A 115,343-nucleotide genomic window follows, 5' to 3' on the forward strand; every position below is an offset into this window, starting at 1 on the left:
GCCCGAGCCTTATGAAAATATCTTAGAAAGCCCTTATAGCAACCCAATGGTGCTCTATTCTGCGGGCAACATGTATTCCACTGTTAAGGATATGCATCGCTGGGATCAGAGTTTGTATGGTGATTTGATTCTAAATTTTCAGCAAAAAAAAATTGCGTTCACACCTTACCAAAAAGCTGAGAGTGAAGCTCGGGATGGCAACAAGCTTCGGGGCAAAAAAAATGATCGTACATTTCAGTGCGAGTACTTTGGCTATGGCTGGTTCGTTAATTACGTCCCTAAACATCACAGAAAGAAAATTCATTGCCCAGAGACGCCAATTTCACCTGATGAGATGGAAAAACTGGCAGGATATGAGAAGTTTGTAAGTTATTCAGGCAATTATCCCTATTCCTGGGTGACGAGTTTTTCAAGATTGCTGGAGCGCAAACAAGCCGTAATGGTATTTAGTAATTATAATAAAACAGGCTATGAGACGGATTGTGTAGCCCAGGAGATCCGTAATGTTATTTTTTATAATAAGGGGTATCGCTCTGAGCACTGTAAAGACGTTTTGAATAATCAAGAGCAAAAACAACTCTTTGAGTGGTACTAAGCCAGGAAATTCAGTGACGAAAAATTTAGAAAACATTACCAAGGAATACAGATAAGAAGCGGAATACCTTTCATCGGGTGAGGTGCACAAAGCAATGTGCGTGTTTTTGAGTACTCTGTGGCCGAGTCCGCTTCTTTTTTGTGACGGCCTGTTTCTTTTGATTCATTTGTTTTTGTGCTGGTTTCATTGAAAAGCACCTATTTTGTTAATGTCTATTAGCTGCTCTGAGCATTAGATAGGAACTCTGTGGCTGTAATCCTAGTGTAATGGTTCATTTCTTTGACTTTGAATAGGCTAGGGAAGTGAGACAAATATACCAAGCCTGGATCAAACCCTGATTTTCTTTTGCTCAATGGAGACTCTACTATGAGCCATTGCTGCTTCAAGGGTTTACAGGCGACGAACAAGTTAAATAATAATTAAAGGGTAACCTTATGAATAAAAATGAATTGTACAAGCACATTTTAGAGTCGGTATTAACAGCTGTAAGTGATGAAGCCCCGCAATTGTTAGAACCATTGAAAACAGCTTTGGACGCTCAAAAGGCGTCATTTCAGCAGATCCAACAAGCCTATTTGAATGGCGAGATAGACGCAATTCAAATGCAAGAAGAACTTGAAAGAGAAAGTGCAGTCCTCGAGGCTGAGCTTGTTCCATTAGAAATCTGCGCCGAGGCGACGATTCAAAAAGTGATTCAAAAAGTCATTGACGCAGCAACGTCGAGCTTAACATCAGCTGCGGGGAACTAGTTTAGGTAACTCAGGTGATGAAAAGTGAAGCAGGGAGCGTACTGCATAAAGTTAACACTGATTGCCGATAAAGAAACACTATCCGATGCGAATACCCACTTTGAAACTGTCACAGCTGAATGAATACCTGAACCGCCATGCCGAACCAAGTTCGGTATGGCAGATAGTTAACCCGCTTAAGCGAGGAAAAAACGTTACTTAATAATCTTCTGACTCGTCATCAGACGAATCATGTGCTCTTCTGACGGCTGGTTTTGCCAGAATTTCAACATAGAAAGAGGTGAGGTTTTCTTCCTGTGTCTTGTCAATCAGCTTATTTAATTGTGATACGTGTACAGGTTCTGCTTCTGCTTCTGTGTTACCAAATTTACAGTCAAAGTCCCAATAATCTGCACCTATTGGTAACGTCTTGTTGCGCTCGCGCTTAAGGTACTTTTTAAGCTCATGTTTTACGGCGTCAACGCGTCTTGCTAGTTTGATTTTAGGGTGAGTTAGTTCAAATGTTTTTTTCATAATTGCCTTCAAGCAAGAGAAACTCAATTGGCAAACAAGCTTGCCTGAGCAGGTAATGTGTATTTATTAAGCGTAAAGCTTATATGTGGATAAATACAGAAATGGAATACACCATTTTACGTTATATTCAGCGAGCTGGCGAGAGAGAATAGAGGCCAGCTCATCTGTTTCACATTGCTTTTAAAGCCGGTGCCTTTAGTTGATTAAGTGCTTTGGCCTTTCATCACGAGTGTAGGCTTCATGAAGTGTTGCGGCATGACTATACCATACATTGGTGAGGCGCTTACCTTGGATAAAAAGGTAAGCGCCTCACTCGTTGCGGCTCATGTGTGAAAGCTGCTACCATTCGCGAAGCAGAATAATCAGCTCCTGCCAAATGCTCCGTCCCTCAATTGCATCTTGTTTTAGTTGTGCCAAATCACCCGCAGAATAGACTCCTCCCTGCTTTAACACAAATAACGGATTATCGTAGGCTACAACGGACTCTATCGGGTTTTGTACTGTCACAACCAGATCGGCAGCAAAGCCGGTTTTGACTTGGCCGTAATGTTCGCTTATGCCCAGAGCTTTTGCTGAATTCATTGTGGCAGCCCGGACGACGTCGACAGGTTTGATACCCGACTCCTGCATTAGCCTCATTTCGGTTAAGGTGGCAAGCCCATGGGGCGACATCAACACACCCGCATCGGACCCCACCAGCAATTCAATACCTGCCGCGTCTAAGCGGGCCGTGATATGTTGCAGGAAGGCCAGCGTCTTTCGGTTGTGTGCTGCCATCTTATCACTGCTGTTCAGCCATCTGTTAACCTGATCATGCTTAGCCAGCATGGTTACCACGGGTGAGATATACCCCGAAGGCTGGCTGTCTAAAAAGTCCTGTTTATGTGTACTGAGTTCAGTCAATTGCCAGTAAATATTCAGCGTCGGGGTGACTGGAACATTGAGCTGCTTTAGTGATTGAACTGCTTGCGATAGCTTTGCCTCGTCCTGGGTGTGAGACAGCAGCCCCTGGTATATATCTTCAACATGCTCCATAGACTGCAACCCCGCCAACTTGTTCCAAGTCATGCCTTTTGAGGGATGAGGGCCATGTTTTGCAACGGCGATTGACTGATTGCCTGCCTCATCTATCAGAGCCTCCAGTACCGGGGCGGATAAATTGCCATAGGCTTTAATTAAGTCGTAGCCTGCCTGCTTTGCGGCTTTAACTTCACGCCTTGCTTCTTCCGGTGTATGTACCAGGTGGTGAAATGCGCCATGCTCAAACCCGGAGATAATAGGACTGCTCACTGTTATGGTGCTGCCAACGCGTTGCCCTGCCGCGATTTCATCGCGCCAGTTAATATGCTCTTTTATTCCATGCATAACGCGCACGTGGGTGACGCCATGGGCAAGTGATAACGCAAAAGCTGCGGGGTCATAGGCATGTACATGCATATCAATCAGCCCGGGTGAAACATACCCGCCTTTAGCATCAATGATATGCGCATAGTGCGTAGTATGTGGTTTGTCTGCCGGGTAAATGGCTGTGATTTTGCCACCCTGAACCTCCAGCTGGCTTAATTCAGAGAGTGTGCGGTTTGCCACATCAATAATATAGACGTTTTTAATCAGGGTGTGTTGTTGGGTATATTTATCGGGTTGAATGACTGTTTCACAACCGAATAATGCAATACTAAGTAGTAGTATCAAAAGGTTACTATGAACTTTTAATAGCTGGCTTATCGGCTTTTTCGACATGAAAGGCTCCTGAAATCTCCGGGTGTTGCGATTACCCAGATACTAAAGGAGCTCATGCTCAAAAACGCCTGATATCCTGATTTCAGGAGTCTGGGATCAGGATACTGTACTTATGACGAGCGTGTTTTTCGATACTGGCTTGGTGTTTGCCCTTCTAGTTTTTTAAAGGCCTGGTTAAAGGTGGCTTTGGAGCTAAACCCGGCTGCAAGTGCAATGTCTAGCAAAGTGTCGTTTGAGCCATCCTTAAGCTTTTGTTTTATATGCTTAACTCTTAGTTCATTGATGTAATCGTTATACGATTTACCGGCAACCAGATTAATGGCACGGGAAATGTCACGGCTTTGCAAGCCCGAAAGTGCGCTTAACTGTTGTAAGGTCAGACGGGTCTGACAAAACCACTGATTTGATTGAATTTGTTCATCCAGGTGAGAAAAAATAGCCTGGTATTCCGAGCATTGTTCTTTCGGCTGTGTGGCAGGGTTATTGTCTTCCACAACGCAGAGGGTATGTTTTAAGGTCGAGAGCTTTGCTAATTTGTCCCGGTGGTAATTAAAGCCCCAAATTAACCCCATAATAATCAACAGGGATGAGAGGGTCGTAAAGGCAAAGCCAAGCATATTTAAGTGTGCGCCCAGCGCAACCTGAAAGTTCAGGCGAACGAGATCAAGGGCGTTTAATACCGAAGAAACACCAATCAGCCACACAAGCCATTGGAGCGAAAATTCATCTGAATCTGACCGAACTTGAGCCAAATGGCGGCTGAATCTCCACAGTAAATGAATCGTTAGCAGTGCATAGGCCAGTCGCCATATTGTTCCCAGTGCGATCACTTCCTGCCAGTAGGCAGTGAAAGGCAGTGCAGCCAGCATCGGCAAAAAATGCGCCACGTCCACAAAGGTAAGTTTTCCGCCAATGACCTGTTTGGCAGCCAGGTATATGGCCGGCCCGAATCCGATCACAAATATCGGTGTGACTAAATAACCAGAATGTTGCGACAAAGACTCAAGTAAATTGAAGCCGCTGGCAACGGCGACTAAGGTCAAAAAGACGCAAACGCCTCGAAAAGCAGGGTATATCATCAATATCAGGATGCCCATAAGCGCAACTGTCAGGGTGCCCGCATGTGCCAGATTCGTCAGTGTTACAATATCCATATATGCCTTAAAGCAGCGCTTTCTCCAGCATGTTTAGCTAAACACTAAGCGGTTATTGGTATCCCGGCTCGTCAGTATCTGGCCTGCATCAAACCCGTTTGAGCGTTTCGCCATACGGTCATACAGTAAAACATTCACCGTGGCCGCCAGGTTCATGCAGCCGGTCGTAGGCACATATACAACGGCGTCGGCGGCATCCACAATCTCTTGTGGCAGGCTGCCATCCTCAGGGCCAAATACGTATAACGCGTTGTCGGGGTGTACAAATTGCGGCAGCGGTGTTGCGCCTTCCACCAGCTCTACACACACCAGTGCACGGCCGGGTACTTTTAAACTGATGAGGTCATCAACCTGCTGGATGGGGATATTGTCGGCGATGTTTTTGGTGTCGGTATGATATTTAGCGGCTTTTGCGTAGCGGTTACCATTAAAATAAACCGCCTGGGCATCATAGCAACCCGCAGCTCTTAATACGCCACCCACATTGGTTGGTGATTTAGGGTTGACCAATCCAATCGCGGCAAACGACTCATTCATACTTTTTTACTCTCACATACCGGCAGCAAGGCTACCCAAAACGCTTAACACAGGCAGCGATGCTGCCAAAATATCTTATTAGCGATTGTATCATGCGGGTAATTTTGTGCCAGCCAGACAAGAGCGCGAGTGTCATGCCTGGCTGGTCATTATGCTGCGCAAGCATCACCTTCAGCGGACAGCATGGCTGCAGCCTGCTAACAGAGCTTAGGTTATTAATTAAATGGGGATGCAGAGTACTAGCCCAGTTCAGTGACTTAAATCGTCCAGATTAAGCCCATACTTAGTGGATAATTTATCAAGCAGGCCACTGTCTCTGGCTTTGACGAGTGAATCCTGCATGTTTTTAAAAAACACAGTAGGGTCGGTGAGGGTCTTAGAGCGTTTCGATCCCGTAATGTAGTAGGCTTTTTCTTTCACAATCCACTTACCAATGGTGAGTGTGTTCGGGTACCCCAGTGCTTTTAGCTCAGAAAGTAAGGTATGCGTTGATGCCATGGTAATGTCACTTCGGTTTGCGATGATTTTTTTCAGAGCGTGTTCCAGTGTGACAGAGGTATACACGTCTTTTTCGAGCGTATTGGCTCTTTCCCGGATCTCTTTGGTGTAAGACACACCCCGGACAAATTCAAACCGCAGAGGCACAATGTCGTTTACATGGCGGATGTTGGCGTGCACTGGTCTTGAAACAAATCTCAGTGAAATGGTGAATAAATAGAGGAAAGTCGGCATAGCTGACAAACTGGGCTCTCTCTGGTCTGTATGAAAATATTCAGCATCAGTGTGAAGAAAAGTAATACCTGAGAGAAAGGGAGCACGGGCAGACTCTGTACCTTGCTCCTGTCATGTCTATACGTCTTTTTATACCTTCTGCATTAATCTTCTGGTCCGTTCAGCGTAAAGGTCAAGTGCTTACGCATATCTTTAAGGATCACCCCTTTTTTCAGCATTGCGGCGCTCAGGCGTTTTTGCCATTTGAGTAAGTCAGGCTTGGCCGCATCCAAAGTGGCTTGATCTTCAAATTGAAAACACAGAAGCAGGGAACCAGGAAAGAGGTGGTATTCCACATCAAACCAGCATTGCACCATGCCTGGGATTTCTGCGCGCGCTTGTTCTTCGATTGCATCGGCCACCGTGAGCACCAGTGCCTGTTGTTTTTGCTGAACTTTAGAGAGCTTTTTCATCGAGCTTCCAGGTTAAGGTAAATATGGTAATTAGGGTGGATTATACCCAAGCGTTAGAAAGGAAGGAAAGTAGCTGGCCGGTTTTATCCGGCCTTAGTAAATGAAAAAGCCGGAGTGTACTCCGGCTTTATATCAGTGTTTACTTCTTCAGAAACTTTAACAAGTCCTGGTTCAGCCTGTCTTTATGGGTATCGGCCAGGCCATGTGGCGCATCTTTGTAGATGATAAACTCAGCCCCTTTTATCAACGTTGCAGAGACTGCGCCTGATACCTCAATTGGTACAACCTGGTCATCGTCACCGTGTATCACCAGTGTCGGGATATCAAACTTGGCCAAATCCGGGCGAAAGTCGGTAGCAGAAAACGCAGCGATAGAGTCATAGGTATTCTTCGCACCGCCCATCATGCCTTGTCTCCAGAAAGACTGAATTAAACCTTGTGAGACCTTAGCGCCCGGACGGTTAAAGCTAAAGAAAGGGCCCGATGCGATATCAAGATACAGTTGTGAGCGATTGTCATGGGATGCTTTACGAATGTTGTCAAATACTTCTTTAGCTATTCCATTGGGATTAGTGTCGGTTTTGACCATCAGTGGGGTCACCGCACTCACCAGAACCGCTTTGTTGACGTGTTTTGTGCCATGGCGACCAATGTAGCGTGCTACTTCGCCGCCGCCCGTAGAAAACCCAACCAGGGTCACCTTGTTTAACTTTAGCGCATCGATCACCGCGGCCAAGTCGTCTGCATAGTGATTCATATCATTGCCTTCCCAGGGTTGGCTGGAGCGCCCGTGGCCGCGTCGGTCATGGGCGATGACGCGGTAGCCTTGTTCTGCCAGAAACTGCATTTGCGACTCCCAGCTGTCAGAACTCAGTGGCCAGCCGTGGCTAAACGTAACGACTTCGCCGTCTTTTGGCCCCCAGTCTTTATAATAAATTTGCACGTTATCTTCTGTGGTAATGGTGCTTGCTGTACGCTGATAGTCAGTGTTGGCATATGTAGTGACAGATGAGAATGCCAGTACGCTGGTTAGTAATGTGGTTTTTAATAAACGAGTTAAGCTTTTCATTATAATCTCCAATAAATTAGTTTGGCCTTACGAGGCGTTCTGGTTTTGTCTGAAAGTGTGTGTTGTTGACGAGTGTTATTGTGTGTCACTTTGAGATATGATTTATCTCAATTTATCCTTAATATATTGCAGATCGTATTTTTATGGTTGATCGCCTCGCTTCTTTGTTTGAGCACTTTTCGCTGAGTGCGCATACGTTTCAGGCTGGTGCTTTATGCGGCAGCAACCCTGTGGCCCACAGCGGCTCAGTCGGGCAATTACACCTGATCCGTGAAGGAAAGGTAGAAGTCTGGCATGGTCGTAAACTGGTGTATGCGATTACGCAGCCCAGTTTACTCTTTTACCCGCGCCCGGTGAGCAGGCGCTTTGTGGTTGCTGAGAATACGCAGGCACAATTTGTCTGTGCTCAGGTCTCGTTTGAAGGTGAAGAAGCCAACCCCATTGCCAGTGCGCTTCCGGATAGCTTATGCCTGACACTGGATTCACTGCCCCATTGCGAAAAAATACTGTCACTATTATTTGCAGAGGCGCAGGCTTGCTACTGTGGCCGTCAGGTTATGCTGAATAAGCTGTTTGAAGTATTTTTAGTGCAGCTACTTAGGGAGCTAATGGAAAAAGAGGTGATCAAAATAGGCCTGCTGGCAGGGCTGGCACATCAGAGCTTGCGCCGGGCCATTGTTGCCATTCATGACAACCCGGAAATTGACTGGACGGTGGAGCGACTGGCCCGACAGGCACATATGTCAAGGAGTGTTTTTTCAAACTTGTTTCGCGAAACGATAGGTGAAACGCCAGCACGGTATGTTCAGCGCTGGCGCATTGGTTTGGTACAAAAATGGCTAAAAGCGGGCATGTCACTCAGGCTGGTCGCTGAAGAAGCCGGTTATCAGAGTGAGTCTGCTTTATCACGGGCGTTTAAATCGCAGTGTGGTCAGTCACCCAGACAATGGCTTATAGCGTCCGGGCAGCAAGACAAAGCGTAATGGTCGTTGTAGGTACTAGTGAAAGGGCGGATTTTGACCCTGATGGCCTACGACTGCACCATTTTTAGTAGGGAGTACACAAAATGTCCGATACTTGCGTATTTATTGACCCCAGGGTGGTGCTTAACCTGATTCAGCCCTGCTTCGCACCTCAGCTCTGGTTGGGGCCTCTGCCTTACTGTAGCTGGTCAGCTCAACGTCACCCCCAAACACGCCATGTAACAGGGCTTTATAGTCTTCAGGCGAGCGCTCGGGCGCATATCTGAATAGTTCTTTCAGCGTTTCTCTTGCTATGCCCCGTTCATCAGCGACGATTAGTAAGGGCAGGCCAACGTCGACAAAGCCTTTGTCATCTCTGCTTGCCACAACCTGGCCATCAACGCTGAACACACTGGTTTGCGGCGTTTGTTCAAACATCAGTTTTCTGCGGTAGTTTTCTTCGGCTGCAATCTGGTTGGTCAGGTATTGATCGCTGTAATTTTGCACCTGCTCGTTGACATAGTTTTCATATGCGCTGCCATAACGCAGTTCAAATACGTCTGCATTGGTCGGTCCTTCGCCTTCGGCGTAAAATTCAACGTGGGCATCGGGGAAGTGCTGTGCAACGAGTTGTTTTATTTTTTCCGGATCATTGCCTGCCTGATTAAGTATATCTGCAGCCTGGCCTTGACCATAAATTGCACCGTCATATCCCTGAGATGCAATGGCTTTGCCATCGACAAAAATCATAGTGCCGATTTCCCGCTGCAGTCCTTTTTGGACGTATTGCTGCTCCAGGTCGGTCTGATCTTTGAAAGTGGTATGCAAGTCGGCCAGAAAGGATTTGTCACCGGAAAATTCTGTGATGTCTTCTGGTCCGAGCAAGTAGATTAGATTAACTTTACCCCTCACGTCAAAGCCACCAGCAGGTACATTGACTTTATCGATGTGTTGTCCGAATTGCTGAGCACTGGGCGTGTTTTCAGCGCTTTTGGGTAATGTGCGATAGGTATCACTTGCTTGATAAGGGGTTGATGTAATTTGCATGTTCAGCTCCTTTGGTTATGAATGAATGGCTACAAATGTTCCGGCAGTTGCAGTATTTGTAAAGGCTACGCAAGTTACATACCACAAAGTGAATCGCTCCAATTGACCAGATATGCTGCGATATGACGGAGTGTGTTATTCAGAGGGGGGGGAGGGACAGAGGCAATGGCTTGCCGTTACGGCAAGCCATAATGATAGTTAGTCTTTTTATTGCTTTAACAGCGCATCTAACTTGGCTTCTACACGCGCAATGTCTTCTCTTGTTGCAAGAACCTGCTCCTGATGACCTTCTTCTTCGTGCATTGTCTGCATGGCATCTACAATGATACCAATAAACAAGTTCAGTACCGCGAAGCTGGTAATAATGATAAACGGCACAAAGAACAGCCAGGATTGCGGGAAGAGCTCCATAGTTGGGCGAACGATGCCCATCGACCAGCTCTCCAGTGTCATGACCTGGAAAAGGGTATAAGCGGATGCACTGATAGTGCCAAACCACTCCTGCATATTTGGATCCGGGTGCTGACCAAACAGCTTAGTGGTGAGTACAGCTGAGACGTAAAACACAATACCCAGCACACCAATAACAGACGCCATACCGGGGAGCGAGTGACCCAATGCCCCAATCACCCGACGCATTTGTGGCACTACGGAGAATAGTCGCAAGACCCGCAGAATACGGAAAGCACGCAGCACCGAAAGCGGACCGCTGGACGGTACCCACGACACGGCAACGATGATTAAATCAAACCAGTTCCAGCCCGACTTAAAGAATTTCAGGCGGTAGACCACCAGCTTAAGCACAAGCTCAATGGTAAAAATCATCAGAATCACAAAATCAATTTTATGCAGGATGGCCGCATTGTCTTTACCAAACTGGGTGGTTTCCAGACCTAACGTCATGGCGTTAAACAAGATGACCGCTATCAGGAAGTTTTGAAACCACTGGGCTTCAACGAGCGCCGTCAGTTTAGTCATAAAGGGGGTAGAGGGTGTCATGGATCTTTTTTAGGTAATTGTTGGATAAGCTATGATGTCGGGAAAATGCATTTTTTTCAAGAGCTAATAGAATGCGCTTTGTGCGGTGCGTATAGTGGAGCGCGGTTAGAACAGGCTGTTCATGAACCCCTGAAAACAACCAAGAGGTTATTATCGGGTACTATTTAACACTTTTTCTGTCATATGCTTAGCTATTAACTGCTGATAAAGCCCGCTTTCTTTAATGGCAGCGAGGCCGAGGTTGAATTGAGTAATAATTTGCTTGGCATATGGGTGTGTTTTACTCACGCCAATGAAAAGCGGCCATTCAACGAGAGCAGGGAAATACGCTTCCAGAGCGGCCAGCCCTTTAGTTGTCGCACGCTCATATTCGAACGCTTGAAGGTCAGCGACAGCAAGGTCTACTCTGTCTTTGGCCAGCATTTCCAGGCAGGCTCTGAGGGTAAGTACATCGGTTATTGCCAAACCTTTGATGTTTTTAAACAGTATGTGATAGCTGTAGCTCCGCACAGTCGCAATATGCCTGAATTGCAGGCTTTCGGGCCCTGTGTACTGAATAGGGTGTGACTGTTTCCCTATGACCACCAATTTATTGTAAAAGTATGGTTCACTGAATAACATCTTGGCGCGCCTTTGCTTTGTAGACCAAAGTGCTGCGATAAGGTCAATCTGATGGTTTTCTGCAAGTACAAGGATGCGGCCAAACGGGGCTGTTTTAAATTCAAATTTAATCCCCTGAGCTTCAAATGCGGCAGTTACTATGTCGTTTATCAGGCCATGGCCTGTATTGTTCACATAGGGCAGCCAGGTATTGTGACCGCCGCTCAGATGATGCAGCTCAGTGCTCGCACAGGTTGTGCTGATTAAGAGCGTGAGTGAAAAAAGAAATAGCCGCATTACCAAATTCCGACAGCACTTCGCTATTAGCAAGTATAGCTCAGGGGCACCCTGTGGGTATCATTAGATGATGGATCATGCAGATTTTACTATGTATCTTAATCCGCTCCTCAGATACACTGTTGTGTTAACAAAACAGCGACAGATAATAACTGTCATATATAACTACTTTAAGCAGAGTACTTTGTTCGATGTATACACAAGTTAAGCTCATTTTCCGTATTTTTTTCTGCTCGCTGACAATGAGCCTGAGTGCTTGTGGGGGCAGTGGTAGCTCGGACACGAGTACTACCTCGTCTAATCAGACTGTTCAGCCTTTTGTACCTGGTGAACGCATGCAGCTGGATGCGATCTCTTCTGCCTATACCGGTGTATCTTATCCGCTGAAGATCTATTTGCCTCACAATCTCACTGCCAATAAAAGCTATCCGGTGATCTATGCGCTGGACGCTGAATGGCGTTTTGACACCATTGCAGATAGTCTGGATGATAACAAGATGGAAGTGATTTTAGTCGGAGTGGAAAATTACGCCGATGATAATTACAAACATCGGGAAGATTACTCACAGTGGCCTCTGGCCAAAGATTACTTTGACTTTATCACCAAAGAGCTGGCCCCAGACATTGAAGCTCGCTACCCGGTTAATCAAACGGACAGAACCATCATAGGTCATTCTTATACCGGGTTATTTGTTGGCCTTGTGTTATTAATGGATGATCCTCAACAGCCTTTTTTCCACCGTCATGTTTCGTTTGACGGCAGCTTTTGGGCGCATCCGGAAACCACCTCGCAGCTCATTGATGATCGCAGGGCACAAAGGCAGGACTTAAACAGCCGAACTATTCTGGTCGGTGCCAATGGCAGTATCGGCAATGTGCTTTATGTGCGGGAGTTTGATGCGTTACTTGAACGTGCTAACTTTGCACAGCTGGACCTGACTTATCTTGAATATAAACAAGACCATATTCCTGTGGTTGCGCACTCGGTTGATGAGGTACTGAGGGTGTTGTACAGGGATTAGCATACGTACTCAAGGATATGGTTCGAGTGCGCCTATATGACACTAGAGCAGGTCAGTTCATTATGGGACCTAGGATAAACAAAAAAGCGGAATTGCTGCGCTTGTCCTTAAGCCACAGCGTTCCGCTTGCTCTCGCTCTACTGCAATGAACGGTTACTGGGAAAATGATGGGAAAACACGGTCAATCTGTCTTGAACTTACTCTTTTTCAATGTTGAATTGTGTAATGGGTGGCACAGGCTGATCATTTTCATGGTCGCCTGTGATGTAGAACTGACCGTTGCGGACAACGATATCACTGGGCTCAAATACGTCTTCGCTGTCGAGCTCAATGACTTCGACAATTTCACCAGTTAGGTTGAGTTTTAGTACTTTGGTGAATTTTTCTGACACAACATAAACAAATCCATCGCTGTAGCTCACCCCTTGTGCATCAAATTCGTTGATGCTGCCGTCGACCTCACCCGTATAGCGAATAGGGTGCTTTTCTTTTAGGGTAAAGTCGGAATTGAGTATGAATAGTACATCCTGTTCATCCTCTCCAAGTTGATCGGGTACGGTAAAGAAATCACCAGTTGTGCTATCGTGTCCCAATCCGGAGTATTCATAGGGCTGGTTATTTTCATCGGTGAAATCCAACCGGAACTCTTTACTGAGTGCATAGCCATCGTCCGTTTTGTTAAAGTGTCCAACCAGACCGGTATCCGCCAGTATGTAAAACCCATCTGCCCCGCCAACAACGGCTTCAGTACAACCCTGACTACAGTTAAGGCTGTCGTACTCAATTTTGTGATGCTCTGCCAGCTTGAAGTCGACATCCAGAAAGAAGACTTCCGCCTGATCGGTAAGTAGCAGCCATGAACCATCTTGCTGTGACCATAAGCCAGAGGGTTGTGCAATGGTGTCATCCAGGTCAAATTGTTTTACCGGCTCCAGCTCGGTATCGTCTTCGAGTGGCCCATCTCCGAGCATCGCGTTTTTATCGGCAACCAGGGTGATGTTGTTTTCGGGGTCGGGGGTACTCAACAGAACCCGCCCTTCTTCAGGTTCAAGCTCAATATCGTTGAACTGTTTGCCTTCAAAGCCAGACAAGTACCAGGACTGGGCGTGTTCAACCTCAGTGCCTTGCGCGTTGTAAAGCATCACCATGTATTCTTCTTTGCTGTTTGCAAGAATAAGTAGCTGTTCTTCTGCAAGGGCCACTCCTGTAATGGCATGATCTCCGACCAATTTGAATTCGGTACTTGTTTCATCAGTGGCATTGAAATAAACCAGTTCATGATTGGCCTGATCATATAACCAGACACGATTTGGGTTTTCTTCGTCCAGCGCGAGTTCGGTCAAGGTTTTGTCGTTTGCCAGGGTCCAACTCTGAGCGCTGTTGTCGTCAAGGTTTAACTGATGCAGGGTGTTGTCTGCGCTGACAAACCAGATCAGATTATCCTGGCGTTCCAGATCAGTTGCCGTGTTGGCATCGTTGTAGTCGAGTGGACTGGAGTGATAGCTCTGGCCTTCAGGTTCGATTTTGATATACCCGTATTCTTTGCCAGCCTGAAGAACGTTCAATTGAGATCCGTTCAGGTCAATGCTGGTCACGCCATCAATTTTCTGTTCACCTTCTGGGTAGTCAACATACAAAGAGATTGGGAGATCTTCCACCAGGGTTGCGTCATTTTCGGGTGTCACCAGGGTGAGCATTTTTTTCCGGGCACTGTCGGAATATCTATGTTGGGAATGGTTTTGTTGTTGCTGCTCCCACACGCAGCAAGTACTAAAGACATCGACAAAGCAATCAGTGTTTTTGAACATTTCATTGTTATTAACTCCTTATTGAAATTGCCCCCAGTTTAGGGAAACGAATGTCAACAGAATGTCGAGAAGTGCAAAATCAATTTTCCTAAAGCACCATTGTGTTGGTGTTATGGGAGAAGTGTATTCCGCAACGCAAATGAAAAGGCCGTGGCTCGGAGAAACCGTGTGTTTGGGTGGTGCATTACTTTTATTTTTAAAGACTAATAGCGAGCACAAAGTGGAGCTGTAGTACAGACCGCCAAAATGTATCATCGATTATCTGGATTTGAATTGCAGGTAAGAGGTGGTCGTGTGATTATCGGTGATATAGAGTGCGTTAAAATATGCATTTAGAGCTTAGGGGCCAGCTGTGAACAATGAAGTTACAGCAGGCCCATGTCCCAGGGTTGTGTTTCCTGTTGGCATTGGCCCTTTTTGTACGGCGTTGCCACAAGGTTCTGTACCACCGCCTTACTTACGCAGACGCCGGTATTCGTCAGGTTGTAGTTATTAACCACATACAGTTCATAAAGCTGAACCAGTGTCTTGCCCGGATATCCGCCTTAACGACGGCTGACAATTTCGCTTACAAAGTCTTCTGCCAATTGACTTGTGAGTGGGGAAGTGCAGTGATAAGTTTCAGCCGTTAATAGTTTTCTAGGTTCTAAATGAAGGAGCGTAATTAAGATGGCCCGGGCGATATTACTGAGTTTATTGCTGACGTCACTGTCTGGCTTTGCCAGTGAAACAGAAATTGCACAAGCAAAGGAAGCGGCGCCTGTACATATTACGCAAAACGCCAGCTATATGGTGTGGGAGGAGGACCGTTTTGTAACGAAAATAGCAGGCAGCAATGAGTTTGTGTGTCTGGTCCTGACCGACGGACAGGGACGTTTCGAACCCTCTTGCTTAAATAAGCAAGCTATGCGTTCGGTGTTCCCGGTTTATGAATACCAGACGAGGATGCTGTTGCAAAATATGCCCATCCAGGAGATCTATAAAAACATCGAAGCCATGGCTAAGGCCAAAACGTTACCTGAGCCTGGCCCTGGCGCACTGGTTTATATGATGTCGCACAGAAATAAGTTTTACGATCATTTCAGCAAAAAGTTACTGGATGTCGGGCCGCACGTGATGCTCTATCTACCCCGTATAGAAAAGGACAGCCTGGGTTTTAATAATAAGGATGGGCTCCCTATGTTTTACAATGAATATCCGCATTTAAGTGTGATCCACCTGCACACTCAGCACAGATAAGTGTGAGCAGTGTACTTAACCCTAGATGCCGTCAAGAATAAAATGGGGAGCTTGTAACTGTATCGGGTCCTGTGCAGGCTTGCACCAGCGATGGCAGCAGGCCATTTTGCCAGGCTATCTGTTATCATCCACCACTTGATATGTGATGACTACAACTTAGGTTTTGCTTTAGTTCAATACGCATCGGGCACCATATATATTGACAAGATTGCGGCGCAATCACTCAGTGCCACGCACCTGAAACACAAACTCACTGCCTTCACCCAGTTGGCTGTTGACCTTAATCTCCGATTTCAAAAGCCGTAACAACCTAGCCGTGATAGCCAGTCCCAGACCTGCATGGGTCTTTTTACAGCCTTTACTGTTGCTGGCCTGGTAGCGTGCCTCAAAGATATAGGGCAGCTCTTTGGGGCTGATCCCCTCGCCGGTATCCTGAATAGCGATGTCATAGCCACCCTCTTTGGTGGTCACTACGATGGAGATGGCGCCGCCAGCCGGTGTATGGCGCAGCGCATTTTCAATCAGGTTACTCATTATCCTTTCCAGTTTAGCGATGTCTGAGTAGACCACAAAGTCACATTCAGTGGGGGTGACGTGCAGTGTGATGTCGGCTTGTTGTGCCTTGAGGGCAAATTTGGCCAGCACATCGTATATCAGTTCACCCATATTGAAGACCTCAAAGTGTACCTGGGTGTGGCCGGATTCCAGGTGCGCCAGTTCAAAGATTTGATCAATCAGATTTTTAAGTTGCGTACAGTTCTTCAATGCAATACTCATATAGCGTTGCATTTCACCTGATGTGGCGGCACCTCGCTCAACCAGTTCCAGGTACCCCTGTAAAGAGGCCAGCGGTGTGCGCAAGTCGTGTGACAAGTGGGCAAGTAACTGGCGGCGTTGTTCATCTACCGCCGTGAGTTGTGACATCTGCTGATTGATGGTTTGCAGCATAGTGTTAATGCCATTGCCGAGTTGGTGGATCTCGTTATCTTGTTGCTCCCAGCTGAGCAGGGGGGCTTGTTTGATATCAAATTTATGGTGTTCAACGGTATGAATATAGTGATTAAGCCGTTTTAGCGGTTTGGTCATAAAACGGAACAACAGCAGCAGAGTGAGAAATAATAGTAGCAGAAAGACCCCTAACCACACGGTCTGTTTCACCAGTTGATCTGAACTATTGAGTTGCGCCACAATCGAGTCATAAATTGACGAGCCGATAATGACATACAGATACCCCTGCAATTTTTGCTCGTTATACACAGGTGCCACGGAGAAGATCTTGTTGCCATCAAGGGAGCGGGGGTCATCCCCATAAATCGGGAGCTTAGCAGGTGATTTAATCAGCTGCACCAGCGGGCTCAGGTTAATTGACTCACGTTTTACTTCGCCGGGTTTTGCCGAGTAGGTCAGTAACTTTCCGCTGGGGTCGACAAAATAAAATTCAAACGCCGGACCCAGTACCATTAAGGTATGAAACAGGTTTTCTAGTGCTTTATAGTCGTATACACCCTGTTGTAACAAGGGGTTATCCTGCGCCAGATGCTCTGCCAGTCCAATGTGCAGCTGTTGCTCTGCCTGAGCACGAGAAACGGATGACAGGTTTTGTGTCCACCATACAAAGACAGACACGATCAGCATGAAGACGGCTGAAATTGTCAACGCCAGACGATGATAAAGTGAAAGGGTCATTGCATTTCCTGCTGTAGCGGTTTGGCATTGAGTTTATAGCCTACACCCCACACTGTTTCTATGATGGCGTGTTCAGTTATTTGCTCAAATTTATTGCGAATACGATTGATATGAGAATTAACGGTGTGCTCATATCCAAGATGATCATAGCCCCAGACTGATTCCAGTAACTGGGCCCGGGAAAATACCTGATTGGGGTGCCGGGCAAAAAACAGCACTAAATCAAATTCAGTCGCGGTGAGGTCGACGGGGGTTTGTTTAAGTGTTAGCTCGTGATAATGGGGATCAATATGCAGCTGGCCAATGACCACCGGGTTGGTTGTGCTTGAGGTAGGTTGTTGCTGTGGCTCTTGCAACAGTTTGATGTGTCTGAGCTGGGCCTTGACTCGGGCCTGAAACTCCCGGTAGCTAAATGGCTTGCAAATGTAGTCATCTGCGCCCATTTCAAGACCAATGATCCGATCCATTTCACTGCTTTTGGAGGTCATCATGATCACGCTAATTTTAGGGTAGCGAGTTTTGATTTCCCGGCACAGCGTCAGACCGTCTACTTCAGGCAGCATGATATCGAGTATCACGATGGCATAATGTTGATTGGTCAGTTGTGGCATAACCAGATCTCCACTGGCAAGGTGATCAACGCCGAGATCCAACTCGTTCAGATGAACGCGTAACAGGTCGGCAATATCAGCATCGTCTTCAACGATAAGCACGTTTTGCTGCATAGCAAGTCTCCACACCGGTATTTGCGACCGGCTGTCAGTGCTCCGTGACCGCAACGGTCACGGAGCGGCTGGGAGACTACTTGGTTCTGGTAATGGTAACCGTCATTAGCGGGTTGTCGAATTTATGGCTGCTTGTTAATACCGACGTTGTCAGCCCGTCATCCACACCAACCACGCCAGGGTGCATGGCCACCTTGTTTAACGCTTCTCTCTCAGCACTAAATCCTGTGCCACCATCGGCCGGACCTGGTATAGTGCCCTGGGCTTCCGTATTGGCTTCTGTGCCCGCGTCATAGGCATGTGTCGTGTAAGTCATCACTTGACCGACTGTCATTGCAGACACATCCAAAGCATTAAGACCGGTAAAGCCATCATTTGTATTCACCATCATGGAAATCAAAGACAACTTTTGTCCATCCAGGGAGTCATGGGTCAGAGTCAGCTCGGTTTTTTGTCCCGGTGGTAGAGGCGCTGTTGCAGAAGCCTGGCTTTGCACTACATCGAGTGCAAGCAGGCCGCTGCTATCTCCGCCCTCTGCTAGCACTTCCAGTGCATCGATTGCCGGCTCGCCCAGTTGCCAGAATTGTCCTTCCTGATGCAGCGCGACAGCAATGGGAGACAGCGGCTGAGCGTAAGTCAGGTTAGTGGCTGTGATCATTAACTCCACTGTGGTTGGCGTGGGGTCTGTTGGATCTGTTGGGTCAGTCGGATCAGTTGGATCCGGGTCTGCAGGATCTGGATCAGCAGGGGCCGGGTCATCGACCATGTTCATATCATCATCGGGCATAGTGACGGGCATGTTATCGTCGTTATCGCTGCCACAGGCGGCCAGTACTAAGCAGGCCGCAGGCAGGGTGAGTCTGAATAATTTCATGGCAGGCCCCTTACTTAACGGTTACGGTTACTTTGGCAACGGGGTTCAACCAGCGGTGGACCGTATTGTGCAGGTCGCTTTTTCCACCAACTTGTTCATCATCGCCCAGATTACCGCGGTGAATATGTATAAGTTTATTCTCTTCAACTTCCGTTACGCCTTCACCCATGGTGCCGGGTGCAACACCTGGAGAAGCGGGTATACCCGGCGTACCCGGTGCCCCAGAGTCTGCGACAACGAGTTCATTATTCGCTTCAGTACCTGCATCATAGGCATTCAGATAGATATGATAAGTGCCTGGTGTAGTGGGAATAGGCCAGCTGTTTAGGCCAACAAATCCATCATTGGTGGGCAGCATCATTGCCACAATTGACAAGCGGTCATTGCCTTCATCGGTTTCCAGGCTGGTCATAGTTGACGTCACCGGTGCAAGTAGTCCTTCGGCTGGGTTTTCCATCGTATTAGCATTGATACCCGTCAATATCTCGCTTAAACCGGCCAGTGACCCACCTTCTGCCATAGCTGTGAGTGCCTCAGAGGCGGCTTCGCCAGTGTTGAATAACATGGCATCGCTGGTGTGTGCGCTCACTAATAGCGGGGTAAAATAGATCCCCTGTGTCAGATTGGTGATCTTCACGTCGAGTGATGTAGCGCTGGCTGTACCGGATGCTAATAAAATACCTGTGATGAGGGGGATGAAGCGTGTTTTCATAATTTACTCTTGTTGTTTGGATTTGACCCTACCAAGCATGTAGGTAAATTATTGAGATTCGCTCCCGCAATTATCACAAAACCATCACAATACGGTGACGTTTTTGTCTGAAAGCATGAACTTCCTTGCCAAAGCGCAACACGCATGAATCCGCTATTTGTAGTTTACTTTCTACTTGTTATTAATAATCATGAAGTTAAGTGTAGTTGGAGCAGAATGAAGTCAATGGGGTAACGCTGCTATATAAGTGTCAGCTAATATGGGTATGAATGTATAAAGCGGTTCTGTTCTGATAAGCCCGCCTAAAGTGTTCAATTTAGCGGGCTTGTTACATCACTGGGTGATTAGCACAGCCAGGAAGTTTGCGTGCCCGGACAACGATGATCTGACCAGCAGTAGTAGGTTTTTTCCACACCGCCCGCAACCTGCGGCGTCATGTTTGCAGGTACGCCAGCTTTGTCATTTGATAGAGCTTTCATTGGTTTCTTTCTTAGTTTTAGTAACATAGTTATCTCCTTTGGTTTGTTACAAAAATAAAACTAACGTAGTTTCGGGATGAAATAAAAGTAAAATATTTTCGCAGTGAACTTGTGTTAGTCTGAAGTGCTATTACTTAAACTAACTACAAGGAAACGGTTATGAAACTTAACCTCAACAAAAAAAAGTTGAAGCGCTTAACTATTGAACAAAAAACGCTTGAAGGTCAGACGCCTCAGGTTGCTGGTGGCGCTGGGTCTTACTATGCCTGCTGGTCAGATCAACCATACTACTGTATGACCTGGGATGCAGACTGTATTACAGAGCGCCGTTGTAACACCTGGCCAAATTAAGACGGGCAGATGTTCAAACAAAACATCACAGAAAAGGGCTGTTAGTCACCCTTTTCTGTCATCAGCTTGGTAAGGGGCTGTGGAAATAGCAGATGATTGGCACACTTTAATGCGTGTCTGAATGGTAAAGTGTAATCACGTAGGGATCGCATTACTTGTGGATGCGACACGCGATACAGATAAAAAATCAGCGGGTCCAGTGCTCAGTCGTGCAACAGCAGTTGCTCAAGATCACGGTGAAGTACGTCATCATCCCCCAGATTAAGTTCAATCAGGCGCTTGAGATGCGTTACACTATCTAGATCGATCTGATTACAGTGTACACCGAGGTGACAGTCTTCAATATGACGGATCTGTACTTCCATTGCTATCTGTATGTCACTTTGCGGCAGGGCAAAGCGCAGGCTGGCCGGCTCATCTCTGAGGGGTACATACCCCACAGGTAAAGTTACTAAAGCGCCATTGAGTGACAGGTCGATGACTTCGCACTTGTAATCGCCGCTGGCCGTCATCAATACTGCCGGGTTAGAAAACAGTACGCGTGAAAATCGTCTACGTTCTTTCATCAGTATTCTCTGAGCTTGTTTACCTATAGCTTAGCTAGTTTTTGCCTCAGTCTCCACTAATACCAATGTCACTGAGTACTTGTTCAATTTGCAAAAGCAAACCTGGCACTAATGGCGATAAAAATTTCTTATCTAGGTACCTAAACCGCAACACTTCTGTCAGGTTAACGACACTATTTTCTCGCCTTAAAATTGCACACTTAGTTGAGCAGATTGGTATCCATTCCAGTTCTGACTAGGCATAAAAAAGCCCTGAAAATCAGGGCTCATATCTGGCATGATTGGCGATTAACCAATTTTCTTATATTTGATGCGCTTGGGTTCTGCGGCCTCAGCACCATAGGTCTTTTTCAGCCATTCTTCATATTCTGTGTAGTTGCCATCGAAGAAGTTCACCTGACCTTCGTCGCGGTAATCCAGAATATGAGTTGCGATACGGTCAAGGAACCAACGGTCGTGCGAGATACACATAACGCAGCCCGGGAATTCCAGAATCGCGTTTTCCAGTGCACGCAGAGTTTCCACGTCCAGGTCGTTGGTTGGTTCGTCCAGCAGGATCACGTTACCACCGGCCTTAAGCAGCTTGGCCAGGTGTAAACGGTTGCGCTCACCACCAGAGAGTTCCTTTACAAATTTCTGCTGATCGTTGCCTTTGAAGTTAAAGCGGCCAACATAAGCACGGCTGGGCACTTCAAAGTTGCCAATTTTCAGGATGTCCTGGCCATCAGAAACTTCCTGGAATACGGTGTTGTTACCGTCCATGTCGTCGCGGAACTGCTCAACGGTTGCCAGCTCTACGGTTTCACCCAGTACAATGTCGCCGCTGTCCGGTTGATGTTGACCACTGAGCATTCTGAACAGAGTTGATTTACCCGCGCCGTTGGCGCCGATAATACCGACGATAGCACCTTTAGGTACTGAGAAGCTTAAGTTGTCGATCAGGACGCGATCACCAAAGCTCTTGGTCAGGTTATTGACTTCAATTACCTGGTCGCCCAGGCGAGGCCCTGGTGGGATGAACAGTTCATTGGTCTCGTTACGTTTTTGGTAATCAGACTGCTGAAGTTCGCTGAACTGTGCCATACGTGCTTTTGATTTTGCCTGACGACCTTTCGGGTTTGAACGTACCCACTCAAGCTCTTTCTCGATAGACTTCTGGCGTGCTTTTTCTGATTTCTCTTCCTGTTTCAGACGGGCATCTTTTTGCTCCAGCCATGAAGAGTAGTTACCTTCCCACGGAATACCGTGGCCACGGTCTAGTTCCAGGATCCAGCCCGCCACATTATCAAGGAAGTAACGGTCGTGGGTAATGGCAACGACAGTGCCTTCGTAGTCATGTAAGAAACGTTCTAACCAGGCCACTGATTCGGCATCCAGGTGGTTGGTTGGCTCGTCCAGTAACAGCATGTCTGGTTTTTCAAGTAACAGGCGACAGATTGCAACCCGGCGACGTTCACCCCCCGACAGGTGCTCAATTTTGGCATCCCACTCAGGTAAGCGCAGCGCATCAGCAGCACGCTCCAGCGCGTTATCCAGGTTATGACCATCGTGTGCTTGAATGATGGCTTCGAGTTCGCCTTGCTCTTTAGCAAGGGCGTCGAAGTCGGCGTCTTCCATTGCATACTCAGCGTATACTTCATCCAGACGGCTCAGTGCACGTTTTACGTCGCCCACGGCTTCTTCAATGGTTTCGCGCACTGTTTTGCTTTCATCCAGCACTGGCTCCTGAGGCAGGTAACCAATTTTTGTGCCTGGCTGCGGACGTGCTTCCCCTTCAAACTCGGTATCTACCCCGGCCATGATACGTAGCAGGGTTGATTTACCTGCACCATTTAGACCAAGCACACCAATTTTGGCACCTGGAAAAAAGCACAGAGAAATATCTTTTAAGATTGTGCGTTTGGGTGGAACGACTTTGCTCACCCGCGACATTGTATAGATATATTGAGCCATGAATTTTGCTTCTCTTTAATTAGATGTGGTTATTTTAGTGAATGCCGTGCACGGGGGCAATGTTTGTCTGACACACGGACAATTTTGTGTAGGAGAACCTTTCATAATTTACAATTGTTAATCGGATTTACTTTTGTCATGAATCGCAAGTTAGCTTCTGTAAGACTCAGATAAGAATTTTAACTTTATAATTGTTAGGGCATTTTTGACCTGTTTCAGGCCAATGAAAAAGGTATTATAGCCCTAAGCTTGATAAAGCTACGACATGGAGTTGTAAACATGTGATGCAGTTTTAGCATCAGCGCACTTTTCCTTCATTCCCTGCGCCAGCACATTCAGAACAGCGGATGTTACATGGGGCCAGTGGCCAGTAAACCTGGGCCACATACGCACCAGTTTAATTCAATGACCAGAGAAATAAACAGTGACCACCGTTGTCTGTAACCGCTTACCATGGCGGCCCGGCACATCCGAGTGCTGCATAGTGTTAGCCATTTAAGGGACGCTGTTTTGTTTGATGAATGACTTCACAGTATAAGGAAAACGATGAAGCAATATATGTACGCAAAGCCGCGGTTAATGCAGCAAAAACGAATCCCTATGGGGGCTGATATCCTGAGGTTTGCCCGTCTCTTAAGAGGTTATACGCAGGCTGAGTCAGCAGCACATTATGGCGTTGAAGAGCGCACGCTGAGACGCTGGGAAAATAAAGAATACAGCCCTAGGTGGAACGACGTTGTCGGTCTGGTCGAGGATGTTTATTCACTCGATATTTTAGAAGTAATAGGAAAGATCAATGATGATGACACAACCAACCATTAAGCAGCTACGCACCGCTTTAAAACGATGGGGTCGCTTTTGGCGTGCAAAAGAATTGGGCAAAGGGTTCAGCCGCCAGGCGGTGACCGAACGAATAGGTGACTCCAGTGCCCGCTATGTGAGCAGTGATATGATGAGCGTGCCTGAAGAAATAGAGGCACTGACACAACAGATTGCACAGTTAAGGCCTGAATGTATCCGTGCACTGCGCGGCAAATATCTGGTTGAGGGAGACATAGCACAGGTTGCAAAAACACTGGGCTTCGACTCAAAACGCTCGTTAGAGTTTTGGCTGGTTAAAGCTGAGCGCAGTCTGCTTCAGAGCTTGTGTCAGCAATAAGGAGAAGCACAATGACAATTATGAATACGGTTGAGCAGATAAAAAAACATGAGGGATTCCGGCGTTTTCCTTATTACTGCACGGCTGGCAAACTCACCATAGGATATGGCAGAAATTTGGAACAAAATGGCATAGCTGAAGAAGAAGCTGAGCAGTTGTTGGCACAAGATGTAGCCAATGCTCAGGCTGGTGTACGGCGTCGTGTTGATATCTCTCACTGCAATGAAGCCCGTCAGGCGGTGCTGACAAATATGGCCTTCAACCTTGGTGTGCGAGGGTTGCTGGGTTTCAGTAACATGCTTGATGCAGTGCAGCATGGCGATTTTGAGCGAGCAGCATTGGAAATGCTAGATAGCCGCTGGGCCAAACAAGTTCCTGAGCGCGCAGAGGAGCTGGCGCAACAAATGCTCAGTGGACAGTGGCAATCTTAAATTGGGGGGAAACTATGAATGAGGAGGTGGCCAAACCATGCAAGCCGACCAATGGCAAATGAAAAAGGAGCTGAATCTGGCTCATATCCTGACCACCATTGCACTGTTGGTGTCAGGCATTTTATATCTCAATGATCTGGACAAGCGGATCACCACGAATTCGCAGGAGCTGGCACATCTTAAGCAGATCCGCAAAGAGGACCAGAAGCGCATTGAAAAGCGCCTTGACTCAATAGATAAAAAACTCGACGCATTGTTGAGTGCTAAGCGCAACAACGGTTAGCCAACAGGACGGTCGATACAAACACGCGTATCGTGAAGTACCGTCACCGCATTTCTAAACACTTACTGATACTGAATCTTCCTGAACTGCGCTGTTCGGGCCGGACAGTTTTTGCCTGAGGAATTGACCTATGAATACCGCGATAGATCTGTCACGTCTTGCACCACCTGCGGTGATAGAAACACTGAACTACGGAGAGATCCGCGCTGAGCTAGTCGAGGCGATATCGGAACGTTTGCCTGGACATAGCTTTTTGGCGTCTGATCCTGCCATCAAAGTGCTAGAGGTTGCTGCCTATCGGGAACTGCTCCTGAGACAAAGGGTGAATGACGCTGCACAAGCGGTGATGCTGGCCTTCGCCTCAGGCAGTGATCTTGATCATCTCGGTGGGTTGTTTGGTGTTGCACGGGCTGACGCAGAAGAGGATGAGCGTTATCGGGCGCGTATTCCGCTTTCTTTAGAAAGCCACAGTATGGCAGGTACCACAGGCGCTTATCAGTTTCAGTCTCTGCTTGCTGACGCTCGGGTACGAGATGTTCATGTTGCATCAAGCACACCCGGCGTGGTTGAAGTAACAGTGCTTACCGACTTAGGTGCTGATCTGGCAGAGGTACAAAGTGCAGTGGCAGACCATCTGAATCATGAGGATATTCGGCCATTGACGGATCAGGTTCAGGTATCGGCCACACGGCCAACCAGTGTGCCCGTTGAAGCGCACGTTTATCTTAACCCGGGTGTGAATGAGTCGCAGGTCAGACTGGTAATAGATACTGCGCTGGATGCTTTTAACCGGGCGCATACTCGGTTGGGTAAAGAGATCCCGCACTCTGCAATTATCGATCTGTTACATCAGGGCGGGGTGCGCAAAATCAAATTATTGTCACCTTCGGATGACATTACGCCCGAAGATACGCAGGCCATGAGTTTGTCGCTGCAACTGAGTTTTTTCTAGGAGGTCTTCGTGACAGCCAGTACTGATTTACTGCCGCTAGGTGCCTCGGAGTTAGAACGCAGCCTGAGTGCGGCAACACACCATGCTGAGCGGGGCGTCGCGCCTGAGCTCGTGGCCAAACTCTGGGATCCGCAAACGTGTCCGGAGTCTCTGCTGCCCTGGCTGGCCTGGGCCCTGTCGGTGGACGAATGGGATGAAAACTGGCCGAGCGAGGCCAAACGGGCGTTGATCGCTCGCTCAGTTCCGATCCACAAACACAAGGGAACCGTCGGCTCAGTGAAACGCGCATTGTCTGCATTGGGTCTGGAGCTGGAGTTTTTTGAGTGGTTTGAAGATACCGATGATGTTTATCTGGCCCCTTATTTAAGCAAGGAGCCGCATACCTTCGTTTTTATCGCCTGGGCTAATGCGCTGCCTTACACCAGTCGGGCCGTCAAGCTGGATCAAAACCTTTACGATGCTATCCATCGGGTGACAAACCAGACTAAGCCACAAAAGGCGCACTTTGATTTCCTGGTGGGGATGAAAATGGCGAGCGCTGCGGCGGTGGGGGCGATCGTTCATCCGATCACACATAAGCGCTTATATGGTGCGGTTGAGCCCTGTATTGGCGACAAAGCCAAACAGCGTGACAGCCAGGTGAGTCTGTCTGTGGCTGCCTCTCTATCTGATAAGCGTTATCAGGTACTCAGACACCGTGCTGGAGTAGATAAACTGCGTCACCGGATCTCGCAGTGCAGTTTACGTCAGGCGTTTTGCATGACACGTCGACCTGTGCAGGTTGTTCGTTTCAGAGGTCTGTCGGATCAGCGTATTCCCGATGAATTTATTAACAGTGTCAGTTGCGCCGCGGCGGTGATGCATATCAGTCGCCGTCGGGTGAGTGCCGTGCGTTGCTACGGCACACTTGGCGCACCTGCATAAAGGAGTTTCTAACTATGAGTATTTTACTACAGCCCGTGATCACTTCTGCGGGCTTGTCGGCGCTGTTCAGAGCGCAACAGGGCGGCTTCAAAGCCAAAATCAGTAAAGTGGGCCTGGGCAGCGGCAGTTATCAGCCCCATGAGGGGATCACTCGTCTGCAGGATGAGAAGTACAAACTGGAACTGGCCAGTGCCAAAACACTCGCCGATGGCAAACAGCTACACCTGACGGTGCGTGATGCTGAGCCGATAGCGGGAGAAGGCTTTTTCGTCAATGAAATTGGTTTTTACACCGAAGAAGAAGTCGATGGACAAATACAGCACGTGTTGTTCGCTGTGTATTCTTCCCCAACCGAGTCAATTGCTTATAAGTCTAATGACGTTGAGTTGTTACTGGCGTTTGACCTGACCCTGACAGGCGTGCCATCAGACTCAATCACCGTGATCGATCAGGGGGTTGAGCTCAATATTTTGGTGGCCCCTGAGCTGGCCAAAATGGGCTCAGCACAAATCGGTAATATGCATCGACATTTGAAACTCAAGTTTGCACTGATGGACAACGGGGTGCTTTAGGCACCAGGACAGAATAAACAAGGAGGCACTACGATGACGCAATACAGCACGGCTCCTGAGCGGGCACAACAACTGGCCGAAGAGGCCATAAAATTACTCAAACAAGCCAAAGCACTACAACATCAGGCGCACGTTGATGCCGCCCGTGTGCAGGCTTATCAACAGCACAGTGACGGCCTGGCTTTTCAGTTTCTGGCGGCGTGCGCCGAGTATGGTGAACACAGCCCGCAGGCTGGCAAGGCCCGTGAGCACTGGCTGGGCGCACGTAACGCGATCAAAGCGCAGTTCCCAAGAACTTCAATTTAGATACTTTTTAACTCAAATTTAAACGGAGAAAACTATGGCATTAGAACACGATATTGCCAGCCTGGTTGAAGCCTCAGAAGCCCTGACCAGCACGGTAGACAACAAAATTCAGAGTATTGATAGCGCGCTCAGTGCGGCTATTAGTGCTTCACAGAGCAAGACAGATCAGCACCTTGCAAAAGTGGATGCAAAGCTGAGTTCGTATACGGAATCTCAGTCGCATTTTCGAGTGACGAAGAACCAGGCCCTTGTTCCGAATACAGATGGCTCATTTCCAAAGGACTGGGGGGCAGGGATTTTGAAACAAGCCCGGTTGGTTGAGACCGTTGAAACCGGGGTTGAAGTAAACGCCAGAAGCGAGCTTGCGCGTGAGTTTTTACGCGCAATTGGCTCAGATACGAAGTATTTTGCCAAGAACTTTAATATTTGGGAGCTTGAATTTCTCCCTTACCGTAACATCACCAATGCGCAGGGCAATACCGAGAAAGCGCAATCATACATGATGTATCAGTACGTGCGTCGCCCTACCTTCATGACGTGTGCAGCGGTTGTAAAACACATTCGTGGTGTCGTGCCAACCGGGTTTTGGTGTAGCGGTTTAGAAGCAAATGCGCCTGCTAAGGTGTGCGGCGGTGGGATAGGCCATAGTAATCGTAACCTGTACACACATTGCTACCCTTACATCAATGGTACGCACCTTGATTTGTCTGAAACAACGGTGATCCAGGTGGCATTACCTGCGGTAGTCACTGGCAATGTTCCAATTGCTAGCGCCTGGGGCCAGTTCCCATACTTGGGTGACAGTGCAGTGTCGGCTTATGAACATCAACCAACCCCAACTTTACCTTAGGAGTACAACATGGCAAAACTTATCGTCAATAATCAAATAGCAGAACAATTCTTTGACCCATTTACCCCACCTGCCGTAGTTGCGCAGTTTGTGGAGGAAAACTTCGGACAACATAGTGAGTATTCCATTGAGCTGAGTGATACAGAGCAACAGATGATAAACCGTATTCAGGTTCGCAGTGACGTAGAACAGCAAGTGGCAGACAGCCAGTCCTTGCTTGGTACAACGTCGGACACGACACACTTATTACTCAATGAACTCAGTGGCTTTGTCAACAAACTGTCAGAAGCAGACAACCTGGAAGACGTGAAAGCGTCAGTGACTTCACTGAAAGCCACCATTGGTGATATTGAAGGCCAGGTGGCAACGGGTGAGCTGACTTTCCCATATCAGAGCAAAGGGCTGGATACTGTAAAACAGGAGATCATTGAACGCGCCAATGGCGTTAACAATCTGCTGTAATTCTCGCCCGCCCGCCGCATTCTTGCGCTGCCCTCTACTTTAACTTCAAAACTTGTAATATCAGGAGCTGCTATGTCTCTGACCAATTTTAGTGCCATAGATATGGCACGCTTACCTACGCCGAAGCTGATTGAGCCGCTGAGCTTTGATGAGATAAAAACCGCGATTGTGGCGGAGTTTTCACAGCGCTATGACGGGGAAGGGCTGGATTATGCCAGTGATCCCGCCATTAAGCTCATAGAGGCCTTTGCCTATCGGGAAATGCTGTTGCGGCAACGCATTAATGAGGCGGCCGAAGCTGTTTTACTGGCCAAAGCCAGCAGCAGTGAGCTGGATTATCTGGGGGCGCGCTTTGGTGTTGAACGTGCCGAGCTCGCACCGGGTAGTGACACCGTGATCCCTCCTGTGCCAGCGCAGTATGAAAGTGATGAGCGCTATCGTGAACGCATTCGCCTGGCACTGGAAGGATTCAGTACCGCGGGACCCGCGGGCGCCTATGTGTTTCATGCTATGAAAGCCTCACCGAAGGTGCGGGATGTGTATGTATCCGCACCTGAATTCGAGCGCGCAACTGTGGTTGATGGCACTGCGACAAGCGCGTTTGTACTTAACTGTACATCAAATGCAGGATTGAGCGAGCCGATGCCGGGTGATGTGGCAGTGACCATCCTCAGTGAAGAGGGCTCGGGCCTGGCATCAGACACTTTACTGAATACAGTCCAGACGTATCTTAGCCAGGATGAGATCCGTCCGCTGACGGACAGAGTCAGGGTGAAACCTGCTTTGATACGCCGTTTCAGCATCAACGCGCGCTTGTATGTGTATCCAGGGATGGACAGCAATGCAATAAAACAGCTGGCGATTGACACCACCTCAGACTGGCTCAGTGAACACCGTAAGCTCGGCCATGATATTTCCCTGTCAGCCCTGTATGCGGTATTGCATCGTGAGGGGGTGCAGCGGGTTGAGTTACTCGAACCACAGTGGGATATCACGGTGGGGCAGGATGAAGCAGCATACTGTACTTCGATAGCAGTCGACATTGGAGGCGAGCATGTCTGAGTCACTGTTACCCTGTCAGGCGAGTCAGTTTGAACGTGCGCTGGATAACGCAGGCAGTCGCATTGCACAGCTGCCCGTGTCACTCTCGCAACTGTGGGATCCGTGGCGCTGTCCGGCACATTTTCTGCCCTGGTTGGCTGATGGATTAAGCGTGGACAGCTGGGACAGTCTCTGGCCCGAGCAGGTTCAGCGCCAGGTGATTGCTGCCAGTGTACCGAATCACAGAATTAAAGGTACCGTCGGGGCAATCAAGCAGTCTCTGCACAGCCTGAACGCCAGTGTGGAACTGACTGAGTGGTGGCAAACCGGTGGTGTACCTCATAGCGCTGAGTTACTGGCACTGGCCCATGAAAACCTGGATCCACAAGGCAGCACATTACTGACCCCAAAACTTCAGGCACAGCTGTGGCAAAGCGTGGCAGCGACTAAGCCATGCCGCAGCCAGATCCAATTTAGTGTTGGGGTGATGCTACAGAACAATCTGGCTATGGCCGCGGGCTCGGATGCTGTCAGTGCTCAGACTGGTCGATGGCACCAACACTACGATTTTACTTTTTCAACTTCATCAACATACCTGTCAGGGGCTGCACAGTCTTTGTCGGTGTCTACACCCTGTTTACGTCAGTCCGCACACATGCAACTGAATAGTGGGGTGTGGGCGGCTGGCGGCATGGTAATTACGCAGCTGCAACAGGTCGCGATGACAACCGTTTAGGCAAGCTATGAGTATCTATACACCAATTATTACCCAGGCGGGGATCAACGCCGCCGTGAATGCACAGACCCATGGCATTCAATTAGAGATCGGGCGCATTGGCGTCGGTGACACAGGCTATGTGCCTAATCGCACCCAGACGCGGCTGCAAAATGAACGAAACAATGTCCAGGTCAGTGACGGCCGGGTGGTGGGTGATGGCCAGTTTCATTTGTCCGGTATATTTACCGACGACACACAATATGCCGTCCGCGAAGTGGGCTTTTATCTGAATGATCATTCCGATGATGCACAGAAAACCTTGTTTGCCATCTGGTCGCATCCGGAGCATGTATTGTTTTATCAAACCCCGGTTGCCCGCGTGGTACAGGGCTTTGACCTGACATTAACGGCGGTGCCGTATGAGCATCTGACTGTGAATACCAGCGGGGATCTGAAGCTGTTTCACACCCCCGAATTTGTGGCCATGACAGAGGCGCAAACCAGTATGGTCATTGCCCAGTTGCAGTCAAACCACAGACAAATTCAATTTAACGAACGTTTACTCGAACTAGGAGTGTAACTATGAGTAATTCACAAACTATGTCGCTGGATCAGCGTATCGCAGCGTTGCAGCAAACCAATGGAGAGCTGGTGGCATCAAACAATACGCTGACTCAAACCGTCACCGGAAAAATGTCTGCGATAAACGCCACAGTCGCCAGCGCAGAGGCACGTATGGATCAGGCCATCGCAAACCTGGCAGCAAGTCATTCAGATACACGTATCAATTATTATGATCGGCTTGTTCACTCAAAGAGCTCGCTGGAAATACAAGCTGAGGAAGGTCAGGAGTATATCTCCAAATGGAAGAAAGTGCCTGTTACCACTGGTTGTTACCAATACCCCAGTGTCGGCTCTCTGACAAGAGTACACTTTACCAATTCCTACATGAAAGAACCGGGCTATTATGAAAAACCCGTTCAATATGATCAGGACTGGAGCGTTACGCAGATGCAGTTTGTGCTAGCGAATGAAAAAGCAACCAGTGAGCAAATAAATCAAATGCTTGACGAACAAGGAAGTGTTTTACTTAAAACTGGCTATTGGGATGCTACGCCGAGAATGCTTACTATTCCTTGTATCTCTATTTCAGGTTTGCACCCTTACTCAGTGTTGTTTGTAAGATTTATAAACAGCAATAGTACGCAAATATCTGATCCCCGGCCTTTGCAAAACATAACTCAATTTGGTTATGCCACGTTTGCTGTAGACCGCGTTGTTAACTATCCGCATATCAAAGTATAGGAGTATTGAAATGGAACAATTTCCAACCCCAGAAGCAGAGTTGGTAATGCAGGCAAGCCTGGATAAGCAGGTCAAGCGAGGTCAAATCACCCTGCAAGTAGGTGACAATGAGTCACTGTTAGGCACTACCTCAGATACGGCGCACCTGTTACTGGTGGAGTTTTCCAAGCTAGTATCTTCGATTGCCAGTGCAACCTCTCTGGATGATATTAAAGCCTCGGCGCAAGACTGCACTGACCTTATTGGTACAATCAGTGAACAGGTTGATTCTGGTGCCCTGTATTTCCCCTATCAACAAAAAGGGACTGAGGTGGTTTTATCTGACATTCAAAGCCGTGCTAAAGGTGTGTCTGAGATTTTGGCACCCTAATCATTGCCGCTTTGAACTACTTCAAAGGCAGCCTCTGGCGCTGCCAGTACACTCTCCTTGAGGCCTTCCATGACCGACCTTTTCGATTTTACGGCGCTCCCTGCGCCCGATATTTTAGAATCTATTGAATTTGAAGACATTTATCAGGCGCGTGTGGCGCGGTTTAAAGCCCTTGCGCCGCAGTATACTGACGCACTGGCCCTGCAAAGCGATCCGTTATCGGTATGCTTGCAGGTCGAAAGTTACCGCGAGCTGTTACTACGGCAGCGTATTAATGAAGCCGTACAGTCTAACTTACTGGCAACAGCGCAGGATGCTGATCTGGACCAACTTGGGCTGTTTTACGGTGTCCTGCGGGCAGCCAGTGAAGCAGACAGCGGGTTCCGTCAACGGATCCGGCAAAAGACCCTGGCATCCAGTACGGCGGGCAGTAAAGATCATTATCGCAATGCGGCACTGACTGCCGCGCCCAGTGCGATCCGTGATGTGGAAGTAGACAGTCCCGAGTCCGGTAAGGTACGCGTGGCGGTGTTATTTCATGCGGACCAGGAGCCGACAGCGGCATTACAGCAAGTACGCAGCTATGTACTCAGTGATGAAGTCAAAGTACTGACTGATACAGTGGACGTAGAGCTGGCAGAGGCCATTGAGGTGGATGTCCACGCTGATATTTACCTCAATTCAAATACACCTTTACGGGTGTTTGAACAGCTGGAAGCCAAGCTGCGTGCTGCATGGCAGACAGAGCTGTCGCTGGGCACGGTGATGACACCCAGTTGGCTCAGTGCTCAGTTACATGTTGCAGGCGTCAAGCATGTTGAAATCCATACCCCTGCTTCTTTGGTCGAAGTGGCGGCAAATCAATATGTTCAGCTGAAGCAGGTAAGTTTATGTCTGAAAACTTAACCCCGAATACACCTTTAGTACCACCCAATCACACTCCACTACAACGGGCGTTAGATCAGCACGGGCAGCTCACTCAAACACTGGAAGCAAGTATTTCGTTGCTGAGGGGCTTTAAGTCTCACCCCAACCCTAACTTGTTGCCCTGGCTGGTTTGGGAATATGGTTTGGATCCATTGGAGCCGTATCTGGACAACCTGGATCAGGTGTTGTTGCAGGGGCTGAGCTGGCAGCGGATCCGAGGTACGCGGGCGAGTCTGGCGATGGCTGTCGGCTGGCTCGGGGAACCCTTATTGCACATTGAGGAGTCTGGATCACCTCGGCACTTTTATCGTTATCAGTTGCATCTTGATAGTGTACCAGGTGAGTGGCAACTCAATCGGCTGGCACAGCTGAGTGAGCTAAGTGCACCGGCCCGCAGCGAGCTGGTCCGGATCACTTATCAGCTTGATATTCGCGAACTAGCGCTTTCGTCGGGACAGTTCGGCGACTTGCTCAGTGATCAGTCTGGTTTTCGTTATACCTTGCAAGATGGCAAGCAAGTGAGGCTGTCTCGCCAGCGTACGCACCGCGGACGAACGGAACTGTCTGCGCAGAGCGGGAGCAAGGTGTTGCGCAAGCGAGGCCAACTGTGGGGTCAGGTCCACAATCACCAGCTGGGTACGCTGGTGCTCAGTGAACCGTCTGCAAGCCACCTTCAGTCTGGTATTTCGCATCAACGTGCCATTGTTAGTCATATCCAAACCCAACCCGGACTCTGGCAAGCAAGCTGGTCAATAGTGAGTTGGTCTGACAGTCAGACACCTCAGCTTGTGCAGTGCCATTACTCACTTACTTAACCACTAAACAAGGAGTTACATTGTCTATTTTCACCTTTAACGGGCGGACCCTGCTTGCGCGCAGTGTGGCCCAAACCTCCCTTTATCTGGCCTGGGGCCGCGGTGATGGCAACTGGCAAACGCCCCCATCTGAACCCATTAGTGCCACGCAACTGGCCGATCCCTTAGGGTATCGCAAAGTGAAATTCCAGGGCTTTTGTGAGCCGGATGAGCAAGGCGATATCGATGTGCAGGGGGCGCGTTATCGCTACAGCGCTGAGCCTACGCGTCATGTTTATTGTCAGTTTGTTTTTGATTTTGAAGATGCGCAGGGCGAAACCATTCGTGAACTGGGGATTTTTTCAGGCACAACCTTCACAGCCGATGTGGCAGCGGGACAGGTCTATGTACCGCCAGAGCAAGTCGCATCAACGGGGACTTTGTTGCTGTTGGATCACCGGGCGCCTTTGGTTAGAGAACCAGGCGTTCGGGAAAGTTTTGAATTTGTGATGAGTTTTTAGGAGAGCCCATGCTACAGGATTATTATCACAATTATGATAAAGCCAATGGCTATGAGCGGCTGCTGTTTCGTTCCGGGCGTGGTTTGCAAAGCCGGGAACTAAACGATTTACAATCGCAGGTTCGCCACCAGGTTAAAGGGATTGCCGACGTCTTGCTCAAAGATGGTGATTTGGTGTCCGGCGATGATGTCGTGATAGACGCTGTGTCGGGAGAGGTTCAGCTGAGCACAGCCCAGGTATATCTGGACGGTCATATCAGGGACATAGCCGCAGCCAAATTTACTATTGCGCTGCAAGGTGGTGTGGACATTGGAGTCTGGCTCACCCACAGCGTTGTAACGGAAACTGAAGATCCTTCGCTTAGAGATCCGGCCGTCAATGCCCTCAATTATGATGAGCCCGGCGCTGCCAGATTGCAGCAGCATTGTCAGTGGGGACTGCGAGAGGACGCGCTGGCCGAGGACGATGCGTTTTATCCTGTACACCGTATTGAAGATGGTGTGCTGATCATCAAGCAAGCACCACCTCAGCTGGATGCGGTGACTCAGGCACTGGCCCGTTATGACCGTGAAGCCAACGGCGGCAGCTATGTCGTTGAAGGGATGGCGCTGAGTTATCGTGACCGCGAAGCCGATCAGCAGGTCTTTAGCCTGCAAGAGGGGAAGGCGCATATTCAGGGATATGAAGTGGCCTTTGATACTGCGCGCAGCACTGCCTTTGACTGGGACCCGGATATTGGCACGGTCAGAGAAGAGCCCAAGGCGTTTATCAGTGTTCCGGCATCAGACGATGGCGCACGCAGTATGCGGGTTGACCTGGACTTCTTTCCGGTTAAAGCCGTAGAAGAAGTGAATGTCAGCATAGAAAAAAGCGCGATATTGACGCGGGCTCAACTGGCAGGTGGAGAGGATCTGCTTCCGGATGAGTCAGTACTGGAGATCCTGAGTGTCACGCAGGGAGAGACGACCTTTGTTGCCGGCGTTGATTTCCTCTTCTTACGGAATCACATCAGCTGGCAGCTCAGTGGTGCAGAACCAGCCCCTGGCAGCCAGTTTGAGGTGCGATACCGCTTTCGTACTCAGGTGGCAATTGAACATGATGAGTTCGGTTTTACCCTGCAAAAGCAGCAGCCACAGGGAGAGCTGGTTGAGAATGCTCTGATCACTGTGGACTATCAGTGGTATCGGCCACGCATTGATCTTGTGGTGCTGGACCGCTTTGGTCAGCTTAAGCGCATTAAAGGACAACCGGCACATCAGCTGCCCGTTGCGCCAAAAGTGCCGGCCAATCATCTGCCACTGGCGCAGGTGAGTCAGAGCTGGTTTACCGATCAGGCACCGGAGATTGAAAACCTTGCGGTCAGGGCGGTGTCTATGTCTGAGCTGGAACAAATGCAGTCTCAGATCAGTGACTTATATCAGTTGCTGGCGATTGAGCGGTTGCGTAATGACGCCAACAGTGAGGAATCTGCCAGCAAGTTCGGCGTATTTGTCGACCCTTTCATTGATGATGATATGCGTGATGCCGGCATTGAACAAACGGCAGCGATTGTCGATGGTGAGCTTATTTTACCCCTGAGCGCGGATATCATTGAACTGCCTTTGCCAAGCGGTAATGTGCTGACTTTGCCTTATGAACTTGAAGACGTGCTGGCGCAAACGAAACAAACTGGCAGCATGAAGGTCAACCCCTATCAGGCAGTTGAACCTATTCCTGCCACGGTGCGTTTGACACCCAGTGTCGACCACTGGACCCAGACAAGCCGCAGCTGGACCAGCCCCATCACCCGACGTTTTGATATCGGCCGGGGGTTGCGCAGGTTAACGCGCACACGCACCAGCACTCAGGTGCTGAGCCGCACCACGCGTCAGGCTCAATTCATGCGTTCACGTTGGGTGAACTTTACTATATCCGGATTTGGTCCGCAGGAAACCCTGGAGCGGGTGACCTTTGATGGGATCAGTGTCCAGGCTCAGGAGGTTTAATGATCAAGGCAGACAGCAACGGCCAGATACGTGGCCGTTTTTTGATCCCAGACAATGTGCCGGTGGGCAGTAAAGATGTGCGTTTCATCGGTGCGAAAGACTCGATGGGGCAGGCGCGTTATACCGGCAATGCCACTATTCGTAGCGAAACGGTACGCCGTATCAATTCAATTGTGACGGTGCGTTATGACCCATTAGCACAAACCTTTACCTTGCCAGAGCGCCGCTTTATAGCCGCCGTTGAGTTATGGTTTAAAAAGACAGGAAAGGAAGTGGTTCGCGTGCAGATCCGCGAAACCGAACTGGGGATCCCCAACCAGACGGTGTTGGCTGAGGCCACATTAGAGCAAGGCGATATTAAACTTGGGGGTGAACCAACCTTGTTTGAATTTACCCCGGTGTCGCTTAATGCCGGTGAAGAATACGCGATAGTAGTGCTCACGGATGGTGACGAGCATGAAGTGGCGATTGCTGAACTGGGCAAGTTTGACAGCGACAGTGGATGGGTAACTAGCCAGCCTTATCAGGTCGGTGTGTTGCTGTCTTCAAGTAATGCGTCAACCTGGACACCGCACCAGAACCGCGATCTGGCGTTTCGTCTTAAAGCCGCCCGCTTTACGCAAACAGAAAGTCAGGTGGCTTTGGGCGAGGTGGCGCTGGATGGCCACACAGACTTGCTTGCGCTGGCTGTTGCAGAGCGCCCGGGAAGTGACACTCAGCTACAATTTGAGTTTTCAGGCGAAAGCACAGGCACGTTCAGCTTACAGGAATTACAGTCCGTCCGGCTAGCTAACAAAGCCACAGAAACAATCAATGTCAGTGCCAGGCTGACCGGTACCGCGACCCAGTCTCCGGTATTGTTTGAAAGCGTTCAGGCTGCACTGGGCACAGTGGCGGAGCAGGCCGACTACGTGACTCGGGCGATCCCCTGTGAGGTGGATGGCAGTCTTAAAGTGAGCTTTGAAGCCCAGCTGCCGGGCGTTGCGAAAGTCACGGTACTGATTGAGCAGGGGGATAGCTGGCTTGAAGTGCCGCTGAAATCGACACAGGCCGCGGATGAAGGCTGGCAGTTGTGTCATTACCAGCTGGATAGCCTGACCGAGCGCAGTGCAAGGGTAAAATTACTGCTTTCTGGCAGCCATACGGAGCGCCCCCGAGTGCGCGCTTTACGGGCATTTTCTATCTAAGGAGGTGGTATGCACAATCCACAAACCCCGCATTTTTCACTGCCTCTGCCGCATCCGGACAATTTGCTGCAACAAGATGTATTGCGGCTGGCTAATGCCCTGACGGCAGTAGACACGCAGTTATTTCAGCAACAACACGTTCAACAGCAACAGTATCTTGCGGTGCAGGAGAAGCTGCGTCGCAGCCGCCTGAACCAGCTATTAGGCGAACCCCTGCTTGCGCTTTAGTGCAGGCCCCTTCATTTACTTTCTAAATCATTCAACGAGGAATTTATGGCAAGTATACAAACTGCCGTGCAGGTCATGGTCGACAAACTGGTCGCCGACATGCAAGGTGAGCAACCGCTTAGTGCCGAAGAGCAGGCGCTGGTCAGTAATGCAATCACCAAACTGGCCGACAACGAAAAACTGGAACAGGCTGTTGTGGCCGTGGCTGAATCACATATAGAGAATGCTACCACGGCGCTGCAACAGGCAGCTCAGGTGGGCCAAACCAGCCTGCAACAGGCAGCACAGACACTCAATGACAATGGCACCGCGCTTGAAGGCAAAGCGGCAAAACTGGATCAGCTGGATGCAATGGCTCCGAGTCTGGCGCGGGTTGAGGCATTGCAGGGCCGAACGTTTACTAACCAAGTTAGACCTTTGTTTGGCATGAAGTATCTAGATGTTCCTGCAGCTTCTTCCAATAACGCCAGGTCATCGGCAGTATTTGCAATTTACGACCATACAGGACAAACCTATTTGGTCAGACCAAGTACGACGCACAACAATACTATCGAAAGTTGCCGGCTGGAATATTTGTCACTTAACGCAGATGGCTCAGGAAAGACAACCAAGCACACCAGTTTTACCTACACAAGCGCATTTGCACAAAACCCTGCCAGCCAGATTTACGTGTATGGTGCCAGTGCGTATTTGCCATTGGGTAGCAAAGATAACCCGGCAGATATTGAATATGACATTGTGTATAGCACGCAGGACTCACAAACCAGCGGTGTTGCGAATTATGGCGGGGTTTATGTTCGCACTCAGGGCTTTACGTCGATGACTAAGCCGAAGCAGAATCTGAATGCGACAGATCAGTACGGCGTAATGACGAACACCAGTCATAGCTATTCTGATGTTGCTGTGTTGTATGACAATCAAAAGCATTGTCTGGTCATGGTAGATGAAAGCACATCGCTGCTCATTGAAAAGTATCACGATGGTAATGTCATCACCAACACCGCTATCGCAAATCAGGCTGAGTTGCAGGCGTATGTGGATGCGGGTGACTTTACAACGGTGTGTTTCATCTATCACAGCGTTGCCCAGCCTATGGGACGCAGGCGCTATGGAGGAGGTGAGCAAAGGCTAAGCAATAATGCAGCAAGTTTTTATGGCTATTTTGGTGTGTTTAATAACACAGTACAGATGGGAGGAACAAAATACAGTGCTCACTATCGATTTACGTCTGAGCGGCGATTAGAACCGATTAATTTCTTCTTTATGAGTAACTCTGAACCTTCCAGAGCACCTAGCTCCACTGGTATGACGAACGCAGAGGGGGAAGTCACCGTTGCATTAGAAAGTATGAGTGGGGAGTTGTTGGGCATGTATTCTTACCGCTCCAGAGCGGAAACCCAGGGCTATGATGCGGGCTATGTCGCTGGTGCGATTAACTGTATCAATCCTTACAGTCATAGCGGATTGCTTAATGAATATTATATGCACAATTATCACGGCCTTGGCCGTACCTGTCGCGCATTTTAAGGAGAGATCATGAGTTGCGAATATTTTGCCGATAAAGGCATGAAAATTGAAGGAAATTACTGGCTGGTGCATCCGCAGACGGGCGAAGCCTGGAATGATGAGTCTGCGGCCAACTTTATTGCAGGTTACCAGCCGCCGCACCTTAGTGGAGATGCCATTGCTTCACGCAAGATAGAGTTGATCGGCGAGATTAAACGTGCTGTGTATGATTGTCTGGAAGCGCAGCTGTGGCGTGTCACTAAAGCGAATGAGCGAGTGCAGCTCGCGCACCTGGGTGGCTCAGAGGTAGAAATAACAGAGGTAAACGCTGCTTATAAGGCAGAGTTGGAAAAGCGTGAAGCGCTGCGTCAGAGAAGTGATGAGGCGGAGTTACAGGTGGCGGATCTGGCATCCATCGACGCGCTGGACGCATTTTCTTTCAAAGCTGAGCTGTAATACCAATCCGCATTAATACATAACCAATGTGAGAGATTAAATCTGCCGATAACAGTGTTAAAAATTTCTCATTTAGAATAACTAAATAGCAAAATTTTTGCCTCGTTATCGCCGAGATTTACTCGTCTCAAGATTGGCTACTTAATTATGCGGATTGGTATAAACCTTTTTTATTTGCATAAAAAGGTGGGAAAAGTCCAATCCGGTCAGAATTGACCGGTTTTCTTCCCTTTAAATCAGTAAGATACACCTAAGCTTGAGAAAGCTAAATCAAGAGATACAGCAAGCTGTCAGAGAACAGCAAGATTCCGCAAGTTAAAAACCACCGGCTCAGAATGATGAGCGGTGGTTTTTTTATGTCTGAACCTGGCGGGTTTACTGTGTCGAGTTTAAACCGGTCAAAGTTGACCGTTTTTAATTGCTAAAAATCAGTAAGATACACCTAAGCTTGAGAAAGTTAAGTCAAGAGATACAGTAAGCTGTTTGAGAACAGCAAGATCCCGCAGGTTAAAAACCACCGGCTCAGAATGATGAGCGGTGGTTTTTTTATGTCTGAACCTGGTGGGTTTACTGTGTCGAGTTTAAACCGGTCAAAGTTGACCGTTTTTAATCACTAAAAATCAGTAAGGTACACCTAAGCTTGAGAAAGTTGAGTCAAGAGATAAAGACAGCTGTTACGAAGCAGTAAGATTCCGCAAGTTAAAAACCACCGGCTCAGAATAATGAGCGGTGGTTTTTTTATGCCTGAACCGGAGAGGGCTTACTGTGTCGATTTTAAACCGGTCAAAGTTGACCGTTTTTAATCACTAAAAATCAGTAAGATACACCTAAGCTTGAGAAAGCTAACAAAAGATTAAAACGTACTTCCCGTGATAAACCCGATGCGATTCTGCCTGATGCAGTATCAGTCGGGTTTTTTTATAACTTAATTTTGTATGACAGAGGATGAGATGAGCCAATTTGCGACACCAGACCTGTCCCGGGTGCCTTTACCTGAGCTGTTACAGGATGTGGATTTCGAGCAACAGTTTAAGGAGATCAAACAGCGTTTTTTAACCGCTCATCCTCAATACAATGATGCTTTGGCACTTGAAAGTGACCCGTTGACCGCCTTGTTGCAAACACTGGCCTATCAGCAGGTCCTGTATACGCAACAAACAAACGATGCGGTTCGGGGTGTGATGCTGGCAACGGCCAGTGGTGCAGACCTGGATGCCATCGCTTCGCGATATAACCTTTTGCGTGGCGACGCTGAGAGTGATAGCCGGTTTCGCCAGCGTATTCAGCTGGCTTTTGATGGTTTGAATACCGCAGGCAGTGCCTCGGCTTATACCTTTCATACTCTATCGCTCGATACGAGCATTCGTGATGTCACTATATCCAGCCCGACCCCCTGTGACGTTGCCTTGACCATTCTCAGCACTGAAGGAGATGGCACGCCGTCTCAGGCATTGCTTGATAAAGTGGGTAAACATTTTGCTGCCCAGGGATGGGAGCACCTGGGGGTGTCACAAGTGCGACCCCTGGGCGATCGGGTCACCGTTCATGCCGCTGAAATCGTGCCGTTTACCGTTAAGGCGGAGCTGGTGGTATTACCTGGGCCGTCTGCTAACGCAATTCTACAGGCTGCCGAGATCGCATTACAAGATTATCTGGTGAGCCGTCAGGCGCTTGGGAAAAAAGTGACCCGGGCCGGATTGTTTGCTGCGCTGCATCGCGAAGGGGTAGAGGAGGTGAATTTGCTGTCTCCTGCAAGCAATGTATCCGTCACGGATGTGCAGTCAGCCCGGTGCGAATACGCACAGGTGATTGTGGTGGTGAAAGATGAATGATTTATTACCAGGTAGCGCATCAGCGCTGAGCCGTGCCCTTGCCCAACAAATGACAAAACCAGGCAAAGTAAGAGCATTACTGCTTGATACTCTGGATATCAGTAACAGAACCCAGGCTGAACGACAGCGCCTTGCAACTCAGTGGCAGCTGGATGCGATGACCGACAGTGCTTTTTTTGGTGCGGATATCAATCAGCTGCTCACTGTGGTTTGGGATAGCACCCTTTGCCCGGTGACAAAACTCACTGCTCTTGCCCGGGCATTAAACATATCCAATCTGGGTGATGCCCCGGATGAGCAGGCGCTGCGCCGGAGTGTGCAGGATGCTTGTATTTTGCAGGATATCCGGCTGTTGTTACGCGCACTGTGGGATCCTATGCTCTGCCCCACGCCGTTATTGCCCTGGTTGGCATGGTCTATGTCTGTGGATGAGTGGGACGAAGCCTGGTCAGAAACACTCAAGCGCCAGGTGATCCGCGATGCGTTTACAGTCCACCAATATAAAGGTACGCCCTACGCGCTGCAAAAAGCACTCGACAGTTTAAACATTGCTACTGAGATCAGGGAATGGTGGCAGTCCGAAGGAGCGGACACCTCTTTGCAAGCGGCAATGCAGCCCGGCACAGTGCAAGTATGGGCGCTGGTGAATCAGAATTTGGATGGCCAACAGCAAGGACTGCTGACACCCCAGATGTTGAAAAAAATTCGCCGGGTGATCAATGCGGTTAAGCGCGGTGCCATACACGTTGATTTACAGCTGGGCATTGCACTGAGCGAGTCTGTGGCACCTTTTGGTGCTGTGCAATCGCCGCTTAATCTGATTGGTCATGAAGTAACAGGTTTGGGTATTACACCGGATCCGACACTGGGCTTAGTGGCAACCACAGCGGCAGGACATTTACTCAATTGTCAGCGCTGGCGTGTACAAGGTGAAGGCCTTACGCCAGATAAAACTGAAGGTGGGATCACATCCTGTGCACTGCTTCACTCATTGAACAGCACTGATATTACGGCTGAAAGTTCGGGTATAACACCTGACCCGACGGCCTGCGAGTTGGCGCTGTTTACAGGGTTTCAAGCTCTGAATATTCAATCTTTTCATTTACAAGGAGTGACTTAATGTCAGCATTAACCTTGCAATTTACTCAGGTGGGGCTAGACGCGCTGTTGTCCGCACGGTCCAGAGGTTTTAGAGGCCAGATCAGCCACATGGCCTTTGGGGATGCAAGCTACACCCCGTCAAAAAATCAAACCACATTGCGCGCTCAAAAAGAGCTGGTGGAAATTGCCGACTCGGACTACACCGATGGTGAAAGTAGCAGCCTGAAAGTGGCGGCCAAATTCGAGGCGCCCCTTGAATACGCAATTGGTGAAATTGGCGTATTTCTGGATTCCGGCGAAAAACTGGCAAACGGTCAGCCCAAACTGATTTTACTGGGGGTGTATTCTAAACCCAACACCACGCTGGGGTACCGAACGCCAGACGTTAAGGTATTGCAGTGGCTTACCCTGAGCCTGACCCAGCTGCCCTCAGACAGTGTTGAGGTCAAACTCGGTGTCGATAATCTTAACCTGATCCTCGATAACGAACTGGCCGAGCTGACCCTGGTGCAGCTAGATACCATGCATCGTCAGATCAATCAGGAATGGCGCTTAGTGGCGTTGGAACAGGCGTAACATAGGACTTTATAGGATTTATTATGTCGACAGACAATATCACTGAATTACTCACTCAGGTGGCTGTGCGCGCCAATGCCTTGTGTCAGAGTGTGCAAGATCATGCCGGTAATATTAACGCCACGGTGAATGCCAAAAAGGCCGAGCTGAATGTAGCAAAACAGCAGGCGCAGCAGGATATACAAAATTACATTGCCGGTGCACGCGGCGAGCAGTCTCATATTTTACTGAGCCGAAACCAGCAAATGGAGCCGCTGGGTAGTGGTGCAATAAAAGGGTTTAATACCATAGGCTTAACCTCTTTTGAAGTGACCAAAGAGGCAACTATCTATGCAAATCCTGGCACCAATGATACTGAGCACACAGATGCGGGTGTTGCACAAAACTTCCGTAGTAATGTTTACGATGGCTATGTAAACGGCCCATTTCACATTTTAAGGATCAAGTGGACCCGAGACCCTGAAAAGACAGCGCGGCTCGATGATAACTTTTCTAATGGATATCATCAGGGGGCATTGACCACAGGGTGTTACCTGAAGGTTATATCTGGCAGTGTGGGTGGCGCAATGTGGCCTGTCACTCAATTTGGAGATGGCTGGCAGTTGTTAGGAACGCGTCAGAAAGTCAATAATCAAGGAGGTGCTTTTGTCGCGCCTCATGCGAAATTGTTGCTGAGTTCACTCACGGGGGAAGCACTGATCTGCTTATTTGGTACTGTATCTGGTTACGCAAACCTGGAAGCCAACGCCTGGGGTCGATTTGCCGAGTTCGCAAGACCCAGCGATATTGATGGTTTAAATACGCGGCTTAGTAACCTCGAAGCTCCTCCAGCCTGATACGCAAACAAGGATCAACATATGCAATTAATCTACAACGATACCGTACTGGCGACTTTGGGTGAACTGATGAGCGAGGCCCAGATCCGCCAATTTCTGATAATGAATGAGATAGATGTGCCGTTTGAAGCACTGACTTTTCGTTTTGAGCACGAAGAAGCGCTGGAATATCGCCGACTTTCTTACCCGCGTGAGTCAGACCCACTCTACATGGAATGGCAATTCGACCAGACAGAAGCGGCTAAACAAGTTTGGCTTGATAAAGTGGCCGAGATTAAAGCGCGCTTTCCTTTACCTCAGACACCGGTCTCTGAGGAGTAAGCCTGAGTGCAGGCACACGAATACGTGCCTTGTTCTTTTTTCTCTGACCCGGTCAGAATTGACCGGTTTTACCTCAAAGAAATCAGTAAGATATACCTAAGCTTGAGAAAGTTAACTCAAGACTTCGGACTCTTTCCTAGGGCGTCATGCACGCCTTTTTATTACCTGAATTAAACAGCGGCACAGGGCTGCCGATTCTAAGCCTGCCACACCCAGGCAAGGCTCACAGGAGACACTATGTCAACGGACAATAAAACCACGACTGAGCGACTCAGTGATGTGGCCGTACGGGCCAATGCACTGTGCCAGACGGTGGCCGAACAGGCCAATGCGATGCAAAATCAAGTGAATAATGCCATTACGTCTACTCAATCGCAGATAGATACCTTTACGTCTGGCACGTTTCGCAACGAAATTCCTTTTCTGCGCCTGACCAAAAACCAGCAGTTAAAAATTAATGGCAAGCTGGAAATTGGCGCAAAGGGGATACCCGATGGATTTACTCTAAATGGTGAAGTACATGGCAAATATTTCGAAACAGAAATAGTAGATGTCAGCAGAACTGACAAGGAGCCAGGACAGCGCTCGTCAGAACAACTGGCTTTCTGGAAAAATGTGCAAGGCACAGCACCAAAATACCACAAACCAGAATTTGCGATTGTCAGGATCACCGCATTGGATGTCAACAATTATCCAACCGATAGCAATCGCCAATACTCTTTATATCAGGGAGGAACGCCTTACAACACGGCAATTACATTTGGTGCGTTTGTTAAAGTGGAGCAGGGTAAAGTCGGGTTTGGCTCAGGGCGGTTTAGCAAACTTGTGCCAGCAGACGGAGAGTGGCACACCATGGTTGAACAAATAAGTGCACCACCCAAAGGAGGCGCGAACTATATCCATGGCCCTCATATTCACCTCGAAAAAGGCAGCAGTTGTTTAGTTGCTTTACCTGCGACAGTGCTTGGCTGGGTGCCTCAAGAACGCTGGGGTTATTTCGAAAAGCCAGTTCTGGAGAGTGAGCTATGAGTATTGAACAAATTACCCAGGCAACGGATGAGCTAGGTGGTGGCCGAGCACGTTTCGATATTGATGCTGATTTACGTGTTTATCTGGCCAAGACCGACTGGTATGTGATCCGTGAACTGGAAACCGGAACTCCCGTGCCCGAGGAAATTAAAGACAACCGGGCCCGGGTTAGAGCCATGATAGAAACACCTTTGCCTCTTCCTTTTTAGGAAAAACCTTCGGGCACGTCGCCCGCCCTGATTCACTGATTGTCTTCGAGTCTTTTTAATCTAAGAGCAAGTCTATGCAACGAACTACCTTAATCACCCAGGTGCTTGAGCGTCTGACGACGTCCCTGGCGGCTGTGGCTCAGGTGAATTATTTAATCCCGAGCCAGGTTGCCCCGGACCTGACCCAGCAAGCCCAACTGACATTAACGCCTAAGTTGGAACGACAGGCCAGCGAGCTGCAAAGTAAAGGCACCGAGACCGGTGTCAGCTATGGACCAGCATACAACAAAAACCTCAGCCCAAATCCGCTGGACAGGCGGGTGTTGAGTGTGCAGCTTGATATTGCGTTGATGGATGGCGATAAAGCCAGGCTGCTGGAGCGGCTGGATGAGGTACTCAGCATAGGCGAAGCCGCGATGAAAGCGGACGACGTGCCCACCCAGTGGCAATATTTTATTACCGAGCAAACGACCTTTGCCTTTAGTCAGCAAAGTGAGGGCGTGAAAGCTCAGTTACAGTTGAGCTGGTCATTTTATTACCAGGTTGAGCAGAGCGAGTCGCCAGGCGTGCCAATCACCGACGTGTATTTGGGGCAACATGGCCATGAACATAAGTTGATCTACAGCACCCAAACGCCCTCAGGGGAGATATTATGATTCCGGACCCCGCTCAATCAGAATTAGCCTTATCTGACTTACAGCATCGTTTAAGCAAGCTGATCACGCTTGGTACTGTGCATGAAGTGGACTATGAAACGGCTCGTGTGAAAGTCAAAATCGGTGACTGGATCACGGCTAAGCTGCCCTGGCTGACCGATATGGCGGCACACAACATGACCTGGCGTGCCCCCGAGGTCGGCGAGCAGGTTATCGTCCTTGCGCCTTGTGGTGACACAGCTCAGGGCGTGATTTTGGGCAGTGTTTATAGTGCGGCCGCAGATCATCATAAGCCAGACCATGTATTAAGTGCGGGTGAAGGGGAAAGCTATGCAGCGGCAAGCAGTCGTGAACATGTGCACCGCACCCGCTATCAGGATGGCGCGCTGGTTGAATATGACACTCAAAATCACACTTATCATCTTTATGTACCGGATACTGACGGTGAAGAAACCGCAAAAATTACGGTACACAGTGAAAGAGATCTTCGTATCGAGTGTGGTTTCAATGCCACGGTAGAAGTGGGCAACAACGCCTCAATCAATGTCGTTAATGATGCCAACCTCACAGTGGGCAATGACGCTTCTGTCAGTGCAGTAAAAAACATTCATGTAACGGCAGAAGAAACACTGAATTTAGCGGGCAAGCAGGTCAATATCAGCTCATCGGAGCAGGATATTGCCATCGCGGCGACGGGCAATCTGTTGCTCAATGGTGCAATGATCAAAGCGCAGGAGTAACCATGCCAGCCATTTCATTAAATAAAGCCCAAACCAATTTGCACGATGATTACAACCCGGCCACGGTGGCAGCAGCACAAAACACCTTTAAGGTCGGTGGAGAAGCTGTGTTGTGTGTTGGTGACGTATTGTCCGTGCACTTACACAGCAAAGACAGCAAGCTACCGCCCCATGCAGGGCAGACGGTAACAAAAGGGGCGCCGGGCTTTACCATTGGGCGCAAAGCAGTTGCCCGAGAGGGTGATGTCAGCAGTTGTAACGCAAAGATTGAAGATGGGTATGCGCAATTCATTGTGGGCAACAAAGGAGGTGCCGCATGATAGGGATGAATGCCCAGACGGGTAAGCCACTCGGTGGCGTGGAACATTTGAAGCAAAGTATTCAGGATATAGTAACGACCCCCAGGGGAAGCAGGGTGATGCGTCGTGATTATGGCTGCGGTTTATTTGATTTGGTCGACCGGCCATTTTCGCACTCTCTGGTGGGCGACATTACGATTGCTATTTCTGATGCACTTGAGCAATGGGAGCCCAGGTTCGCGCTTGAAGGGGTGGCGGTGCACCCGGTCGGAGACGGCAAATTATCAATCGCCATTGAAGGTTTATACCTTATCAATGGTGAACCGGTAACCATCGAAGGGATCCAAATCTAACTTCTGTTTTTAAATCTATTTCAACTTAAGCCACAGCACGGTGCGGCCAATTTATCGCCACACGTCTGTGGCTTTTTTATTAGCTAATTGACATACCTTTAAAGGAGATATCTATGTCTGAATTTCTACACGGTGTAGAAGTCATCGAGGCGCAATCTGGTACGCGTCCTATTAAAACTGTAAAAAGCTCAGTAATTGGTGTTATTGGTACTGCACCTGATGCTGATACAGACGCATTTCCTGCCAACACACCGGTATTAATTGCGGGTAAGCGCAGTGAGGCTGAAAAGCTTGGAACCCAGGGTACACTGCCTGACGCACTGAACGGGATTTTTGACCAGGCGGGTGCCGCAGTGGTTGTGATTCGTGTTGAAGGTGCAGATGAAGCTGCTGTGATGGCAGCGATGACAGACAGCTCAACGGATGATGGCAAATACAAAGGGGTGTTTGCATTCCTGGGTGCTGAGTCTGTACTGGGTGTTGCACCACGTATTCTGGTTGCGCCGGGTTATACGCATCAGCGCGATGGTGGTGCGAACCCTGTTGTCAGCAAATTGGTGGGTGTGGCAGAGCGACTGCGTGCAGTGATCATCGCAGATGGTCCGAATACCACAGATGCCAAAGCCATTGAGTATCGAGGTGATCAGAGCTCACGTCGTGTCTTCCTAGTTGACCCGCATGTTCGCGTATTCAAAGATGGTGTTGAAAAAGTTGAGCCAGCCAGTGCCCGTGTTGCGGGTATGATTGCCAAGTCGGATAACGACCGTGGTTTCTGGTGGAGCCCGAGCAACACGGCAATGAATGGCATTGTAGGCACAGCTCGTCCAGTGGACTTCCAGCTGGGTGACCGACAAGCTCGTGCAAATCATCTGAATACCAATGATGTAGCGACGATTATTCGTCAGAATGGTTTCAAGCTGTGGGGTAACCGCACTTGTTCTGGTGACCCGAAATGGGCCTTCCTGTCAGTCGTGCGTACTGCGGATATGATCAACGATTCACTGTTGCGCGCACACATGTGGGCGGTTGACCGTAACATCACCAAAACTTACATCGAAGACGTTAAACAAAGTGTGCAGTCTTATCTGGACAGTCTGAAGGCGCAAGGTGCGATTTTGGGCGGTGAGATTTGGGCAGACGAAGAGCTGAATTCGCCGGAAAACCTCCAGGCTGGCAAGGTTTACTTCAGCTTTGACTTTACGCCGCCTACACCGGCTGAGCACATCACCTTCAAGAGCATTCTGACAAACAACTACCTAGAGGAAATCGTATAATGGCAATGTCTCCTAAAATCCTTAAAAAATTCAAACTGTTCGTAGACGGCAAAGGCTACCTGGGCATTGCGGACGAAATTCAGCTGCCAAAAGTCACAGTCAAAACCCGTGAAGTCACGTCGGGCTTTCAGGCACCGATTGAGCTGGACGTAGGTCAGCTTGAGAAACTGGAAGGTAACATCACGTTACTTGAATACAACGCTGACATGATGAAGCTGCTGGGTGACTGGAGTGGCGCAACCACGCCTTTGACTGCACGTGGTGCAATTCAGGCGCAAGGTCAGCCACCACAGCCTGTGGTTGTGACGCTGGAAGGCTTCTTTAAAGAAGTGGACATGGGCAACTGGAAAGACGGCGAAGAAGCCAAGTTAACGCTGCAATACACAGTGCAGAAGTACAAGCTGGAGATCAACAACGAAGTGATCTACGAAATTGATTTGTACAACGATGTACGCAAAATCAATGGCACAGATCAGATGGCGTTGTTACGTGCAGCGATTGGCGCTTAATTCGCGTTCTTGCCTTGAAGTTAGCGGTTGCCCCTCGCCAGTTTAGCGACTGGAAGGGGTACCCGCCTATCCGCTGAGTAAATAATAATAGGAGCAAAAGCATGAAAGAAATCATTACCCTGGCATTTCCAATAACGGTTGATGGGCATGAGTATGCCGAACTGACAATGAGACGACCAAAAGTACGTGACCGGTTAATGGTGGATAAGGCAGATATCAGCGAATCGGAAAGTGAAATTCGTTACTTCTCCAATTTGTGCGAAGTCTCGCCGGATATCATCGAAGAGCTTGACTGGAGCGACTTTGTGAAGCTCAGAGAGACCTTACAGGCTTTTCTCGTATCCCGCCCAGGCGCTTAAGAGCCATGGTTATTGCCTTAGCCAAATACACTGGCTGGGGCCTGACCGAGCTCAATGCATTGACCGAAGATGAATTAATCGACTGGTTTAATGCTGCGGTTGACTATAAAGAGGCAACCTCCGTGTCCTGATCCGTAGCGGGTCAATATCATCAGGCATGCGCCTTTGCGCATGTTTGTGACTGAATATTCGGGCATTGCTCAGTGGCTTGTTTCAGGCTGCTGAGCAATGCCACACAACATCTCCCTTCACTCTCTGGTATCACCTCTTAACGCTTTCAGGTAAATCTATGAAACAAGGAACTGTCGAACATCTTCGTGCTCCTGGCGGAGCCAAAAATAAAGTTAAACATCGCCTGGCGCAGAGCAATGGCGTGGACCAGCGACTGGCGAAACTGGGTCGGACGCTGCACGCTTTGCAAGTACAAAGTGATGCCAGTGCAGCTTCCGTGGGACAATTGCTGGCACAGCTTCAGGCGCTGGCATTATTAGCCCCTCAAAACAGCGATTTGCAAAAACGCCTGCAATCTGTGCTGACACAACAGGGGCCATCGGGTCAGCCTGCGCCAGCCGAAGGGGCGGTTAACCTGAGTGTTGACAACCCGGCTTCTTCTGAGGTGTCAGACGCTTTGCTGGCGTCTATTGACAACCTTGGCGCTGTGATTGTTCGCCTCGCAACTCAGAATGAACATGTAGCTCAGCCTGGTGCAGTAAGCCAGATTTCGACAGCAACGGCATCAGGCTTTGTTGCGGCGAGTGGGTCTGAACAACGTCAGAGCTCAGTTGAATTGAGTGCGACACACAACGCGGGTAGTGAGGCAGCTGCCCCTGAGCAGGCATTGGATGCGTCCAGTGTAACTGCGCTGTCTCAGTCAGTGGATGCTGATTTGAGTAGTCTGACCAATTTGATGCCCCAGGTAAGCCGCTCTTTAGACCTGAGTCAGGCAGTCGCTGCGTTTCAATCCGTATTGCCTGCACTTCAAAGCCAGGACCTCAAGGCGCTGTTTGAAGGCGATCTGGATGGTTTGAAGACGGCATTACCAGCACTGATTGATGCAGTAGATTTGCCTCAGCTGCAGCAGGCTTTGGCAGCAGAATTGCCAGCATTGGCACAGTTGGACTTGTCAGGTGTGCTGCGCGGTGACGTGCAAGCGTTAGCATCGCAGGTCCCTCACGTGCTCAGTGCATTGGAACTGGACGGCTTATCGGCCGGAGTCGCACAAGCGTTACCGGCACTTCAGCAATTGGATATGCCGGCGCTGGCTTCAGGAGAGCTGGACTCATTAATCCAGGCTGCTCCGCAGCTATTTCAGGCACTGAACATGCCCGGTGCTTCTCTGGCGATGGAAAAAGCCCTGCCCGTGCTCAGCAAACTCAATGCGCCTGCGATTATCGAAGGTGATCTCAGTAGTTTACTGGATGCCGCGCCAGAGGTACTGCGCGCATTTGAACTGGAAGGAGCTGCAGACAAATTGCAGGCAGCCATCCCAGGCCTGACACAACTTGACCTTAAAGGCATTGCTCAGGGCGATGTTTCGAGTCTGATGAAGGTTGCCCCCCAGTTATTAAGTGCGCTGGAGCTGGGTGACGCTGGCACAGCTATGGCCGCGGCGCTGCCAGCATTACAAAAGTTTGATGTTGATGGGTTGCTTAGTGGTGATCTCACTTCACTGGCTGAAGCCGGACCTGAGCTGCTGAATGCTCTGGGCATGGAAGATGCTGCGGCTGTGTTGCAACAACATGCAGGCATTGTGCAAAAGCTGGATATTCAGGGAGTCATGCGTGGCGACCTGGCTTCACTGGGTGAGGTTGCTCCGGCTGTGTTTGAAGCGCTGGACATGCCAGGGGTGTCGGCTGCGATGCAAAAGGCCATGCCGGTGCTCAACAAACTCAATGCGTCGGCGATTATGGAAGGTGACCTGAGCAGTTTGCTGGACGCAGCGCCTGAGGTATTACGCGCCTTTGAGTTGGGTGATGCCGCAGATAAGCTGCAAACTGCAATTCCAGGTTTGGCTCAGCTGGATTTAAAAAGCATTGTTCAGGGCGATGTCTCCAGCTTGATGAGTGCCGCACCGGATCTACTTAAAGCGCTGGATCTGGGAGATGCAGGCGCTTTACTCGAGTCGGCTTTACCAGCACTACAGAAATTCGATGTGGACGGGCTTTTGAGTGGCGATTTGTCGTCTCTGACTGAAGCCGGCCCTCAGCTGCTGAGTGCTTTTGGTATGGATGATGCGGCTTCATTGCTGCAACAACATGCCGGGGTGTTCCAGAAGCTGGATGTGAAAGGCGTGCTGGGTGGCGATTTGTCTTCGCTGGTCTCCGCTGCACCGGATCTGCTGAATGCGTTCGGTATGGACGGTGCGGCATCTTTGTTGGCACAACATCAAGGAGCGCTCAGCAAATTGGACTTTAAAGGGCTGATGAGCGGTGATTTATCCTCTTTGGGTGATGCCGCGTCTGAGTTCTTAAGTGGCTCGGGTTTGTTTGGCGACACTGGTGGCGACGCAGAAGGGGCCAATGTATTTGATGAACTCGACGGACATTTAGAGGATGAACCTGAAGAAGAGAAAAAGCAGCCACGTAAGCGCAAAAACAAAGGCAAGTCGCAGGGCAAGCCTGGTGGTAAGCGAGGGCGTAACAAAGGGCAACGCAACAACCAGGCTGACTCTGCACCGGAGAAAAATACAGCCAGTCAGCATAAACGCAAACCCGTAGCAAAAGGCAACGCTATTCGCTCGCTCGATGCTGGCAGGCAGCTCCCTAGCGCGACATCTAAATCGATACCTGTTCAGGCTGCGGCAAATGACGCAAAGGCCGGTAAACTTGGGCAGTTCGCAGGGAAAAAAGGCGGCTTATTCAGTCGTCTGCCCGGAGCCAAAATGCTCGGTAAACTGGCTGCTCCTTTAAGTGCAGTGATGGGCGCCGTGGATGTTGCGACTACCCTGTCGGATGACAGCCTGAGCGCAGAGCAAAAAACGCAACAGGTTGGCAGCGCTGTGGGTGGTGCAGGTGGTGCCTGGGCTGGGGCAGCCGCTGGGGCCGCAATTGGCTCTGTGATCCCGGGTATTGGCACTGCTATAGGCGGCCTGGTCGGCGGCGCATTGGGTGCGATGGGTGGTGAGTCTGTTGGTGGCTGGCTGGGCGAAAAGCTGGGAGGCTGGTTTGTTGATGATGAACCTGCCAAACCCCAGTCAACACCAGATGTAAAAAGCACTGTCGGGACAACCCATTTGACCGCGGAGGGGAATGGTACGCCGAGCGCCACGTCATCAGGTAGCGATGGCAATGGCCTGCTTAATGTTGCCGAAGGTTTCATCAAAAACCAGTTTATCAATCCGTTTAATTTGGCCGCGGGCACTGTGTCTGCGTTTGCTGAACTCAGCGGGAATAACAAAAGTCGTGCGCATACAGTGGCCAGAGTTGGCAACTTTGTCGGTGATGCGCTGAATTATCACACCGTCTGGCAGGCTGCCAATGATGATACTTTGAGTGGCTCGCAAAAAGCGCAAGTGATTGGCGGTACGCTTGGAGGCATGTTCTCTGCGAAAGCGGTGAGTGGTTTGATGGAGAAAAGCCGTAATCCCTGGTTGAAGATGGCTGCGCCATTGGCTGGGTTTATCACCAATGCAGCAGTTGGCTCGCAAATTGGCAGCTGGTTTAGCGAAGAAAAAGCGGCTGAGTCCGGTGAAGACGCAGCCGGTAAGGCTAATCTTGCAACCACGCCAGAGATGCTGTCTGGCTCGCAAGGTACAGCAATACCGCAGACAACGCCTGGGTCTGAAAATGGTACCACATCCCATCAGGCCGCGCAGGTAACAGTCAACGCCAATATTACAGTCAACGCACGCAGTGGTGAGCAGGCTCAGGACATTGCTATTCAGGTTAAGCAGATCCTTGAACAGCAACAACAACAGGCCATTCGGGACTTGAATGCGCGTTATTTTAATCAGGTGGCTTGAGCCCACAATTTATAATTCAGGTGAACAATGAGCAATACCAATCATGCCAGACACATGATGCAGCTGGGCGACTACAAGTTTTCAGTCAGTACTGCGGCATTCAATAAATTGAAATACGACACACAATATCGCTGGAAGTCTCTTGATGCTCCAACCAATAAAAACAGCCCTTTGATGCAGTTTATCGGGGTTGGTGAGCAAACCCTGGATCTGGAAGGCACCATCTTTCCGCAAATTGTCGAAAATGGACTCAAACAGCTCGACTATATGCGCGAGGAAGCGGCCAAAGGGCAGCCTCTGACTCTGGGCTATGTGGAGGAAAGTGGCAAGACCAACCCCAGTGTTGGCCGGGTGCTGGGCAAATGGGTGATCAGCAGTATTAGTGAGACTCGAACCTTGTTTTTTAATGATGGTATTCCAAGAGAGATACAGTTTTCAATGCGATTGAGCCGTTATCAGGCGGCATTGAAGGAACCCGAATAAGGAGACGTTATGAAAGGGGTTAATTATGTAACACGCGATGGCGATTGCTTGGACTTGATCTGTTACCGGCATTACGGGCAGAGCTCAGGGACCGTGGAAAAGGTGCTCGGTGCAAACACTGGGCTAGCCGGGCTAGGTGCTATCTACCCGGCTGGCATCGAAATCTTCCTGCCGGAGTTGCCCAAGCCTAAGACCAAGCACGTGATCAATATCTGGGATTAACCATGAAGCAACAACCCTATTTTTCCATCAAAGCAAACGGTAATGAAGTCACACAAAGCCTCAAAGATCGGATTGTTGAAGTCAGTGTGACGCAGCGAACCGGGTTGCTCAGTGACGTATGTGTTGTGCGCTTCGACAACCTGGAAGAGTTGCCAATTCAACTGCCCGAGCCCGGTAACATACTTGAAATCGCATTGGGCTACAAAGATGGTACGCCTGACAACCACGCAGCATTAACACCAGTAGGCAAGTTTGATGTGGGGGCATACGAGCTCAGCGGTCCTGCCCGGGCACTCACTTTATATGGTAACAGCATCATGTGGGATGCCGACTTTAAGTCGCCAAGGTATCGCTCCTGGCCTGAGCAGGGTAATGAAACACCAGTCACACTGGGCGAGCTGGTGGAGCAAATAGCGTCTGAGTATGGCTTGCAAAGTGGTGTGAGTGACACATTGCAGAATATTAGCCTGCCTCATTTGGAGCAAAGTGAGAGTGATATGCAGTTGCTTACTCGCCTTGCCCAGCGTTATGACGCAGTAATGAAAGTGGCAGCAGATAAGCTGCTTTTTGTGACCAAAGGGACCGGACGGTCTTTGTCCGGACAAACCGTGACTTCAGCGACTTTGGGGAAAAACCACATCATACACTGGTCCCGGGTCAGCAATCATTGTCACTTAGTGGGAGCTGTTCAGAGCTATTACCATGATACAGAGCAGGCATCGCGGATCGCCGTCCAGGCAGGGGGTGGGGCACCGATGATCACTTTACCTTATCTGTATCCGGATGAAGCCAGTGCCCAGGCGGCTGCAAACAGTCAGCTAACACGCCTGCAGCGTGCTCATGGCGCTGTACAACTTACGGTACCAGGTAACCCAGACATAGTTGCCGGGGCATTAATTAAGGTTGATAAAACGGTCGATCATCTTGAAGGTGATTGGTTTATCAAAGAAGTCACGCATCAGCTGACGTCACAGGGCTTTATGACCCAAGTTACCGCTGAGCAACCAAGCTAACCCCTCCGTCACATCACTTGATGTGATTATGTCCTTTCTTATTGCCTTTCAACTCAGCACCATGTGCAGTCTTTCATGCCGTACATGGTGCCACGTCAAAACAGACCAAATTCACAATTCAGATCTGCCAGAACAAATTGAACGCATTAATACATGCGTACGATACGGCTGTATACAGCACTATTTGCATCCCATGATTCACAACTCGTCGTTTCATAAGTCAGGCTGACATTTTTCCCCGCTGTCTGACGAGCCAATAGCATTGAGTACATGCGGTTACGTCTTTCGGTTGGTAAGCTGTGGCTCACGGCCAGTGTTCTTTTATTCGAGCAGGTGGTATTAATGTCACTGGTAACAGACTCGAGCGTCACCAAAATAGTATCTCTGCTGGAATATACAACCACATCTTTCAACTTACCACTGACAGTGATCCAGGCTGCCTGAGCCTGACTTGCCATTAAAAGTGCGCAACCTAATATGAGCTTTTTCACTTTGTTTCCTTATGTATATTATTGATATCTTCAACAGTGTACATATAAAAGGTAAGTGTAACCATGTTTTTGTTTTTGAAAGTTATGTTAACGCGTTCTAGGTGTTGAGGTGGGCGCCAGGTGAGTTAAAATAACTCAATGTCGTTGTTGCTTGCACTGGCAGGGTGTTCATTTAGGGTCTCTATGAGACTTACGAGCTGTTGCTCAATCTCTTTGCCTGACTCAAGTTTAGTGTCGGCAGAGGCTCTTGCTGCCTGGATCAGGGTGATAAGTTGTTGCTCGGCTTCTTCTGATAGCTCATTGTCGATACTCATGCTGGAAAATAAGCTATCGAGCTGCACTTCAAGGTCGTCAATCAGCGTGACTATGCCAGCTTTAATGTCTGTATTTCGTGCTTTAAATTGCACAATGGTCTGGCGCAATTGCTGTTCCAATAACACCTTGTTGACGCATTGCTCCACACCATCCATTACGTAAGCGAGATAATCCCGAATAATGCCCACTTTGTTGTCATGAACTGGCATGTTTTTAACCAGTAAAGACGCATGACGCCAGTTAAATGCCGCCCTGTGCTTACCAAAGGCCATGATCCTGCCAGCACCTTGCAATGATTCCAACAACGCGGCATCGATATTTTTGGTTATCCCGTCGTCAAAAAAGCAGGGGTTGGTTTTTTGATCGCGAATAATCAACGAGCACTTCAGGCCAAATCCTTGGGTGAGTTTGAAGACAGCCTGTGCGAGATGAGATAAATCACCACATTGAAAACTATCCCGATAAAACCCCATCACATAACCGAGCGACGACAAGTCCGACAGTGCATTGACTGCGACTTCCTCCGCATCGCCAGGGCAGGCGTTGTGTGCTTTTAGCAGCACAGAGACTTTCTTGAGTAGCTCTTGTTCATCGACCGGTTTGGCAATAAAGTCGTTGCCACCCGCATCATAGGCCTTCAAGCGCTCCTCTAATGAGCTCAGATTTGAAAAAAACAAAATGGGCATGGTGTGACCAGCAAGCCTGATTTTATAGGCTGCCTCATAGCCGTTCATACAGGGCATCTGAATGTCCATTAAAATCAGGTCAGGCGAACATGAATCGACCCGTTTGAGCGCTGTTTCGCCGTCCTCTGCAACCTCTGTATGATAGTGTGATGACAGCATATGTGTATGGTATTCCACAACAAACTCGTCATCATCAACGATCAGTATGGTCTCCATTCAGTTCACCTGTTTAGTAAATATTGTCGTGATTGGAGGTCCAACAATACGGCTATTTTCACCTTTAGCCCCCAACTTCTCAAATCAAGACTAGAATACAAAAAGAAAATTTACCAATGACCTAATGGACGGGGCACGAAGTGAAACTTTTGTTGTTAGTACTCGCATTTGCACTGATTGTCGGGTGTTCTGATGCACCGCGTACCCAGCTTAGGGTGGGACTCAATTTGTGGCCGGGCTATGAGACCCTCTATCTGGCGAAGCAAAAGGGTCTGCTGGCAGATAACATTGAGTTGGTAGAGTTATTGTCTGCCACTGACACCATGGATGCATTTCGGCATGAGCGTATTGAAGTGGCTGCACTGACGCTGGATGAAGCACTGCTCCTGGTGTCTGAAGGTATTGCGCTCAAAATTGTATTGATTATGGATGTCTCAAATGGGGCTGATGCGGTCGTTGCCAGAGCACCGATTGTTGAATTGGCACAACTCAAAGGAAAGCGGATTGCCTATGAGCAAACGGCTGTTGGCGCACTGATGTTGCACAAAACGCTGGATGCCGCGCAATTGAGCATGGCCGACGTTGATGCTGTCCATATGCCAGTGAATCAGCATTTTCGCGCTTTTCAGTCACGTGAGATTGATGCGGTTGTGACGTTTGAACCGGTGACCACCCAGCTTGTTAAGCAGGACCACAAGGTTATCTTTGATAGCGCCCAAATACCGGGCAAAATTGTTGATGTGCTGGTGGTTCGGACGGCACAGCTCTCTCATCATTTTGATGCCCTGCAAACACTTATTTCCGCTCAGTTTGCTGCCCTCGCTTTTATAAAAAGCAATCCTGAAACAGCTGCGCAATTGATGTCTCCCAGACTTGGATTAAAGCCCAATGAACTTTTGGCAGCACTTGATGGGATAGCATTGGCCGATATGCCCACCAATCGTGACTTGCTGGTGGGGACAGGCACTCCACCTCCTTTGCAAGTCACTGCTGACCAGCTGTTAGCTGTTTTGCTTGAGCATAATATGATTGCAGAAATTAACGATGTCGATGATTTAGTTGACGCGAGGTTTGTGACGCAATGAGACGCCCAGGTGTGCCAACGTCCCTGGCATTTTGGGTGCCTGTGGGGATATTAGTACTTTGCTTCGCAGTACTGAGCCTGAGCACTATGGTCATTTATACGGGGAGTCGGGATGCCGCTCAATCAAGCCACAAATCACATGCTAATTATCTGCTACTGACATTGAAACGTCATGTCGAAGTGAACCTGAGTTCGAATAAATCCGAGGAAATTCGGCATGATTTATCTATTATCGGCACGGTTCCGGAAGTTGCAAACATTGCGGTGACCGATGAAACGGGGCAAATACTATTCAGTAATCACTTTGCTGATATCGGTAAATCATTACAGGACGTTGCCAGTCATCATACCAAACAGGCGCTTAAAACCGCGATGAGCAGTCACATGCCATCCATGGTGCTCTCGACGGATCATAACACACTTGAAGCGCTGCAAAGCTTTGCTTTGCCGTCTGGCACTGAGTTGCGCTCTAGCCGGCTGGGGCTGATTTATTTAAATTATGATCTGGCATTGAGCGAGAAAATGTTGTGGCGCAAAATTCGCTTCAACCTGGCGTTGATGTGGGTCGGCTGTGGGGGGTTGATCCTGGTGGTGATAGTATTGTTAAGAAAAGGGGTTATTGCGCCATTGGGGGAGCTGGCAAGACAGGCAACTTTACTCGCTGATGGCACTTACACACGTCAGAGCGTCCGTTATGGGTTTAAAGAAATTGCAACGCTGACAGAGACATTTAACTGGGCTTCCAATGCCATTAGTGAGCACATTGCGCAATTGGATAAAAATAAGTGCGAGCTTGAATCCAGGGTGAAGCTACGTACTGCTGAGCTGCAAAGCGCCAACCTGAATTATGAGCAGGCACAAAAAATGGCCCGCCTGGGTCGCTGGGAGCTCGAATTGGAAAGCGGTTTAGTACATTTATCCCAGGAGGCCTACGACATCATTGGTGCATCTCCTGCGCAGCCTGTGACGTTAAGCACTTTGTTTGGCCACACTGATGTTGTATCCGAGCCAGCATTGCTGGCTATTTTTGATAAGCAGCAACAGCATCATGACTTTAATTATGAGTTGCAAAGTGGCGATACATGCCGTTTTATTCGACTCGTCGCTGAGCGGTGTGAAGACAGTAACACCGGGCACTATAAAATGGTCGGTATTGTTCAGGACATATCTGAGCAGATGCACAAAGAACTGTCATTGATAGAAAATCAAGCGATGACTCGCGCCATCATAGACACGGCTGCGGATGCCATTATAGTGATTAACACGCAGGGAGAAGTTCAGGAGTTTAGCCCGGCGGCGGTGGAGATGTTTGGTTATGCGCCTGATGAAGTGCAGGGTAAAAATCTGCGCATGTTGATGCCTGAGCCCTATCGCAGTAGTCATGATCAGTATATGCAGAATTACTTTGATACCGGCGTAAAAAAAGTCATCGATAATAAACGTGAAGTGACAGCGCGCAATAAAAGTGGTCGATGCTTTCCCATCGATCTGGCTGTTGCCGAAACTAAGGTGGGCGAGGCCAATTATTTTACTGCTATTATTCGTGATATTACGGAGCGCAAAGAAGCTGAAAAAAAGCTTCTGGAAGCAATGCAGGCCGCCCAAAGTGCGACCCGTGCTAAGTCAGAGTTTCTCGCCAATATGTCTCATGAAATTCGCACACCTATGCATGCAATTACCGGGTTAACACATCTGGCACTCAAAATGGATGCGCCACCAAAAATGCATAACTATCTGAAAAAAATACGTTATGCAGCAGATAATCTGCTGGTACTTCTGAATGACATTCTGGACATTTCTAAGATAGAGGCTGGAAAACTCAGTGTGGAGTCTGTGCCGTTTCGTTTGCAGACCCTCATAGAGCATGTCTGTGGTCTGATTGCGGCCCGGACTGACGAGAAACAACTGAGCTTTGCGGTAAGGCAAGACCCTAAGTTACCTGAAGTCCTGATAGGGGATACGCTCAGGCTCAGCCAGGTATTGCTGAATTTGCTCAGTAATGCGATTAAGTTTACCCCCCATTCTGGCAGTATCACTCTGGAACTAACTGCAAAAGCGTCTACAGAATCTAACGTACAGATACTGTTCACTGTATCTGATACCGGAATCGGTATTTCATCGAGTCAGTTGCAAACTTTGTTTGCCCCTTTTACTCAGGCTGACGCTTCGACTACCCGACAATATGGGGGAACCGGTCTGGGTCTGGCAATCAGTAAAAACCTGGTGAAACTCATGGGAGGCCGGGTTTGGTGTGAAAGTAGCGAAGGAAGAGGTGCACATTTTTTTGTCGAGATTACATTTCCACTTGGTGAGATTGCTGCCGAGCCCGGCGTACAGATTGGTGCGAAAATCGAGCAAGGGGCAGTCTCGGCGGTGCTTGAAGGGGCAACCGTGTTATTGGTGGAAGACAATGATATTAATCGGGAAATCGCACAGGAAATACTGACTGACGCGGGTATGCGGGTATGTACAGCGGAACACGGAGAGGAAGCGCTGGAGCAAATACGAGAATCGGCTGTTGATTTGATCCTAATGGATTGCCAGATGCCCGTGATGGATGGATACACCGCGACCCGGGAGATCAGAAAAATATCGGCTTATCGCCAGGTGCCAATTATTGCCCTGACGGCGAATGTGATGCACCATGACCTGCAAGAGATAAAAGCGTGTGGTATGGACGATCACATCGCCAAGCCAATTAATGTTGAGCTGGCTTATCAAAAGATTTACCAATGGCTTTGTCGTCAATCTCAGCCGAGCATGCCCGAGGTGTCAGTTGTTATGGAGCCTGTGCAGCCTTATTCGGCAATACCTGAGCCAGTTCCTTCGCATGATAGCGCAGACAGTGATTTGCTAGATATGGCGCAGGGCCTTAAGCATGTGAATGGCAACACAGATTTTTATCGAAAAATGTCCGATAAGTTTATAGTGGCACAAAGCTCGTTTTGTGAGCGCCTTGAGCAGAGTTTGCAGGATAAGGATTTTGAAGCGGCTGCCAGAATGGCGCATACATTAAAGGGACAAGCTGGGTACCTTGGGTTGTTGCGCTGTGCTGAACTGGCGGCACAGCTGGAGCAGGCGATTACGCAACAAACTCCACAGCAGGCGAGTTTGCTTCAGGCGCTGGAGGCGACTTTGGCGCGCTCCTGTCAGGCGCTAAAAGCTGCATTGGCAGAGTCTGGAGTGTAAATTTTAATTTAGACGGCTAAACATCTAGAAGTTGAAATTTATTCCCATTGCTTCATAATGTCGCTGGAAAGTGGATCGCGTTACAGAGATCCAGTCACTGAGGGGAATACCATGCCAATCACAGTCACCGACGATTTACCTGCCATCAGCCATTTACGCCACGAGAATGTCTTTGTGATGCCGCAAAGCCGTGCCAGTACGCAGGAGATCCGGCCAATGCGGTTGGCCATACTCAACCTGATGCCGAATAAAGTAGAAACTGAAGTACAGTTTATTCGTCTGTTGGCTAATTCACCGCTTCAGGTAAATGTTGATCTGTTGCGTCTGGATACCCACCGTAGTTCTGAAAACTCAGAGCAACACCTTAATATGTTTTATCGCTATTTTTCTGATGTAAGAACAGAAAACTATGATGCGCTGATTGTCACAGGTGCGCCACTTGCGCACCTTGAATATGAAGACGTGACCTACTGGGAAGAGTTACAGGCGTTTTTCGACTGGGCCGAGCATCATGTCACATCGACCCTGTTTTCTTGCTGGGCAGCGCATGCAGGTTTATTCCATCATCACGGCCTGAAGCGTGAGTTGAAAAAAGACAAACTATGTGGCGTGTTTCGTCATCAGTGTTACTTTGAACATGGCGCTTTGACGCGCGGGTTTGACGATGAATTCTTGGTACCCCACTCACGCTATGGTCATATCGAAGCCAGTAAAATTGATGCCTGTGAGGATCTGGTGACGCTTGCCGGGTCCGAACGAGTCGGGGCCTATTTAATTAAAAATGTATCGGGTAGCCAGGTGTATATTACCGGACACCCGGAATATGATGCAGATACCCTTAGCAAAGAGTATTTTCGCGATTGCGAAAAAGGTCCGGATGCCCCTAAGCCGGAGAATTACTTTCCAAAAGACGATGCGTCTGCAAAGCCATCCAAGACATGGCAAAGCCATGCTTTTTTGTTATTCTCCAACTGGTTAAACTACTATGTTTACCAGACCACTCCGTACGATATTAATCTGGTTAGCCAGGATGTTAGGACTAACAATTATGCCGAATAAACATATCACCACTGCGGCCGACGGCGCAGCCATTGCTGAGGCGCTCAAAACGGCCATGCAACAGCGTATTTTGATCCTCGATGGGGCCATGGGCACCATGATCCAAAAACATAAGTTTGAGGAGGAGGACTATCGCGGCGAACGCTTTAAAGACTGGCATGTATTGATCAAAGGCAATAATGACCTGCTCAGCCTGACTCAACCTGAAGTGATCCGTCAGATCCACCGCGAATACCTCGAAGCGGGTGCGGACATTATTGAAACGAATACTTTCAATGCCACCACCATTTCCATGGAAGACTATGACATGGCCAGCCTGAGCCGGGAGATCAACGTCGAATCAGCCCGGCTTGCGCGCTCGGTATGTGATGAGTTCACAGCCAAAGACCCTGGTAAACCGCGTTATGTCGCAGGTGTTCTGGGGCCGACCTCAAAAACCTGTTCTATTTCACCAGATGTGAATGATCCGGGCTATCGGAATGTATCGTTTGATCAGCTGGTGGAAGCGTATATTGAGTCTACCGAAGCCCTGATTGAGGGCGGCGCGGATCTGATCCTGATTGAAACCATCTTCGATACGCTTAATGCCAAAGCAGCAGCGTACGGGGTGGAAGAAGCATTTGAACGAACCGGTATCACTTTGCCGGTTATGATCTCCGGGACTATCACGGATGCGTCAGGGCGCACTTTGTCGGGCCAGACAACCGAAGCGTTTTACAACTCTATTCGTCATATCAAACCAATCTCTATTGGTTTGAACTGTGCGTTGGGCCCCGACCTGTTACGTGCTTATGTCGAAGAATTGTCGCGGGTATGCGAAACCTATACGTCCGTGCACCCTAATGCGGGCTTGCCGAATGAATTTGGTGAGTATGATCTCGAAGCTGATGACATGGCAAAGGAAATCATCGACTGGGGTAAAGAAGGCTTTATCAATATCGTCGGTGGCTGCTGTGGTACCACGCCTGAACATATTAGCGCCTTTGTAAATGGACTCAAGCAGGTCGCGCCGCGTACCTTACCTGAGCTTGAAGTCAGAATGCGCTTGGCGGGCCTTGAAGCCTGTAATCTTAATTAGGAAGTACTGATATGACGCAATCTACAGCCATTTTTACCAACGTCGGTGAAAGAACCAATGTTACCGGCTCGGCGCGTTTTAAGCGTTTGATCCTGGAAGAAGATTACGAAACAGCACTGGATGTGGCGCGCAGCCAGGTCGAGAACGGCGCCCAGGTGATCGACATCAATATGGATGAAGCGATGCTGGACTCTAAGGCCGCCATGGTTAAGTTTCTTAACTTGATTGCCTCAGAGCCGGATATTTCCCGTGTGCCAATCATGGTTGACTCATCCAAATGGGAAGTCATTGAAGCGGGCCTGAAGTGTATTCAGGGTAAGGCCATTGTTAACTCCATCTCGCTAAAAGAAGGCCGAGAGCCGTTTGAGCGCCAGGCGAAAATCATTAAGCGTTTTGGCGCGGCCGTGGTAGTCATGGCGTTCGACGAAACGGGCCAGGCCGAAACAGCCGACCGCAAGTTTGAGATCTGTGAGCGCTCTTATCGCATTTTGGTGGATGAGCTGGGTTTCCCGCCTGAAGACATTATTTTTGACCCCAATATTTTTGCCGTGGCGACCGGTATTGAAGAACACGACAACTATGCCGTCGAGTTTATTGAAGGTACGCGACGCATTAAGCAGAACCTGCCGCACTGTAAAGTGTCGGGCGGGGTGTCGAACGTGTCTTTCTCATTTCGGGGTAATAACCCGGTGCGTGAGGCTATTCACTCGGTATTTTTGTACCACGCCATTCAGGCTGGTATGGATATGGGGATAGTGAACGCAGGTCAGCTAACGGTGTATGATGACATTCCGGATGAGTTACGCAAAGCCGTCGAAGACGTGGTTCTTAATACTGACCCCGGAGCGGGTGAGCGTTTGGTAGAGATTGCGCCTAACTACTCGGGAATGGCACAGGCTGAGAAAGCCGAAGACCTGGAGTGGCGCAGCTGGCCAGTGGCCAAGCGTCTAGAACACGCACTGGTAAAAGGTATCACTGAATATATCGAAGAGGACACCGAGGCGTGCCGCCAGACGTTCGACAAACCGATTGAAGTGATTGAAGGTCCTTTGATGGACGGGATGAATGTGGTCGGTGATTTATTTGGTGCCGGTAAAATGTTCCTGCCTCAGGTGGTGAAGTCCGCACGTGTTATGAAGCGAGCGGTGGCCTATCTGGACCCTTATATTGAAGCCGAGAAGCAGGCCGGGGAGAGCAACGGTAAGATCATCATGGCCACGGTAAAGGGCGATGTTCATGATATCGGTAAAAACATTGTCGGTGTGGTGCTGCAGTGTAATAACTACGAAGTTATAGATTTAGGCGTGATGGTGCCCGCAGAGAAAATCTTGCAAACGGCCATTGATGAAAATGCCGATGCCATTGGTTTGTCGGGCTTGATCACGCCTTCGCTGGACGAAATGGTGCACGTAGCGAAAGAGATGACGCGTCGTGGTTTTGAGATCCCACTGCTGATTGGTGGTGCTACTACGTCGAAGGCCCATACCGCAGTGAAAATTGAGCCGCAGTATGATAAGGGCGTCGTTTATGTCAACAACGCCAGCCGTGCGGTGGGTGTGGTTTCCAGCCTGCTCAGTGCCACACAAAAGCCGGTATTTTTGGAAAAAACTGCCAGTGAGTACGTCAAGGTACGTGAACAACAGGCGCGTAAAAAGCCTCGTTCTAAGCCGGTGACGCTGGCGCGTGCACGGGACAACGCCGTTAAGCTGGACTGGGACAATTACACCCCGCCTGTGCCTAAAAAGCTCGGTATTACTGAGTTTAAAGATGTCAGTATTGCCACTCTACGTGAATACATAGACTGGACGCCGTTTTTCATGACCTGGACACTGGCGGGTAAATATCCGCGTATTCTGGAAGATGAAGTCGTGGGCGAAGAAGCGAAAAAGCTTTTTGCTGATGCGAACGCTATGCTGGATGAGTTAACAGCCAAAGGTAGCTTGCAACCGCTTGGTGTGATAGGTCTGTTTCCGGCCAACCGGGTAGGGGATGACATAGAAATCTATCGTAATGAAAGTCGTGAGGAAGTACTGCTGCGTTCATGTCAGCTGCGCCAGCAGACCGAGAAAACCGATTTTCCTAACTACTGTCTGGCAGATTATATTGCGCCAAAAGGCACGCCGGACTATTTTGGGGCGTTTGCCGTTACGGGTGGCCTGGAAGAGGATGATTTGGCCGATGTATTCGAGCAACAGCAGGATGATTACAATAAGATCATGGTAAAAGCGGTTGCAGATCGCCTGGCTGAGGCCTTTGCGGAATACCTGCATGAACAGGTTCGTAAACAGCATTGGGGTTTTGCCAGTGATGAAAATCTCAGTAATGAGCAGCTGATCCGCGAGAATTATCAGGGGATCCGACCTGCACCTGGCTATCCTGCTTGCCCTGAGCACACCGAGAAAGACAAGATCTGGCAACTACTGGATGTGGAAAACCGCATTGGTATGAAACTGACCAGCTCATATGCCATGTGGCCTGGTGCTGCGGTATCTGGCTGGTATTTCTCTCACCCAGATTCTAAGTATTTTGCGGTGGCGGCTATCCAGCAAGATCAGGTTGAAGACTATGCCAAACGCAGCAATATGACGCTGGCTGAAGCCGAACGCTGGCTGTCGCCTAACCTTGGCTATGAACCGCAATAATACCAATCTGTATCATAGCCGTACTTACCTTGATTAGGCGCGTATTTCGCGCCTTTTCTTTTACTTTCAAAATATTATGTTAATTTTCTGCGCGTACACTGCATATCTAACTCATTTTCCTGTTACATTTAGTTGCATTTTAGCTTGACTGGTTGCGCTTACCGCAATAAATTGTGCCGTTTTTAATCATGGGGAAAAATCAGGGTATGAATGTGAATAGGGCAAGTAAAGTCGCGTTAGTCCTAATGGGTTTACTCGCGTTGTCGGGGTGTGAAGGCACTGGTGAAGAAGAAGTCAGTGGTGATATCTCATCGGGTTCAGGCCTGAGTAGCAGCGGTAACAGCTGTAATTTACAGGAACTTATTACGGATGCCGACAGAGAAGCGGCCAATGCGTGTGGTATACAGGCGTCATCTCAGATAGCAAATGCAGATGTCTATTACACCGCTGCTGTTAAAGCGTGTCGTAGCGGAGAGACTAGCACAGATCCTAAAACTGGTCGTACAACCACATATAAAGATACGTATGATGTTTATAAACAAGCATCTGAATATGCACTTACGGTAGTTGATCAGATGAACTGTGGGGCGAATTCCAGTGGACAAAATAACGGTGGCATCATAGTTCCGGATAAAAAGGTAACGCTCTATAACCTGTGTGTTGGTTATATCAATAATGGTACAGAAGCGCTGGCTAATTGCCGTGGACCCGTTGAGCAATCTGACCACTCTTGTGGAGATAATCGTCTGAACTATATTAAAAGCTACGAAACCTCAGCAGCCTGCATTACCGAACGTGATAACTGGCTGAAAAACGCTTTCAGTAATTAAGAGGGAGTACCTGTGATCCGTTACATGTTGCTGACCTTTTTAGTCGGTATGATCTCAGGCTGGTTTCTGCGTGGTACTGTTGTGGTACCACCTGTTGCAGAGGAAAGGGGCTTAGCAGCTGCTCTGGTTCAGAGCCCGAGAAGCGAACCGGACAGAGCACTGAGCCAGCCTAAAACAGAGGTTCATCGTCATACAGCGTTTGCAGGTACTCAGCCCATCAACAACTCCATGGTCGAAACGGCGATCCGTTTTGCAGATGAAGACACGCTAGCTCAGTTTGCAGCATCTCATGGTATTCTGGATGACGACAGTTTGCTGCAGATCACGGACGTTCGGTCTGCAGCTCAGAGACTTGCAGACATTGCGCTCAGAAGTGATTTACAAGAGCAAACGGAGCAGCTGAATCATGGTAGTTCTGTGATACTTTTCTCGTCTCAAACAGAGTTTGAGGGCGGGTACGCTGTACAAAATATTTTCCCTGTTAACACAGGCAACATAACCGCCATTTTCGAAACCGATGCTGATTATGGTCATAAGGTGCTGGTGAAATGGGTAAGAGAAGACGACAATCAAATCATCGTATTTCGTAATGCAGCGATTAAATCTGCAGATAGTCAGCATTTTGTGCGTTACCATAAGCCTCTTTGGCCTGCTGGCCGCTATCGGGTAGAGATATACGCAATTTCTGATCAGTTCCCTTTGTTATCGAGAGGGCATTATCAGGTCATGGACCCTTAACTTTTCCTTGTGTTTGGATAATTATTTAGCTATTATTGCTCCCTTGCTTTAAATAACGTCTTATTTAAAGCGTCATAGAAGTAATGCCCTCTTGCCTTGATCCAGTAAGCCCGCATTAAAAAATTAAGAAGTAGAGCTTATTATAGTCAGGCGATATACCACTGCAGTTGCCCCACCGGGGTCGTTGTGAATGCAGATATTAAGATCGCCAGTACCATTTCCTTTGAAACGTACTTCGGTTTGTTGACTCAAAAGTGTCGAAAAATCGAACGTAAATTTTTTCAGGTATGGTATCAAACTGTCATAAAGCTCGTTTATTGTTTAAAGCGATAGCCGACAGGCTGCGCATTATAAAAGTGAGTTTTATTATGTCTTATACATACAACGGAACAGAGATCCGTGTTGAGCAACCAATTCGCTCAATTTCGGTCAACAAATCAAAAGTCGTTTTTGCTGATGGCTCCGGCCGCAAACAAACGCAATTTTCAAGTGGCAGCGAAGCGCGTCACTTTATCAATTGGTTGACCCGTGTCTGCTAAGTAGTTCAGCAGCATCAATCAATACTGAACGCCGAGGTGACTGAGAAGTTACGTCGGCGTTTTGCTTTTTATACATTGCACTGACACGTGCTGTGGTGTATTTTCTCGTAGTTTCCATGGGGACACCCCCCGTGAATACATCAATCGTGTGAAAACGTATAATAACGAAAAAAGGAAGCCAACAATGGACTCGACTTCTACTCCTTCTGCTGCTGAACCAGGCAGTCAAATTACGCCATCTCAATTGCAATTCACTGGCAATGCCAAAGAGTATTTTGGGATCTGGATTGTCAATATCTTACTGACGTTGCTGACCTTGGGTATTTACTCGGCCTGGGCAACGGTGCGTACCAAGCAATATTTTTACGGCCATACTGTACTGGACGGACATCGCTTTGATTATCTGGCCACGCCGATTCAGATCCTAAAAGGCCGTTTGCTCGCCGTCGGCCTGTTTGTTATCTACAGTGTGGTATCTGGCTATTTGCCACTTGTAGGCGCGCTGTTAGCGCTGGCTTTGGCACTGTTGGTACCCTGGATGATCAATCAGGGTTTGAAGTTTAGCATGCGTATGACCCGTTATCGCAATATTCGCTTTGCGTTCAAAGGCAACTATGGCGAAGCAATGGTGAATTTTGTGGTACTGCCATTTTTCAGTATTTTCACGCTATATTTGTTGCTGCCCTGGGTTCTAAAGCGCATAGACGCGTATATCCACAGTAACATTCGCTATGGTGACAAGCCAGTCCGTGTGCAATTAGAGGGCAAAGCATACTATAAAGCTGCATTATTGGTGGTACTGCTGGGCATACTTGTGATGATGATTCTGGGTGTTGTATTGAGCTTGGTAGCAGGTGTTAGCATGAATCCAGGCGACATTGGATCGAGTCAGGTTGTCCTGGTGTTGATTGTTCCTGCGTATTTGTTTGTGATTTCCGCATTACAAGGTATTTATCAGGCGCAGATCCGTAACCATATTCTGAACAACGCACAGATTGAGGATGTAGCTGAATTTAAATCGAATTTGGTGCCGCAGCGCTATGCACTTATTCTGGCAACCAACGCTGCTGCGATTGTACTGACCGCCGGTCTGGCCTTCCCTTGGGCTAAAGTGCGTAAAGTTAAGGCACTGGCCGCGGCCACTCAGGTTGTGTTACTACCTGGTGCTGATCTGGTGTTGGATGATGCGCAGCAGGCTGATTCTTCTTTTGCTGAGGAAGCTGCGAATGTATTTGACGTTGATATTTCGCTGACCTGATGGTTAAAGGATATTTTTATCTGCCTAACAGCAGCCGGGTTCAGGAAGCCTATGCCCGCCTCGGTGATGAGCACATTGCTGTTTATGCGGAGGATGAGTGCGTGTTTGAAAGCACACTAACAGCGGTTAATGTAGCCGCTCATCTGCCAGGGCAGGCCAGTGAGCTGACTTTTGCTGATGGCGCACGCTTTGTACCCCATGATGTTGCCTACCGCTGGCCATTTCAGCAACGCAAAAGTGCGTTGCTGGCGCGCCTGGAAAGTAACCTGGCGCTGATCTTATGTGCGCTTGTTGCTACGCCTATACTACTTTATGCCTTGTTATTTAAACTGGTCCCAGGCATTGCTGTGACAGCCGTACAGACCATGCCTGATGCGGTTGTAGAGCAAATGGGCCAGCAATCTATGGTGCTTATTGAGCGCACTGTACTGTCGCCCAGTGAACTGTCAGCGCAAGAGCAGCACGCTGTTTTTACTTTGTGGCACGACACCGTTGCTCAGCTTGGCCTGCCTGCAGAGAGATACCGTATTGATGTGTATCGTTCAGATCATTTTGGCGCTAATGCTTTTGCTTTGCCCCATGGTCAGGTCGTGGTAACCGATGAACTGGCGCGACGCCTGGCCGACCACCCTGACGCGCTCAGAGCGATTTTATTGCACGAAATCGGTCATGTAGAGCGTATGCACAGTGTGCGCCTGGCATCCCAGGCTGCCGTTGCCAGTATTGCGATTGCGATGCTGGTGGGGGATATGGACATAGTTGCTGAGGTGGTGCTTGGGTCAGGCAGTGCTTTGCTGGATCTGCAGTTCTCACAAAATATGGAATGGGAAGCTGACAACTATGCCTTGATGCAACTTGAGCGCCTGGGCTGCAGCGGGGAAGACTTTGCACAGGCACTGGAGTCATTAGTGCCGCTTGACGAAGAGCAATCGCAAAGCTGGTTAAAATACCTATCTACCCACCCCAGTTTGCAAGAGCGTATTGAACATGCCAGAAACCACACTACACCCTGATAGTCTGGTTAGATATAGGTCCCTGGCGAAGAGGGGGTAATATTTACTTTGGCAGCATGTGTGCTTGTTGCTGTGTTCTCAAAGGCCTCAATGAGGCCTTTTCTTTTTCTGGCCCTGAATTGATTTGAGTTTCTTATCGCACCAAAACCCCAGACTTTTAAAGGATGTTTTTTGATCTCCTGTAACTCGTTATTATTGTTTTGATAATTGCGGTTTTTGCGTGGTTATTACTTCATTATACTGGCTTTTTGTTATTTCTAGGTTAACATTTATTCATGCCTTCCTGTATACTAAAGTACACTGTGCGTAATTTGTGTGCTGGGGAGGCAAATGAAGTTTTTGGTGTTGTTATTGCTTGTTGTGGCGCAATGTGCAAAAGCCTACAATCCTTTGGTTGTTGATATCATCAGCAGTGAAAATTTTTCTCAGCGTTATCAAGCATTTCTACAAGGGCGCTCGGTGCATGATGTCACTGACTTTCGCCCAACCACACAGGGCTCTCATATCGAGATTATCGAAATGGTGTTATTGCAACAAGCGCTGTTTCTTGGCGGAGAAACCCGTGAGGTGGTTTTTAATCCCAAGCCTTCAGTCAATATTCTTGAATTCACAGACATGGTTGCGGGGGAAAGTCTTATGTTGGCACGTACCGTTTGGCATGAAGATGTCATTAATTACCGTGGCTCTGTATATGTCAGTGATCCAGTAGTGAAATTTGGAGAGTACGAAGCCGGTATATATGTGGCAAAGCGCAATCAAGCGCTGCATCAGACCACACAAGATGGACTGGAACAGCTAACACTGGTGGCCAATCCTCGCTGGCGGGTAGACTGGCGCGCCCTGACAAATAGCAACATGAATCTGGTGAGCTTCATTGGTCCCTGGGAAAGTATGCTGAACATGGTGGAAACTGATATCGTCGATGGCATGCTGGTCAATTTCAGTGTCAGTGATTCTTTGCAATTGGTGTTTGAAGGTCGAGATTACGTGCCCATAAAAGGGGTAAAAATGGTGCTGCCTGATTCACGTCACTTTATTGTCAGTAAACGTCACCCCGAAGGGGCACAGATTTTTGCGGCGCTGAACCGGGGCCTGAAAGAGCTCAGGCGTCGGGGGACGATCCGTAAAGCGTTGACAGAATCTGGGTTTATTAATCGTAAGGTACAAGACTGGGCCGTTATTAATCGTGCGATGCTGCCCCAGGAGTCTAGGCCATGATCCGGCTCGGCGCGACTTTACATTGGTTGCTATCTTTGTTGTTCAGCGTGTCTGTTACCGCCACTGAGCTTGCTTCGCCCGAGCAGCTGGAAAAATCACTGGCCGAGTTGAATGAAACACTCAAAAGTGATTTCGACTTGTCGATGCTACCTGAACTCAGAGCGTTGCGGCGTGATGCACAGGCGATTGATGCGTTGGAAATTGTCGCACACACTTTATTACTGGAGGGACAGCTCCGTCAGCAACACGGAGACTATCAGCAAAGCTTGGTTTTACATAATGATGCATTACAGCTGGCTGTAGAGCGTCAGGATCTGGCGCTGATGGCACAAAGCCGATTAGCCATTGCTAGGTTAGAAATGGACCTTGAGCGCTATGACTACGCACAACGTTCACTGGATGATGTGCATCAGTTGATTGATCAGCTGTATAACAAAGCTCAAACAACGCCTTATGTGGCTCTACAATTACTTTTGGCACACAGGTTATGGCAAGGCTACCTGTATGTCTTGCTGGGTAGTTATCATCAGGCCGTTGCGGCCCTGCATACTGAAAAGCTGGTGGTAACCGACACGCCGGAACTCCTTGATAAACTGCTATTGGTCAGGGCTTGGGCATTGCTAAAACTGGGTCATTATCAGCAGGCACAACCTATCCTTAATCAGGTTGCTCAAAGTAACATTCTCATTCGCAATCAGCGCATGCGGATCCGGTTTAACTTGCTGCAATCCATGGCCTGGTTGCAGGCCGGAGCGTTTCAAAAAACACTTGATACGGCGATGCCTGCATTAATGGAAACTTTTACAACCCGATTTTTAGAAGAGCAGGCTGATTTGCAGTTTGTGTTGTCCAATGCTTACGTCCAGCTGGGCGACTACCAGCAGGCGCATTTATATCTGAAGCGTTATGCTTTGAGCAAAGATGCACTTAACTTTCAAAAGCGCAACAATAAGTTGTTGCAATTGGAGTCGCAGTACGCGCTGGCTACACAAAAACAGCAGCTGAGTTTGCTGGAAAAAGACAATGCGATACAGGCACAGGAGATTTTCCGTCACCAACAAATTTTGGAAAATACGCGCCTGGCGCAGCAGCGTGGCGCATTGTTGCTCATCCTGGCGTTGGCATTGCTGGGGTTCTTATATTGGCGTTGGCAGAACAAGCGATATTTATCTTTACTGGAAGAGCAAGTGAAGCAAAGAACGGCTGAGCTTGATGAGCGAAATCGTCGGCTACAGGCGCTCAGTTATTCAGACAGCCTGACAGGTTTGCACAACCGACATTACTTTTTTAGCGCGGCAGACAAATTACTCGTGCAATCCCAGGATGTGTCGCAGAGCACGATTTTTTTCCTGATCGACATCGACCATTTTAAACAGGTCAATGATAGCTATGGTCATGCAGCTGGCGATGCGGTGTTACAGCAATTTGCTGAGGTGGTCAGGAGTCAGCTTAGGGCACAGGATGAGTTGGTACGTTGGGGGGGCGAAGAGTTTTTGCTGGTGATGCCTCAGACTGATATGACAACAGCACAGCAGGTTGTTGAAAGGCTCCACAATGCTGTGGCGCAGTATGTGTTTAGTCACGATGAACAACTGTTGAGCTGTACTTGCTCCATTGGATTTGCAGCGTACCCTTTACGTCTGGCTGATGCACAGCTTGCGAGCTGGGAGCAGGTGCTGGAACTGGCTGATAATTGTCTGTATCGTGCAAAGAATGGCGGGCGCAATGCCTGGGTAGGGCTGAAATTACCCGCTCAGCCACTGGCTATGACCTTTGAGCAACTGCAGCAAAATATGGAAACGTTTACCGTCACCAGTACTCAGCTTGCGGGTTAGTGGTGGTATTTTTTATATTTTCCTAATGATAAAGTATTTAAATAATTAAACGGTTCAGTTTAAAACGCTCCGGCTTGGTCTATGCTGATTAGATTAAGGAAATGTGGAAGGTTTGCACGTGAGACTGAACTTGCCCGACAATGCGAGAATACTGATCGTCGATGATGATCCCAGTAGCATACTGATCATCAAGAAAGCCGTGAGTGACTTAGGTGAGGTGTTCTCCACCTCTGAAGCCAGCTATGCTTTGATGCTGATCAAAGAGATTCAACCCCATGTGATTTTGCTTGATATCGACATGGGTGAGTACAATGGCGTGGATATTTGCCGCACACTGAAGAGTGACCCTCAAACAGCCCACTACACAATTGTTTTTATTACTGCAAGTCGTGACCCCGATACAGAATTCAAATCTCTGACTGAAGGCGGTGCTGACTATATTTCGAAACCGATAGATCTGAAAACCTGTCGTATGCGGGTTTACAATCCGCTGGCGATCGTGGCTTATCAGGATGCACTGGAAAGTACCACAGAGTTATTACTGCGAGAGAAAGAGCTCTTTCAGGTGGCGCTCAACTCGATAGGTGATGCCGTTATCGCCACAGATAAAGCAGGCTGCGTAAGTTATATGAACCCGGTAGCGGAACGCTTGACTGGTATAGCGGCAAGTTATGCCCTGGGCTCACCAATAGAAGCAGTGATGGACTTACGTGACGCCACCACGCAGAGCGAATCAATCAACCCTGCCAGAAGAGCACTCACCGAAAAGCGCAACGTGGCAATGGCCTTGAACTGTCAATTACACAGCAAAGATGGCCAGATTTATCGTGTCGAAGATACTGCTTCACCTATTCGTGGTGAAGACGGGACGGTATTGGGGGCGGTGATGGTGTTTCATGATGTGAGCGAGTCGGTTGCGATGGCAGTGCAAATGAACTTTTTGACCAACAATGACCAGTTGACTGGCCTGCCAAATCGGGTACTCCTTCACGACAGGCTTCAACATGCAATAGCCAGTGCTCGGATATCGAATATGCACATAGCTGTCTTATTGATAGATATAGACCACTTTAAGTATATCAATGATGCACTGGGCCATCATCTGGGCGATGAACTGATTAAGAAGGTAGCGAAACGACTGGAGTCGGTGATTGATCCCAATGCGTCGCTGGCGCGGGTGGGGGAGATGAGTTCGTTTTACTTTTGGAAGAGGTTCGCTCTGCGAGTTATGTTTCGGTTGTTGCAAACAACCTGATCGCCAGTTTTAAAGAACCATTTCTGCTTGAACAAAAAGAGTATCAGGTTTCAGTCAGTATAGGCGTGAGTATGTCATTGATGGATGCCCACGAAGAAGCTGTGCTGATGCGCCATGCTGATGTCGCTATGTATCGGGCCAAAAACCAGGGTCGAAATACGGTGTGTTTTTTTTCTCAGGAGCTTGAAGCCGAGTTAATGAAACGCCATGAACTGGAGTTGTTGTTACGTGAAACGCTGGATGCAGACGCGTTAACGGTGTTTTTTCAGCCTCAGATTGCCATTGACTCCGGTCGCGTGTGTGGTTTTGAAGCCCTTGTGCGGCTCAAAGAAAAGTCAGGCGCACTGGTTGCGCCCCAGGAGTTTATTTCGCTGGCAGAAGAGCTGGGTCTAATCGACGAATTGGGTGAGCAGGTTTTGCAAAAAAGTTGTGCATTCGGACGTCGTTTGCTGGACCAGGGAGTGACGCTTAAAGTCAGTGTTAATGTGTCATCTCAACAACTGAAGCATGCTCTGTTTGTCGATCAGGTTGCAAGGTGCCTGGAGAAGCACAAGTTACCGAGTCGGCAGTTAGAGCTGGAAGTGACAGAAAGTGCGCTGGTTGAGAGTTTTGAACAAGTGCAATGCAAACTCGCGGAGCTGGCTGACATGGGGGTTACTATTGCCATTGATGATTTTGGAACGGGTTATTCCAGTTTATCCTATTTAAAAGTCTTCCCCCTGGATGTACTTAAAATCGACAAGTCATTTATACAAGATATGGGAACAGGCGAGCACCACCTTGGTATTGTACAGACAATAGTATTATTAGCGCGCTCCCTTGGCCTTAAGCTGGTGGCCGAGGGCGTAGAGACAGACTCTCAGGTGAGTGAACTCAAATCGCTGAAATGTGACGTGGCACAGGGCTATTTTTATGCCAGACCTATGGATAGCCAGAGCGCATTTAGTTATGCATTGTTGCATTCCCTCGGTAAAGACCAAGTTTAGGGAGGAGGGGGTATGTGGACGGTCTATCTGTGAGTGGAACTATCGCCAAGTGTCAGGGCTTTTCAGCTTTTCTTGAAAAAAAATGACTGTGGCCCTGTAATGCCAGTTGCATAGGCTATAGTTTGCATATGCATACCATTGTGCTGGGGTGGTTGCGGTCTTGCACTTGAGAGCCGCCAAAAACTCGTTTGATGGGTTAAAAGGTCATATATGATAGGGATTCTGTCTGTTAAAAAATAAGCAAACGGGCTGGTTTGCGGGCGCATTCAGCGTATGCTTGTTGTTGATGATAGTGTTGGCTTTGATTTTCTTCGAGCGCAAGCTGCAAAGTGAAGTGCAATTTGAAGTAGAAAACCAACTCAGGCAGAGTGCAGCACATATCGCTGAGCAATTCGAGCGCCGTTACCGGGCAGATTTAAGCTATTTGCACTTTCTAAAAGATACACCACCTTTTCCGGGTATTGCCCGTGCACTGAAAAATAATGGCGTTGATCCACAGGGTAATCAGCCCATTGAGCTGTGGAAGTCTCGCATTGCTACTATTTCTAGGTCTTTGATTTATAACAATGCTGAGCTATTGCAGTTACGTATTATCATGCCGGACGGTCGGGAGTTTGTCCGGGTTGATCGTCGCCGGGGCAAAGTAGAACAGATCCCCGAAGCGAAATTGCAGGACAAATAGCATAAAGATTATGTTCAGGAAACCCTGGACTTGTCTGAAGAAATGCACTTTGCATCGCGTATTTCCCTGAATTTCGAAAATAACAAAGTGCAACGACCATTTATCCCAGTTCTGCGTATTGCGATGCCTCTGTTTGATGCCGACAACGATCTGTTTGGCTTGTTGGTGCTCAATTCCAGTGCGAAGCAGTTAATCGAATTACTGGACAGTGACACAGGTGAGTATTACCTGACTGACCACCAGGGGCATTATATCTACGGCCCTGATACGGTGTTTCATTATACCCGGGATCTAGCCAGGCCACGTATGTTTGACGATGACTTCAAACTACTCAGTACTGCCAAGGGTCGTGTTGATGGGGTATATAAGCACGGCACAGATACCCTTCAGGTTGCCATACAGCAAGAGCTCAATAGTGGTTACCAGGGTCCCGGTCATGAAATGTTTATCACGGCAATTGCGCTTCCTCAACAGGCCTCAGCATTGCTAAATGAACGCCGTTTGTCGAGTTATATGCTGTTAGCCGTGGTGACTTTAGTGCTGCTGTTATTTATGGGTGGCATAGTTGTTTTCTATCGTAATCGTGAGCGCTATCAGGAAGATAAAGCCGTCTATGAATCGATTATTGACGGTGCTGACGAGCCGATTATTAGCTTTGACACACAGCTTAACGTACAGACGTATAACAGTGCGTCTTTATTGATATTTCCCAGCCTCGCGGCCAGTGAGCGACAGCACAATATTACCGATCTAATTGAACTGCCCATGGACCGTTTGCAGGGCGCTGTGTGTTATTTTAAGAGTGAGAGCGCCCCCAAGGATACTGACTGGTACGAGCGTTACGCCTTACAGGATGAAGTTCGGCATGTGAATTTTAAAGTTTCGCCGGTGCGAGGTCCCGATAACCAGCTGGTTGGGGTAACCTTGTTTGGCCGTGATACAACAAAAGAGAAACTCAGTGAACAGCAGGTAAAAAGTGCGAATGAAAGTTTGGAGCGGCAGGTTAAGGAACGCACCGGGGAGCTGGAGGCTGAAAAGGCCAAAGCGGTCAAAGCGTCTGCGGTTAAAAGCGCTTTTATCTCTACCATCAGCCATGAAATGCGCACCCCGCTCAATGGTATTCTGGGTACACTCAATTTGATCCGTCGTGAGCCGCTCACCAAAAATCAATTATCGTATCTGGAAATGACAGAAACCAGTTCTTCCACGCTGGCTTCTCTAATCAACGACATTCTTGACTTGTCTAAAATTGAAGCCGGTAAACTGGAGCTTGAACAAGAGCCGCTTAACCCTATTTCGGTGGTGGAGCATGTTGTGACATCCATTTCTTTGAAAGCGTACGAAAAGCAGCTCACTTTGGTGGTCGATGTTGCAGATATTGATTTTATTGAACTGGTAGGAGATGCAGGCCGGATCAAACAGGTTATCTTTAACCTGGTGAGCAATGCCATAAAATTCACCAGTAAGGGGTGTGTTTGTGTGCGGGCAGAGACGACAGAAGATGCAGGTAAAGTATATTTGACGGTGGCCGTAGAAGATACCGGGGTGGGGATTGATAAAAATAACCACCATAAGATTTTCTCTGCCTTTACCCAGGAAGACAGCGGTATCAGTGCAGAGTTTGGTGGCACGGGACTTGGCTTGTCAATTTGTAAAAACCTCTGTGAATTGATGGGGGGGCAAATTGGCTTTGAGTCGCATAAGAACATTGGCAGCAAGTTTTCATTTGCCTTACCATTTGCTTTGGATACGGCAAAGGCTAAACCTCATAGTAATCTGTTGGACGGATATCGGTTTGAGCTGCATGTGGATGACGGGCGGGAGCGTAATTTCCTTTCACATGTCATTACCAAGCACGGTGGCACTTTGGTGGAACGCAACGGTGAGTATCTGGTTGTGGATCATAATCATCCGCATATTGAAAACCTGATTGATACCGCGGCATATGCTCGCACTATCGTGTTGTACAGTGAGTTTTCCCAACAAAATATCGCTAGCGGATGTTTAGCGAAACTGGTTAAACCTATTCGCTTGGGTCATTTTCTGTCTGTATTTGATCAGAATGCGATTGAAAAAATGCTTAAAAACCAGCACCAGGTGCGTGTCCCCAACATACAGCATCATGCGCACAATGACCTCAGCGGTGCGACAGTGATGATTGTTGATGATAACCAAATTAACCGAGAAGTTGCCCGGGGGATCCTGCATGGTATCGATGCGGATGTGGTGACATATCAATCTGGTCATAAAGCCTTAAGTGCCTTACTTAACTTTGAAAAAAAACACCAGTCGGTATTTGCCGTTTTGATGGATTGTAATATGCCAACAATGGATGGGTATCAGGCAACGCGCTTAATCAGAGAAGGAAAAGGAGGTGAATCGTTTCGCCATATTCCGGTGATTGCAATGACGGCTAATGCGATGTCGGGGGAACGCGAACGTTGTCTGGCGGCAGGCATGGATGATTACGTGACCAAGCCCATACAGCCCAAACTGTTATTTGATGTATTGTCTAAGTTTATGTCATATCAAAAACTGGATGAACGTCAAACTCACAGTTTGTCTGACAATCACTCTTCGGAAGTGACAAAGGGCCTAGGTGCATCAAATCAAACAGAGTTGGTGTCGGATTTATCTGGCAAAGTACTTGATGTCAGCGGCACCATCGAACGATTGCAGGGTGACATTGAGTTATATCAGCAAATTTGCAGGTTATTTTATGACGCTGCGCCGGAGAAGTTATTGGCACTGAAAGAACACTGCGATGGGCTGGCCCATGCTCAGGTCAAACAGATCAGCCATGCATTGCGCGGGCAAAGTGGTGATATAGGTGCTCAAAGGCTAACCCAGTTACTGGCTAAGCTGGAAGAGAAGGCGGATCAGCAAGACGGCACGGATTATACTGTGTTGGTGGAGCGTATATCTGAAGAGTTTCAGGTGCTTGAACAGGCGCTCCAGAATGAGGTGTTTGAAACGTCGTCCGAGTCGAAGAGAAGCAACGAGAGTTAATGCGCAATGACACGATAGCAGGGAGTTGTCTGCATATGCAAATTACCAGACGGCAGGCCAGACTAAGGTGAGTGCTGTGATAAAACCCCCAGATGAATCACATAGAGGAAATAGACCTCTCTGGCAGCTTATTTGGCCTTTATTGCTTGTCGTAGGGTTGGGCGCCCTGGGTGGTTGGTACAGTCACCAATCTCATATGCAACGTATTGATGCTCGTATAAAAGGTGCCATGGCAGATGATCTGACCCGTCTTACTCAGGCTATGGAAGAGCGAATGGCACTGTATCGCTATGGATTGGCTGGGTTGCGCAGCGCCATTCAGACTGTGGGGGCGCAGCATTTTACTTACGATCACATGCAGCGCTATAAAAGTAGTCGTTATCACGAACGAGAGTTCCCGGGGGCACGGGGGTTTGGGTTTATTCGCTTTGTTCCGAATGAAAGCATAGCCGAGTTTGTTCAGAGCACACGGCAGCAGAGGTCTGATAAGCAATTTAGCATTAAACAAATAACGCCTCATGAACAAAGCCTGTATGTGATCCAGTTTATCGAGCCAGAATCGCGTAACAAAGAGGCAGTAGGCCTGGACATTGGCTCAGAAGTTATGCGTCGGATTGCGGCAACTGAAGCCGCCAAGCGCGCTGCGGTTACTTTAACTGCGCCAATCACCTTAGTACAGGCAAATCAAAAAGCGCAGCATGGCTTTTTGATTCTTATGCCAGTGTATACGCAAGATAGTATCCCTGAGAACTCCACGGAGCGTATGGCTCAACTGGTAGGCTGGAGTTACAGCCCGATCCTCATTGATGAAGTGCTGGGCTCACTGAAAGGGATTAATCGCAACCTGGTTCTCAACGTCATAGATATCGACCGTCAGAATAGCACTTTGTTCTTTAGCCACGGAGAGATGCAAGCAGAACTGAATCAATATCGAGTCCACAGTATCAGTCAGCTGTATGGCAGGACTTGGCGGCTCGAGCTCAGCCCCACCACGAATTACATTGAGGCACAGAGGTTGCCGAGTTCATACCGAGCGGTGCGAGAAGCCGTGATGATCACACTGGCATTAATGCTGGTGGTGTTTTGCGTGCAGCTGCTATTATTACGTGTTCACCAATCTAAAGCACATCAGCTGGATTTATCTGAAACACGGGAAAAAGCCCTGTCAGAGGCCAATGCGGTGCTGGAACAAAAGGTACTTGCCCGAACAGCTGAAATAGAACAAGTGGGGGTATTACAGCGCAGTATTTTAGCCAGTGCGACCTACGCAGTGATTGCAACCGATGTTCAAGGGATGATCACGGTTTTTAACCCCGCAGCGGAGAAGCTGTTGGGTTACAAAGCACAAGAGATGATAGGTAAGTGCACACCTGCTGTGTTTCATCTGGAACTGGAAGTGGCCCAGCGCGCTGAACAGTTAACGGCGGAACTGGGTTACCCGGTAGAGCCTGGTTTTGAAGCCTTTGTGGCGAAGGCGCGTCATGGCAAAAACGATGTGAACAACTGGACTTATGTCAAAAAGAGTATGCAATTAACGCCGGTACGCCTGAGTGTGTCGCGCCTTCAGGACAACCATGGTCAGTTGGTTGGCTTTTTGGGGGTTGCTTACGACCTGACTGAGCAGTTGGAGCATGAACAGGCGCTGGCGGAAGCAAAGCAAGTGGCCGAGCATGCAACGCGTGCCAAATCAGAATTTTTGGCTAATATGAGCCATGAGATACGCACCCCTATGAATGGCCTATATGGCACTTTACAGCTGTTGACTGAAGAAACAATGTCTGGCAGAGCCAGGGAGTATCTGGATAAAGCCACTTATTCGGCCAAGGCACTAATCACCATCATCAATGACATTCTGGACTTTTCTAAGATTGAGGCAGGAAAACTCTCCTTGGAAGTTCGGCCATTCAATTTGACGGAGTTAATTAACCATATTCAGGCAGACTTGCAGGCTGTGGCCGCTCAGAAAGGGATTTATTTAAGTACTGTTGAGCATTTTGATCATGCCTGTTGGGAGGAGGATGCCGTCAGGGTTCGACAAATACTCCTCAACTTAATTTCTAATGCAATTAAATTTACCCAAAAAGGGGGAGTGGACCTTGAGATTGAGGAGGTGCAGGGCGAGCCTGGTGTGGTGTTTAGTGTGCGCGATACAGGCGTGGGTATCGGTAAAGAAGCGTTAGGCCGATTGTTTCAGCGTTTTGAGCAGGCAGACAAGTCCACGACCCGTAAGTTCGGGGGAAGCGGCTTGGGACTATCCATCACGCATTCTCTGGTTGAACTGATGGAGGGGACCATTGAGGTGCAAAGTATGGAAAATGTGGGTAGTGTTTTTACGGTGTACCTGCCACTTGAGAAAAGTGCACAGGCCGAGCTGTCTGAGAGTGGGATCGCACTCCCTGATCTAACCGGCGTGCAGGTGTTAGTTGCAGAAGACAATGAAATTAACCAATTGGTGGTTCGTGCGTTGCTCAATAAATGTAATGCAGACATTACTATGGTATGGAACGGTCAAGAGGCTGTCGAGCAGGTAGCGCAGCAGTGCCCGGAGTTTGTATTGATGGATATTCAGATGCCTGTGATGGATGGCGTCGAGGCATGTAAACTCATAAAACAGCAGCACCCGGCATTGCCAGTGATAGCCTTGACTGCTAATGTGTTAACCGAAGACAGGCAAAAGTATCAGCATGCAGGTTTTGATGGCTATATCGCAAAACCAATAGAACAAAAAGCGCTTTGGCAGGTGATTTCAGCACATGCACCGCAACCCAATAGAATGTCGGGTCGGCTGAAATCTCTATAATGAGCTATGATAGTATTACCCTCGTTAATTAACTCAGGCTGTCAGACCTGTCTTAGTGTGGGTGTAGAGTGGCATAACCCTGGGTAAACGGGATGGAATTCGATGTTTGAAATTGTGCACAGTATCGAGAGTTGTACGGTATTGGTGGTGGATGATGCGAAAGCGATCCGCAAGTTGGTAAGTGCGATATTAAAGCCTGTTTGTCGCACGGTGAGCTTTGAAAGTGCAGAAATTGCCTTAAAAGTGTGCCACAAAATTAAACCTGACCTGATCATTATGGACATTAACCTGGAAGGCATGTCCGGCCTACAGGCTTGCAAAATGCTTAAATCACAACCTGACTTGGCTGATATCCCCTTGATTTTTATTACCTCAAGTCAGGAGCCCCAAGTGCAGGAAAAGTGCTGGGATGCAGGTGCCGTCGATTTCATAGAGAAGCCGTTAGTTGCCAGTACGCTGGTTAAACGGATCTCCACTCATCTGAAATACAAAGTACAGGCGGACATTCTTACTAACCAATCCTTCGTCGATGGCCTGACAGAGCTATATAACCGCCGTTTTTTCGATATTGAAATTGATCGCCTGTTGAAGGATAGCCTGCGCCGGCGAGTACCACTGGCATTACTGCTTATTGATATCGACTTCTTTAAAAAATTCAATGACAGTCAGGGGCACCTTGAAGGAGATAAAGCGTTGAAAGACGTGACCCGACAAGTGTCGTTGTGCACTCAGCGTCCGGTCGATGTGGTGTGTCGTTATGGCGGTGAAGAAATCGCCGTGTTACTGCCCGATACATCAGTACATAGCGCGCAGGAATTTGCCTCTAAGGTTGTGCAAAGTGTGGCAAAGCTCGCCATTGCTCATCCAACATCGCCCTATAACTTTGTCACTGTGAGTGTGGGTTTATCCTGCACGGGCAGTGCAAAAGCCACTACGCCGGCCAAGCTCATTGAGCAAGCTGATGCTGCTTTGTACAATGCCAAAGAATCTGGACGCAATCAGTATCAGGCCAGTATGGCTGTTCCCTCTTAATAATGCCCAGCGGGTTAGTGCTTCACTGTCTGGTGTATCTTGACAATAATCTGGTGCACAGTGCACGCGCTGCACTATCCAGTTTATCGCCAAAGAGCTCGAAGAAAGAGATGTTTTTACGTTTTATATAGCCAATGCACACCAGTAAGAGCAGCAACCATATTAGCTGGTTTTGCCAGGCATTCAGTGCCCACTGGCCTTGCCAGGTAAATCCGGTGTCGTTGAATGGGTAAAAGTACTGGATGGGCCATTGATAGCCATCTGGCCCTTTGGAACCAATTAAGTCGGTGAATAAATGCAAATGGATGGCGATAAACGACATCAGCCAAACGCACCCTCGCCGGGTACGTGCCAGCAATCCGGCACAGGTTGCAATACCTATCGCAAACAACAGGTTGTGGCCATAGATATGATGCCATTGTTGATAGTATCGGGTTGTCCCCGAGAGCCAGTCAATGAGCAGTCCTGCACCGTCCAGATCCGGGGTTAAGCCAGCGACAGTAATGAATATACGTTCACGTTTTGTAGTCAGTGTGCTGGCACCGCATAGCCAGCTCATCATAAGGTGTGCACTGGGTGTCATGAGGTCCTTTGAGCAATATGTTTGTCTGATTTTGATTTTGCGACCGTTCAAGCTGAGTGAAGCGGTGCGCTTCCTTTGTGGATGATCCCACCATACACCGTTAGATGTCTACTTATATGGGGTAAACCCGCCCATTTACTGTGAAAACGCAACTAAAACAATGTGGAGTAAGGGGGCCAGGTAAGATGCGGGGCAGTTAGAGAATGAGAGACGAGCTAGTCAGAATGAGTCACTTAATTTGTGGGATTAGTATAAACTAGCCATATATTGGACTTAATACAGCAGTAAAAATGAGCTCAGCGCTACCCATTCAGGCCGTCTACAATGAACTTGTCTCGCAATTAACTACGCAGCCCCGCGTTTTGTTACAGGCCCCTCCTGGTGCTGGTAAGTCCACCTGGCTGCCGCTACAGCTCATGTTGGATGGGCACTTTAAGCGTATCATTATGCTAGAACCCAGGCGTCTGGCAGCCCGTAATATTGCGGGCTTTCTTGCCGCACAACTGGGCGAGTCTGTAGGTGAGCGTGTGGGATTGCGGATCCGTCAGGAAGTCAAAGTCTCTGATCGCACTCAACTTGAAATTGTCACCGAAGGCACATTAACGCGTTTGCTTCAGGCTGACCCTGAACTGGATGGCGTTGACTTACTGATTTTTGATGAATTTCATGAGCGCTCTTTGGCGGCAGATACCGCGTTGGCGTTTGCGCTGGAGTCGCAAATGGCGTTGCGCGATGACCTGCATGTACTGGTGATGTCAGCGACGCTGGACAGTGAACGGTATCAACAATTTCTAACATGTCCTCTGGTGCGTTCTGATGGACGTAGCTTTCCTATTGATAAAATTTATGTGCCGTTAAAAGATGAAAGCCGTTGGCTTGAACATATCCCGGCGATGGTACGCAAGGCCCTGAATGAGCAGACTGGCAGCATTTTAGTGTTCTTACCTGGAAAGAAAGAAATTCGCTATGTCTCAGATGCGTTGCGGGATACCTTTAGTGCTCAACCGGAGCTGATGTTAGCCACATTGTCAGGTGATCAGGACAAACAAGCTCAGCAGGCTGCCATTGAGCCTGCACCAACGGGCATGCGCAAAGTGGTGCTGACGACGAATGTTGCCGAAACTTCCCTGACCATAGAAGGGATCCGCATCGTTGTGGACAGCGGCAAGCGCCGGGCAGCTCACTATAATTTGCGCACGGGTGTCAGTGAGCTGGTTACGCAGTCCATTTCACGCAGTTCGGCGGTGCAACGTGCCGGGCGTGCAGGTCGTATTGAGGCAGGAGTGGTATACCGTTTGGGTAGTAAGGCTTTGTTTGAGCGTCGTGATGCCCATGATCGGGCGGACATTCTGTGCAGTGATCTGAGTGGTCTGATGTTGGAGGCTAAGGTGTGGGGTAGTGAGGTATCTGAACTGGCTTTGCTGGATAAGCCGACAGAGGCTCAGCTGTCTAAAGCGCAAGCCTTGTTACGTAGCCTGGAGTTAATTGATGACCGTGACCGCGTTACGGTGCTGGGAAAACAGGTTCAGTCATTGGGAGCAGACCCCAGATACGGCCATATGTTATTAAAGTCAAAAGAGCTTGAAGCCGATTACCCGGGGATAACTCGCCTGGGCTGTTATTTTATCGCACTGCTGGAAAGCCGAGTGTCAATATCTGCTGAGTTGAGTATCGCATTACAACAACAAGCGCAAAACCCACATGGTGCTTTTCGTCATCAGCTGTCGTATTGGTTGCGTCGGGCACAACTGCACCAAGCACAAGGGGAGCTCGCGATTGAACATCTGCCTGTCGTGATTGCGCTGGCATTTCCCGACCGTCTTGCGAAACGTCGCGGGCAGGGCTGGGTGTTAGCTAATGGTGCCGGGGTGAATGCGCACAAAGAATATTGGCTGGATGCTAATTATCTGGCAATTGCAGATCTCGGCGGTCACAAAGGGCAGCAAATCTTCAGTGCAACGGCATTCGATCCTAAACAATTATACGCTGCGTTGCCCTATTTGTTTGCTGAGCAGGATGTGTGTGAGTTCGAGCATAAGTCAGGGCAGTTCATCCACGAGCACCGCATTTGTCTCGGTCATTGGGTGTATATTGCTAAACCCGCAACGGGGCCGGTCGACACGGCACTGCGTACTCAAGCCTGGTTAACCCTGGTACGTCAGCAAGGCTTGCTGATTTTTAATGGCTATGCAGATTGCGAAGATTTACTAACCCGAATGACGCTGGCTCAGCGGCTCTACCCGGAGGAGTTTCGGGCTCTGGATGAACAGAGTTTGCTGGTGCGTCTTGAGTCGTGGCTTGGTCCTTATTTGGATAATATTAAGCAGTTACCTCAGCTGAAAAAGCTCGATCTTCATGCTGCTTTGTTGAGTACTTTGGAGTGGACACAACAGCAGCGCCTTAACGCGTTACTGCCTCAGCGTATTACGGTTCCCAGTGGATCAAATATACGTATTCAGTATCAGCTTGATGGACCTGCTCGTCTGGCGGTAAAAATGCAGGAAGTGTATGGCATGAGTCACAGTCCAATATTGTGTGAAGGGCGTTTACCTGTGCTGATGGAGTTACTTTCTCCCGCTCAGCGGCCACTGCAATTGACTCAGGACTTAGCCCATTTCTGGCAATCCAGTTATCGTGAAGTACAAAAAGAAATGAAAGGGCGCTATCCAAAACATTTCTGGCCAGATGATCCGGCAACCGCTCAGGCTACTAATCGGGTGAAGAGTCGAATGTAGTGCTAAGGTAATTATCTTGCCAATGTCGTATGTGAGCTAACTCTATAAGAAAGCGCAGCCAGCCGTTTTGTCCTAATGGAGCAGGTTCGCTGAGAGCGCTATGTACGGACTACATATGTACTCCTGACTTCAGCTCTAAATTGCACTTTGTCGCATAATTTTTAAAAGTAGCATCTTTAATATTAATATTTTCATGGTAATTTGGTTTTTTGATATATTTGTCAATAGGGTCTGGCTAAAGTGTATTTCTGTTTCATTTATGTTAATTTTCATTTGCAAGTTTGGTTTTGCTTGTTTAACATGAATACGGCACAAGGCTAAGACTGTTCTATCTTAAAAAGAAACGTAAGGAAAAGCCCATGAAAGCTTCTATCAATCGAAATAGTCATCGCTTAGGTGTGAAATCTAAAAAACTTAAGCAGTTAACCGATATCAGTTTGTCACAGGAACAGCTGGCTGAAGTCTTTGGCGGTGGGGGTGGAGCCGATGGTGCCCAACCTACACGTCCCTTCCACTCTGCGCCTTATTGTTGTCAGTAGAGTTTATATAAAGGATTGAGCATGAATGAATTTTACATCGTGGCGGGATGGGGAATACGTTTTCTTGAACTTATCGTTGTGCTTTTTGTAATTTTTTCTTTCAGAAAACATAGCTTTAGTTTATTTTTTGGTGGTAAGTCGAGTTTAAAAACACCTGCCGACCATAAAATGCATTCATGTTTTTTAACCGCGCTGGCTGTACTGGTTTTTCATGCCATCAGTGGTAGTTTAGCAACATACATGTTGGACATAGAGGCGGATAATCAGTTAGTGATTAAGCTGTATTACTTTGTGATCGTATGCACAACTGCTGCTTATGCTTCTACTTTGTATTTACTTCATGTTATCAGAGGGTGCCAGTTCACCAGAGTGGCTCGGTATAGTCTGTATATTACCTTATTCCTGATGTTATTAAATGCAGCCCAGCTGGTCTTGAGGGGGTATCTGGGGAATGAGCTTCTGTACTCTATATATGGCCCTGCAACTGTGATTGCTAATCTGTGTGAGTGGCTGATTGTTGCCAAGTATCCATTTTATAAATTTATGGAAACCCGGATCCGGCAGGAGGCTTAAACATGTTGCTACTCGTTCTTACCTCTTTGGCTATTTTTTTGATGCTCGGTATCATTATAGGCGCCTGTATTCAGGGAGCCCAATTGCATGGGCCAGAGCAAAAAGTGCAGGATTTTTTTTCGCGGTTTCGTGCTGAAGAAGACACCCGGCAAGAATTATATGAATCCGCATACAGGATAGTAATGGATTTGGGTGAGGCGCTGGATGAGGAAGATATTATCGCGCAATGTGATGCAGTGCGTAGTGCTCACGATAGAGCGCGCGCTTTCAAGGCTCAGGCGAAGGACCAACCAATACCCGACTCTCCCAGAGCAGCTAGACAGGGTCTGAAGGTGGTCAAATAAGTACGTTAAGAAGCTGACCCACAGCGGCAGATCAGCGTATTTTTTCGTATGACCTAAAATGTAATGATAGTCGACACTGCTTCTTCCTCAGCTGTTTCTATCGACATCTTAATGGTCCGTTTTTGCCAGTCTATATCCAGCATGCCATAGTTACTGCCAGACTTATTGATTAAGTGACGGTTACTGGTAGTGAGATCTGCGATGTCTGCACTGACAACGCCAACCTGACCTGTAGGTATGGTTGCGCCACTGCCAGCACAATTACCCCATTCACCTTTAACGCCATTGCCGCTTTCATCTACTTCGGTGTAACACCAGGATTTGTCATGATCTCGGGTAATGCACCCCTGATAGGTTACCGCAGCATATTTAGCAGGAAATTTGCACTGTTTGTTGTAGTTACCATCTCCTTTGGTATCGGCATAGACAGGCAAACGCAACGGGTTTTCGATGTGATATGGCCAGTTTTGTCCAAACCCGGAAGCCGTCACCTCATAAACTCTGGCCACGCTGCCATGTTCATTGCTGGCAGGAATATCTTTTTGTAGTAGCTCTCCCCAGTGTTGGTCGCCAGATAAGAAGATCACTGCTTTTGCATTACCTGCATTGATCGACTTTTGTACCAACCTCAGCAGGCGTTCGCGTTCCAGAGGGACTTCAGCCCAGGATTCGTAACTAGTACCCGACATGTCGGATTCTTGCAGGTTACTTATTGCCTGCTCGAACTTTTTACCATCTCCAAAGGCACAATAGTTATTCCGATTGCGACCCTGATATAAAGGAGGCAAAACCTGTATTCCACTGGCAATTAACTTGATTTCAGATGGCTTGCTGAGCTCTTTTTCCAGCCATTGCCACTGTTGTTCACCCAGAATCGTAGTCGCATCGCCTTCACAGGCACCATAGCTGGCAAAGGTAGGCGAACGAAAATAACGCGCATCTAGCGTGATCACATGGGTTTGTTCGCCTTTTTGTCCCAGAATTTTCGCTTCATAGATCCCTGCCTGACCGTTTAGTCTGGGGTCGTCCGCTTTGGCATCAAAATGGCGTAAATACTCCTGCTGGCTTTCGGCACGTTTAGGATAGTGTTTACCGTCATTATTACGGCCAAAGTCATGGTCATCCCAGGTGGCCATAACCGGAATTTCAGCAGCCAGAAACTTTTGGTAGTCTGCATTGCGCTTCTTATCATCATATTTTTGGCGCATAGTGCTCATGTCTTCGGTGTCAGCGTAAATATTGTCACCTAGCCAGAAAAATAGATCGGGCTTATGTCCTATTAGGCGTGCCAGAGCAGCAGGCATGTCTCCTTTTGTTTTAAAGCAGGAACCCAGCGCGACACGATCCAGGCGCTTCTCTGGTTTCGGGTGCGTGTGGCTCATCAGGGGAGCCGGTGCTTGTGTTGCACACTCTTCCCAGCTTCCCTGTTCGTCAACATAACACCAGGGGGCACTGTGATTGCGTGTAGAGCAGCCGTAAAACTGTTCACCCTGATAGCTGGAGGGTATTTTACAGCTTTTTCCGGAGACTGTGGTAAATGCGGGGATGGTTTCAACCCGGACATTGCCCCAGCTGGAGCCATCAGTGGTTTGTTTGAGATAGCACCACTGGCTACCAGAGTTATTTTTATCAGTTGTGCCCTGATAATTGGCACCCAAATAGTTAAATGTGTTCTGACACTGGTCGTAATGCACTTCTGGGGCACTCAGGACATGGAAGCTGCTAAATACAGTGCTGATGCTGAGTAGTAAGCGTATTGTCTTCATTATTTTACCTGGTATTAACGCAATCGGCGCAAACAAGTTGTGCTTGCAAGTTCTGTGTGTATTTCCTTTGTTAATTCAACCCAGATGTTATTTGCAAATAGCATAGTTTGGTGCACGGGAAGCCTCATCCTGTTGAGGAAGGCGCAATTTTAGAGACAGGATGTGAAATAATGTTTTCAACTTTATGTCAAAAAAAAGTTGGTTGACACCTTTGGTTTTATTGTTGCGAATTTTCGCTTCAGAGGTGCGTTAAATGAATTGGTGTGTAATGTGAAAGAGTTGAGGTGCGTGGTAAATCCTGTTTTTTGTATCTAAAAGGTGTACTTTGTATTCAGGGTGTTTTTCTTTGTTTTATTTTTGTTTCTATGAATCTGTTCATTGCTATCTTTGATTTGTTTTAGGCTGCTTATGGCGATTTTAAATGAATGGAAATAAAGTCTGGTAGGCTGCGAATTTATTATAATATCTAAATTTAATGATGAGTGAGTGGTCGCTTTCCTAATAGGTTAATGATGCGTTTTTGTGGATTTTTGATATTGTTTATAAAAAACAAATGTTTCATTGTTTTGTTTTTTGATTTTTTGTTTTTTCTTTTTTTATTGCATTTTTATTTGACAGGTTTTCATCTTTTGTGTTTTATTGAAGTCGGTTTTACTGAATAATTAAAAGGAAATTTAAAATGAAATTGTCACTAAAAAAACAAAACCTAAAAAACCTGAACAAACAAGAGCAACTGTTGCTTAAAGAGACACGCCAAATCGTAGGTGGTGGCTGGAATACTCAGACTGGATGTTACGAGCAAGGCTGCCAGTATCGCTAAGATTGTCGTTAACTCATTTGTTGACACACTGATTCATAAAGAATAAGGCCACAAAGTGGCCTTATTCTGATTAAAGTGGGATACTCTCAAGTTCACAGTAAAATACTGACCATTAATATAAGTATCAATGCTGAATAAACCACTCGTGCTACTTTGCACCAAATCGCTTGTTATTTTTCGGAAGAGCTTATTTCACTTGCGTTCTTTCGCGTTGACTCTCTGAAAGAATAGAACCCTAAACTACACTGCTCAATTGGTCATATCTGATTGACATCAAAAACTAATTATTTATTACTAGTATCAAAGTATCAAAGTATCAAAGTATCAAAGTATCAAAGTATCAAAGTATCAAAGTATCAAAGTATCAAAGGGTGTAAGTATCAAAGGGTGTAAGTGTTAAAGGGTGTAAGTTGATCTTGTATCTAATTAATTTTAATAACTAAATTCATGTCTAAGGTACTTTGGTAGTGGAAGTCACATCTCCATAGTGTCGCACTACTGTACTTTGATATGGTGTATTAGCTGTTGTTGACGTACCTAATCTCTGGTTATTAACGGGTTTCAGTCTCAGTGGCTGTGGTTTACATTGACCTATTCTCCCTACCCGGAATAGGTTTGTTTTGTACTGTAGGAGTTCACGTGCAATAAAAAAACCGTCTGAGCATCGTTGCCGTTATCCCTTTACTTATTACCTGCTTTGTTATCGGTGTTTTGGCCTGCCAGGAAGGAAAGGCCGCCGTGACGAAGGAAATTGAAAATAGCCTGGTTTCACGTCGTAACGCGATGCAAGCTCAGGTTGAGCATTATTTTAAAACTATCTCGGATCAGGTGGTAACACTGGCGAGATCCACGATGGTGGTTGACGCCATTCGGGTTTTTTTAGGTGCGTTTGCGAGTTTTCCGTACGCCTGGAGGCTGAATTATCTCTGAGCCGTTTTTATGAAACTCAGTTTCTTGACTAATACAGACAAAAAACCGGGTGGCAGTCTCAGCGCGAGCAGCCTGTTTGCGCGACTTAAAATGATTGGTAATGAGGGTTTAAAGGCCATGGTTTTATGATATTTAATAGCTTTTTAAGTATGTGAGTGGTTACATATAAAATGGCTCTGTGATGTGCTTTTATGGATTGCTTTTACTATTAATAAAAGCAGGAAATTCATTTTTTGACTGTGGGTGTTTTTAAAGTTGTTTTTTGTTTTGATTTTTTATTTGACAGGCTTTTATCTTTTGTGTTTTATTTAGGTTGGTTTTATTAAACAATTAAAAGGAAAATTAAAATGAAGTTATCACTAAAAAACAGAACCTAAAAAACCTGAACAAACAAGAGCAATTGCAGCTTAAAGAGACACGCCGTATCGCAGGTGGTGCTTGGTATACGCAGACCGGCTGCTATGAGGACGGTTGTCAGCTTAGATAGGGTTATGTATGTCGAATGGCTGTCTTAAATAATTGGACCACCTCTTTGGTCCTCGTAGGCCATTTTATTATCTAAAACCCTATATTAGTAAGGGAATGAAATTTAAAAAACAAGTTAACATTCACTTACGATTTGGGGGTCATGTTATTTAAATAAAAGGAAATTGATTATGAAACTAAAAGTGAAAAAGCAAAAATTAAAAAATCTCGATGACACAATGAATATCAATGCGAAAGAAACCATGAAGATCGCCGGTGGCGGTACAGGCACTTCAGCTTTAAGTAGTTGCAGAGAAGTACCTTGCCAGACATTGTAATAAGCAGGTGGATCTTTTTACTCTATACGCTTTTTATGTAGAGTAAATTATACACAGCTTACCACGCTTTTTAAATCGAGCCTGTGATATGGCTCGATTTGTTCTCCCAGCCAGTTAAAAATATTCAGGCTCACAGTCTACTTTTACTGGTCATACCTGATTGACATCAAAACCCAATCATTAATTACTAGTATCAAAGTATTAAACGGTGTAGGTTGAACTTACATCTAATTAATTTTAATAACTAAATTCATGTCCAGGGTGCCGTGGTTTTGGAAGTCACACCTCCATAGTGTCTCGCTATTGTACTTTGACATGGTGTATTAGCTGCTGCTGACGTACCAAACTTATGATTATCATAGGGTTTAGTCACAGTGGCTGTGGTTTGTATTGACCTATTCTCCCTGCCCGGAATAGGTTTGCTTTGTACTGTAGGAGTTCACGTGCAATTAAAAAACCGTCTGAGTATCGTTGCTGTTCTGCTTGCTGTTATCCCTTTACTTATTACTTGTTTTGTTATCGGTGTTTTGGCCTATCAGGAAGGAAAGGCCGCCGTGTCGAAGGAAATTGAGAATAACCTGGTTTCACGTCGTAACGCGATGCAAGCTCAGGTTGAACGTTATTTTAAAACTATCTCGGATCAGGTGGTAACACTGGCGGGATCCACGATGGTGGTTGACGCCAGTCGGGCTTTTTCAGCTGCGTTTGCGAGTTATCCGCACGCCCGGGGGGCTGAATTATCTCTGAGCCGTTTTTATGAAATTCAGTTTCTTGACCAATACAGACAAAAGAACCCGGGTGACAGTCTCAGTGCGAGTAGCCTGTTTACGCGACTGAGCCCGACAGCGCGTGGGCTTCAAAGTCACTATATTGCAGCCAACCCCAACCCGCTTGGGAGCAAAGATCAACTGCTGGATGCGGGGGATAACAGTACCTATAGCGCCGTGCACCGCCGTTATCACAAAGCACTGCGCGAGTTTCAGGCACGTTTTGGCTTCTACGATATATTTATTACCAACCCTCAGGGAGATGTGGTGTATTCCGTATTTAAGGAGTTGGACTTTGCAACGTCACTGACCAATGGTCCATTTCGGGAGTCTGGTTTGGCACGTGCCTATGAGGCTGCTCGTATCCAGCATGTGCGCGAAGGACACTTTGTCGACTTTAGTCCCTATATGCCGTCTTATAATGCTGCGGCAGGGTTTATCAGTTCTGCGATTTTGGCTGATGACGGCACTTTGCTCGGTACTTTAATATTCCAACTGCCTGTGGATGAAATTAACCGTATGTTGACACTGAATGAGCAATGGCATGAGCAAGGGCTGGGCGAAAGTGGCGAGCTTTATCTGGTCAACCAAAACAAGATGTTGCTAAATAACAGTCGGTTTTTTGTGGAAGATCCGGGTGGTTTTATTGCGCAGCTTAGGTCATTTGATGTTGACAAAGACATGGTTGATAACATTGAACAGCAACATACCACGATAGGCACATTGCGAATTGACTCCCCAGGCACCCGGGCTGCGCTGTCAGGTCAAAGTGGCTTTGCTATTTTCTCTGACTACCGGGCTGTCTCTGTGGCATCGGCCTACGCACCGCTGGAAATCGACGGGCTACACTGGGCGATCGTGAGCGAAATTGATGAAAGCGAAGCGTTCGCCATGATTTCCGAGTTGAAATACTCTGTGCTTCGCTCCTCGGTGTTATTTGTGTCTGTGGCGGCAATTATAGCCAGTGTGGTGGGCTTTTTTGTTGCTAACCGGGTTACGCGGCCTGTTGTTGCCGCCAGTAAAGCGATCCGTGGCATCGCAGATAATAACGATTTCAGGTTACGTGCACCCGATGAAGGAGATGATGAAATCCGCGACTTAAGCCGTTCGGTAAATAGCTTGGTTGAGCGGCTACAACATAACTTTGCTGACTTATTGCACAGTGCTCATACGCTCAAAGAAATGTCCACAGCGTTGTCAGAGCGGGTTGCGGGGCTGATTGATGGGGTGAATAAACAATCTCAGGATTGCGAGCAATCGGCGACTGCCGGACAGCAAATGCAGCACACGGTTCAGGAGGTGGCAAGCAGTGCACTGAATACTTCGGAGCAGACTCAGCAGGTGAGTACTCTGACTTCTCAGACCAATCAGCTGGTGGAGCACTGTGCTGATGTCTCGGAACAGCTGGCCGAGGAGATGGATAAAGTCGGGGAAGTTATGAATGGGTTGTCGTCTCAGAGTGAGCAGATAGGCAGTGTACTGGACGTGATCCAGGCCATTGCAGAACAAACCAACTTATTGGCATTGAATGCGGCTATTGAGGCGGCGCGAGCCGGTGAGTCAGGCCGTGGGTTTGCGGTGGTCGCAGATGAAGTACGGGGTTTGGCTCAGCGTACTCAGCAGGCGACAGAAGAAATTGAACAGATGATCAAGGCGCTGCAAAGTGGGGTTGGTGAAGCACGGCAGTCAGTGCAACAAAGTCGTGAGCGTTCTGTCGATAATGCCCAAACATCTGAGCGGGCAAAGGGATCCCTGAGCGATGTGTCTGATGCGATTGAACAGATTGTGGCTATGAATACACAGGTGGCGACTGCGGCAGAGGAGCAGTCGGCGGTGGTTGCGCAGATCAGCCAGGCCATCAGTGCCATCAGCGAAGAAGCCAATGGTAATTTAGAACGTAGCCAGGATATTGACGACCGATCACAACATCTGGCGAAGTTGGCCGTACAATTAGACGACATTCTGGCGCGTTATCAAGTGTGATTTTTTCACATCATCCAGAGCACAGTGAGCGGGTGCCAAATACTGTACCGGCTCACCTCTTATTACGGGGAGGATCTTTGGTGATATAGGAGGTTTCACCCATAGGTCGGTATTGACTGGGTTTATCTATCTGAATGGCAGCCAGACGTTGATATAAATGGGGGATCAGCAAGTGCGTAAAGCGACCACCATCATGCACTGTGCTGTCCAGCCAGACATTGAGCTCAGCAGGGTCGGGTGGCAGGATCAGAGGACTGGCTTTATCATGATAGCGGCGCAACTTAGGGTGCGCTGGCAAGGTGATGACTGAGCAGGAGTAGTGCTTTTGCCCGCTGTCCGGGTGGTACCATACCTTATATAACCCGCCTAAACATAACGCTCCGTCTGCGGCGATAAAATCGTAATAATGTTGTGGTTTACCTTGTGCAAACTGGGTTTCGCCAAAGCCTTTTACCACGATAATACAGCGGCTGTAGTGAAACGGCTGATAGGCAGCACTGCCTTTGACATGCAGTTTGTCATAGCGGCTATTGAATGAGGTATATTTGGATGGCTTAAAGCCTCGCCCGGGCTGTGGTTCCAGTAACAGCCACCAGGTTGCGTTGCTGAGCTGTCGCTGGCCATTCTCTTCATGAACAATACTGATGCTGTCAGTCGCTTTTTTAAAACGACCAAAGTGCATTGTCTCTTTAGGGTTTGCAATACCTAACCCTGCTAATACCTCGATCACAAAAGGATCATCGGTGATATTTAATCGTCCACACATACTATGCTCCTGTTGTCTTAATTACTTTAGCTGACTTTGATTGTAACTGCTTGATCTGAATTAAGTGTTTTATGCTTTTCGGATGCCTGAACACGCCTGCTTAGTACGCGTTACTTACTGCATGCTTGCACTTTGCTCAACAGTAATTATACTGTATAAATATACAGTTTGGGGTGTGCTATGAGTAATTTAATCGAACTATTAGAGCGTCAGGATCTGGTATGGCAGGGGGCAGGGCTTGTAAAGCGTCAACAGCAAAGTTGGGCTGTCACTGCGACGGGGTTTGCTGAATTAGACAAACATCTGCAGGGCGGATTTCCTAAAGTGGGTGTGGTTGATTTACATACAGAGCTGGGGATTGGTGAACTCAGGTTGTTATTACCCAGCCTGGTACAACAAGATGGCCTGACTGCGGTCATTGCGCCTCCAGCGCGACTGAATGCTGATGCATTACAACGTACCGGAATGGACACCAGTAAACTCCTGGAGATCACGCCTGGATCTCCACAGGAAGCATTGTGGGCCGCTGAACAATGCTTAAAAAGCGGTGCCTGTAACAGTGTGTTGCTATGGCATGGCGAATTACAGGTACATCAGGTAAAACGTTTACAACTGGCAGCTAACACGGGTGAAGCGTGCCTGTATTTGCTGCGTCATGAACACCATTGCCAGGGGACGTTGCCGGTGTCTTTAAGTCTGGGCCTTAGCCCACATGCAAGTGGCCTGAATATCACCATCAAAAAGCGTCGAGGTGGCTGGGCTCAGTCCCGGTTTGCATTGGATATGTCATCGCACTGGCCTGAATTGACTGAGCACTTCCATACTCAGCGCAAAGAAATACCAGATGCAGTGCAGCAGTATCGTACTGGCGGATAGTAACCATGACTTTGTGGTTGTATTTACATTTTCCTGCTATCCAGCTCGATAAGCTGAAAATCGCAGCGCAGGCGCAAAAACCGGATGCTCAACAGTCCGTTGAGGTATTCGCTGCATCATCCCGGCCTTGTATTGTTGTGGGAGGGCGAGATAACACAGTGATGCAGCTGGATCAGGCTGCTATGCAGCTGGGGGTTTCAGCCGGTATGGGGCTGGCTGGCGCGGCAGCACGCAGCCGCGATCTGCTTGTGCACCCCTATGATGAAGTGGATGAAAGCAGGACTATGCGTGAAATTGCCCAGTGGCTGTATCTGATCACTGCTGATATTGCCTTATTTGCACCTCAGGGGCTTTTGTTGAAAGTCAGTGGCATGCTGGCTATGTATCGCGATTTATCTCACTACCTGGCTACGCTGCGTGCACACCTGGATACTCAGTCATTCAGTTACCGGTATGCGTGCGGTTACTCCCCGGAAGCTGCCCGGCTGTTGGCACAGCATCATGGTGCATTAGTGAGTCAGGACTCTGCTGTGCTTGAAAGCGCTTTGCATGACCTGCCTTTGACGGCTTTATCACTGCCCTCAAAGCAGCTTGAACGGTTACGGCGGGTGGGATTTAAAACTGTGGCCGATTTATTTGCCTTACCTTTAGTCGAGCTGGGTAAACGCTTTGATTGCGAGTTGGTGCAGTATGTGTCCAGGTTACGGGGCAAAGTGCCTCATCCAGTGACTTTTTATCAGCCAGAGCCTGAATTTGAGCGTCATTTGTCTCTGTTATATGACATAGAAAACCTCGATTGGTTAAACAAACCGTTACTTAAGCTTTTGGTACAACAGGAGCAGTTCTTACGTTTGCGCAATCGTCATGCCAGACAATTAACACTGACCCTGTATCAACGTGATGCTGAACCGCAGGTACTGGAAATCGGTCGCGCAGAAGGCACAGATCGCGCTGATCTCTGGCTAACCTTATGTGATCTCAAGTTGAGTAATGTGACACTCCATGGTCCGGTACAGGCGATAGGGTTAAAAGTGACCGAGATGAGCCAGCCTGATGAACTGATGCCTGACTTATTTACCGAGCGGCGCGGCACCATGACACCTGCCGGGTTGGTTGCGTTATTACAAGCTAAATTAGGAGAGCAGGCAGTACAGGGGCTGACTGTGTGCGATGACCTGCGTCCTGAACTGGCAAGCGGATATTGTACCCCACTGAGTACGCCGGGCACGCCTTTGTTGGAGAAGTCTGGCAGGCTTCCTGCTACTGATTATCTTCGGCCCGCCTTTTTATTACCGATCACGCAGCCTTTGCAACATAAGGTGACTGTCCATCTCGGGCCTGAGCGGATCTGTACCGGCTGGTGGGATGCACATGGAGTCGAGCGTGATTATTTTGTTGCTCAGGATGAGCAGGGGCGTTGGTTGTGGGTATTCAGAGATCGCCAGCAACGGTGGTTTTGCCACGGAGTTTTCAGCTGATGGCCGCGCATAAACCTACCATGTTCACACTGCCTGCTGCGCGTTCAGAGAATGAACAGCAAGCTCTTCAGCGTGCAGGGGAGCCACCAGGAGGCACTAAGCAACCTGGCTACGCAGAGCTGTTTTGTCAAACTAACTTCTCTTTTTTACAAGGGGCATCCCGGCCGGAAGAGCTGGTGAGACAGGCCGATTTCCTTGCCTATACTGCGCTGGCTATCACTGACGAATGTTCGCTGGCTGGGGTGGTGAGAGCCTATACACTGATTAAAAACCAGCAATTGGATTTACAACTGATAGTAGGCAGTCTGATGCGTTTTGAAACGCTGGAGGTGGTGTTGTTATGCCCGGATAAAGCGGCATATAGTGAACTGTGCCGGGTGATCACCAATGCCCGGCGACGCGCTGAGAAAGGCCATTATCGGTTAGCGGAATGGGATTTATTGTCGTTACGTCATTGTTTGCTTATCTGGTTGCCAGCAGGCAATGAGCAGGATGAGCAGTGGGGTGCCTGGCTGGCACGTCATCATGAAGGCCGCAGCTGGTTAGGTATACAGCGACATTTAGTCAATCAGGAACAGCGTTTTATTCACCATTGTGAAACGCTGGCAGCACGGTATCAATTGCCTGTCACGGCGTGTGGCGGAGTAGTAATGCACCACAGTGAGCGGCTTAGGTTGCAGCATACGTTGACGGCGATTCGGCTGAATCAGCCGATTGAGCAAGTTAAAGGCGCATTGCTGGCGAATGCTGAGCGGGCACTGCGTAGCCGGGAAAAACTGAGTAAGTTGTTTAAGACCCCCTGGCTGGCTGAGTCGTTGCGTATTGCAAAGCGGTGTACCTTTGATTTGGGAGCGCTGCGTTATCAGTATCCAGCGGAGCTGGTTCCTGAAGGCAAAACGGCTATGCAGCATTTACGTGAGTTGGTAGAGGTCGGGCAGCAACGGCGCTTTGAGCAAGGCATCCCTGATGAAATTGCTCAGACCATAGACAAAGAGCTTGCACTGATTGAGGAGCTAGACTACCCCTATTTTTTCCTTACCATTCATGATCTGGTGTGCTTTGCGCGTAGCAAAGGGATTTTGTATCAGGGACGAGGCTCGGCGGCCAACTCTGTGGTGTGCTATTGTCTGGAGATCACTGCGGTTGACCCCCGTCAGGTGTCGGTGTTGTTCGAGCGCTTTATCAGTAAAGAGCGCAATGAGCCGCCAGACATAGACGTTGATTTTGAACATGAGCGCCGCGAAGAGGTGATCCAATACATTTATCACAAGTATGGCCGTAAACGTGCTGCACTGGCTGCAACGGTGATCAGTTATCGCTTTAAAAGTGCAGTCAGAGATGTAGGTAAAGCCCTGGGGATTGAAGCGGCTCAGCTTGATTACTTCATTCGCAATGTCAATCGCCGTGATCGGGGGCAAAACTGGCAGACCCAGTTAGCTGAGCTGGGCTTGCAGCCAGAGTCGCTCAAAGGGCAGCAATTTATTTCGCTGGTCGAAGAAATCATGGGTTTTCCCCGCCATCTTTCACAGCATGTGGGAGGCTTTGTGATCTCGGCTGGCCCTTTGCATGATCTGGTCCCCATAGAAAATGCAGCCATGGCGGAGCGCACGGTTATTCAGTGGGATAAAGACGATCTGGAAAGCCTCAAATTACTTAAAGTGGATGTGCTGGCGTTGGGTATGCTGAGTGCCATTCGTAAAACGTTTACGCTCATTGCACAGCATACATCAAGGCAGCTGGATCTGGCTGAATTAACCCGTATGGGTGACGATCCTCAGGTCTATAAAATGCTTCAGCGTGCAGATACCGTAGGCGTATTTCAGATAGAGTCCCGGGCGCAAATGAGCATGTTGCCCCGGTTGAAACCTAAGTGTTATTACGATTTGGTGATCCAGATAGCCATTGTCAGGCCAGGGCCCATCCAGGGCGACATGGTACACCCTTTTCTGAAGCGCCGTAATGGCGAAGAAGACATCACTTACCCTTCGGAGTCTGTGAAAGCCGTGCTGTCACGTACCATGGGGGTACCTATCTTTCAGGAGCAGGTGATTAAGCTGGCGATGGTCGCAGCCGGGTTTTCAGGTGGTGAGGCAGATCAGCTGCGCCGGGCCATGGCTTCATGGAAAAAAAGCGGCGAACTGATGCAGTTTAAAGAGAAGCTGATCAACGGGATGCAGCAGCGGGGTTATGAGGTCAGCTTTGCAGAACGTATTTTTGAGCAGATCTGCGGCTTTGGCGAGTATGGATTTCCGGAAAGTCATTCAGCCTCATTTGCTGTGCTGGCTTATGCATCAGCCTGGCTTAAGTACTATTATCCAGCCATGTTCTATACCGCTTTGCTGAACAGCCTGCCAATGGGATTTTACAGTGCTTCTCAGCTCATTCAGGATGCCAGACGCCATCAGGTTGAGGTGCTGCCTGTGTGCGTGAATGCATCCGAGTATGATCATCATATTTTCCAACAGCACGACAGGTTTGCGCTCCGGCTTGGCCTGCGCCTGGTTAAAGGGTTACAGCGTAACAGCGCAGAGCAACTTCTGGCTGGTCGTCCTGACAATGGCTTTGCTGATATGCAAGCATTACAGCGCCTTGGGTTGCCTGGTAATGCATTGGAGAGTCTGGCATCTGCCAATGCACTTAAAGTGTTACAGGGCGACCGTTATGCCGCGCGTTGGGCGTTGATGGATCAGGAGCAGACGCTTCCTTTGTTTGCCGAGTCCTCAGTGGCTGAGGTGTCATCGTGTGCTTTTCAGCCGGATGATATGGATGATCTGGTGGAAGACTATGCTGCATTGGGACTTACCCTGGGAGAACATCCGGTGACTCTGCTTGATAATGCCGGTAAACTGGGCCGCTTTACTCGCATGACAGAGCTCAGTGCCTGCCGTCATAAATCCCTGGTCACCGTAGTGGGGGTGGTCACTGGCAAACAGGCACCCGGCACAGCTGGTGGCGTGACCTTCTTTACGCTGGAAGATGATACAGGGAATATCAATGTGGTGGTCTGGGCTGGTACGGCACGCGCTCAAAAGCAGGCGTATCTAAGCGCTAAATTACTAGAGGTAAAAGGGATTGTCGAAAAAGAAGGAGAGGTTATTCATGTCATTGCTGGCAGATTGATTGACCGTAGCGAGATCTTGGGCACGTTACACAGTAAATCACGCGATTTTCACTGAGCGCATCATATGCAGCATAGAACTGGCGTTATAAATTAAAGGTAACCAACAGGTTACCTTTAATTATTTGTCATTATCTGCCAGCTAGCAGCGTATACTGCAATTAATGGATGCGCTCTAGCGTTACCTTACCGCCAGACAGCCCACCGCCGCCATTGTAATCCAGTTTAGCGTATATCTTTCCGCCATCGACCTTGAATTTGATGCGGCCAACGCCTGAGGAGTGATGTACTTTGGCGTATTGACTTGCGCCATTCCAGTTGTAAATGGCGTATTCTTCCAGTACAGGTTCATAGCCATCTCGAATACCTGAGATCATCACCTTGTAAGCGCTGTTACCTGCAATCGCCATATAAGCGGGTAATGCAACCCAGCTACTGTTTGCAGGTAAACTGATGTTGGCTGTCAGTTTACCCGGTAAATAGGCTGAACCTGAGTCTGCGCTAGTCGTTCCACCGATGGCCGGGACATGTCCTTTTACTTTGGTATTTTTCAGAATCACATTGTGTTGCCACCAGTCCTGACCGGTCATGCCATTGACCGTGATCACGCCGCCGTTATCGGCATCAATCACGGTGCGGTAACGACTATTACTGGCACCACCTTGCGTAAAGACACCGTTAATATCAAGCGTTCTGGAATTTTTAACCTTAAATACGGTTTTCACGCCTTCAGCATAAAAATTACTGATCTGGTTGTTCCAGGTTTTGTGATCCGCAGGGCCATAGATCTCGACACCGACCTGAGAGTTCTGAACGGTTGAGTTTGTTATATTGCTGCCCATAGCGGCAAGCTTGAGGCCTGTGTGTGAGCCTTCAACATAGATGTTGTCGAACACGTTGACATTATTAAACCAGCCGTTTGGCTCGATATTCCAGTACGCCGGATCACTCCCATTACCATGTAAATGAATGCCATAATTGACGTTGGCAATAAACAGATCCTCAAAGCGGCTCCAGATCACCCATTTACCGTAAATACCATTATCAAACCCGGAAATATCCAGTTTAGAGAAATTTGAACGATAAGAGGCAAATGGGATATCAATCGCAGTGCCTTGCTTAAAACTCGCCGTCTGTACCAGAGCCAGATCATGGACTTCTACATTATGCGCTACTTTTAGCAGGCTGATATTGGCATTGGTCGTCAGTCGCGACAGGTTACGCTTCTCACCATATAACTTAATTCTTGAGTTGTGTGAGCCCTTCACACGCGTTACATCCAGCGTGTTAGAAACATTAAAAGTACCTGCGGGGATGTAAACACTTTTATCATTCTGTACCGCGTAATCTATGGCAGCCTGAATTTGCGCTGAGTCATCACGGTTATCGTTGGCAATGGCACCAAAACGTGGGTCAGTGATTGAAATCGTGTCTGCGTCCAGTGCAGCCGCAGATGAAGAGATCAGCACAAGACCGATCAAAGAAACCTTGTAGTTCATAATTATCCTTATAATTATATGAAAATATCCAGAAAAGAGCAGGGTTATTACCCAATAAGGATACTAATGAAAAGAACAGGAAAGTGCACCATTTTATTTTAAAAACATGCATTTATTGAGCCTGGACTTGAGAAACCAGCAATTATAAAAAATGACAAGTGCACAACGTGTACACCTGTCATGTTGCATGAACAGTGCTAACTTCTCAACCTGAATTTACGTACCAACTGAGCCAGTTGCTCTGCTTGTTTATTGAGTTCTTGCGCAGACAGCGCAGCAACCTGGGTATCTTGCAAAGAACTCTGGCTGGATTGCTCGATATTTGTAATGTCCTGGGCCATTTCGCTGGCGACCACAGATTGCTCCTCAGTGGCTGTGGCAATAGCCTGGATCATAGCGGCAATTTCTGATGCGCTTTGCACAATATCATCCAGCTGGGTACCCGCGGCCTCAGCCATCGACACACTTTGATCAACCTGAGATACGCTGTTTTGCATTGAGCTGACCGCATGTTCGGTCTGAGACTGAATAGACTGTACGGTTGATACCACTTCTTCGGTTGCCTTGGAGGTCCGCTCTGCCAGCGTTCTTACTTCGTCGGCGACTACCGCAAAGCCGCGACCCTGCTCACCGGCCCGAGCTGCCTCAATGGCAGCATTTAATGCAAGCAGGTTAGTTTGCTCAGCAATGCTGCCAATGACACCAATCACATTACCAATCTGACTGCTCAGTTCACCCAGGTGAGTTACATTTTCAGCGGTTTTCTGTACGTTTTGCGAGGCGGTTTTTATCTTACTGACGGTTTGCCCAACGGTTTCTCCCCCACCAGATGCTAAAGTACGAGCCTGGTCGGCATGGCTGGCAGCAACCTGGCTTTGTGATGCAACTTCAGAGACGGTGGCGCTCATCTCTTCAATGGCGGTTGCAACCTGAGTTGACTGATCTGCCGAAGAGCGGCTGCGAGACGCGATTTGATCATTGGCCTCGGCAATATCCTGGCTGGAAGTACGAACATCGTCGACGACGTGTGCAATAGAATGGAGCAGTTCGTTCAAAGAGCGGGCCATTTTATTGGTGGCTTCAGCGAGCCCGTCAATTTCATCCTGACCTTTGTGGTCAATGTCTCTGTCTGAGATATCACCGGCACTGATCCGTTCTGACACTCCCAGCACCTGGTTCAGTCTGGAGACAATGGAATTGCTTATCAGATAGGCAATGACCATGCCTAAAACAGCGGCAATTAACGTGATCACTATGATGACAATCGACGTTGACGTGAGCCCTTCAACTAACAGTTCCAATGCACCAGTTGCATCGTCGATTTCCTCTCTTGCAGACACATCGAGGATTTTTGCGATATCCTGAATGTACTTTTTGTCCAGTTCGCTGAGTGTCGCGGAGGCCTGCTTAAATGCAGTGGGATCATAACTGTTAAACACCGCTGTTGCTTCATCCCGGATGGCTTTATATAAGCGCTTGATGGTCGCGATGTCCTGTAGTTCGTTAGGCTTTTGCTCCAGTGGGATCAGGAGATTTAAGTATTCTTCAAAGCTGGCTGCATCGTCGTTAAAGTCTGCCTCTGCATTTGTATTACCAGTCGTATGAGAATAGACCGCCGCTATCATACCTCCGGCTTCGTCAACCAACTCCAGATAGTACCGAACGCCAGGAAGGTCATCATTAAGCGACTCCTGCAAATCGGTTGATTGCATTGCGTCGCTAAACTCTTGTTCTTTTAGTTTATCTAGCAGCGCTTCTAACTGCTCTCCGGTTGAGGAATCCAGGCGATCAACACGCGCTTTAATACGTTGGTATGCATCAGGGTCATAACGGCCAAAAACATCTTGATTCACGCGTTGATGGTAAGTCGTAATGTTCTTGAGAATATGGGCCATTTTTTCTCTATCTGCTTGTTTAGCAGACTCGTAACGATACAGCTCTGTGTGCACTTCTTTATATTTTCGGAATACGTCATTAAAGGCGGATTTTTTACTCGTATCACCATTCATATATCCGAGTGCTGTACTTTTGAGCTGGTGCTCGGTATCCAGTAACCGACTATAGAGGATCATAGCTGGCAGGTCGTCGCCAATCACTTCCTGCGCACGGGCGGTTTCGGTCGCTACCTTAAACCACACGAGTGTACTGGACATCACCATTAGTACAATCAGAACACCAAAGGCTGAGTAGAGCTTATTACTGAGTTTCATAGGATCACCAAGTTTGAAAGAGGCGTCATCCGTGGCTTACTTTTCATTGTGTTATCGTTCATAATTAAAGTCGTTAATTGCAAAAAGTGGCAACTTTTATCTTTGATGTAGCATCAAATTTAGCACTGTCATGACGGCCACCCATAAATGAACAGTACATTCTTGAAACGTTCCAAAAGTGAGAAGAATTTTGTCGTTTTCGAATGCTACTTTTTGAGCGAGCTGTGTTGGACAGTAATTTGGTTTTATATTTACGCAACAATTAGAAAACCACTATAAAAATAGACTTAGCCTATTTCCATGTAGAGAACGTTTTTATTGCAGTTTTATTGACTTAAACCAATATGTTGTGAATATAAACGAGTGACTTATGAGATGTTTAATAAGCCCTATTAAAGATCTCATAATTGGTTCCAGGCTTTATCGTTAGACTAGGCTGTGCAAAAGCCGCGGCCTTTCCGAACTGGCGTTTTGGCAGGTCTGAAGTGGCATTTTTGATTATGGGCCCCTTTAACCTCTCAAGCCTTATTTACCGATGCTGCTATGTTTCATATGTTTAAATGCGATGCTTTTATGCAGGCGTTATTGTTCTGCTATTGGCCATATAAAACTATGCGAGGGTGTTCAAGTTCGGCTGTTATATCATATTTAAAGCAAAGTAACTGCCGTGATGGAGGCAGTTACTTATCAACATGATGTTAAGGCTTGATTTGGCAGGGCGCTGGGCCACATAGCGGGGTGGTTGCGGGTTGTATTTCATATTCATATGCATACTGAATATAGTTTCTGTCATAAATGTTTGTACACTGTCCTGTTTCAGCGGTTAGGTAGGATTCATTGGCCGTTCTCTGGCCCAACTGAACAGTAAAGAAGCGCCCGTCATTAATTTGCTCATTGAAATAAACTCTGTCCGGAACCGCGTTTATTCTTTTGGGTCCGGTGCAACCATGTATGCGATAATAGTAAGTAAAATCCTGTTTATAAAACGCTCTACGAGGGTATACGGTTTTTATATTCTGGCTAAATTCATCTGGCATGATCATGACAGCTAGGTCTTCCCATTGCTGACCTTCTTCTAACTTTAAGATACGGCCCAGTTTGGTAACGCCATCACCTTTATACAAATATAACACCGAATCATCACTGTATTTTTGTTGCACACGAAGTGAGTGGAGGCGTTCAATGCCGGGACTATCCTGGCAATCGCCAGCGCCCTGAATGGTTACCGGTTTTTGTTGCTCAAAGGCATTAACCAGCAAAGCATAGCTGGCTTTGCCACTGGCTGTATTCAACGATAAAGTCCAGTGTTGTTGGTATTCACTTGCAACACAGGCTGCGGGTGTTCTTGATTGAACCGGGCTGGCCAGCTCTATCAGTACGATATCATCCTGGACCGTCAGAGAGTCTATTTGGCTACTGGCATGACACATTGGACTGGCACACAGTATCGCAAAGGTAAATACACGTGCCTGAGGCGCAGAGTTAAACATGTGAGAAATTCCGTATCTGTTTTATTTTTGGGGATTTTACATTGCTTTTCAGAGACCGAAAAGCGAAAATAGGTACTAACTAAAATAAAAACACAAAGATTCATGCCCATTAAAATCTGCTTGTTTATGATAATTAGCCTGCTAGGGCTGGGGAAAGTGTTCGCAGAGCCAATAAAATCAACGCCTCGTGCATTTTTAGGCGAAGTAGAAATCGTAAATGATGTGGTGTATTTTCAGGCTCTTCTGCCTGATATCGCCTCAATCGGTTGTGCTAGCACGGATGCGCCATTTCATTGGGCGTTCTCTTTGAATTCTGCGGAAGGTCCTTCTTTGTATCGGGCTATATTAGCCGCTCAATCCGGCAATGTTCAGCTGGCTGTCACTCCCGCAGGGGACTGTGCAGTCGCATCTGGGGTCGCGCGTCCTGCAGCCATCACACTATTAAAACCCAAACAATAACCAGACGACTCAGCGGCAATGTTTGAGTCAGCACGAAGGAAATAGCCGCATTTGCGGCATATGAACTAATATCAGGGACATTATGAAACTCTCACCCGTTTTATTACTGATGGCAGTGCTTTGTCACATGCCGGTTTATGCATCATTACTTTCGCTATCGAGCTATGACTTGCTCGATAGCCGCCCTGAAGTGCCCGCACGAACACCAAATGCTCGTCAGGAGTGGGATGATTACCTGCTGACGCTTAAGCACTTAGAAAATGGTGAACGGGTGTTAACCTGGCATCCCCAGGCTGGTCAGACGATATATAAAGTGGCATACAAAACCTCTGGTGGGGCCTGGACAGAGAAACTAACCACAGATACTCAGTTCGCGATTGATGCCTCTTTGTCGGGTGCGGTGGAATTTAAAGTAACCGGGTGCGAAAGCGAATTGCTGTGCCGTGACTATGGCAATGAACTCAGCACGATATTAGATGAACACAATAATGGTTTCCTCTATCTGCCACAGTATGTACCGGGTAACACCGCTTTTCGTGTTTCTTATACTCAAGTTGCTGATGCCACGCGTTATACCTTGCAGCGCAGCAAAAGTGACAATGAATTTAAAGACATAGCAAACCGGGCACACCGAACGGGTTTTGCACAGGGACATTACGATGAAAGCGTGCTGGCTGCAGGGCGTTATTGCTATCGACTGGTGACTCACGACGCAACACAAGCTGCACGGGTTTCTGCGCCAGCATGTACCGAAGTCGACATGAGAACGATGCGAACGCCGGAACATTTTGTTGCGCAAGCCCAGGCGCAGGGCATCTATAAACTGAGCTGGCCTGACGTTGAGCGCGCCGACTACTATCGCCTTGAACGGGAGTCGTTAACTCTGGTTACATCAGAATCTGAGTCTGGGTCACAAGTGACTGAGCCTGCAATGATAACAGCGGACTCAGCGACACGCTTTGCACGCAGCGCGCGAATGGTCCAAGCAACACCGATGACTGAAAAACGCACCTACCTTAAATCCTGGCAACTAGTCGGAGATGATAAAAATACCGACAAAACTCAGGTTCATACCCTGGATACTTTCGAGCTTTCGGGTGCACAAAACTATCGTTTATCAGCGTGTGATAAGCAAGCCCAGTGTTCAGCGCCTAAGACATTGTCTTATACTGTACCGGTAGCACATATGGTAAAAGGGCTGCCCGAGTCAGCAACAGCTCAAGCGCTTAATCAGAACACAGTAAAACTGAACTGGGTAGACGTGCCTGGCGCCGACACCTACACGGTGACTATGTCGCGTAAAGGCGCTTACTGGCAGTCCCGTTATACCGGGATCACCGATACCAGCTTTACTCAGGAAATTTATTTGGCCGGAGACTACCGATTTGAAATTCAGGCATGTCTGGATTCCGGGTTTTGCGGTCAGACAAGTCAGGTCGGCACTGAGCTGCGTTTTTCATTGGGCTCAAACTCAAGTATGACACCCTCTGTGTTGGTTGTGCCTGAGCGGGTAAATCCAGGGGCCGCGTTTGAGATCAAATGGGCAGCGCCACGTAGTGGCGAAGTGGCCCAATACGAAGTACAGGGCGAATTACAAAGTACGCTGATCAAGGGGGCTTTCGAACAAGGTCCTGATGGTTACTACGCTTTTCGTCGCCCGGCGCTGCCTCATGGCAGAAAGTACTGTTACAAAGTGCGCGCCTGGTTCACCACCGGAGAAGCGGGGGCTTATACCCCGACCCAATGTGTTGCCGTTGGCGAGACGGTATTTGATGAAGTAGACAACTTTCAGATAAATCACGTTTCTCGCTATGACTTTAATGTCAGCTGGGAAGCAAAGCAGGGGGCCAGTGCCTATCTGCTTGAACTGCAAACGCGTACCGATGATGGCAAAATTCGCTGGCAGCCTGTCTATTATGGTGAGCAAACGCGAGTAATGCAGCAGCTTGGGCCATATCATTTGCATCACTATAACCGTCTCGGTCATTTGGCCATGCGTGTATCAGCGTGTAACAGTGAACGCGTGTGTGGTAACCATATGCGCGCTTACCTGCGTAATATTTCCACCGCTGCGTTTTTAAATCCGGTCTATTTACCACACAAAACGCCGGCTTGTATTTCAGTGCCCCAGCAGATTGAGTCTGGTGAGCCGCTCAGTGTGAATTGGTGTGAAACACAACACAGTGGTGTTGCAAAATATGAATTACTGGGGGAGCTACAGAATGTGATCCTGACCGTGACGGCGGATACCGCACGGCGTGATATGCATCAGTTAATGACCACGACCCGAAACAACTTAGAAGCTGGCAGGGAATATTGTTACAAAGTCCGAGCTGTCTATCAGGATGGCAGTGTCAGTGGCTTTACCGATAAGGTGTGCACCCAGATTGGGCCCTTGGAGTATCCAGCTCCGACGGACTTTTCAGTCAAAGCGCTCACTGAAAAAAATCACTTTGAGCTCAGCTGGAAAATAGTCTCTGGGGCTTCTTCCTATCTTATGGAGCAGCAAACTCGCCTGGGTGTCTGGCAAACAGTGCCTTGCCAGCTGAGGAAAGTCGCGTTTGGTTGGCTCGCTTGTACCGTGCAAGCGAGTGCAACTCAAAAAGTCCCTGAACTAGACAAAGTCGTTTACCGAATTGCTGCCTGTAGCCGCCATGGTAAGTGTGGCAACTTTACGCGATTATCCTTTAACCCAAATCCCGCGCCTGTTATGTACCGTGATTCACTGGGCAACTTATATCAGGCTGAACAAGCTGTGGGCGTAGGCGCTATCGCCTACTACAAGCGCGTTAAAGGCCCCCAAGGCTGGTACTGGCAACCACTGACGCTCAGCCAGTGGCAACAATTGGCGCTGCAACCTATCAAACTGAATGCTCCGAGTCTGAATGTGACGAGAAAATAACACATTGCCAACGGTGCATTGGCTCACACATACAGAGTCACCACGTCATCAAACCGCCTGCCTGTCTGTAGCTTAGGCTATGCGTGGCAGGCGAAAAATAATACACACTGGAAACATGCTACTGCGAAAAAGTACCAATAAGGAGGTCTTTTGAAAAGACGGTTAATCTCAGTCAGACGCAGTGCCATGCTGTTAGCCCTGATGGGCTTCAACAGTATGGCGTCGACTGATAAGCCTACCAGCTACACCCTCAAATGGAGTGAGGTTGAAGGCGCTTCACATTATTTATTAGAAGAAAAACAAAGTGATGGGAGCTGGAAGGGGGTTCATGAACAGCAAACTGCTGAGCAACAGGCGACAATCAGCAAAACCAGTCACGGTAAATACACCTATCGGGTTAGTGGTTGTATTACAGACAGCAGTCAGACAGTGCACTGTGGAGAAGAGATCGCGGAATATAGTGACCCTCTGACAATTGATACCGCGAATATCGTGCCTGGTGACGATATTTTTAACTTTTTTGCTGCCACCAATGACAGTAATTTGGTGGACTTGCCAGCACCTGGTACGGGCAATATCACCGCGGTTACGCCAGGTCAATTCAGAATTGATGAGTCGGGAAATGCCACGTATCACATACCGTTTGACTTGCCGATTGGGCCAGCTGGTGTAAAGCCCGAACTGGGGCTGAGTTACTCAAGCTCTAACACACATATAGGTACTGCCGGTATCGGCTGGTCGTTGAGTGGCCTTTCTGTCATCGCACGTTGTCCAAAGTCGCATTTTTACGACAAGCTCGGCAATACATTTGTTGAGGACGTGCAGCTGGATCAAAATGATGCATTTTGTGTTGACGGACAGCGTCTTATTGAGATTGAAAATGGGAAATTCCGTACCGAGCAGGATACGTTTACAGAATACCAAATCTCGTTATCCGGAAGTGAAGTTTTAGGCTTTACCGCGACCACCAAGTCAAATGACACTTACTATTACGGGGAGCCTGACACCTTAGCGAGTACAGTGACGTCTAACTCAGTCAAAACCATTCAATCTGAGCTGACGGGTAATTTAGCGATTGCCAACACCTGGGCACTAAGTGCTGTATCAGATCTCTATGGTAACCAGATTAACTATCAGTACATGACGTCCAATCAACAGGTAACATTACAAAAGATTACATATGGTCAGGTTGAAGTTATTCTGAATCATAGTACGTTGGGCTTAGGTGCAAAATATGGCTATCGCCTTGGGCAGCGTTATCAGCAGTCTCAATATTTAACGTCAGCTTCAATTCAGGTCAATAAAAAACACTACCGATATTACGACCTGAAATATAATACGGTAAATAATAATAAGTATCTCACTTCGGTTACTTTACAGCGTGATGCTAATCAGGGCAAAGCGAGAGCAGTGACTTTTACCTGGGATAACTCTGCACCTGAATTTAACAATGTTGCCGACTCAACATTGGACCTGAGCGACATAGATAATGCCTATGCCAAGGTTACCCGTATTCTTGATTTGAATGGGGATGGATATTCGGATCTGATTGCACCAACCAGTGATAAAAACTGGAAAGTAAAGTTTGGCAATGACGATGGCAGTGAGAGCATTTCAGTTGCTATTGCAAACGACCCATCATCTCACTATAGCTTCAAGAATGCGCAGGTTACCGACTTCAACGGGGACGGGCGACAAGATTTGATTATACCTGTTCACAGTGATCAACATATCGTTTGGCAGGTTATTTACTACGAGCCGAAAGAAACGTCAATAGAATCCTGCGAAGGGGGAGCGAACGCAACTTGGAACAGAGAGCGAGCACGTGAACTAGGGTTCTGTCGTACGGTTGTAATTAAGACAAACTTGAAGTCAAAAGAGCTGTTCAGAACGCCTAATAACCGCTCTGGCAATGCGGAATACCTAGCAGTTGATAATATACGCTTTGCTGATGTCAATGGTGATGGCCTGCTGGATTTGACCTACCTGGTTCATAATCGCAGGGCTAATCAATTTAGCTGGATTGAAAACAGTTCGGTAGTTGCCAGGCTTAATCTTGCCAATAGCGGCGGCACTGCGCATTTTGGCGATGAAATTGAGCTGTTAAATTCAGACGATTACAAACAGGACACAACAAAGGAAAGCCGCTTTGTAGCGCTGGAATGGGCAGAGCATAACGGTGATGGTCTGTCAGATGCGGTGGCTGTTATGGCTGAGTATATCTATGGCACTATCAATATGGGACACTATGGTTCAGGGATTATAGCGGGCAATATTCACCAAAGGCATGCTGTGTTTACAAACAAAGGGCTGAGTTTTGATTCGTACAGTACGTTCGCCAGTGAATCCCTGGAGGGGACTAAATACTCCTCGTCCCAATCGGATATTTTAGAACCTGAAATAAAGCTATCTGATCTCAATAGGGATGGTCTTACCGATGTGATCTATAAAGATAATGGACATTGGTACGGTGCGGTTTCAAACGGAGTTGGACATCTAAGTACCAAATTGATTTCGCCACTGAACGACAAAAAGAAAGAAGACTTTTTGTTTATGGATTTTGATTCTGACGGCGGTGTAGATTTGGTAGTTTATGATGAAAAAAGCAAATACTGGCAAGTCTATGAAACACGCTCGAATACCTCAGATTATGGGTTTTATGAAACGGAAAAGTACACAGGCAACCGCAGTGCAGGTGACCGTTATCGCGCTATTCTGACACTTCAAAAGTCGGATGAAGATGCTATTCAGTATGGAGACTTCGATGGTGATGGAGCAACCGACTGGGCATTGTATTCCAGTTCCGGAAAAGAGTGGCGCATGTACCATCAGAATTATCAAAAATTTGGTCAATTATACAAGCGCAATGCTATTCATTCTTTTACAGATGGGATGGGAAATACCACCAGCGTGGAGTATAAACCGTTAACGGATGCGAGCGTCTATGAAGGCGTTGTAGAGGCTCGTTTCCCTATCCTCTCAATCACTAACCCCATCTATGTTGTTAGCAAAGCAACCAGCCCCAGTGGTTCATCCTCAGGAGGCGTAGCTTCTATTGATTATGTATATGCCAATATGGCGTTTCATGGTCAGGGTCGTGGCTTTTTGGGTTTTGGCAGGTTGACGACAATAGATAGTCGCCACAGTGATTACTATATGGTTTCTTCAACGGAATATAGTCAGGGTTTTGATGAGACGCAAGAGAAGAAAACTTATCTGAAATCGCCCCAGCTGGTGGGGATGCCGTTGTCGACCAGACAAACCATGGTGTCAAAATCAGACAGTACCGAGATCCTGTTGTCTGAGTCGAGCAATCGCTATGAGACGATTACTACGGTGGCTGGCAGTGACCCCAATGTAGTGCGTGGCCCTTATTTTACTTTTGTAAAAACAAGCGTAGAGTCGAGCTATTTGCTTGATACACCCGAAGGGGGGCAAGTGTATACCAGTGGTGCACTCAAGTCGAAAACGACGACAACACAGAGTTTTGACCATCACGGCAACCTAACCAAGAGCGAAGTCAAGGTAACTGATAGCGTCAATAATACCTATACGACAACGACCGAAAATGACTACAGTAATGCTCCAGCAGACTGTCCCGATGCATCCGCGCTGAACAGCTTTGGTGGTGATTATGCACGTTTTGGTCGCCTTACGTGTACCAAAGTGACAAAAGAAGCTGTTGCAAGGACAACAGAAACTCGCTTCAGTGCGTTTGGTTATAACAGCAAAGGGGTTTTAGCCGCAGAAGTCGTCAATGCCAATGACGATAATCTAAAAGTAACGACAACTTATGGATTTGATTCATATGGCAACCGAACGTCAACTAAGGTTTCAGCGAAACAATTACAACACAACAATGCATTTGGTAACAAGCCGACATTTGGTGAAGCTTTTTCTCGTGAATCTCGCGTTAAGTACGACGAACAAGGCCGATTCATTGAGTATGAAGTCAACGCCGCAGGACATGCTATTTGTTATGAGCGGGATAGTACATCTGGGCTTGTAACGTCAAAAAGAACCCATTTAGTAGAGGGCTCAGATCCCGGCTCAGACCTTTGTGCGCAGAGCGGTGGAATGGAGACTACATATCACTACAACCTACTGGGGCAACTAGTTGGTGAAAAGTCACCATCTAATATCGTCACCGCTATTACCAGAGAGATAAACAGTGTCGGGCTAAAAGAAACGGTAAACCGCTCAGGCAAGCAGCCCAAAGTAACCCAGTACAATAAAATGGGTAACCCGATAAGTGAAATAACCTATGGCTTTGATGCCAATAAAACCAGTGTTGTATACATTAGTTATGACGACTTTGGACGGGTGTATCGCCAGTCGGTACCTATGCAGGGAAGTGCGCATGGCCTGTTGCTGAGCGGTCTCCCACAAAGCAAATTGATATTTACCGAATATGATGTGCTGGGCAGAGTGATAAAAACGACGTCTCCAAGCTTTAATGGAGAGTCAGTTACAGTTACGACTAAATACGATGGTTCTGTCGTCTTCGAGACCCATAGCAGTGGGGATAAAACGACAGTCAAGCGAAAAAGTTACAATGCACTGGGTGAACTAGTTTCGGTGACGGATAACAGTGGTCACCAAGATGCGAGTGGTATTGTGTATGGCTACGATGTGCATGGTCAGCTTAAAACAACTCGAGATGGCAAAAATAATCTGGTTGCAATGTCTTATGATGTCCTTGGCAATAAAACCAGTATGCAGGATCCGGATAAGGGCAACTGGCAATATGCCTATAACGGGTTTGGTGAGTTAAAGTGGCAAAAAGATGCCAAGGGCTCTGTCACCTGGTATAACTATGATGCGCTGGGCCGCACTACAGCTCGGATAGACAGTGCTCAATCTGACTTTTCTGCTCAATCCCGTTGCTTCAGTTATGACACATTGGGGGTTGGCACGCTGGAGTCAGAAAAAGTGGTGTCTGGCCGTAGCTGTGATGTGGATGCCAATAAAGAGTTTGAAAAAACGTATCAATACGATGCGTTGTACCGCCCAGAGGCAGTTGCCACGACAGTTTATAATAGCAGCAAAGATAACTATACCGTTAAGCAAAGCACGTCATACGATGCGCTGGGTCGTGTGTACCTCAAGAGGCTGAGTGAAACCTTTGCGGTGGGT

104 protein-coding genes and 2 pseudogenes (2 of these 106 cut by a window edge) are annotated in these 115,343 nt (G+C 48.2%); 80 read left to right on the top strand and 26 right to left on the bottom strand.

Annotation, left to right across the window (positions count from 1 at the left end; translation table 11 throughout):
- Together AT705_RS17570 and AT705_RS17575 are read left to right on the top strand one after the other, a co-directional pair.
- Positions 1-595, top strand: partial view of a serine hydrolase domain-containing protein gene (locus tag AT705_RS17570; RefSeq protein ID WP_058797564.1) — the end only. Its footprint begins 920 nt before the window's first position; 595 of the gene's 1,515 nt are visible here — the last part of the coding sequence; its start codon lies off the left edge, out of view; it ends in the stop codon at positions 593-595.
- Positions 596-1,029: 434 nt separating this feature from the next.
- A complete protein-coding gene (locus AT705_RS17575) occupies positions 1,030-1,344 on the top strand; it encodes a hypothetical protein (RefSeq protein WP_058797565.1) in 315 nt (104 codons plus the stop codon).
- Positions 1,345-1,542: 198 nt separating this feature from the next.
- Here AT705_RS17575 and AT705_RS17580 read toward each other — a convergent pair whose 3' ends face one another.
- The 7 genes from AT705_RS17580 to AT705_RS17610 form a co-directional block, all read right to left on the bottom strand.
- On the bottom strand, positions 1,543-1,857 hold the full coding sequence (locus tag AT705_RS17580; protein ID WP_058797566.1) for a DUF6172 family protein: 315 nt from the start codon (positions 1,855-1,857) through the stop codon (positions 1,543-1,545).
- 339 nt (positions 1,858-2,196) lie between these two features.
- Entirely contained in the window at positions 2,197-3,597 is a 1,401-nt protein-coding gene (locus AT705_RS17585; RefSeq protein ID WP_058797567.1) for an amidohydrolase family protein, read from the bottom strand.
- A 110-nt stretch (positions 3,598-3,707) separates the two neighbouring features.
- Positions 3,708-4,751: an AraC family transcriptional regulator gene (locus tag AT705_RS17590; protein ID WP_058797568.1), complete on the bottom strand. Its 1,044-nt coding sequence runs from the start codon at positions 4,749-4,751 to the stop codon at positions 3,708-3,710.
- 33 nt (positions 4,752-4,784) lie between these two features.
- A complete protein-coding gene (locus tag AT705_RS17595) occupies positions 4,785-5,288 on the bottom strand; it encodes an RNA methyltransferase (protein WP_058797569.1) in 504 nt (167 codons plus the stop codon).
- A 249-nt stretch (positions 5,289-5,537) separates the two neighbouring features.
- Complete coding sequence (locus AT705_RS17600) at positions 5,538-6,029, bottom strand: hypothetical protein (RefSeq protein WP_157576840.1); 492 nt, start codon at positions 6,027-6,029, stop codon at positions 5,538-5,540.
- Positions 6,030-6,163: 134 nt separating this feature from the next.
- The gene (locus AT705_RS17605; protein ID WP_058797571.1) at positions 6,164-6,472 is read right to left on the bottom strand and encodes a hypothetical protein; all 309 of its coding nucleotides are present in this window, start codon (positions 6,470-6,472) and stop codon (positions 6,164-6,166) included.
- A 139-nt stretch (positions 6,473-6,611) separates the two neighbouring features.
- Positions 6,612-7,541, bottom strand: coding sequence for an alpha/beta fold hydrolase (locus AT705_RS17610; protein ID WP_058797572.1), 930 nt, complete (start codon positions 7,539-7,541; stop codon positions 6,612-6,614).
- 143 nt (positions 7,542-7,684) lie between these two features.
- On the opposite strand from AT705_RS17610, the gene AT705_RS17615 reads away from it, so the two are divergent.
- Positions 7,685-8,524 (top strand): AraC family transcriptional regulator, encoded by an 840-nt coding sequence (locus AT705_RS17615; RefSeq protein WP_058797573.1) that lies wholly within the window; start codon positions 7,685-7,687, stop codon positions 8,522-8,524.
- A 123-nt stretch (positions 8,525-8,647) separates the two neighbouring features.
- Here the strand turns inward: AT705_RS17615 and AT705_RS17620 are convergent, their stop codons facing one another.
- The 3 genes from AT705_RS17620 to AT705_RS17630 form a co-directional block, all read right to left on the bottom strand.
- On the bottom strand, positions 8,648-9,550 hold the full coding sequence (locus tag AT705_RS17620) for a hypothetical protein (protein ID WP_058797574.1): 903 nt from the start codon (positions 9,548-9,550) through the stop codon (positions 8,648-8,650).
- A gap of 207 nt (positions 9,551-9,757) precedes the next feature.
- Positions 9,758-10,549, bottom strand: coding sequence for an ion transporter (locus AT705_RS17625; RefSeq protein WP_058797575.1), 792 nt, complete (start codon positions 10,547-10,549; stop codon positions 9,758-9,760).
- A 150-nt stretch (positions 10,550-10,699) separates the two neighbouring features.
- Entirely contained in the window at positions 10,700-11,446 is a 747-nt protein-coding gene (locus AT705_RS17630) for a substrate-binding periplasmic protein (RefSeq protein ID WP_058797576.1), read from the bottom strand.
- 191 nt (positions 11,447-11,637) lie between these two features.
- On the opposite strand from AT705_RS17630, the gene AT705_RS17635 reads away from it, so the two are divergent.
- The gene (locus AT705_RS17635; RefSeq protein WP_058797577.1) at positions 11,638-12,468 is read left to right on the top strand and encodes an alpha/beta hydrolase; all 831 of its coding nucleotides are present in this window, start codon (positions 11,638-11,640) and stop codon (positions 12,466-12,468) included.
- A 197-nt stretch (positions 12,469-12,665) separates the two neighbouring features.
- Here the strand turns inward: AT705_RS17635 and AT705_RS17640 are convergent, their stop codons facing one another.
- The gene (locus AT705_RS17640; protein ID WP_157576842.1) at positions 12,666-14,276 is read right to left on the bottom strand and encodes a hypothetical protein; all 1,611 of its coding nucleotides are present in this window, start codon (positions 14,274-14,276) and stop codon (positions 12,666-12,668) included.
- 669 nt (positions 14,277-14,945) lie between these two features.
- On the opposite strand from AT705_RS17640, the gene AT705_RS17650 reads away from it, so the two are divergent.
- Positions 14,946-15,515 carry a hypothetical protein gene (locus AT705_RS17650; RefSeq protein ID WP_058797580.1) on the top strand — a complete coding sequence of 190 codons (570 nt, stop codon included), beginning with the start codon at positions 14,946-14,948 and terminating at the stop codon, positions 15,513-15,515.
- A 219-nt stretch (positions 15,516-15,734) separates the two neighbouring features.
- On the opposite strand, the gene AT705_RS17655 is transcribed toward AT705_RS17650, so the two are convergent.
- The 5 genes from AT705_RS17655 to AT705_RS25340 form a co-directional block, all read right to left on the bottom strand.
- Positions 15,735-17,201 carry a sensor histidine kinase gene (locus tag AT705_RS17655; RefSeq protein WP_058797581.1) on the bottom strand — a complete coding sequence of 489 codons (1,467 nt, stop codon included), beginning with the start codon at positions 17,199-17,201 and terminating at the stop codon, positions 15,735-15,737.
- Complete coding sequence (locus tag AT705_RS17660) at positions 17,198-17,926, bottom strand: response regulator transcription factor (RefSeq protein WP_010385192.1); 729 nt, start codon at positions 17,924-17,926, stop codon at positions 17,198-17,200. The genes AT705_RS17655 and AT705_RS17660 overlap by 4 nt, the downstream gene beginning before the upstream one ends.
- 76 nt (positions 17,927-18,002) lie before the next feature.
- The gene (locus AT705_RS17665; RefSeq protein ID WP_058797582.1) at positions 18,003-18,800 is read right to left on the bottom strand and encodes a spondin domain-containing protein; all 798 of its coding nucleotides are present in this window, start codon (positions 18,798-18,800) and stop codon (positions 18,003-18,005) included.
- 10 nt (positions 18,801-18,810) lie between these two features.
- A complete protein-coding gene (locus AT705_RS17670) occupies positions 18,811-19,512 on the bottom strand; it encodes a spondin domain-containing protein (protein ID WP_058797583.1) in 702 nt (233 codons plus the stop codon).
- A gap of 344 nt (positions 19,513-19,856) precedes the next feature.
- A complete protein-coding gene (locus tag AT705_RS25340; protein ID WP_157576844.1) occupies positions 19,857-20,018 on the bottom strand; it encodes a hypothetical protein in 162 nt (53 codons plus the stop codon).
- Between the two features lie 132 nt (positions 20,019-20,150).
- On the opposite strand from AT705_RS25340, the gene AT705_RS17675 reads away from it, so the two are divergent.
- Positions 20,151-20,342 (top strand): hypothetical protein, encoded by a 192-nt coding sequence (locus AT705_RS17675; RefSeq protein ID WP_058797584.1) that lies wholly within the window; start codon positions 20,151-20,153, stop codon positions 20,340-20,342.
- 203 nt (positions 20,343-20,545) lie between these two features.
- Here the strand turns inward: AT705_RS17675 and AT705_RS17680 are convergent, their stop codons facing one another.
- Both AT705_RS17680 and ettA read right to left on the bottom strand, forming a co-directional pair.
- Positions 20,546-20,908, bottom strand: coding sequence for a PilZ domain-containing protein (locus AT705_RS17680; RefSeq protein WP_058797585.1), 363 nt, complete (start codon positions 20,906-20,908; stop codon positions 20,546-20,548).
- A 288-nt stretch (positions 20,909-21,196) separates the two neighbouring features.
- Complete coding sequence (ettA, locus tag AT705_RS17685) at positions 21,197-22,861, bottom strand: energy-dependent translational throttle protein EttA (RefSeq protein WP_058797586.1); 1,665 nt, start codon at positions 22,859-22,861, stop codon at positions 21,197-21,199.
- A 579-nt stretch (positions 22,862-23,440) separates the two neighbouring features.
- Here ettA and AT705_RS17690 point away from each other — a divergent pair.
- From AT705_RS17690 to AT705_RS17890, 42 genes are all read left to right on the top strand, one after another.
- Entirely contained in the window at positions 23,441-23,683 is a 243-nt protein-coding gene (locus tag AT705_RS17690) for a helix-turn-helix domain-containing protein (protein WP_237113746.1), read from the top strand.
- On the top strand, positions 23,658-24,020 hold the full coding sequence (locus tag AT705_RS17695) for a hypothetical protein (protein WP_058797588.1): 363 nt from the start codon (positions 23,658-23,660) through the stop codon (positions 24,018-24,020). The genes AT705_RS17690 and AT705_RS17695 overlap by 26 nt, the downstream gene beginning before the upstream one ends.
- An 11-nt stretch (positions 24,021-24,031) precedes the next feature.
- Complete coding sequence (locus AT705_RS17700) at positions 24,032-24,451, top strand: glycoside hydrolase family protein (RefSeq protein WP_049866413.1); 420 nt, start codon at positions 24,032-24,034, stop codon at positions 24,449-24,451.
- 37 nt (positions 24,452-24,488) lie between these two features.
- A complete protein-coding gene (locus tag AT705_RS17705; protein ID WP_010385180.1) occupies positions 24,489-24,734 on the top strand; it encodes a hypothetical protein in 246 nt (81 codons plus the stop codon).
- Positions 24,735-24,864: 130 nt separating this feature from the next.
- A complete protein-coding gene (locus AT705_RS17710; RefSeq protein WP_058797589.1) occupies positions 24,865-25,686 on the top strand; it encodes a baseplate assembly protein in 822 nt (273 codons plus the stop codon).
- Positions 25,687-25,695: 9 nt separating this feature from the next.
- A complete protein-coding gene (locus AT705_RS17715) occupies positions 25,696-26,610 on the top strand; it encodes a phage tail protein I (protein WP_058797590.1) in 915 nt (304 codons plus the stop codon).
- Between the two features lie 14 nt (positions 26,611-26,624).
- Entirely contained in the window at positions 26,625-27,182 is a 558-nt protein-coding gene (locus tag AT705_RS17720) for a phage tail-collar fiber domain-containing protein (protein ID WP_058797591.1), read from the top strand.
- Positions 27,183-27,215: 33 nt separating this feature from the next.
- A complete protein-coding gene (locus AT705_RS17725; protein WP_058797592.1) occupies positions 27,216-27,488 on the top strand; it encodes a hypothetical protein in 273 nt (90 codons plus the stop codon).
- A 34-nt stretch (positions 27,489-27,522) separates the two neighbouring features.
- On the top strand, positions 27,523-28,338 hold the full coding sequence (locus AT705_RS17730; RefSeq protein ID WP_058797593.1) for a hypothetical protein: 816 nt from the start codon (positions 27,523-27,525) through the stop codon (positions 28,336-28,338).
- A 9-nt stretch (positions 28,339-28,347) separates the two neighbouring features.
- Positions 28,348-28,800 carry a hypothetical protein gene (locus AT705_RS17735; RefSeq protein WP_058797594.1) on the top strand — a complete coding sequence of 151 codons (453 nt, stop codon included), beginning with the start codon at positions 28,348-28,350 and terminating at the stop codon, positions 28,798-28,800.
- Positions 28,801-28,872: 72 nt separating this feature from the next.
- Positions 28,873-29,862, top strand: coding sequence for a baseplate assembly protein (locus tag AT705_RS17740; RefSeq protein WP_058797595.1), 990 nt, complete (start codon positions 28,873-28,875; stop codon positions 29,860-29,862).
- Positions 29,855-30,577, top strand: coding sequence for a phage tail protein I (locus tag AT705_RS17745; protein ID WP_058797596.1), 723 nt, complete (start codon positions 29,855-29,857; stop codon positions 30,575-30,577). The genes AT705_RS17740 and AT705_RS17745 overlap by 8 nt, the downstream gene beginning before the upstream one ends.
- 7 nt (positions 30,578-30,584) lie before the next feature.
- Entirely contained in the window at positions 30,585-31,139 is a 555-nt protein-coding gene (locus AT705_RS17750; protein ID WP_058797597.1) for a phage tail-collar fiber domain-containing protein, read from the top strand.
- Between the two features lie 2 nt (positions 31,140-31,141).
- Positions 31,142-31,864, top strand: a complete 723-nt coding sequence (locus tag AT705_RS17755) for a hypothetical protein (RefSeq protein ID WP_058797598.1) — start codon at positions 31,142-31,144, stop codon at positions 31,862-31,864.
- A gap of 10 nt (positions 31,865-31,874) precedes the next feature.
- Positions 31,875-32,234 carry a hypothetical protein gene (locus AT705_RS17760; RefSeq protein WP_058797599.1) on the top strand — a complete coding sequence of 120 codons (360 nt, stop codon included), beginning with the start codon at positions 31,875-31,877 and terminating at the stop codon, positions 32,232-32,234.
- 69 nt (positions 32,235-32,303) lie between these two features.
- On the top strand, positions 32,304-33,140 hold the full coding sequence (locus tag AT705_RS17765; protein ID WP_058797600.1) for a baseplate assembly protein: 837 nt from the start codon (positions 32,304-32,306) through the stop codon (positions 33,138-33,140).
- A complete protein-coding gene (locus tag AT705_RS17770; protein ID WP_058797601.1) occupies positions 33,125-33,976 on the top strand; it encodes a phage tail protein in 852 nt (283 codons plus the stop codon). Before AT705_RS17765 ends, AT705_RS17770 begins: the two co-directional genes overlap by 16 nt.
- Before the next feature lie 20 nt (positions 33,977-33,996).
- The gene (locus AT705_RS17775; RefSeq protein WP_058797602.1) at positions 33,997-34,476 is read left to right on the top strand and encodes a hypothetical protein; all 480 of its coding nucleotides are present in this window, start codon (positions 33,997-33,999) and stop codon (positions 34,474-34,476) included.
- 8 nt (positions 34,477-34,484) lie between these two features.
- Positions 34,485-36,461, top strand: a complete 1,977-nt coding sequence (locus AT705_RS17780) for a DUF4815 domain-containing protein (protein ID WP_058797603.1) — start codon at positions 34,485-34,487, stop codon at positions 36,459-36,461.
- Positions 36,461-37,648 (top strand): hypothetical protein, encoded by a 1,188-nt coding sequence (locus tag AT705_RS17785; protein WP_058797604.1) that lies wholly within the window; start codon positions 36,461-36,463, stop codon positions 37,646-37,648. Before AT705_RS17780 ends, AT705_RS17785 begins: the two co-directional genes overlap by 1 nt.
- Positions 37,649-37,657: 9 nt before the next feature.
- Positions 37,658-37,876 carry a hypothetical protein gene (locus AT705_RS17790; RefSeq protein WP_058797605.1) on the top strand — a complete coding sequence of 73 codons (219 nt, stop codon included), beginning with the start codon at positions 37,658-37,660 and terminating at the stop codon, positions 37,874-37,876.
- A gap of 45 nt (positions 37,877-37,921) precedes the next feature.
- Entirely contained in the window at positions 37,922-39,403 is a 1,482-nt protein-coding gene (locus AT705_RS17795) for a hypothetical protein (RefSeq protein ID WP_058797606.1), read from the top strand.
- Positions 39,404-39,412: 9 nt separating this feature from the next.
- Positions 39,413-39,838 carry a hypothetical protein gene (locus AT705_RS17800; RefSeq protein WP_058797607.1) on the top strand — a complete coding sequence of 142 codons (426 nt, stop codon included), beginning with the start codon at positions 39,413-39,415 and terminating at the stop codon, positions 39,836-39,838.
- A gap of 950 nt (positions 39,839-40,788) precedes the next feature.
- Positions 40,789-41,670, top strand: a complete 882-nt coding sequence (locus AT705_RS17805) for a baseplate assembly protein (RefSeq protein ID WP_058797608.1) — start codon at positions 40,789-40,791, stop codon at positions 41,668-41,670.
- Positions 41,663-42,790: a phage tail protein I gene (locus AT705_RS17810; RefSeq protein ID WP_058797609.1), complete on the top strand. Its 1,128-nt coding sequence runs from the start codon at positions 41,663-41,665 to the stop codon at positions 42,788-42,790. The genes AT705_RS17805 and AT705_RS17810 overlap by 8 nt, the downstream gene beginning before the upstream one ends.
- Complete coding sequence (locus AT705_RS17815) at positions 42,790-43,347, top strand: hypothetical protein (protein ID WP_058797610.1); 558 nt, start codon at positions 42,790-42,792, stop codon at positions 43,345-43,347. The genes AT705_RS17810 and AT705_RS17815 overlap by 1 nt, the downstream gene beginning before the upstream one ends.
- A gap of 23 nt (positions 43,348-43,370) precedes the next feature.
- Positions 43,371-44,183 (top strand): hypothetical protein, encoded by an 813-nt coding sequence (locus AT705_RS17820; RefSeq protein WP_058797611.1) that lies wholly within the window; start codon positions 43,371-43,373, stop codon positions 44,181-44,183.
- A 21-nt stretch (positions 44,184-44,204) separates the two neighbouring features.
- Entirely contained in the window at positions 44,205-44,504 is a 300-nt protein-coding gene (locus AT705_RS17825) for a hypothetical protein (protein WP_058797612.1), read from the top strand.
- A gap of 237 nt (positions 44,505-44,741) precedes the next feature.
- Positions 44,742-45,533: a hypothetical protein gene (locus tag AT705_RS17830; protein ID WP_058797613.1), complete on the top strand. Its 792-nt coding sequence runs from the start codon at positions 44,742-44,744 to the stop codon at positions 45,531-45,533.
- Positions 45,530-45,742 carry a hypothetical protein gene (locus AT705_RS17835; protein ID WP_058797614.1) on the top strand — a complete coding sequence of 71 codons (213 nt, stop codon included), beginning with the start codon at positions 45,530-45,532 and terminating at the stop codon, positions 45,740-45,742. The genes AT705_RS17830 and AT705_RS17835 overlap by 4 nt, the downstream gene beginning before the upstream one ends.
- A 74-nt stretch (positions 45,743-45,816) precedes the next feature.
- On the top strand, positions 45,817-46,398 hold the full coding sequence (locus AT705_RS17840; protein WP_058797615.1) for a hypothetical protein: 582 nt from the start codon (positions 45,817-45,819) through the stop codon (positions 46,396-46,398).
- Positions 46,395-47,138, top strand: coding sequence for a phage baseplate assembly protein V (locus tag AT705_RS17845; protein WP_082669032.1), 744 nt, complete (start codon positions 46,395-46,397; stop codon positions 47,136-47,138). Before AT705_RS17840 ends, AT705_RS17845 begins: the two co-directional genes overlap by 4 nt.
- A 2-nt stretch (positions 47,139-47,140) precedes the next feature.
- Positions 47,141-47,458, top strand: coding sequence for a PAAR domain-containing protein (locus AT705_RS17850; protein WP_058797616.1), 318 nt, complete (start codon positions 47,141-47,143; stop codon positions 47,456-47,458).
- Positions 47,455-47,790 carry a GPW/gp25 family protein gene (locus tag AT705_RS17855; RefSeq protein WP_058797617.1) on the top strand — a complete coding sequence of 112 codons (336 nt, stop codon included), beginning with the start codon at positions 47,455-47,457 and terminating at the stop codon, positions 47,788-47,790. Before AT705_RS17850 ends, AT705_RS17855 begins: the two co-directional genes overlap by 4 nt.
- A 113-nt stretch (positions 47,791-47,903) precedes the next feature.
- A complete protein-coding gene (locus AT705_RS17860; protein ID WP_010385145.1) occupies positions 47,904-49,064 on the top strand; it encodes a phage tail sheath C-terminal domain-containing protein in 1,161 nt (386 codons plus the stop codon).
- Positions 49,064-49,573: a phage major tail tube protein gene (locus AT705_RS17865; protein WP_010385144.1), complete on the top strand. Its 510-nt coding sequence runs from the start codon at positions 49,064-49,066 to the stop codon at positions 49,571-49,573. Before AT705_RS17860 ends, AT705_RS17865 begins: the two co-directional genes overlap by 1 nt.
- Before the next feature lie 101 nt (positions 49,574-49,674).
- Positions 49,675-49,932 carry a phage tail assembly protein gene (locus tag AT705_RS17870; RefSeq protein ID WP_010385143.1) on the top strand — a complete coding sequence of 86 codons (258 nt, stop codon included), beginning with the start codon at positions 49,675-49,677 and terminating at the stop codon, positions 49,930-49,932.
- Between the two features lie 5 nt (positions 49,933-49,937).
- A complete protein-coding gene (locus AT705_RS25980; RefSeq protein WP_257721227.1) occupies positions 49,938-50,063 on the top strand; it encodes a hypothetical protein in 126 nt (41 codons plus the stop codon).
- A gap of 158 nt (positions 50,064-50,221) precedes the next feature.
- Positions 50,222-53,893 (top strand): hypothetical protein, encoded by a 3,672-nt coding sequence (locus AT705_RS25590; protein WP_058797618.1) that lies wholly within the window; start codon positions 50,222-50,224, stop codon positions 53,891-53,893.
- A gap of 27 nt (positions 53,894-53,920) precedes the next feature.
- Positions 53,921-54,376 carry a phage tail protein gene (locus AT705_RS17880; protein ID WP_010385141.1) on the top strand — a complete coding sequence of 152 codons (456 nt, stop codon included), beginning with the start codon at positions 53,921-53,923 and terminating at the stop codon, positions 54,374-54,376.
- 9 nt (positions 54,377-54,385) lie between these two features.
- Positions 54,386-54,598 carry a tail protein X gene (locus AT705_RS17885; RefSeq protein WP_010385140.1) on the top strand — a complete coding sequence of 71 codons (213 nt, stop codon included), beginning with the start codon at positions 54,386-54,388 and terminating at the stop codon, positions 54,596-54,598.
- Positions 54,599-54,600: 2 nt separating this feature from the next.
- The gene (locus tag AT705_RS17890; RefSeq protein ID WP_058797619.1) at positions 54,601-55,611 is read left to right on the top strand and encodes a phage late control D family protein; all 1,011 of its coding nucleotides are present in this window, start codon (positions 54,601-54,603) and stop codon (positions 55,609-55,611) included.
- Between the two features lie 146 nt (positions 55,612-55,757).
- Here the strand turns inward: AT705_RS17890 and AT705_RS17895 are convergent, their stop codons facing one another.
- Both AT705_RS17895 and AT705_RS17900 read right to left on the bottom strand, forming a co-directional pair.
- The gene (locus AT705_RS17895) at positions 55,758-56,102 is read right to left on the bottom strand and encodes a hypothetical protein (protein WP_058797620.1); all 345 of its coding nucleotides are present in this window, start codon (positions 56,100-56,102) and stop codon (positions 55,758-55,760) included.
- Positions 56,103-56,227: 125 nt separating this feature from the next.
- Positions 56,228-57,319: a response regulator gene (locus AT705_RS17900; protein WP_058797621.1), complete on the bottom strand. Its 1,092-nt coding sequence runs from the start codon at positions 57,317-57,319 to the stop codon at positions 56,228-56,230.
- A gap of 140 nt (positions 57,320-57,459) precedes the next feature.
- On the opposite strand from AT705_RS17900, the gene AT705_RS17905 reads away from it, so the two are divergent.
- The 18 genes and pseudogenes from AT705_RS17905 to AT705_RS17985 all read left to right on the top strand — a co-directional run bounded on the left by AT705_RS17905 (position 57,460) and on the right by AT705_RS17985 (position 83,566).
- Positions 57,460-58,404: an ABC transporter substrate-binding protein gene (locus tag AT705_RS17905; RefSeq protein ID WP_058797622.1), complete on the top strand. Its 945-nt coding sequence runs from the start codon at positions 57,460-57,462 to the stop codon at positions 58,402-58,404.
- Positions 58,405-58,415: 11 nt separating this feature from the next.
- A complete protein-coding gene (locus AT705_RS17910) occupies positions 58,416-61,592 on the top strand; it encodes a hybrid sensor histidine kinase/response regulator (protein ID WP_167551996.1) in 3,177 nt (1,058 codons plus the stop codon).
- Between the two features lie 111 nt (positions 61,593-61,703).
- On the top strand, positions 61,704-62,651 hold the full coding sequence (locus tag AT705_RS17915; protein ID WP_049865796.1) for a homoserine O-succinyltransferase: 948 nt from the start codon (positions 61,704-61,706) through the stop codon (positions 62,649-62,651).
- Between the two features lie 55 nt (positions 62,652-62,706).
- Positions 62,707-63,729, top strand: a complete 1,023-nt coding sequence (locus AT705_RS17920) for a homocysteine S-methyltransferase family protein (RefSeq protein ID WP_157576918.1) — start codon at positions 62,707-62,709, stop codon at positions 63,727-63,729.
- A gap of 11 nt (positions 63,730-63,740) precedes the next feature.
- Positions 63,741-66,371 carry a methionine synthase gene (gene metH / locus AT705_RS17925; protein WP_058797625.1) on the top strand — a complete coding sequence of 877 codons (2,631 nt, stop codon included), beginning with the start codon at positions 63,741-63,743 and terminating at the stop codon, positions 66,369-66,371.
- Between the two features lie 206 nt (positions 66,372-66,577).
- A complete protein-coding gene (locus AT705_RS17930) occupies positions 66,578-67,201 on the top strand; it encodes a hypothetical protein (RefSeq protein ID WP_157576846.1) in 624 nt (207 codons plus the stop codon).
- 12 nt (positions 67,202-67,213) lie between these two features.
- The gene (locus tag AT705_RS17935) at positions 67,214-67,939 is read left to right on the top strand and encodes a hypothetical protein (RefSeq protein ID WP_157576848.1); all 726 of its coding nucleotides are present in this window, start codon (positions 67,214-67,216) and stop codon (positions 67,937-67,939) included.
- Between the two features lie 368 nt (positions 67,940-68,307).
- Positions 68,308-68,478: a hypothetical protein gene (locus AT705_RS25520; RefSeq protein WP_164487836.1), complete on the top strand. Its 171-nt coding sequence runs from the start codon at positions 68,308-68,310 to the stop codon at positions 68,476-68,478.
- Between the two features lie 184 nt (positions 68,479-68,662).
- Positions 68,663-69,736 (top strand): YjgN family protein, encoded by a 1,074-nt coding sequence (locus AT705_RS17945; protein ID WP_058797629.1) that lies wholly within the window; start codon positions 68,663-68,665, stop codon positions 69,734-69,736.
- The gene (locus AT705_RS17950; RefSeq protein WP_058797630.1) at positions 69,736-70,749 is read left to right on the top strand and encodes a M48 family metallopeptidase; all 1,014 of its coding nucleotides are present in this window, start codon (positions 69,736-69,738) and stop codon (positions 70,747-70,749) included. Before AT705_RS17945 ends, AT705_RS17950 begins: the two co-directional genes overlap by 1 nt.
- A gap of 330 nt (positions 70,750-71,079) precedes the next feature.
- Complete coding sequence (locus AT705_RS17955; RefSeq protein ID WP_058797631.1) at positions 71,080-71,967, top strand: hypothetical protein; 888 nt, start codon at positions 71,080-71,082, stop codon at positions 71,965-71,967.
- Positions 71,964-73,802 carry a GGDEF domain-containing protein gene (locus AT705_RS17960; RefSeq protein ID WP_058797632.1) on the top strand — a complete coding sequence of 613 codons (1,839 nt, stop codon included), beginning with the start codon at positions 71,964-71,966 and terminating at the stop codon, positions 73,800-73,802. The genes AT705_RS17955 and AT705_RS17960 overlap by 4 nt, the downstream gene beginning before the upstream one ends.
- A gap of 199 nt (positions 73,803-74,001) precedes the next feature.
- Positions 74,002-74,211: pseudogene (locus AT705_RS26095) on the top strand (response regulator); the annotation flags it as partial.
- A gap of 128 nt (positions 74,212-74,339) precedes the next feature.
- Positions 74,340-76,040: pseudogene (locus AT705_RS26100) on the top strand (diguanylate cyclase domain-containing protein); the annotation flags it as partial.
- 295 nt (positions 76,041-76,335) lie between these two features.
- Positions 76,336-76,725 (top strand): hypothetical protein, encoded by a 390-nt coding sequence (locus AT705_RS17970; protein WP_157576850.1) that lies wholly within the window; start codon positions 76,336-76,338, stop codon positions 76,723-76,725.
- Between the two features lie 30 nt (positions 76,726-76,755).
- Positions 76,756-79,734, top strand: coding sequence for an ATP-binding protein (locus AT705_RS17975; protein WP_157576852.1), 2,979 nt, complete (start codon positions 76,756-76,758; stop codon positions 79,732-79,734).
- Positions 79,735-79,810: 76 nt separating this feature from the next.
- Positions 79,811-82,534 carry a CHASE domain-containing protein gene (locus tag AT705_RS17980; protein WP_237113747.1) on the top strand — a complete coding sequence of 908 codons (2,724 nt, stop codon included), beginning with the start codon at positions 79,811-79,813 and terminating at the stop codon, positions 82,532-82,534.
- Between the two features lie 102 nt (positions 82,535-82,636).
- Positions 82,637-83,566, top strand: coding sequence for a diguanylate cyclase (locus AT705_RS17985; RefSeq protein ID WP_058797635.1), 930 nt, complete (start codon positions 82,637-82,639; stop codon positions 83,564-83,566).
- Positions 83,567-83,588: 22 nt separating this feature from the next.
- On the opposite strand, the gene AT705_RS17990 is transcribed toward AT705_RS17985, so the two are convergent.
- Positions 83,589-84,149, bottom strand: coding sequence for a metal-dependent hydrolase (locus AT705_RS17990; protein ID WP_058797636.1), 561 nt, complete (start codon positions 84,147-84,149; stop codon positions 83,589-83,591).
- Positions 84,150-84,439: 290 nt separating this feature from the next.
- Here AT705_RS17990 and hrpB point away from each other — a divergent pair, with 290 nt between their 5' ends.
- The 4 genes from hrpB (at position 84,440) to AT705_RS18010 (ending at position 88,340) form a co-directional block, all read left to right on the top strand.
- Complete coding sequence (gene hrpB / locus AT705_RS17995; protein ID WP_058797637.1) at positions 84,440-86,884, top strand: ATP-dependent helicase HrpB; 2,445 nt, start codon at positions 84,440-84,442, stop codon at positions 86,882-86,884.
- A gap of 359 nt (positions 86,885-87,243) precedes the next feature.
- Positions 87,244-87,423 (top strand): hypothetical protein, encoded by a 180-nt coding sequence (locus tag AT705_RS18000; RefSeq protein ID WP_058797638.1) that lies wholly within the window; start codon positions 87,244-87,246, stop codon positions 87,421-87,423.
- A 21-nt stretch (positions 87,424-87,444) separates the two neighbouring features.
- A complete protein-coding gene (locus tag AT705_RS18005; RefSeq protein WP_058797639.1) occupies positions 87,445-87,996 on the top strand; it encodes a hypothetical protein in 552 nt (183 codons plus the stop codon).
- A gap of 2 nt (positions 87,997-87,998) precedes the next feature.
- Positions 87,999-88,340, top strand: a complete 342-nt coding sequence (locus tag AT705_RS18010) for a hypothetical protein (protein ID WP_058797640.1) — start codon at positions 87,999-88,001, stop codon at positions 88,338-88,340.
- Positions 88,341-88,393: 53 nt separating this feature from the next.
- On the opposite strand, the gene AT705_RS18015 is transcribed toward AT705_RS18010, so the two are convergent.
- Positions 88,394-90,106 carry an alkaline phosphatase D family protein gene (locus AT705_RS18015; RefSeq protein ID WP_058797641.1) on the bottom strand — a complete coding sequence of 571 codons (1,713 nt, stop codon included), beginning with the start codon at positions 90,104-90,106 and terminating at the stop codon, positions 88,394-88,396.
- Positions 90,107-90,785: 679 nt separating this feature from the next.
- Between AT705_RS18015 and AT705_RS25350 the strand changes: the two genes are divergently transcribed.
- The 4 genes from AT705_RS25350 (at position 90,786) to AT705_RS18025 (ending at position 95,409) form a co-directional block, all read left to right on the top strand.
- The gene (locus AT705_RS25350) at positions 90,786-90,926 is read left to right on the top strand and encodes a hypothetical protein (protein WP_156202495.1); all 141 of its coding nucleotides are present in this window, start codon (positions 90,786-90,788) and stop codon (positions 90,924-90,926) included.
- 738 nt (positions 90,927-91,664) lie between these two features.
- Positions 91,665-91,856: a hypothetical protein gene (locus AT705_RS18020; protein WP_058797642.1), complete on the top strand. Its 192-nt coding sequence runs from the start codon at positions 91,665-91,667 to the stop codon at positions 91,854-91,856.
- 656 nt (positions 91,857-92,512) lie between these two features.
- The gene (locus AT705_RS25355; protein ID WP_156202493.1) at positions 92,513-92,659 is read left to right on the top strand and encodes a hypothetical protein; all 147 of its coding nucleotides are present in this window, start codon (positions 92,513-92,515) and stop codon (positions 92,657-92,659) included.
- 443 nt (positions 92,660-93,102) lie between these two features.
- Entirely contained in the window at positions 93,103-95,409 is a 2,307-nt protein-coding gene (locus tag AT705_RS18025) for a methyl-accepting chemotaxis protein (protein WP_058797643.1), read from the top strand.
- A gap of 52 nt (positions 95,410-95,461) precedes the next feature.
- Here the strand turns inward: AT705_RS18025 and AT705_RS18030 are convergent, their stop codons facing one another.
- Complete coding sequence (locus tag AT705_RS18030; protein WP_058797644.1) at positions 95,462-96,175, bottom strand: SOS response-associated peptidase family protein; 714 nt, start codon at positions 96,173-96,175, stop codon at positions 95,462-95,464.
- A gap of 180 nt (positions 96,176-96,355) precedes the next feature.
- Here AT705_RS18030 and imuA point away from each other — a divergent pair, with 180 nt between their 5' ends.
- Genes imuA through AT705_RS18045 form a run of 3 tightly spaced genes read left to right on the top strand, consistent with a single transcriptional unit; the run spans position 96,356 to position 101,705 of the window.
- Positions 96,356-97,051, top strand: a complete 696-nt coding sequence (gene imuA / locus AT705_RS18035; protein WP_157576854.1) for a translesion DNA synthesis-associated protein ImuA — start codon at positions 96,356-96,358, stop codon at positions 97,049-97,051.
- Positions 97,052-97,056: 5 nt separating this feature from the next.
- Entirely contained in the window at positions 97,057-98,529 is a 1,473-nt protein-coding gene (locus AT705_RS18040; protein WP_058797645.1) for a Y-family DNA polymerase, read from the top strand.
- Entirely contained in the window at positions 98,529-101,705 is a 3,177-nt protein-coding gene (locus AT705_RS18045; RefSeq protein WP_082669033.1) for an error-prone DNA polymerase, read from the top strand. Before AT705_RS18040 ends, AT705_RS18045 begins: the two co-directional genes overlap by 1 nt.
- A gap of 103 nt (positions 101,706-101,808) precedes the next feature.
- On the opposite strand, the gene AT705_RS18050 is transcribed toward AT705_RS18045, so the two are convergent.
- From AT705_RS18050 to AT705_RS18060, 3 genes are all read right to left on the bottom strand, one after another.
- The gene (locus AT705_RS18050; RefSeq protein ID WP_058797646.1) at positions 101,809-103,146 is read right to left on the bottom strand and encodes a glycosyl hydrolase family 28-related protein; all 1,338 of its coding nucleotides are present in this window, start codon (positions 103,144-103,146) and stop codon (positions 101,809-101,811) included.
- 197 nt (positions 103,147-103,343) lie between these two features.
- Complete coding sequence (locus tag AT705_RS18055; protein ID WP_058797647.1) at positions 103,344-105,356, bottom strand: methyl-accepting chemotaxis protein; 2,013 nt, start codon at positions 105,354-105,356, stop codon at positions 103,344-103,346.
- A 698-nt stretch (positions 105,357-106,054) separates the two neighbouring features.
- Positions 106,055-106,846, bottom strand: a complete 792-nt coding sequence (locus tag AT705_RS18060) for a hypothetical protein (RefSeq protein WP_058797648.1) — start codon at positions 106,844-106,846, stop codon at positions 106,055-106,057.
- A 126-nt stretch (positions 106,847-106,972) separates the two neighbouring features.
- On the opposite strand from AT705_RS18060, the gene AT705_RS18065 reads away from it, so the two are divergent.
- The 3 genes from AT705_RS18065 to AT705_RS18075 form a co-directional block, all read left to right on the top strand.
- On the top strand, positions 106,973-107,305 hold the full coding sequence (locus AT705_RS18065) for a hypothetical protein (protein WP_157576856.1): 333 nt from the start codon (positions 106,973-106,975) through the stop codon (positions 107,303-107,305).
- An 82-nt stretch (positions 107,306-107,387) separates the two neighbouring features.
- Entirely contained in the window at positions 107,388-110,207 is a 2,820-nt protein-coding gene (locus AT705_RS18070; RefSeq protein ID WP_058797650.1) for a hypothetical protein, read from the top strand.
- Between the two features lie 150 nt (positions 110,208-110,357).
- On the top strand, positions 110,358-115,343 hold the 5' portion of the coding sequence (locus AT705_RS18075; RefSeq protein WP_058797651.1) for a toxin TcdB middle/N-terminal domain-containing protein. It continues 2,268 nt past the right edge of the window; only the first 4,986 of its 7,254 coding nucleotides appear in the window; the start codon lies at positions 110,358-110,360; its stop codon lies beyond the right edge, outside the window.

This window comes from Pseudoalteromonas rubra (assembly GCF_001482385.1).
GTDB classification, from domain to species: Bacteria; Pseudomonadota; Gammaproteobacteria; order Enterobacterales; family Alteromonadaceae; genus Pseudoalteromonas; species Pseudoalteromonas ardens.

Bases quoted from the DNA above. Each gene is read 5' to 3' on its own strand.
- AT705_RS17615 (WP_058797573.1), top strand. From the start codon at position 7,685: ATGGTTGATCGCCTCGCTTCTTTGTTTGAGCACTTTTCGCTGAGTGCG.
- AT705_RS17585 (WP_058797567.1), bottom strand. From the start codon at position 3,597: ATGTCGAAAAAGCCGATAAGCCAGCTATTAAAAGTTCATAGTAACCTT.
- AT705_RS17785 (WP_058797604.1), top strand. From the start codon at position 36,461: ATGATCAAGGCAGACAGCAACGGCCAGATACGTGGCCGTTTTTTGATC.
- AT705_RS17930 (WP_157576846.1), top strand. From the start codon at position 66,578: ATGAATGTGAATAGGGCAAGTAAAGTCGCGTTAGTCCTAATGGGTTTA.
- AT705_RS17735 (WP_058797594.1), top strand. From the start codon at position 28,348: ATGGCAAAACTTATCGTCAATAATCAAATAGCAGAACAATTCTTTGAC.
- AT705_RS17625 (WP_058797575.1), bottom strand. From the start codon at position 10,549: ATGACACCCTCTACCCCCTTTATGACTAAACTGACGGCGCTCGTTGAA.
- AT705_RS17675 (WP_058797584.1), top strand. From the start codon at position 20,151: ATGAAACTTAACCTCAACAAAAAAAAGTTGAAGCGCTTAACTATTGAA.
- AT705_RS18070 (WP_058797650.1), top strand. From the start codon at position 107,388: ATGAAACTCTCACCCGTTTTATTACTGATGGCAGTGCTTTGTCACATG.
- AT705_RS18010 (WP_058797640.1), top strand. From the start codon at position 87,999: ATGTTGCTACTCGTTCTTACCTCTTTGGCTATTTTTTTGATGCTCGGT.
- AT705_RS17840 (WP_058797615.1), top strand. From the start codon at position 45,817: ATGCAACGAACTACCTTAATCACCCAGGTGCTTGAGCGTCTGACGACG.
- AT705_RS17720 (WP_058797591.1), top strand. From the start codon at position 26,625: ATGAGTATTTTACTACAGCCCGTGATCACTTCTGCGGGCTTGTCGGCG.
- AT705_RS25590 (WP_058797618.1), top strand. From the start codon at position 50,222: ATGAAACAAGGAACTGTCGAACATCTTCGTGCTCCTGGCGGAGCCAAA.
- AT705_RS25980 (WP_257721227.1), top strand. From the start codon at position 49,938: ATGGTTATTGCCTTAGCCAAATACACTGGCTGGGGCCTGACCGAGCTC.
- AT705_RS17955 (WP_058797631.1), top strand. From the start codon at position 71,080: ATGAAGTTTTTGGTGTTGTTATTGCTTGTTGTGGCGCAATGTGCAAAA.
- AT705_RS18015 (WP_058797641.1), bottom strand. From the start codon at position 90,106: ATGAAGACAATACGCTTACTACTCAGCATCAGCACTGTATTTAGCAGC.
- AT705_RS17780 (WP_058797603.1), top strand. From the start codon at position 34,485: ATGCTACAGGATTATTATCACAATTATGATAAAGCCAATGGCTATGAG.
- AT705_RS17655 (WP_058797581.1), bottom strand. From the start codon at position 17,201: ATGACCCTTTCACTTTATCATCGTCTGGCGTTGACAATTTCAGCCGTC.
- AT705_RS17620 (WP_058797574.1), bottom strand. From the start codon at position 9,550: ATGCAAATTACATCAACCCCTTATCAAGCAAGTGATACCTATCGCACA.
- AT705_RS18005 (WP_058797639.1), top strand. From the start codon at position 87,445: ATGAATGAATTTTACATCGTGGCGGGATGGGGAATACGTTTTCTTGAA.
- AT705_RS17750 (WP_058797597.1), top strand. From the start codon at position 30,585: ATGAGTATCTATACACCAATTATTACCCAGGCGGGGATCAACGCCGCC.
- AT705_RS17820 (WP_058797611.1), top strand. From the start codon at position 43,371: ATGTCGACAGACAATATCACTGAATTACTCACTCAGGTGGCTGTGCGC.
- AT705_RS17650 (WP_058797580.1), top strand. From the start codon at position 14,946: ATGGCCCGGGCGATATTACTGAGTTTATTGCTGACGTCACTGTCTGGC.
- AT705_RS17730 (WP_058797593.1), top strand. From the start codon at position 27,523: ATGGCATTAGAACACGATATTGCCAGCCTGGTTGAAGCCTCAGAAGCC.
- AT705_RS25340 (WP_157576844.1), bottom strand. From the start codon at position 20,018: ATGTTACTAAAACTAAGAAAGAAACCAATGAAAGCTCTATCAAATGAC.
- AT705_RS17860 (WP_010385145.1), top strand. From the start codon at position 47,904: ATGTCTGAATTTCTACACGGTGTAGAAGTCATCGAGGCGCAATCTGGT.
- AT705_RS17855 (WP_058797617.1), top strand. From the start codon at position 47,455: ATGATAGGGATGAATGCCCAGACGGGTAAGCCACTCGGTGGCGTGGAA.
- AT705_RS17630 (WP_058797576.1), bottom strand. From the start codon at position 11,446: ATGCGGCTATTTCTTTTTTCACTCACGCTCTTAATCAGCACAACCTGT.
- AT705_RS17880 (WP_010385141.1), top strand. From the start codon at position 53,921: ATGAGCAATACCAATCATGCCAGACACATGATGCAGCTGGGCGACTAC.
- AT705_RS17670 (WP_058797583.1), bottom strand. From the start codon at position 19,512: ATGAAAACACGCTTCATCCCCCTCATCACAGGTATTTTATTAGCATCC.
- hrpB (WP_058797637.1), top strand. From the start codon at position 84,440: ATGAGCTCAGCGCTACCCATTCAGGCCGTCTACAATGAACTTGTCTCG.
- AT705_RS17845 (WP_082669032.1), top strand. From the start codon at position 46,395: ATGATTCCGGACCCCGCTCAATCAGAATTAGCCTTATCTGACTTACAG.
- AT705_RS17870 (WP_010385143.1), top strand. From the start codon at position 49,675: ATGAAAGAAATCATTACCCTGGCATTTCCAATAACGGTTGATGGGCAT.
- AT705_RS17595 (WP_058797569.1), bottom strand. From the start codon at position 5,288: ATGAATGAGTCGTTTGCCGCGATTGGATTGGTCAACCCTAAATCACCA.
- AT705_RS17740 (WP_058797595.1), top strand. From the start codon at position 28,873: ATGTCTCTGACCAATTTTAGTGCCATAGATATGGCACGCTTACCTACG.
- AT705_RS17700 (WP_049866413.1), top strand. From the start codon at position 24,032: ATGACAATTATGAATACGGTTGAGCAGATAAAAAAACATGAGGGATTC.
- AT705_RS25520 (WP_164487836.1), top strand. From the start codon at position 68,308: ATGTCTTATACATACAACGGAACAGAGATCCGTGTTGAGCAACCAATT.
- AT705_RS17945 (WP_058797629.1), top strand. From the start codon at position 68,663: ATGGACTCGACTTCTACTCCTTCTGCTGCTGAACCAGGCAGTCAAATT.
- AT705_RS18050 (WP_058797646.1), bottom strand. From the start codon at position 103,146: ATGAACTACAAGGTTTCTTTGATCGGTCTTGTGCTGATCTCTTCATCT.
- imuA (WP_157576854.1), top strand. From the start codon at position 96,356: ATGAGTAATTTAATCGAACTATTAGAGCGTCAGGATCTGGTATGGCAG.
- AT705_RS17605 (WP_058797571.1), bottom strand. From the start codon at position 6,472: ATGAAAAAGCTCTCTAAAGTTCAGCAAAAACAACAGGCACTGGTGCTC.
- AT705_RS17990 (WP_058797636.1), bottom strand. From the start codon at position 84,149: ATGACACCCAGTGCACACCTTATGATGAGCTGGCTATGCGGTGCCAGC.
- AT705_RS18060 (WP_058797648.1), bottom strand. From the start codon at position 106,846: ATGTTTAACTCTGCGCCTCAGGCACGTGTATTTACCTTTGCGATACTG.
- AT705_RS17825 (WP_058797612.1), top strand. From the start codon at position 44,205: ATGCAATTAATCTACAACGATACCGTACTGGCGACTTTGGGTGAACTG.
- AT705_RS18055 (WP_058797647.1), bottom strand. From the start codon at position 105,356: ATGAAACTCAGTAATAAGCTCTACTCAGCCTTTGGTGTTCTGATTGTA.
- AT705_RS17635 (WP_058797577.1), top strand. From the start codon at position 11,638: ATGTATACACAAGTTAAGCTCATTTTCCGTATTTTTTTCTGCTCGCTG.
- AT705_RS17800 (WP_058797607.1), top strand. From the start codon at position 39,413: ATGAGTTGCGAATATTTTGCCGATAAAGGCATGAAAATTGAAGGAAAT.
- AT705_RS18045 (WP_082669033.1), top strand. From the start codon at position 98,529: ATGGCCGCGCATAAACCTACCATGTTCACACTGCCTGCTGCGCGTTCA.
- AT705_RS17755 (WP_058797598.1), top strand. From the start codon at position 31,142: ATGAGTAATTCACAAACTATGTCGCTGGATCAGCGTATCGCAGCGTTG.
- AT705_RS17665 (WP_058797582.1), bottom strand. From the start codon at position 18,800: ATGAAATTATTCAGACTCACCCTGCCTGCGGCCTGCTTAGTACTGGCC.
- AT705_RS17745 (WP_058797596.1), top strand. From the start codon at position 29,855: ATGTCTGAGTCACTGTTACCCTGTCAGGCGAGTCAGTTTGAACGTGCG.
- AT705_RS17610 (WP_058797572.1), bottom strand. From the start codon at position 7,541: ATGAAAAGCTTAACTCGTTTATTAAAAACCACATTACTAACCAGCGTA.
- AT705_RS17805 (WP_058797608.1), top strand. From the start codon at position 40,789: ATGAGCCAATTTGCGACACCAGACCTGTCCCGGGTGCCTTTACCTGAG.
- AT705_RS17795 (WP_058797606.1), top strand. From the start codon at position 37,922: ATGGCAAGTATACAAACTGCCGTGCAGGTCATGGTCGACAAACTGGTC.
- AT705_RS17865 (WP_010385144.1), top strand. From the start codon at position 49,064: ATGGCAATGTCTCCTAAAATCCTTAAAAAATTCAAACTGTTCGTAGAC.
- AT705_RS17950 (WP_058797630.1), top strand. From the start codon at position 69,736: ATGGTTAAAGGATATTTTTATCTGCCTAACAGCAGCCGGGTTCAGGAA.
- AT705_RS17690 (WP_237113746.1), top strand. From the start codon at position 23,441: ATGCAGCAAAAACGAATCCCTATGGGGGCTGATATCCTGAGGTTTGCC.
- AT705_RS17885 (WP_010385140.1), top strand. From the start codon at position 54,386: ATGAAAGGGGTTAATTATGTAACACGCGATGGCGATTGCTTGGACTTG.
- AT705_RS17590 (WP_058797568.1), bottom strand. From the start codon at position 4,751: ATGGATATTGTAACACTGACGAATCTGGCACATGCGGGCACCCTGACA.
- AT705_RS17915 (WP_049865796.1), top strand. From the start codon at position 61,704: ATGCCAATCACAGTCACCGACGATTTACCTGCCATCAGCCATTTACGC.
- metH (WP_058797625.1), top strand. From the start codon at position 63,741: ATGACGCAATCTACAGCCATTTTTACCAACGTCGGTGAAAGAACCAAT.
- AT705_RS17810 (WP_058797609.1), top strand. From the start codon at position 41,663: ATGAATGATTTATTACCAGGTAGCGCATCAGCGCTGAGCCGTGCCCTT.
- AT705_RS17815 (WP_058797610.1), top strand. From the start codon at position 42,790: ATGTCAGCATTAACCTTGCAATTTACTCAGGTGGGGCTAGACGCGCTG.
- AT705_RS17770 (WP_058797601.1), top strand. From the start codon at position 33,125: ATGTCTGAAAACTTAACCCCGAATACACCTTTAGTACCACCCAATCAC.
- AT705_RS25350 (WP_156202495.1), top strand. From the start codon at position 90,786: ATGAAATTGTCACTAAAAAAACAAAACCTAAAAAACCTGAACAAACAA.
- AT705_RS17705 (WP_010385180.1), top strand. From the start codon at position 24,489: ATGCAAGCCGACCAATGGCAAATGAAAAAGGAGCTGAATCTGGCTCAT.
- AT705_RS18030 (WP_058797644.1), bottom strand. From the start codon at position 96,175: ATGTGTGGACGATTAAATATCACCGATGATCCTTTTGTGATCGAGGTA.
- AT705_RS17640 (WP_157576842.1), bottom strand. From the start codon at position 14,276: ATGTTCAAAAACACTGATTGCTTTGTCGATGTCTTTAGTACTTGCTGC.
- AT705_RS17900 (WP_058797621.1), bottom strand. From the start codon at position 57,319: ATGGAGACCATACTGATCGTTGATGATGACGAGTTTGTTGTGGAATAC.
- AT705_RS17985 (WP_058797635.1), top strand. From the start codon at position 82,637: ATGTTTGAAATTGTGCACAGTATCGAGAGTTGTACGGTATTGGTGGTG.
- AT705_RS17850 (WP_058797616.1), top strand. From the start codon at position 47,141: ATGCCAGCCATTTCATTAAATAAAGCCCAAACCAATTTGCACGATGAT.
- ettA (WP_058797586.1), bottom strand. From the start codon at position 22,861: ATGGCTCAATATATCTATACAATGTCGCGGGTGAGCAAAGTCGTTCCA.
- AT705_RS18065 (WP_157576856.1), top strand. From the start codon at position 106,973: ATGATAATTAGCCTGCTAGGGCTGGGGAAAGTGTTCGCAGAGCCAATA.
- AT705_RS17660 (WP_010385192.1), bottom strand. From the start codon at position 17,926: ATGCAGCAAAACGTGCTTATCGTTGAAGACGATGCTGATATTGCCGAC.
- AT705_RS17580 (WP_058797566.1), bottom strand. From the start codon at position 1,857: ATGAAAAAAACATTTGAACTAACTCACCCTAAAATCAAACTAGCAAGA.
- AT705_RS17710 (WP_058797589.1), top strand. From the start codon at position 24,865: ATGAATACCGCGATAGATCTGTCACGTCTTGCACCACCTGCGGTGATA.
- AT705_RS18000 (WP_058797638.1), top strand. From the start codon at position 87,244: ATGAAAGCTTCTATCAATCGAAATAGTCATCGCTTAGGTGTGAAATCT.
- AT705_RS17760 (WP_058797599.1), top strand. From the start codon at position 31,875: ATGGAACAATTTCCAACCCCAGAAGCAGAGTTGGTAATGCAGGCAAGC.
- AT705_RS17695 (WP_058797588.1), top strand. From the start codon at position 23,658: ATGATGATGACACAACCAACCATTAAGCAGCTACGCACCGCTTTAAAA.
- AT705_RS17830 (WP_058797613.1), top strand. From the start codon at position 44,742: ATGTCAACGGACAATAAAACCACGACTGAGCGACTCAGTGATGTGGCC.
- AT705_RS17835 (WP_058797614.1), top strand. From the start codon at position 45,530: ATGAGTATTGAACAAATTACCCAGGCAACGGATGAGCTAGGTGGTGGC.
- AT705_RS17725 (WP_058797592.1), top strand. From the start codon at position 27,216: ATGACGCAATACAGCACGGCTCCTGAGCGGGCACAACAACTGGCCGAA.
- AT705_RS17680 (WP_058797585.1), bottom strand. From the start codon at position 20,908: ATGAAAGAACGTAGACGATTTTCACGCGTACTGTTTTCTAACCCGGCA.
- AT705_RS17890 (WP_058797619.1), top strand. From the start codon at position 54,601: ATGAAGCAACAACCCTATTTTTCCATCAAAGCAAACGGTAATGAAGTC.
- AT705_RS17960 (WP_058797632.1), top strand. From the start codon at position 71,964: ATGATCCGGCTCGGCGCGACTTTACATTGGTTGCTATCTTTGTTGTTC.
- AT705_RS17790 (WP_058797605.1), top strand. From the start codon at position 37,658: ATGCACAATCCACAAACCCCGCATTTTTCACTGCCTCTGCCGCATCCG.
- AT705_RS17575 (WP_058797565.1), top strand. From the start codon at position 1,030: ATGAATAAAAATGAATTGTACAAGCACATTTTAGAGTCGGTATTAACA.
- AT705_RS25355 (WP_156202493.1), top strand. From the start codon at position 92,513: ATGAAACTAAAAGTGAAAAAGCAAAAATTAAAAAATCTCGATGACACA.
- AT705_RS17920 (WP_157576918.1), top strand. From the start codon at position 62,707: ATGCAACAGCGTATTTTGATCCTCGATGGGGCCATGGGCACCATGATC.
- AT705_RS18040 (WP_058797645.1), top strand. From the start codon at position 97,057: ATGACTTTGTGGTTGTATTTACATTTTCCTGCTATCCAGCTCGATAAG.
- AT705_RS17765 (WP_058797600.1), top strand. From the start codon at position 32,304: ATGACCGACCTTTTCGATTTTACGGCGCTCCCTGCGCCCGATATTTTA.